This window comes from Bizionia paragorgiae, assembly GCF_900107625.1.
In the GTDB taxonomy this organism is placed as follows: domain Bacteria; phylum Bacteroidota; class Bacteroidia; order Flavobacteriales; family Flavobacteriaceae; genus Bizionia; species Bizionia paragorgiae.
This window is the reverse complement of record NZ_FNQK01000008.1, coordinates 1-115,343: the sequence shown is the minus strand read 5'-3', so window position 1 is coordinate 115,343 and position 115,343 is coordinate 1. Positions and strand designations below refer to the sequence as shown.

Below are 115,343 nucleotides of genomic sequence, written 5' to 3'. Positions count from 1 at the left end.
GATGTAAAAACCAATTTCGATTTAATTACCTACAATGGCGCACGTTGTTTGAATATACAAGATAGCTACGGCTTAGAGGTTGGAAAAGCAGCTAACTTTATTGTTCTTAACGAGTCTTCCGTATATGAAGCCATTCGTAAAAGAGTGGATGTTTTAGCCTCTGTACGTAACGGGGATTTCCTATTCCGTCGTAAAGAACCGGCTTATGATATTCCTTTAAACTTGTAAAATAAATAAACTAATAATTGAGGATGCAACAATAAGACTTTAATCGTATTATTTTTATGGATGGATTTGTAGAAATAACAGAATATATTTTACGTATTGGTATCGCATTTTTCTTAGGCGGTATCATTGGTTTTGAGAGACAGTGGAGACAAAAGAACGCTTGACTCCGAACCAATACCTTAGTTGCTATTGGTGCAGCCTCATTTGTACTCTTATCTATAGATCTCCATAGCTTGTCTGGTGGAGATCCAAGTCGAGTAACAGCACAGATTGTTACAGGTATCGGGTTTATTGGAGCCGGTGTGATTATGAAAGATGGCTTCGATGTGAGAGGACTTAATACGGCAGCGACAATTTGGTGTTCGGCAGCGGTTGGAACATTGGTTGGAATGGGCTTTCTATTTGAAGCAGGTATTACTACGGCTGCCGTTGTACTATCACATATTATACTAAGACCAGTTAGCATGCGATTATCAAAACTTTCTGCCTATCGCAAAACAGAAGTTAAAGAAACCTACTATCAAGTCTCTATTGAATGTGCATTAAATACTGAGGCGAACGTTCGGTTTTGGTTATTAAATCATATTGAAACTAACGATCAGTTATTACTTCGTTCTATTACTAGAGATCTGTCAGAAAACAATCCGAAAGAGGTTCATATCCAAGTGGAAGTAGCCACAATAGGCGCCCAAGAGAACCTTTTAGAACATTTGGTGACTAATCTAATCATGAAATTAGAAGTCACACATGCAGGATGGAAATTAGTTGGCCGGGAAACGGAGTATTAATTCTGTATCATGCAACTAGTAGAAACCTTATAAACATTAATAATAAATAACTATGAGTAAAAAGAATATTACGGAACAGGTTAAAAGTAGTTTTCCGTGGTTGATTATGATATTGATGTCATCGGTGACCTTTGTAGGAATACTCTCCGAACTTATGCCTTCTGGTGTTCTACCATTAATGATGGACGACCTCAATATTAGTGAAGTGCAAACCGGAAACCTCGTAGGTTACTACGCTATAGCGTCGGCAATATTTGCGATCCCACTAATTTCATTAACCATGCCATTCAATCGGAAACACCTATTATTACTCTTATTAGGTGGCTTCGCCGTTTCTAATATTGTCGCTGGTTTGGTTCACGATTATACCATAATTATAGGATTAAGGGTCATTGGAGGAATCTGCGCTGGGGTGATGTGGCCAATGATTGCAGCCTACGGTATGCGATTAGTAGACGCGGAGCATCACGGAAAAGCTATCGCCGTAATTATGGCAGGAACCACTTTAGGTATTAGTATTGGAATGCCAATAATGACGTCTATTGGAAATGATTATGGTTGGAGAACAGAATTTATAGGTCTTGGTGTCTTTATAATCCTTATTGCTATAGTGAGTGCCCTTGTTCTTCCCTCTATTCCTGGGGAAAAGCTAACTAAAAGCTCGTCACCATTCGCCTTGTTAAAAATACCTGAAGTTTTAATTATTCTTATGCTTACCCTACTTGGTGTTGTTGCACATTATGGGGTTTATGTGTACATCACAAGTCTTGTAGAAGACATTCAGCTAGCGGGAGGCGTAGAAAGTGCCTTATTGTTTTTTGGAATAGGGTCTTTAATTTCTGTCCTAATCGCCATTAAATACACCGACAAATACTTAAGATTATTAACCATAGCAATGTTTGGATTGATTATTATATCTATGGTTATTTTTCTCCTATTCGGAGGAACAACAGGTATGGGTCATTTCGCCTTCTTTTTATGGGGAGTTTCTTTTGGTCCCTTAGTTACTTTATTACAAGCCGCGGTTAGCAGACAAGTAGAAACCGCAAAAGACGTTGCCACTTCGGTACAGTCTTCTGTTTTTAACTTATCGATAATGATTGCTTCCTCGTTAGGTGGATTGCTTCTAGGTATCTACGCGCCTTCCAGCCTAATTTATTTAGCCATCGGACTGTCTGTTCCAGGGATAATCATTTCCGTGCTTTCTAAAAAAGCCTTAACTTGATAGTTAAGCCATATAACAACAGAAAGGCCAACATAAAATTTCTTGAGGCCTTTTCAATTATAATTATTAACAATTAAAGACTTTAATATGATGAAAAAATTTATATCACTTATTGTAATGATTTTCCTTGGTTTGAGTTCGGTTGCTCAAACAGAATGGAAAGTCGATCCTTACCACTCTTCATTAAATTTCAACATATCACATTCTGGCATTAGTTTAGTAAATGGGAACTTTTTAGAATACACCGGCAATCTAACCAAAAACGGAGAAGCACTGACTGATGCTCAATTTGATTTTACAGTTCAGGTAAAAAGTATTAACACGAATGTTGAAGACAGAGACAACCATTTAAGAAGTGCCGATTTCTTTGAAGTAGATACCTATCCTGAAATGACATTTAAAAGCACTAAAATATTAGCTACTGGTAAACCTGAACATTATTTACTCTATGGACAATTAACCATTAAGAATATCACAAAAGAAGTGATTTTTGATGTGTATTATGGTGGTACGGTTAAAAGCAAACAAGGTGAGAAACTGGGAATGAAAGCCAAAACCACAATTAATAGATTTGATTATAATATTAATTATGATCCAACGGCTGCCGGAATTGGAAAAGAGGTTGGCCTTGTGATTCACTTACAATTCGCAAAGCAATAAAATAAATTAGATATGAAAAATTCAGCAAGAGCACTAGTAGAAAAAATGTTTACCGCTTTTAGTAGCGGTGATGCCGATGCGTTTGTAGCAACTGTTTCAGAAGATACAGTATGGGTTTATCACGGAACACAAATTATCCCTGCCGGAACCTTTGAAAAAAAAGAAGGTGTAAGAACCTTTTTTACGAATATAATGGAACGAACCGAAATCATCAATTTCGAACCACAACAATATATTGTTGAAGGAAATATGGTTGTTGTTTTAGGCAAAGAACACCAAAAGGTTAAACGGTCGGGAAGAGAATTAAAACAAAAATGGGTGCAGATATATACGGTAGAAAACGAGCTGATTACCAAAATGGAAGAATTTGCAACCTCAGAAGAAGTGTAATAAATCAAATCAATTAGAACGTAACAACTGCTATCGAAAACGGGATAAAAATTGTTTATTAATTTTTTAAGCTAGTCGCTTTTTATACTAAATATCGCCTCGAATAATTTATTATTCTCCACCATGAACAGACTCCCGGTATGCAATGCCCCATTTTGCCAGTTCATTAATTAAAGGCGCAAGCGTAGCACCATATTCGGTAATCGCATATTCAACGGTAATAGGTTTTGTATCCATCACCTTGCGACTTACTAGGTGATTCATTTCAAGATCTTGCAATTCTTTAGATAGCATCTTGGTTCCAATACCATCAATTTCTCGAAGTAAATCCATAAACCCTAATTTATCACCTTCTATAAGCGTACCTAAAATATGAAACTTCCATTTTCCCGATAAAATACTCATGGTATCGCTAATGGCTTGCATCCTAACCTGACAAACAGGAGTATCGTTAATAACAGCTTTTTTTTTCACGACTTTAATTAATTTAAAAATACAACATCAGATCTAAAGACGGACTAAGGTAGTTTCCTTTTGGAAAGTACTTCCCAAAAGGAAATGCATATCAAATATATACTTTATTCACCGTATATTTGTATGGCTTACAGCATTTTATGCCATAGCACCTAAAAGGAGCATGATGAAAAAGACAATAAACCGCTTTGCATTTATAATTTTCATGTTAAGCCTCAGTGCTTTACACGGACAAACAAACACAAAAACTATGACAAACGAAACAACAAAAAACAATCCGCTTTTATGTGATATAGAAACCGGACTATGTGAAACAGCAGAAGGAAATACGGAGAACACGACAGCAAAGAACATACAATCTACCAAGAAAGCTATACAGGTTATTTATTACACAGATCCAATCTGTTCATCGTGTTGGGGTATAGAGCCGCAACTACGAAAACTTAAATTAGAGTATGGTAACGCGGTTGAAATCGACTATAGAATGGGTGGTTTACTACCCGATTGGAATTACAATAGTGGTGGTATAAGCTCTCCTGCCGATGTTGCTAGTCATTGGGACGAAGTCAGTATTCACTACGATATGCCTATAGATGGTGACCTTTGGTTAGAAGACCCTATGGATTCATCTTACCCGTCATCTATAGCCTTTAAAGCTGCTCAGCTACAGGATAAACAAAAGGCTATTGTGTTTATGCGTGAGATGAGAGAACTGATGTTTTTAAAAAAGAAAAACATGGCTAAATGGGAAAATATCGCTGTAGCAGCTGGAAAAGTTGGCTTAGATGTAGCTCAGTTAAAAATGGATTTTGAAGGTAAGGCTCAGGATTTATTTAAGGACGATTTAAAGTTAGGACAAGAATTAGGGGTACGAGGATTTCCAACCATGTTTTTTGTTGATGATGCTGGAAATCAAGAAACTGTTTACGGTGCTAGACCCTATGCGTTTTACGAAATGGCTATTCTAAAACTAAATCCTGAAGCGACTAAAAGTGAATACAGTAAAAACTGGGAAGCTCTTTTTGCTCTATATCCGACACTTACAGCTAAAGAATTTTCTGAACTTTCAGGAACTCCTAGAGCCGAAAGTGAACAGGTTTTAAACACGCTATCTGATGCTGGAAAATTAGAAAAACTAAGCACTAAAAATGGTTCTATCTGGACAGTAAAATAACAAGCTAGGTTTAAGCCCAATAAAGAAAAAACTATATTATAGTTTTATAAACAAAAACGCCTTTGTAAATGAGATACAAAGGCGTTTTATTTTTATTTATTTCTATACCATTAACTGCAAGAAATTAAGATATTCCTTACCCTAGAGGAATTGCTAATAGCGGAATATTAAGTTCGTCGATTAAATCTTTTTTCTTGTTTTCGGTAAACAGGCCATAAATCACATTTTTCTTTCTATGACCAGCGATCACAAGATCAATATTATTTTCTTCTACAATTTTTTTAATAGACTTTATAACCGCGCCTTCAATAAGCATTCCTTCCGTAGGGATATTACATTTCTCTTGTAAATTCTGCGCAAACTCCTTTAAAAAAATGGCTGCTTTGTTATTGTCTTCAGTACGCTTGTCATACAGATATTGCGGCCCTGCTTCTCGACTTAACAGATCGGTGGGATTAGCTGCCCCAACTTGAATAATCCAAATTTTACCACCTGTAAGTTTGGCTAATTTTACGGCATGTGAGGTTAATAATTCTGCGTTTTTTATTTTGTCTACTGCTACAAGAATGTGCTTCATATAAGAATTTTGAGATTAGTAAAAACTCCAATTTAAGCAAAAAAATACAGCTTTAATAACAAGTGTTTTATAAATATTTATATAAATTGTAAATAAATGAAGTCATTGCAGCACTATTCATAAATCAATGTAATTCGTAAAATCGGACATTTATTTTATGTATACACGTGCTAAGGTTAAGCTTTTTTTAGCCCTTTAAAAGCTACCGTATTATATATTATTATAATGTATATCTTAGCATAACAAAAAAAACGAAATACTAACTTTAATTACGAACACACCTAAGGCTGAGTCACAAAAAAAGCTCGCTAAAATAGGTGAAATCCACATTATGATGAACACACCATTTAAAACCAACAATTTAAGTATTGCCCTTTTAATTTTAAGAGTCGGTGCTGGGGGACTAATGTTAATTCACGGTATTCCTAAACTTCAAATGCTATTTAGTGGTGAAATACAGTTTCCAGGAGTTATGGGATTGAGCCCAACAATTTCATTAATACTGGCTGTGTTTTCTGAAGTATTATGCTCGGTATTAATCCTTATCGGACTAAAAACAAGATTAGCAACGATTCCATTAATCCTAACCATGCTTATAGCCGTTTTTATGATTCATGCTAGCGATCCCTTTGCTAAACAAGAATTAGGTTTACTTTACCTTTTCCTTTATATACCTTTATTCCTTTTGGGTAGCGGAAAATTTTCTGTTGATGCACTGATGCAAAAAAAATAAAGGACACCATTTGCCACATTACCCGGTAAAAACAACTTATTCGGATAACAAAAAAATCCATAACCACTAAAAGCGTCGTTATGGATTTTTTAATTGTATGGGCCTATAAATCTTTATTTAAACAAGTCGGAAGACAAATACCTATCACCACGGTCGCAGATAATACTTACTACAATACCACTATCCAAAGTATTTGCTAAACGCACTGCGGCAGCTGTAGCTCCACCACTACTCATACCAGCAAAAATCCCTTCTTCTTTTGCCAAGCGTCGAGTCATTTCTACAGCTTCATCGCGACTCACCTCAAGAGTACTATCCACTTTATCTGCATTAAATATTTTTGGCAGATAGGCCTTTGGCCATTTACGAATACCTGGAATATTAGAGTCATCGGTAGGCTGCACCCCAACAATCTGAATGTCTTTATTCTGTTCTTTTAAATAAGTTGAGGTTCCCATGATGGTACCGGTAGTTCCCATAGACGACACAAAATGTGTGATTCCACCTTCTGTATCGCGCCATATTTCAGGACCAGTAGTGTGGTAATGCGCTTTCCAATTGTTATCATTTGCAAATTGATTAAACGAATAGTAATTATCGTTTTCCACTTTATCAATAGCGTAATCACGTGCCCCTTCAATGCCTTCTGGGTGAAGAGTCACCTTGGCACCATAAGCCTCCATTGTTTGCACACGCTCTTTGGTCGCATTTTCAGGCATAACCAATTCTAAATCCAATTTAAATATACCGGCAATCATTGCCAGGGCAATACCTGTGTTTCCACTAGTAGCTTCAATTAGTTTTGAAGCACTATTAATTTCTCCCTTATCTAAAGCGTCTTTTATCATAAAATAGGCCGCTCTATCCTTAACACTTCCTCCAGGGTTATTCCCTTCCAATTTAAAATACAAACTCACATTCGGGTTGGTATTTAACACTCGTGATTTAACGAGAGGTGTATTTCCTATTTGATCTAATATACTTGTGTTTTTCATTATTTTACCTTTTTAGTAATCACTTCAACAGTGGGTGTATGCAAAACGATTGAATTTTTACCTACAGAGTTTGTCACCCAGGTATTCCCTCCAATAATACTGTTTTCTCCAATAATAGTGTCACCTCCTAAAATAGAAGCATTAGCATATATTACTACATTTTTCTCGATAGTAGGGTGTCGTTTTACGTCTTTAAGTTGTTTTTTAACCTTAAGCGCACCAAGGGTTACCCCTTGATAAATTTTAACATTGTCTTGTATTTCTGCTGTTTCACCAATCACAACTCCGGTACCATGGTCGATAAAAAAAGACGCTCCAATTTGTGCCCCAGGATGAATATCGATTCCTGTAAGTTGGTGGGCGTACTCGGTCATAAGTCGCGGTATTAGCGGTAAGCCTAATTTATAAAACTCACGCGCCATTCTGTAAATCGCAATGGCATAAAACCCTGGATAAGCTAAATATACCTCTTCAATAGAATCTGCCGCTGGGTCATTTTTATAAATAGTAGCCGCATCCTTTTTTAAACTCGAAAACAAATGTGGAATACTCAGACAAAAATCATCCCATCGCTTGCACGGCTTCCCGGCAATATGCGGACAAGCTAAATCACGGATCACTACAAATAAAGACTCCAATTCACTTAGTGCCTCTTCGGTATGTGTTGCCCGGTCAAATAATGCTTTAAAAAGCAATTGAGTAAAGCGCTGCGATTCCAGCTTTAAGGTCATCGACACATTAATGTCTTCCTTTTGTTTGTTTATAGCTTCTATCAATTTAAAATGATCCATAAGGTTTTATTAGAGTTTTAAAGCAACACCACAACATCTTAAAAACGGGTGAATCATGCGATTTCCTTGAACTTATTGATACAAAAAAACAAAAACATGACCTGATGTTAAAGTCAAAGATAAAACTTACACGCGTTATAATCACTTAAGATTTTCTTAATCTATTGATAAAAACGGTGAGTCAGAGTCCATGGCTTACTCGTTTTTAAAACAACCACATATAAATTAGTTTATCATATTATAAAGCTACTATTTTTAATCAATAGTCTTTATTTTATAGTTATACTTATTTCGCATTCTTTTATTTGCCTCTCTTATCAATAAACACTAACTTGTTAACTTACAACTAGTTACAACTAGTTAAACATTCTAAAAACTACATTGTGCTTAATGCTTACAATTATTTTAAAAATCATCCTAAATTCAATAAACGCGTTGGAAATGACTTCTTGCTTGTCGAGTATAAATGCCCCCTAAACATTGAAAACTTTCAGTTATGGATTGAAAACGATCTCATAACCTATGTTATAAGCGGAAAAAAAGATTGGATCACGCCCCATAAAACTCATCGTCTTAATGGAGGGGATACCCTTTTTGTTAGAAAAGGGGTTTATACGACAAAGCAATATTTAGAAAGTGAATATTGTGTTATGCTATTCTTTATCAATGATACCTTTATTAAAAATTTTATAACAGACAACCCTAGTTTTATAAAAGCCCTGCCTTCCAAAAAGGAGTACTCATCCATTTATGACATTTCAACAAATGACAGCTTTCACGTTTTAATAGAAAGCATGTATCATTATTTAAACCAAGGAGAGCAGGTCCCTAAAAAATTAGTAGAAATTAAATTTAAAGAATTACTCTTTAATCTTTTACTCAATTCTCGTAACAATGAATTACTTCTATTCTTCAATTCGGTAGTACAAAACAAGAATACCAATATTGAAAATATAATGATCGAAAATTTTCAATTCAATTTAAAAATATGTGATTTCGCAAAACTTTGTGGTAAAAGTTTATCGGCCTTTAAACGCGAATTTCAAAAATGCTTTAACACAACTCCAGGGAGATGGCTAATCAACAAACGATTAGAGCATGCCAAAACCATGTTATTGGGAACTACGCTCACCATTAGCCACATTGGTTATGATTCTGGTTTTAAAAATACTTCTGAAAAGCGTTTACAGACTTTAATAAAAGCTGCAAAACAAAGCTGTATTATTTATCAAACAATAAAAAAAGCTATTCCAATTACGCTAAGTATATCCCTGAAAATTAAAACTTAAATCAATATATTATGAAAAAATCAATGATCTTTATTTACGGTATTCTAGCCTATGTCATTTTTCTTATAACTTTTTTATATGCCATTGGTTTTGTGGGTAATATGGTCGTCCCCAAAGCAATAGATTCTGGTACAGAACTAGCCTTATTACCTTCCATAGTCATAAATGTTATTTTATTAAGTGTCTTTGCGCTTCAGCATAGCATTATGGCTCGCCCAGCATTTAAAAAATGGTTTACAACAATCATTAGCCCTGCTATGGAGCGCAGTACTTATATTCTATTATCAAGTTTGGCACTGCTTTTAATCTATTGGCAATGGCAACCTATTACGACAATAGTATGGGAAACTCATAATAAAATTAGTATTATACTTATGACCGGTCTATTTTTTCTAGGTTGGACAATCGTTCTACTATCAACATTTATGATTAATCATTTCGAACTTTTCGGATTAGCACAAATTTTCAATAATCTAAAAAACAGACAAACCCCTAATCCTAAATTTCAAACCAACTTTTTATATAAAATTGTTAGACATCCCATTATGCTAGGGTTTTTAATCGCCTTTTGGGCAACTCCACGTATGACAGTAGGGCATTTATTGTTTACTATTGTAACGACACTTTATATTCTAGTAGCGGTAAAATATTTAGAAGAGAAAGATCTTAAGAAAGCCATTGGAGAAAAATATGAAACCTATCAAAAAGAAGTCCCGATGCTAATCCCTTTTACTAAAAGTAAGAAAAAAGTCTAGTAAATCTTCCAAAAAAAATTCAGAATATAATGGGCAAACATTGTACTTTAGTGACTTGCTAACACCGTAAACATGACGACTAATACTTAATCTGTGTTTTAACAATACCGTTAATTCTAATGCTTAAAAACATGACCCTAACAGTGAAGACTTACAATAAGGTTTCAACCCGAATTAACAGCTATAACCATAATTATTCGATTTTCATTAAAAGTAATCATAAAGCCGTAGGCATTGAAAACTAAAAAGCCGTTTCACGAGTTAACGAGAAACGGCTTTTTAACTGGGGTTGATTTAGTTTTAACCCGCCAGATGTATAGCTGTAAAACAATTATTCATTAAATAAATTTTCAATATACTCTTCGACAGCACCACTGTTATCCTCTACACTAAACGGGTACCTATGCAGTTTAAAATCTTCATACAACAATATGTCTCCTGCGCCTCCACCATTACCACCTGGTGAACACCCATTATTTGGTTTTACAGAAAAACCCATATACACTTTATCACTATATGGACATTCAAAAATTACGAGATGCGGTATACACGTGTGGTTTACTTCGTCTTGGTATTCGGCTTGTGCCGCTAGGTAAGCTTGGTAATACAACTCCCTACATAAATCATCTAATTCTTCTAAGGAAATATCCTCTGGAGTAAAAATACGATACTTCCATCCCATTGACGATGATACACTCATACCCACTACACTAGGAGAGGTGTCATCTTCAGGATCAACACTAACAATGTCATCAATAAATCGCATCAGCTCTTTTTGTGTTCCCACTACAACGCCTTTTTTGATAGACATTTCAACACCCATAGCGGTTTCTTCTGGACTAAAAGCTCTAGTGGAAATCGCAAATAATTCTTCTTTAGCCTCTGGCTCATTTTGTACCAAATCATCTTTTTCTTCACAAGAAGTAAAGACTGTTAAGGTAAATAGTAAACTTAAAATTCCGAAAGTTTTCATAACTGTTTTCATAATCATAAATATTAAAAAATTAAACAATAGCTTGTATTTATAAGTAGATACATTACGTTACAATTTTGTTACCCCTTAAATCCATTTATTTTTTAAACTTATAATGAGCTATTTATTTTTATCTGCCCACCTCTAATAAATAAAGAGTATTACATGATTAAATTTTGAATCCACTTATATTTCACTTCAAGGTTTTCAATAAAAATCATACATAACCTAAACTTAATTACACGTTTAATGTTTACGTTCTAATAGTAATTTTGGAATTAAAAAAGATTTCTGGAGAACATAATCACACTAGTAATTAAACTTTATAAAAGAATTAATTACGAAATAAAAACAAACAGAATATTTGATAAGAAATTAATGTTATTTACCAGTTATTTCAACCGTTTTAGGTCTAAGCGTTACACAGAAAACACTACATCCAACCTATTCCTTAATACGCCTTAACGAGGAGTAACATTTATTATATCTAAAATGTATCAACGATTAAAACCACTCAAAATTAATAATATTAATAATAATATCATATAAATATTATCCGAATTCTAAATTATAAAGTTATTTTAGCCAATTCAAATTTGCATCATTTAATAAACACTTTATAAGACTGTCATGGTGCATCCACTAAACAAACCATGTATATGAAAAACCAACTTTTATTCCTTTTAACTCTATTCGTTTGCTTTAATTGTTATTCCCAAGTTTTATTTAAACCGGGCTACTATGTCGATAGAAACAATAAAAAAACGACTTGCTTAATTAAAAACACCAATTGGAGAAACAACCCGACAGAGTTTGAATATAAACTTTCCGAAAACGAAGAACCTAAAATCGGGAAAGTAGCTTTAATCAACGAATTTGGGGTTAATAACACTTCAAAATATGTTAAAGGCATTGTTAACATTGATAGATCTAGAGGAACCACTAGTGACTTGAGTGAAACTAAAGAACCTGTTTTTAATGAAGAAGAATTATTCTTAAAAGTATTAGTTGAAGGAAAGTTTAATTTATATGAATATGTAGATGGAAGTATTAGAAGATATTTTTATAGTGAAGACGGAGACAACATTGAACAATTAATTTTTAAAAACTATAAAACAAAAGATAATCTTCTTGCGCAAAACAATAAATTTAGACAACAATTATGGATTAATTTGAAATGCCCTAGTTTTACAATGAAGGATGTTGAGCGTTTGGATTATACTAAAAATGATTTAGTTCGATTTTTTAACAAGTATAGCGCATGCCATAATACTGAACCAATTAAGTTTACCCCTAAACAAAAGAAAGATTTATTTAATTTAACCCTCAGGCCTCGACTAAATAACTCTTCTCTTTCTGTAATCAATACGTCAACAAATGGTAAAACTACAAATTTCGATTCGAAATTAGGTTTCGGTTTTGGTTTAGAAGCTGAGTTTATCCTACCTTATAATAATAATAAATGGGCCATTGTTGTGGAATCAACCTATCAGAATTTTAAATCTGAAAAAACTATTGAAAACAACTTTATATCTGGAGGACAACAAATTACCGAAGTCGATTATAGCTCGATCGAAATTCCGATAAGTTTAAGACATTATTTCCATCTTAATAACAATGAAAAAATTTTCGTTAACGCTTCATATGTATTTGATATCAGTTCAAAATCTTCGATAGAGTTAAAAAGAGCTGACAACTCCTCATACAGCTCGTTGGATGTTAACTCAAAGAAGAATTTAGCAATCGGTGTAGGTTACAAGTTGGATGATAAATATGGTATAGAAATGAGATATCAAACAAATAGAGAAATCTTAAACAATTATAATTTTTGGAATGCAGACTATAAAACTTTTTCCATAATCTTTGGATACACGCTATTCTAATTCTACTTTTTTCATTGTGAATTTGTAATTCAACTGCTTAAAAACAAGTGTAAATTTACATCATATAAAACGTAAAAAATCTATAATAAAAAATACCGTCTGTGATTTAGACGGTATTTTTTATTTTAACCACCTATAGGCTGTAACAATATTCAATAATTTTATATCTTTTACATATAAAATCATCTATAAATTATGAGATAACATAAAAATTATTTTATTCGTATTTGGGTTAATCCTAATAAGTTGCAAACACAAAAGACAATAGCATTACTCTTGGTATAGACAATAGAGTACAATTACTAAGAGTAGCCTATTCTCTAGCACTATAGGACAGTATTTCCAGAAGCTTAAGACCATGCAAAACGGACTTCTATAAAACACATTATGAGCCGTATAAAAAGTATAAAACCCATCCTTTAGTTATAAAAATTAGAAATGGGGATCTTTGGAGTACAGATTTACCTGTGCTAGCATTATGTTTAGACGACAATCTAAAACCAAAAAGTAATTTAAATTGAGAACAAATCATTCAAAAATATGGATGGTACGGACAAAATATAGATTCCCTTTCTAGTCTTCTCATTGACTTAAAAAAACCATTGATTTTAAAAACAAATACAATCTTGACTTTACATCGTTCATCGATTCTATAAAATCAAATAATATATCACAAAAACTTAATAGCTTCTATCAAACTGATGAAGACAACTACCTCAAAATTATTTTCAATTCCTTAAATAGATGCACCAACAAAGCAATAACTAATTCAAATAAAAGGCCCTTTCTTATGACCTATTTATGCGATAAGCCAAACAACTCTGTTAAAGATTTAAAACTAAAATGGAATACGGATATAGACGGATTATAATTCATGAAAACAGTCGCATTTACTAAGGTGAATTATTTAAAAAATATTATGACCAAGACATTGATTCATTTATTAAACAAGACAAATTTAAAGAAGACTTTACTAATATAGATGAAATAATTGTATTCGCATTAACAGCAAAACTTCTGCAAATTAATTATGGTGAAAAAGTAGGTGAGCAAGAAATAAACCGCACACCATTACATTCAAAGCTTGTTTATGAGCATTCATACAACTACCTGAAAAACAAAGACATAAAACTTGAAGAGGCTTATAAAATTATTCTATCACAGTTAAAAGAAAAATTCAGCTAACTAGTGTGATTGAATATAACACTTAAAGAAACAGTATTAACACATCATTATTCTTTCAGAACCAAAGCATTATGAAAACATATTTAATGGTCAACTAAATGCTTTTTTAAACTGATTAATTAATTGTAATTTAATCCTACACAAAATGTATCTCAAAATTTAATTCTTTTTTTAGACATGACCATTACCGACCTAGAAGGCAGTTACACCATTATTGGTAAAAATCAAGATTCTGAAGCCCTACCTTACAAAGGGGTGCTTCACCTCACCGTAACTAATAATCATCGCATAGAGGCACATTGGGTGATTGGTAAAACGCAAGAACAAAGTGGAACAGGATTTTTTAAAAACGATATTCTTGTCATAAATTTTAAGTATGCTGGAGATGATGATAAACTCTACAAAGGGGTCGCCGTGTACACTTGTATTTCTAGTGATTTACTGGATGGTTTTTGGTCGGAAAAACACGGAGACCCCAATTACTTAGGGTCGGAACGTGCCTTTAGAATACTAAACTAATCGAGAAGTACACACTAGCAAAAGATTCATTTTATTTTACACCTTATGATAGAACTGACATAAAGCTAACAAAAGTCATCTTTTAACGTGTTACTATGTTATAATTTTGAACAAAATACAAATGCTATGAGTAAGCTAATTTCAAAATATAATATTCCAGGACCACGATATACGAGTTATCCAACGGTACCTTATTGGGATAATACGTCATTTTCGTTGAAGGATTACAAAGAGACCTTAATACGAAGTTTCAAGGAAAGCAATACCACTGAAGGCATTAGTTTGTACATTCACTTACCATTTTGCGAAAGTTTATGTACGTTTTGTGGTTGTAACAAGCGCATTACAAAAAATCATACCGTAGAAATGCCTTACCTGAAAGCTGTTTTAAAAGAATTATCTTTATACAAGACTCTTTTAGGCGAAAAACCACTTATTAAGCAAATTCATTTAGGGGGCGGTACACCAACATTTTTTACGCCCGAAAATTTAAACTTTTTAATTACAGGCATCTTTAAAATCGCAAATAAAGCTGAAGATTGTGATTTTAGTTTCGAGGGCCATCCCAATAACACGACCATTCTTCATTTAGAAACCTTAGCGCAAAACGGATTTACCCGCGTGTGTTACGGAGTTCAAGATTATAACGATACGGTACAAAAAGCCATTAACCGAATTCAACCGTTTAAGAATGTACAACAGGCCACTCAAAATGCTAGAGAAGCCGGTTATACTTCTGTGGGACATGATATTATTTACGGATTACCTTTCCAAACTGAGGCTCATGTTATTAATACCATAGAAAAAACAATACAACTTAAGCCCGATCGTATTGCCTTTTACAGCTATGCGCACGTGCCGTGGATAAAAGGAAATGGTCAACGTGGGTATAAAGAAGAGAACATACCTAATGCCGAATTAAAACGTAAACAGTATGAAACAGGAAAAAGGCTCCTACTAGAAGCTGGCTATGTAGAAATTGGTATGGATCATTTTGCTTTAAAGAATGATAGCTTATACCAAGCGGTAGAAGACCAAACGATTCATCGTAATTTTATGGGGTATAGCGATAGTAAGACCCAAGTTATGATTGGCTTAGGAGTCTCTGCAATTAGTGATAGCTGGTACGGATTTGCTCAAAATGTAAAAAACATTGAAGAGTACAAAAGCCTGATTAACGATAATTTACTACCCATATTTAAAGGGCATATATTAACTTCTGAAGACTTAATTATTCGTAAACACATTTTAAATTTAATGTGTACGTTTGAAACCTCTTGGGAAGATGCTGCTTTATATTTTGAAGAACTACCTGAGGTAGTGTCTAAACTCAAAGAACTGGAAAATGACAATCTTGTGGAACGTTTAGAAAACAAATTGGTAGTTACCGAAAAAGGACGCGCATTTGTTAGAAACATTTGTCTTCCATTTGATTTACGCTTACAACGAAATAAACCAAAAACACAGCTGTTTTCTATGACAGTTTAAATAAGAAACCTCTTGATTTAGTTAGTTAGAGTTTAAAGTGAAAAAGGAAAGCCGTAAGAAAGCTTTCCTTTTTTTATATCATAGCATGTAACCGTTTCTGAATGTATTTTAACACGGATTGCATTTAATACCGATCAACCTTTTATAGGCATTTAATTAAAGCGTTTGATCCTCTTTATCCATTTCAGACGCCTCTGTATTTGCTTTTTTATCAGATTTAACCATATTAATTACTACAGCAGCCAAGACAACACATACTAGGGCAAACACGCCTATAATAGCCGCTCCCATTCCCCAATTCACTAGTGGTAACATTAAACTTTTCATACTTCTTATATTTTTAATTAAACTTAATGGCAACGTTCATCGGCCGAGACTTCTTGAACAGTTATATTTTCTGATGGAGAAATATACTTAATCCCCAACCCTAATCCGCGTAAAATAAATAAAACACCTATAATCACTACAAACACAGGAATCGCTTTTAAAATACGTTTTTTAATAGTGCCTGTAATAAAATTACCCACATAAATAGCCGTCGTCATTAGGGGTACTGTCCCTAATCCAAAGACCAACATATACACGCCTCCTTGCCATGCATTTCCGCTAGCTAAAGCTCCGAAAATAGCCATATAAACCAAGCCACAAGGCAGTAAACCGTTTAAATATCCAATGGTAAAAAAAGTACCAGGTGTTTTCTTTTTAAGCTCTTTACCCATTGCGCTTTTTACTTTGGAAACGATGCGATATATAGGTTTCGAAAAATTATACCTATTAAATAGTTTTACTGGTATTAGTATAACAACAATCATTAATACTCCAATAAGTATTGAAAGCTGTTGTTGGAAACCAAAAAGATTTAAACTCTTACCGACCAAGCCAAAAATAAATCCGAGTACGCCATAGGTTAATAAGCGACCAGTATGATAGCTTAACAACTGTAATATTCTTTTCGGTTTATTCTTGCGATCTATGGGTAGCATAAAAGCGATGGGGCCACACATTCCTACGCAATGAAAACTACCTAATAAGCCAAATATGAGTGCGGATAATAACATACCGTATTAATAGGTAAACGATTTTTTATACATGTAAGGCGTCCCTTCATACTCCCAATCGATAATTATATTCCAGCGTCCATCGATTAAATTTTTATGATTAACAAGTAACACAGAACCCTCCAACTCTAAAGGAACATTAAAATCCAATACCTGATTAGATGGTCTGTACAAATACACATTACCTTTCATTTTTGAAGCTTCGAAAGTTTCAGGAAAAATTAATTTCAACCCATCCTCAGAGCTTTCAAAAACAATTTTTTCTTTTAAGCTATTGGTATTTGTTTCAGCATCTATTTCTTTTTGATAGACCACTTCTTTAGCATAATACTCTTCAGTAACTAAATCATAGTCAAACTTGCTATCTGTACTCATGGTTATTACCAGGTACAAAATAAACCCCATAAATAATGCCATAGCTACAACAAGTCCCGTACCCCAATTCCATTTCATAATTTCTAATGCTCGCTGTTAAACGCTTTAATTACGGCTGTTCAACGAGACTCTTATATAATAATTTATACCAACCAACGTTTGGTTTGCTCTACTGTTTTATACACATTGATAACAATGTAATTACTTATAACTTCTTGGCCCCATAAAAGCCGTCGTTGTCGTTTCTATTAGTTCGTCGCCACTATAGACGCCAATTTCTATTCGTTCTTTATCCCCTTTAATACCACTAGCATTAATTTCTACAAACAAGGTACCTTCTGCTAAGCCCTGCTCTGGTACTGTAAAGTTAGTATGAGAAACAAGCTTAACTGTTCCTTTATGTGACAGTAGTTCGAATCTTACATTCTCAATATCTTTAATTGTTTTATTTACCAATTTAAAGGTATATACATTACTTATAATATTTCCTTCTTTGTATTCATATAACTGCCCTGGCAATCTTAAAATTGTAGCTTGCACATCATTTCTTAAAAACAACATTCCGATAAGGACAGCAATTAGAATTCCCAAAACAACAGTATACCCCTTTAACCTAGGTGTAAATTTAAAGGTTTCTTTCTTTTCAATTTCATCTTCACTAGCATAACGAATAAGTCCTTTAGGCAAATTCACCGATTCCATAATATGATCGCAAGCATCTATACAAGCCGTACAATTAATACACTCTAGTTGTGTACCATTACGAATATCTATTCCTGTAGGACAGACATGAACACATTGAAAACAATCGATACAATCGCCTTTCCCTGTGCTTGCTCTGTCTTCATTCTTTTTAAATTTAGCACGCCCTTCTTCCTTCTCTCCACGTTTATGATCGTAGGCTACAATAATAGATTTATTATCTAACAACACCCCTTGTAAACGTCCGTAAGGACAAGCGATAATACACACTTGCTCTCGAAACCAAGCGAATATAAAGTAAAACACACCCGTAAAAATAAGTAGAGAAATAAAGGTACTCGTATGCACCATGGGCCCATCGGTGATGTATCGCATCAACTCATCACTTCCTATTAAATAAGCTAGGAAGACATTGGCAATAAGAAATGATATAATAAAAAAGATTGTCCATTTTAATACACGCTTTCTAATTTTCTCGGCATTCCATGGCATTTTTTTTAATCGGATTTGTTTCCCTCTATCCCCATCTATCCAATATTCGATGCGACGAAAAACCATTTCCATAAATATGGTTTGCGGACAAATCCATCCACAAAAAATACGTCCAAATGCTACAGTAAAAAGGAGAATAAAAACGACCCCGATAACCATCATGATAACAAACAAATGAAAATCTTGTGGCCAAAACGGATTGCCAAAAATATTAAAACGACGCTCTAGGACATTAAACATTAAAAACTGGTTGCCATTTATCTTTATAAATGGAGCAGCCAATAAAAACGCTAATAAAACATAACTAACATACTTACGATAGTTATACCATTTTCCTGATGGTTTCTTTGGAAAAACCCAAGCTCTTTTCCCTTCTTCATCAAGGGTACCTATCGTATCACGAAAACTTTCTTGGTTTTGATCTGCCATCTTATCTTAAATTATTCTGGAATTACTCAGTTTATATTTTACTGTTCTTTTAACACTAAGTAAATAGCATCATTGTATGCTTGAATGCTATAAGTTTCTTCTAAGGGCATGTTAAACGTATCGAACATGGCTAAACGGTAACTAAAATGTTCCATATTAACATCTATTTCCCCCTTAACGACTACTATTTTAGTTTTAGTAAACGCGATACTTTTTGGTAAAGCAACGTCTCTATTTAAACAAACAGCAGTAAGCTTAGAGTTCTCTGAACGAAATAGATCTTTAAAAACTACTTGCTCTGAGTGCTCTAAACCTTGTGCTATATTGTTTAAAATATTCATTTTAAGAAAGACTTAGTACTAATTTACTTGTGTCACCTCTGTTTCTATTACTGTTTCTTCGGTTGGAACCTCTGCTTTTGGAGCATTTTCATCTTGCCAAAGATCACCTTCTGGTGCTTTAGGTTCTGCCGGAGTTGTACCACCAAGACTCATTACATAACTCGACACTTGAGCCATTTCTAATGGTTTTAATTCTGACTTCCAAGCAATCATACCTTTTCCTGCACGACCACCTTCTGAAACCGTTTTAAAAATATCTTTAATACTTCCACCTAAAATCCAGTACGGATCGGTTAAGTTTGGTCCGATACCACCACCACCATCTGACTTATGACAAGCAATACAGTTGGTTTCGTATATTTTTTTACCCGCACTTAAATCGGCAGCATCCGTTAATAAGGTTACCGTATTAACATCCACTAAATCTTTAGCTGTTTTCTTCCACTCTTCAATTTCCAATTGCGCTGCAGCAACAGCCATTTCATACTCCTCATCTTGAGTGTAATCATTTAACACTTCAAAACGCACCATATAAACAATAGCAAAAACGATGGTTGCATAAAAACTATATTTCCACCATGGTGGTAAATTATTATCAAGCTCGCGAATACCATCGTAATCGTGATCTAAAATAATTTCTTTTTCATCCAACACTTCTTCTTCACCAAGCATTTTAAGATAGATCTGATTTATCCACTTAAATTGATTTTCTTTTTTCGTTGCTTCTTTAGCTAAGTAACTTGCTTGCTGTTCTGGTTTTAGTGTTTTAAACAAAACAACGCGAAGGGCTTCGACACATATTTCGAAGGCCATACCAAAAAGCATGACAGTACCTATTATTACCCAGTAGATGGGCTCAGAAAGCATCGCCCATTTCTGATCAGATTCGTAAACCCATTCCATTAAAATTATCGAAATAATTAGTAATAGTAAGAGTCTTAATAAGGATGCAGTTGTTCTCATATTAGTTTTGGTTTATATTAATGGTGTCGTCTTCTAAGGGAATATTACTTACTTCTTCTATGTGTGATTTTTTTGCAGTGACTACCCACAAAAACAGTCCCACAAAGAATAAGAAAAATATTAATAATCCTATTATTGGATAGACAGCCACGCCATCTATACTTTCTAAATTTCCTTTTACAAATTTAAACATAACTACTCGTCTAAGTTTACTGTTGAACCGTCACCATTAGTTACTTTAATATCTGTACCTAAACGCTGTAGGTAAGCTATCATTGCAACAATTTCTCTATCTCGCATTTCTACAAACTCCTCATTATTTTCTTTTGCATACTTCTTATCTGCTTCGTAAGTTTTTGCAAAATCAGGGTCGTTGTACAAGCTCTTTTCAATTTTCTCACCTTGCTCTGCCATCCAGTCTTGAGCTTTGGCAATATCTTCTTCTGTATACGGTACACCAAGGGTTGCTAATGCTCTTAGTTTCGCTTCGGTATCCGTTTTATCTAATTCATTCTGGATTAACCATTTGTACGATGGCATAATAGAACCTGATGATGTACTTTGCGGATCATACATGTGGTTAAAGTGCCAGTTATCACTATACTTACCACCAACACGCATTAAGTCTGGTCCAGTACGTTTACTACCCCATAAGAACGGGTGGTCATAAACATACTCTCCTGCTTTAGAGTACTCTCCATAGCGTTCTACCTCACTTCTAAATGGTCTGATTTGTTGTGAGTGACAACCTACACAACCTTCTCTAATGTATAAATCTCTACCTTCTAATTCTAGAGGTGTATAAGGTTTTACACTTGATATTTTCGGAATATAGTCATCAACCATTAACGAAGGAATAATCTGTACCATACCTCCAATAAGAATAGCTATCGTAGCAAAAATTGTTAATTTCACCGGACGTCTTTCTAACCAAGAATGGTAACCTTCTTTTTTAGTTCGTTTTGTTGTTATTTTTTCTAGTGGTGCTGCTTCTGCTAATTCATCGGTTACAGCACTACCTGCTTTCGCCGTCATTATTAAGTTAACAACACCTATAATTGCTCCTGTAATATATAATGTTCCCCCAATAGCACGCATCCAGTACATTGGCATAATCTCGGTTACTGTTTCTAAGAAGTTTCCATAGGTTAAAGTCCCATCAGGATTAAATTGTTTCCACATCGATGCCTGAACAAATCCTGCTACATATAATGGTAAAGCATATAATATAATACCTAAAGTACCGATCCAAAAATGCATATTTGCCATAGCCAGAGAGTACAGTTTTGTTTTAAATAAGCGCGGAACCATCCAATAAATCATACCGAATGCTAAGAATCCGTTCCATGCTAAAGCACCAACGTGTACGTGAGCAATAATCCAATCACTAAAGTGAGCAATAGCATTTACGTTTTTAAGTGACAGCATTGGTCCTTCAAAAGTTGCCATACCATAACCTGTAATGGCTACAACCATAAACTTAAGAACAGGATCGGTTCTTACTTTATCCCAAGCTCCACGTAAGGTTAACAACCCGTTAATCATACCACCCCATGATGGTGCTAAAAGCATAATCGAGAATGCCACTCCTAAATTCTGTGCCCAATCTGGTAAGGAAGAATATAGTAAGTGGTGCGGACCTGCCCAGATATAGATAAATATTAAAGACCAGAAGTGAACAATAGATAATCTATAAGAATACACGGGTCTGTTTGCCGCTTTAGGCACGAAATAATACATTAATCCTAAAAAGGGAGTCGTTAAGAAAAAAGCTACGGCATTATGTCCGTACCACCATTGAACCAAGGCATCTTGAACACCCGCATACATCGAGTAACTCTTAAAAGCACTCACAGGAATTTCCATACTATTTACAATATGCAACACGGCTACAGTAACAAAAGTTCCTAGGTAGAACCAAAGTGCCACATATAAATGACGCTGTCTTCTGTTTAAGATTGTACCTATTAAGTTTGCTCCGAAAGCAACCCAAACCACTGCAATTGCAATATCAATAGGCCACTCTAACTCTGCATATTCTTTAGATGTTGTATAGCCTAAAGGTAAAGTGATTGCAGCAGCTACAATAATAGCTTGCCATCCCCAAAAGTTAAAACTACTTAACCAATCTTTCCACATACGCGCTTTTAGCAGTCGCTGTGAAGAGTAATAGACTCCAGCAAAAATGGCGTTTCCTACAAAGGCAAAAATAACTGCATTTGTATGTAACGGACGCAAACGCCCAAAACTCAACCATGAAACACCATCGGTTAGGTTTGGAAATAAAAACATAAATGCTAATAAAAGTCCGATAGACATACCGACTATCCCCCAAAATAAAGTTGCGATAACGAAATTTCTTACAATTTTGTTATCATAATAAAATTTTTGTAATTCCATAGTTTAGTTAATTAGTCTTTTTTTTTGATTGGTTTAGATTCATTACTCGATTTATTTAGTTCTTTTTTTTCTATTATAAGTTCGTCTTCAAAAAGCATTCTTACCGATGGTGTGTACGTATCATCGTACTGACCGTTCCTTACAGAATAAATAAATGCTGCAAAAAAAAGGAGAGCAACAAAGACACTAATTGCTAAAAGCATATATATTATATTCATATCATCCAAAGTTACCCCGCAAAATTACAGGTGTTAGGTTATTAATAAAATGACTTTTATCATCAAAAACGCATTTATCCTTTATAATCAAATCCCTGATAAAAAATCAGTTCTTTTTAGAAACGCTAAGCTTCCGCCCCAAAAAATAAGTATAAACAGTTGTAAAAACAACAATACTTATGGAACTTAAAGGCATTAATATTGCAGCGACTACTGGCGCTAGGTTACCAGTAACGGCAAAACCTAAACCAATAACATTATAAAATAACGAAAATATAAAAGCGTAATTTATAACTTTTATCCCCTGTCGTGATAAGGTCATAAAAGTGGTTATCTGATTAAAACGAGAGGCATCTAATATACCGTCGCATGCAGGAGAAAACACATTAACATTTTCCGAAATAACTAACCCCACATTACTTTGCGCCAGGGCTCCCGAGTCATTTAGTCCATCACCAACCATCAACACATTCTTCCCCTGTTCTTGGAGCTGCTTAATGTAATTGAGTTTATCTTCGGGTTTCTGATTGAAAAGCAAACTAGAGCCTTGAGGTAAAATTTGCTCTAAGTAGGCTTGTTCCCCACTATTATCTCCTGATAAAACAACTAACTCACAGGTTTCTGATAACTCTTTAAAAACAGAAGTCATACCCTTTCTGTACTCATTATAAAACACAAAACACCCTTTATACTCATCGTTAGCACCAATATGCACAGTTGTTTTCCCTGTATTTTCGTATTCTACCTCGTGACTTTTTCTCACAGCGTCTTTAGTGACGTAATCGTAGGAGCCCACTTTTACAGTATGCGATTCGGTAACCCCTTCTATTCCTTTACCAACTTCCTCATTAAACGAGTCTAGTGTGCAAATTCCATTTTTATTTAAAAGTGTGTATAACGCACGACTTAAGGGGTGATTGGATGCACGCAAGGTCGAGGTAAGCACTGACTTCTCTTCTTCCGAAAGCGTAACCCCTTCATAAATAATTCCGTTTTTCTGATTGGTTGTTAAGGTTCCTGTTTTATCAAAAACGACGGTATCGATATGTGACATTTGCTCTATCACTTTACTGTTTTTAATATAACATTTATTACGTCCAAAAATGCGTAATAAATTTCCTAGGGTAAACGGCGCTGCTAAGGCAATTGCACACGGACAAGCGACTATAAGTACAGAAGTAAACACATTTAAGGCTAAAGACTTATCGTAAAACAACCAAAAGGCGGTCGACACAAATGCGATAAGCAGTAAAGTTATGGTAAAGCGCTTACTTATCTGATCGGTTAAACTTTCAAATCCGCTTTGTTTATTTTTACTAAAAATCTCATTAGACCATAATTTAGTAAGATAGCTTTGTTCTACAGGCTTTAAAACTTCCAATTCAATAACCCCTGCTTGTTGTCGTCCTCCAGCATACAAATAATCCCCGGACTGTTTTACAACAGGTTCGGCCTCCCCAGTTACAAAACTATAATCTATTAAAGCGTGACCTTTAATTAAAATAGCGTCTACAGGTATCAATTCTGAATTCCTAATTATTATACGATCGCCTTTTTCTAATTCATAAACCTGAGCTTGTTCTTCTTTCTTTAATTTAATAGCATCATTAGATGCACCATTAATAGCTTCCCCTTTTAATAATCGGGTCACCGCAATAGGAAAGTATGACTTATAATCTCTTTCAAAAGATAAAAACGCATAGGTTTTTTGTTGAAAAAATTTCCCTAGCAACAAGAAAAAAACCAAGCCCGCTAAACTATCAAAAAAACCTGAACCCCAGTCCATAATAATCTCTACCGATGAACGAACAAAGAGCACAAAAATACCGATAGCAATAGGAACATCGATATTTAATATTTTAGAACGTAAGCCTTTAAAAGCAGAGACAAAATAGCCCCACCCTGCATAAAAAACAACAGGCAGTGAAAAACCAAACATGACCCATCTAAACACATGCTTAAACCGTTCTAACCAAAACTCATCTACCTTAAAGTACTCGGGGAATGATAAAAACATGATATTCCCAAACGCAAAACCTGCAACCCCTAACTTGTAAATTAGACTTCTGTCGGTTTTTGTTTTTTTTCCTGAAGCATCTTCTAAGGAAATATATGGATCATACCCTAATCTTGCTAACAACACGACTAAATCATGTAAACTTAACAGGTCGCTAGAATAGGTAATACGGACATTTTTTTTAGGAAAATCGACTTGAGCAGTCTTTATAGCAGGGTTCAACTTATTTAAATTCTCTAAAACCCAAATACACGAACTACAGTGTATAGAAGGAATTAATAAGGTCACCACTTGAATACCTTGCTCGTTAAACTCTAATAATTTTTCTGAAATAACTGTATTTTCAAGAAAATCATATTTTCCCTCAATGCGCGAAGGTGTAATTCCGGGGGACTCCTGTAAATCGTAATAATAAGAGAGGTCATTTTCATTTAATATGTCGAACACCGTTTTACAACCGTGACAACAAAAACTTTTCTCTTCATGTTTTATTGTGGATCTATCGCACACCTCTCCACAATGGAAACAATTCTCCATAATTACTTAATTTACTTCGATCTTTTAAAAGATCATTAATACAAAGTACAAAGGTCTTTTATTTCCCATCTTAAAAACATGACTTTTGTCAGTTTAATATCAGGAAAAAGTATACTTAATATATTAAAAATAACAACCCGTAATTTACACAATTCCATAGACTTTAGTTTTAATTGGGGTAAACTTTAATGGATTTTGCGTAAATTATTCGTTTCTTTGCCTAGAATAAGATTTTTAACTTATGAGTCACCAAGAAAGCCGTTGTGAAAACTGTATAGTAAGACAATTAAATTCCTTAAAAGCCTTAAAAAAAGAAGAGCTTAAGCGCATTTCTGATAGTAAAACTACGAAAATCATAAAAAAAGGAGAATCCATTTTTGCCGAAGGCGAAAAGCTTAATGGTGTTTTTTGTGTGCAGAATGGTGTTACTAAACTCTCTAAAATGAGTGATAATGGTAAGGATCAAATTATTAAAATTGCTGCTAAAGGTGAGATATTAGGGCAACGATCTGTAGTCGCCGACGAAATCACTAATTTGAGTGCTGTAGCTTTAAATGATATGACTGTTTGTTATATCCCTAAAGCCGAACTTTCTCAAAGCTTAAATGAAAACATGCAATTCACTCAAGCCATTTTAAAACAGATGGCTAAAGACTTAAAAGATTCGGATGACGTGATTGTTAGCATGGCACAAAAAAGTGTTAAGCAACGTATTGCTGAAGCTCTACTCTATTTAAAAAATAATTTCGGGGTTGATAATGAAGGGTATATTGCAATGACGCTCTCTCGAGAGGATATTGCTAATGTTGTAGGTACTGCAAAAGAAGCATGCATCCGTACATTATCTTCATTTAAAAAAGAAGAATTAATCACTACTTCAGGTAAACGTATTAAAATAGAAAATGAAAAAGCCCTCTATAATATGATAGAAGGCTTTTAGATTCATATAACTTTTACTACTTAAATTTTTACCGTTAAAACAGGAATTTTAGAGTGATTTACAATATCTTCACCTATACTTCCTGAGAAAAAGTGAGCTAATCCACTTCTACCGTGTGTAGGAATACTTATTAAATCTGCTTTAACCTTATTAGCAAAATTAAACACCCCTTGCTCTACCGAGTAGTCAGCAAAAATAGTAACATCTTCTAGTAAGATTTTATCTTCTTCAGGAAGGTTTACTATAAACTCAACAATTTGCTTTTCAATTTCATTGGTACTCTTATAGTTCTGACCTGGTAAATTCACATATAACAAGTGCATTTTAATTTCTAAAAGCTTAAACATTTTAGCCACCTTTTGGTAAGCTTCTAAACTTTCTACTTTAAAATCACAGGCAAAAACAGCTACCGATGGCGACATGTTCGTATCCTCTTTGATAACTAAAACAGGAACCGATGCTGTACGCACCACTTTTTCTGTGTTTGAACCTACAAAGACTTCCGACACACCACTAGTACCGTGAGATCCCATAACGATTAAATCTGCTCCGTATTCTTTAGCGACATCATCAATTTCAGAAAACACCTTGAAATTTCTTACGATATCAGTTACTTTTAGGCCTTCTAAATAATCCTTATCTAAAAACTCTGTAAAACGTTTTTTCGTTAATTTAATTAAAAACAAACCTTCAACAGAATCCTCTTCATCCTTGGTAATTCTCGCGTCATTAACACCCATCATATGGACAACAACAATTTCTGAGTCTTTACGACTCGCGATTTTTGCCGCTACTTTTAAAGCGTTTTCTGAATGTATTGAAAAATCAACTGGTACTATAATTTTATTCATCGGTTTTGTATTTTAATGATGGTTTATTCTTTGTTTATTTTATGTTGTTAAAGATACATATAAAGTTTACTACAACAAATGACATTTGTCATTCTTCATAAAAAATCTCTAATATGATAAAGTTAAGACCTCTTAAACAAACCATTAAATGATTCGTGATAATCATATGAGGTAAATAAAACAAGAATTTGGTTTACTTTACTTGCTGATTCATTTCCATCTCATGATCGTATTTACAACATCCTGGTAAATTTTTGTATGCTTCTAAATCACCCGCTACTTTTTCCGTATCGTATCCTGAAGCAGCAATAGCTTTATGAATAGACATCACATCTGTTTTAGTCTCATCAAAAGAAACCTCAACTTTCTTTTTGTCTACATCCCAATTCGCTTCCGCAACACCTTCTACGCTGTTTGCAGCTTTTTCAATGGTTGTTTTACACATCCCACAGTTTCCTCTTACTCCAAAAGACATCTCTGCCAAAGCGATTTCCTTTGACACTTCAGAACTTACTTCCGTTACTGTTGTTTCTACTTCTTTTTTGGCCTCATCTTTACAACTTGTTAAGCCCATTGCAGCTACTACCGCTACACTTAAAATTACTCTTTTCATGTTTAAATATTTAATTATTAATAATTGGTTCTACTTATTCTATAACTTGTTTCACTTCTCCACATCGCAACATAGCGTCGCCAAAATACGGATTTAAAACTTTATCTTCTTTACTCAACCAGTAAGCGCCTGTATCATTATCTACCATTGGGCAATATTGATGATACACCTTTTCATTTATACCGAATACTTCAATAGCATTGGTTAAATGTGTTGAAAGGCTTTTGAAACGTCGCCTTTGATCTACTAAATCACTTGTATTTGAAATGGATGTCGCAGAATCTTTTATTTCTTTTTCTAAAACCATCCAATGCTCATGTGCATCCTTATCTTTTACCAATTTCATATCTACTTTTGATAAATGGCTTAATAACTTTTTAGCTTCCTCTGCACTGTTATTGGCATCATCTTTTACCAAGGCATCTTTTAGTTGAATATAATCGTTAAAAACTGCTTTTAATTGGTTCTGAAAGTCTTTTGAAACCGTAACTCTTTCATTTAAATTGAAGTGCGCTTCTTTGGATTCATTTTTATCTGATTTATGATTCATCATTGACTTTTTACCTTGTAATTGAGCTGCCGCATCAACAGTAAATGTTCCATTGGTTACAATTTCATCGCCATTTTCTAATCCGTCCACAACCTGATAATTTTCACCCATTTTAGAACCTAAGGTAATTTCACGCATTTCGAAAACAGTTTCGTTAGGATCTGGTTTTAAATACACCAAAGAACGCTCTCCTGTCCATAAAACTGCAGAAGATGGAATAGTCAATACTTCTTTCGTGTTTGAAGCAACTCCTTTTATTTTACCCGAAACAAACATGCCTGGCTTAAACAAATTATCCTTATTACTCAACACCACTCTTAAAGTTACCGTACGTGTTTTCGTATTTAAAGTTGGATCTATAAAATCTACTTTTCCTGTGAATTCTTTATTAGGATACGCGTTTGTTACGACAGAAACCTCTTGACCTTTCTTTAGTACTTCAATTTGATTTTCATAAACATCAAAATTCGCCCAAACAGTAGACAGATTAGCGATTTTAAGCAATGGCTGACCTTGCTTTACATAATCCCCTTGCTCGATGAGTTTTTCAGTCACTGTTCCTGAAACCGTAGCATAAATAGGCACATTTTCTTGCACTTTTCCTGAAGATTCTATCTGACTGATTTGATTCTCTGAAAGCTTCCAAAGTTTTAGTTTATTACGAACCGCTTTATACAAAGCAGGTTGTGATTCTTTTAAAGAGGAAGCAGTTATCAACTCTTGTTGTGCTGCGTATAATTCAGGTGAATAAATAGTAGCCAACAACTGGCCTTTACGTACCTCTTCTCCTGTGAAACTCACATTCAATCGTTCTATACGTCCTGAAAAATAACTCACTTGTACGGCATTAGCTTCTTCATTTTCTACAATTTTTCCAGATAATTTAATGGCATTATCTTCAGCTTTACCACTACCAACAACAGCTGTTTGCACATTAGCCAAAGCCATAGCATTTTCTGTTAGTTTAAATTGATCGGCAGCCAAGCCATCTGCTCCTGCTTCGGCTGGTATTAAGTCCATTCCGCAAATAGGACAATCGCCAAATTCTGGCTGCATAATTTGAGGATGCATAGAACAGGTCCACATTTGATTTGATTCTGCAACAGCATCATGGTTATGCTCATTCTCGGTATGAGATGAACCGCCAAATAAGAACCATCCTAATAGAATTCCTATAGCTAACAAACCCATATATATAACTACTTTATTATTTTTCATTTTCCAATCGTTTTATCATGATTTTCATTTCTTCAATTTCTTTTCTTTGAGCTTCAATAATAGCATCTGCTAATTTTCTAACCTCTGGATCTTTAATGTCTGCGCGCTCACTAGTTAATATGGCAATGGAGTGATGTGGAATCATCCCTTTTAACCACAACAAATCACCAACAACAGGTGCTTGAACTCTCACCAACCCTAAAGCTCCAATAAATAGCAGTAAGCTCCCAACTAGTATCCCAATATTCTTTTTTTTATTTGTATACATATTCCGCATAAAGAACCACATAATTACCGCCATCGTAGAAATCCCTAAGCACACCATATAAAATCGTGTCATACTAAAATAGACATGATCAATCGCATAGGTATTTAAGTACATCGTTATATACATAGCTATAAATGAACACCCTAACATTAGGAAGAACTTAGTGTAGCTCCCCATGCCTTTCTTTTCTGTATTATTTTCTTGTGAATCCATAAGTTCTCGATTTTGTGTTAACAATTCCTATAATATTAATTAATAGTGAAGGGAAATTCGATTTTCACTTTCTCCCAAGCCATCGAAATAGTTCCATTTTTATCATCTATTTTGTTGATTTTATATTCTAGATGTTCTGTGATTTCTTCTGATAATTTTGGTGTAATTTTAAATCGAATAACATCCTCTTTTTCATCATATTCATCTTTACCGTGTTGCTCCCAATTTTTGTTAATCATTACTGTCCAGTCGCCTTTTGACGGAATTGTAAAAAAGCCATATTTCCCTTTAGGAAGCGTTTCTCCTTTTATGATTAAATCTTTATTAGTTTCAATCCAAGTAGCCATATGCGCTCCTGCTTGCCACACTTGGTCATAACCAACTAATCCACCAAAGATGATTCTATTCCTTACTCCTGGTGATGAATAGTCTATATGAATATGAGCATCACCAATCATTGCCATAGCTGATGTATGCGGACTTAATACTTTCTTTTTTGAAGTTTCCTCATTTATGGAATTTGTAATGTGATTTTCATGGTTGTTTTTTTTTACTTGTTTTGTTTCTTCCTTACAACTCAAAACAGAAAGTATCATCATCAGTACTAGTAAAATGTTTTTCATATTTATATATTAAATGTTAATAGTTCTTAATCTTAAAGCATTAGCAATTACCGAAACCGAGCTAAAACTCATTGCTAAAGCTGCAATCATTGGGGATAATAACAAACCGAAAACAGGAAATAAAACACCTGCAGCAACGGGCACACCTAAAGTGTTATAGACTAATGCAAAAAATAAGTTTTGTTTGATGTTTTTCATCACACCGTGACTTAAATTCTTCGCTTTTACGATGCCATTTAAATCACCTTTTACAAGCGTAATTTCTGCACTTTCTATAGCGACATCTGTCCCCGTTCCCATAGCTATTCCGACGTCACTTTTCGCCAATGCAGGCGCATCGTTAATCCCGTCACCTGCCATAGCAACTACTTTTCCTTCGTTCTGTAATTTCTCTACCACCTTCAACTTATCTTCTGGTAACATACTGGCTTTAAAATCGGCAAGATGTAATTCAGAAGCAACGGCTTGAGCGGTATCATGATTATCACCTGTAAGCATAATCACAGCAATACCTTTATCTTGAAGTTCTTTAATTGCCTTAGCACTAGTTGCTTTAATTTTATCCCCAATAACCACATAACCAACAACCATTTTGTCTACGGCTAAATAAGACACCGTCTTTCCTTGTTTTTGATAGGTTTTAGCTTCAGCCTCCATTTCAGACGAGATGATAGCGTTCGCATACTTCATCATTTCTGGGTTTCCTAAAGCTGTGGTTTTACCATTCACTTTACCTTCAACACCTTTACCAGTAACCGCACTAAAAGCCTCTGATTTTAATACTTCCGTTTTCTTTTCCTTTCCGAATTTTACCGTGGCTTCAGCTAAAGGGTGTTCAGAATTACTATTTAAAGACACTATATATTGAAGCACTTGCTCTTCGGTATAATCGGTCCCAAAAGCACCAACTTTTTCAACGGTTGGTCGTCCTTCTGTTATCGTTCCAGTTTTATCAATAATAAGGGTATCTACTTTATCCAATTTCTCTAAAGCTTCCGCATTTTTAATCAGCACGCCATTTTGAGCACCCTTTCCAACACCAACCATAACAGACATGGGCGTTGCTAATCCTAAAGCGCAAGGACAAGCAATAATTAACACCGCAATGGCATTAACAAAGGCATAAACATAAACAGGTTCTGGTCCCCAAATAGCCCAAACCCCAAAGGTTATTAGAGAAATCAGGACTACGGCAGGCACAAAATAACCCGATACTCTATCCGCTAGATTCTGAATTGGCGCACGACTTCTACTCGCATCATTAACCATATGAATAATTTGAGACAGTAAGGTGTCGCTACCTACTTTTTCAGCTTTCATAAGAAACACCTGATTCCCATTTATAGTTCCACTACTCACCTTATCACCTTCCACTTTATTTACAGGAATAGGTTCACCAGAAATCATTGATTCATCAACGGTAGTTTCACCTTCAGTTATAGAACCATCTACAGGAATTTTATCTCCTGGTTTTACTTTAAGAATATCGCCCAATTCTATCTTATCGATACTCACCTCAACATCTTCACCATGAACAACTTTGGTTGCCTTATTAGGTGCTAGTTTTAACAACTCTTTTACTGCCGAATTGGTTTTACTATGGGCACGAGCTTCCAAAAGCTGACCTAAAAGCACCAAGGTTAAAATAACTGTTGCCGCTTCAAAATACACGTGAACAGCTCCTGATTCTGATACAAATTGCTCCGGAAAAATTCCAGGAAACAACATGCCAAATACACTAAACAGCCACGCAGCTCCTGCTCCAATTCCAATCAGTGTAAACATGTTTAGATTCCATGTTTTGATACTTCTATAAGCACGTTCAAAGAACATCCATGTGGCGTAAAACACCACTGGAATAGATAATGCAAACTGAATCCAGTTCCAGTTTTGTTGCTCCATAATATCGTACAACGGATTATTTGGAACCATCTCACTCATAGCGATAATGAAAATTGGTAGTGTGAATGCCAAGGCAATCCAAAACTTTTTCAGCAGCTTATTATAGGTCTTTTCTTCAGAAGACAAATCGGCTTGCATGGGCACTAAATCCATTCCGCAAATAGGACAAGCTCCTGCTTCGTCTTCAACTATTTCAGGATGCATTGGGCAGGTCCACTGTTCGGAATTGATTGCCGACAAGTTTTGTTCTTCCACCAAATCCATTCCACATACCGGACAATCGCCAGGCTTGTCATAGGTTTTATCACCTTCACAATGCATCGGACAATAAAATGTACCGGTTCCTTCACCCTTTGGTTTTGCCGCTTTTTCTTCGTGCTTAGGTTGTTCTCCTGGATGGTGAATACTATAACTCCCGCCATCTTTTTTTAAGGCCTCTTGAAAAGTTTCTAAAGGAATATGAGATGCCATTTCAATAAGCGCTTCCTTCTTTTCTAAATTCACCGTTGCTTTTAAAACACCTTCCACTTCGGAAAGCGTTTTTTCAACGTGACTCCGGCAACCATTACAGGTCATTCCGTGTATCTTATACGTATGTAGCATAGCACCTTCATTTAGCTTGTGAATGGAATAGGTGTCTCCTTCCTTTTTTAAAGCCTCTTGAAAAGTCTCCAAAGGAATATGAGATGCCATTTCAATAACAGCTTCTTTCTTTTCTAAATTCACCGTTGCTTTTAAAACACCTTCCACTTCGGAAAGCGTTTTTTCAACGTGACTCCGGCAACCATTGCAGGTCATTCCGTGTATATGATATGTGTGTTTCATAATTGTTATGTTATAGACCTAACAGGTTTTAAACACCTGTTAGGTCAGTTATTCATTTTAAAGCTAATCATAAAATGCAACAATTAATTCGTCACATAATTTATGAAGGCCGATTGCACAAAATAGTTTTTTACGGATTCCACTTGATTCATTTGAAACTTCAATTGCAATTCTTGAATGTCTAAAACATCATTAAAATCAATTGTTCCTGTTTCGTAATTTTTAATTAGAATTTCTTCGGCATCTTCTGCGCGTTTCAAGTTTTGAACTTGCGTATCAAAAGAAATTCGCGATTGATTACGTTGAGAAATGGCTTTCGCTAATTCGGACTTCAACATATTCAATCGTTCAGCTTTTTGCGATTGAATTTCTTGTTTTCGCAAATCGTTTTGAATGGTCTGCGATTTATACTTTTTATTAAAGATAGGAATTGATACGGAAACCATTGGCATAACCATATCCTTATAAGAACTGGTAATCATCGGACTGTTTTCTTGATTGATATATTCCACTCCGAAACCAATCATTGGTCCTCCCTCTTTTTTGTTCAGTAATTCAGACTGATTTACCGATTCATACAGCTTGTCGTATTTAAGTAACTCCGGATTAACCTGTAAGCTATCGTAGCTATAATAGCTATCGTCTTGCGGAATTTCTAAAGTAGACAGCACAGACACCTTGCTATCATAATCGCGATTCAGTAAACTATTTAAAGCTGCTTGTAAGCCTTCGGATTTCTGAGTCAACACCTCTTTTTGTTCCTGTAACTCGTTTTGTCTAATCTGAAGTTTTAAAACATCTACTGCCGATGCCTTCCCGACTTCTAAAGAGGTTAATGCAATCTGCTCATAGGATTGCAAAAGGCTAATATTCTTTTCTAAAACCTTTTGTTTGGCGTCAATTTCATAAAGCTGATAATACAATTGCGAAACTGAAAGCGCTAACTTTCGTTTCGCTATAGTTATTTCTAAATACTGCGAATCGGCCATAGAAGAGGCATAATTTTCTCTTGCCGTAATAGTTCCAAACCAAGGCAACATTTGCATTACCGATACTCTAAAACGTTCCATTGGCATGTTCATTTCTGGTGATACCGCCATGAATCCGAAATTAAATTCAGTATTTGGAATACTATTGACTTCGTTAACTTTCTCTGAAGCAATTTTATGCTGAAAATCGAATTTTTGAATTTCAGGATTGTTTTCTAGTGCTTCGTTAATTAACACGCCTAATTCTTGACCTTTCATAGAGTGAAAAGTGAAAAGTAAAAAACATATTAATAGCAAAATTCGAGGCTGGAAGCTAGAAACTGGAAGCTGGAAGCTACGTACTAAATTTCGGGTCTTGGAAATTAAAAACGAACTAGTAGACACGCTAATTGCTTTCCTTATTTTAATATTTGATTTTTTATTTCTCATAATTTCTCCAATTTTGATGAAGCTTCGTTAACATTTTACCGACTCTATCGTTTCTTTCTGTAAGCTCTTTATATTTTTCTGTAGACAAATAACCACAGGAGTGAGCGTAATTCAGCCATTCTTCAGTTTCAGAATTGGAACCTAACGAGTGAATTAAGTGTTGCTTAAAAACAGAATCATAACTCCTCTTAGCCCAACCTTCGCTAATGTTTGCACTTACAGAACGAGAAGAACGAACAAGTTGAGAAGTCAAGGAATACACCTCTTCTTTCGGAAATTTTCGGGTTTCCCAAAAAATATCCATGGCCAAATCGAAAGCCAACTTATGAACTTCTAAATCTTTATAAGACTTTATCATATTTCTAAATCTTTTCTAAATTCTAATTTATAATACACCAAGTTCCAGCATCCAACGTCGAGCTTCGGGCTTCGAACATCTAATTTTTCACTAATCACTTTTCGTTTTTCACTTTCATCTCCGCTCTCCAGCTATACAGCACAGGTACAACAAACAGAGTTATTAGCGCGATAAGCATTCCTCCGAAACTTGGAATAGCCATTGGTATCATAATATCACTTCCACGCCCTGTTGAGGTTAATACTGGTAGTAATGCTAATATGGTTGTAGCTGTTGTCATTAAACATGGTCTGATACGTTTTTCTCCTGCTTCTACAATCGATGCTCTAATTTCTTTCTTGGTATCAGGTGAATTTCTATCGAAAGTTTGCGTTAAATACGTTGCCATAACCACACCATCATCGGTAGCAATTCCGAAAAGTGCAATAAACCCAACCCAAACAGCCACACTTAAATTAATGGCGTGCATTTGGAATAAATCTCGCAGGTTTTCACCAAAGAAATTGAAGTTTAAAAACCAGTCTTGACCATAGAGCCAAATCATAATAAATCCGCCACCAAATGCCACAGCAATTCCCGTAAATACCATTAATGAGGTGGTTACCGAACGGAATTGGAAGTACAGAATTAAAAATATAATGGCTAAAGCTAAAGGAACCACAACCGATAGTGTTTTTTCTGCACGCAGCTGATTTTCATAGGTTCCAGTAAACTCATAACTAATTCCTTTTGGCACGATTAACTTTCCGGATTTAATATGCTCTTGAATCAACGCTTGCGCACTTTCAACCACATTAACTTCAGCGAAACCTTCTAATTTGTCAAACAATACATATCCTACTAAGAAGGTGTCTTCACTTTTAATTACTTGCGGACCTTGCTCATAACGAATATTTGCTAATTCACTTAAAGGCACTGGATTTCCTTTTTCAACAGGAATATAAATTTGCTCTAAATCGGAAGGATTTCCTCGTAATTCTCTTGGGTAACGTACACGAACTCCGTAACGCTCTCTACCTTCGACCGTTTGGGTAAGCGACATGCCACCAACAGCGACTTTTAAAACCTCCTGCACATCGGCAATAGAAATTCCGTAACGCGCAATTTTCTCTCTATCAATATCAATCAACAAATACGGTTTACCAACAATCCTATCGGCAAAAACAGCTTCTTGTTTTACACCTTCGGCATGTTTAAGAATACCTTCTAATTGCACTCCAAAAGCTTCAATCTGTTTTAAATCTTGACCTTTTACTTTTATTCCCATTGGTGCTCGCATTCCTGTTTGAAGCATTACCAATCGGGTTTCAATAGGTTGCAATCTAGGTGCAGACGTTACTCCTGGTAATTTAGTTACTCTTACAATTTCATCCCAAATATCATCAGGTGATTTTATTTCTGGTCGCCAATTTCGGAAGAATTCACCATCCTTATCTGGAATGAGTTGCGCGTTCGTGATTTTGGTTGAAGTGGAATTGATTACCGATTTGTTGATGTTTTCATTTGAACTTTCAACTAAATTTTCATTATAAACCAATCGTCCATCTTTCAATTCAAACAATCCATCATCATTCACTTTATAACGCTGACGTTCGTTATCTTCATTCAGCATATATTCTGGCTTATACTGAATAATATTCTCGTACATAGATAGTGGCGCTGGATCTAAAGCAGACTCTGTTCTACCGGCTTTTCCAACCACCGTTTCGATTTCTGGAATACTAGCAACTGCCATATCTAATTGTTGTAGAACACGTTTGTTTTCTTCCACTCCAGAATGCGGCATGGATGTCGGCATTAGTAAAAAGGAACCTTCATTTAATGATGGCATAAACTCTTTACCTGTGTTTTTCATAATGAAGAATCCTGCCACAATAATTGCGGTTGGAACAGATAAAAACAATACTTTATTATCTAAACACCATCTCAAAATCCGAGTATAGAATTTGATAAATAATGAAAATGCACCTAATAGTCCGAAGCAAATGACTCCAACAAAAATCAGGTTCCAGAAGATGCTTTTATCGACACCCAACGGTCTCCAGTATTCCGCTAAAAGGAAGACGATAGCGGATGCTGAAATAACAATATTAATAAGGTTTGCTCGTTTTGCATCAACAATATCTTGAAGTTTTAAAATACCTGTAACTCCAAATGCTATTAAAACAATCCCCAACCAATAGCCATAGAAAAGCCCAGCTATTCCCGCGAGGATTAAAGCTGTGTTTAATATATAGCTGAAACTCTTTTTAATACTTTTTCTTCTGAATAAAAATGCTGCAAACGGCGGAATTAAGAATAAAGCCACAAGTATGGAAGCCGTTAAAGCAAAAGTCTTTGTGAATGCTAATGGTCGGAATAATTTTCCTTCGGCACCAATCATAGTAAATACAGGAATGAAACTAATAATAGTGGTCATTACTGCGGTTACGATAGCTCCAGAAACTTCTGCCGTGGCATTATAAACGACAGTATTTATAGACTCTTTACCGTCATCATCATCGAGATGTCGAATAATGTTTTCGGATAATATCACCCCCACATCAACCATGGTCCCAATAGCAATGGCAATACCTGATAAAGCAACAATATTGGCGTCGACATTAAAGAGTTTCATCGCTATAAATACCATGAGCACCGCAACAGGTAGCAGTCCGGAAATTAAAATGGAAGCACGCAGATTGAACACCATGATGATAATCACCAAAATGGTAATTAAAATCTCCAAGGTTAGTGCTTCGTTTAAGGTTCCTAAAGTTTCTTGAATCAGCTCGGAGCGATCATAAAAAGGAACAACGGTTAGCTGAGACGTTCTGCCGTCGGCTAAAACTTTAGAAGGTAATCCTGTACTTAATTCACTAATTTTTTCTTTGACGTTATTAATGACTTCCATTGGGTTGGCTCCATAACGTGCCACTACAACACCACCAACGACCTCAGCACCTTCTTTATCTAAGATCCCTCTTCGTGCTTCAGGACCTAAAGCTACTTTAGCAATATCTTTAATTCGAATAGATTTGTAATCTTCCGAAGTCACCACAGCATTTTCAATATCTGATACGGACTTTACATAGCCTAAACCACGCACTAAATATTCGGCTTGATTAATTTCTAAAGTTTGAGCTCCAATATCTTTATTACTATCCTTGACTGCTTTTACCACTTGGTTTAAACCAATATTGTATTGACGCATCAATTCGGGATTCACATCAATTTGATATTCCTGGACGTAACCACCAATAGACGCTACTTCAGAAACACCACTTGCAGATGACAAGGCATATTTCACATAGTAATCTTGAATGCTTCTCAGTTCGTGTAGATCCCAACCACCAGTTACATTTCCATTTTCGTCACGACCTTCTAAGGTGTACCAATAGATTTGTCCTAAACCGGTTGCATCTGGACCTAATGTTGGCATAACACCGTCTGGCAGCAATCCGCTAGGTAGGGAATTCAGTTTTTCTAAAATCCGACTACGACTCCAATAGAATTCTACATCCTCTTCAAAAATAATATAGATGCTAGAAAACCCAAACATAGACGAGCTACGAATGGTTTTTACCCCTGGAATTCCAAGCAAGGTTGTAGTTAAAGGATAGGTAATTTGGTCCTCGATATCTTGAGGTGAAATGCCATCCCATTTGGTGAATACAATTTGTTGGTTTTCACCAATATCCGGAATAGCATCTACGGCTACAGGATTGCTTGGTAAAAATCCAGTATCCCAATTAAAAGGTGCGTTTACTGTTCCCCAACCTATAAAAAGGACAAGTAATAAAACGGCTACGAGTTTATTCTCTATTAGAAATTTAATGCTTTTATTCAGCATGAGTTTTGATAATTAAACAGTTAGACATTGGCGTATAGAAAACACCGAATACAAGAAATCATCCTAATGAATTGAATCACTGGATAACACAGTCTATTGTTTAAAAATCAAATTAAGTAAGTCTCGTCAAGTTTGAAGATCTCTTTAGTGACGAGGGGTGGTTTATAGGCCTCGAAAGACGTTTTCTTTTTATCAACACTTTCAAAAAGGTTGATATAGCTGTATACAAATGAAACAATAAATACTTGTTGCTCAAGCGTGATTTGCTCCGCATGAAGTTGTAATTCATCTTGACCGTCTACAACAACCTGCTCATCACTACAACAGTTCTTTTTAGTAACAGAACAACCTTCCGTTAACGGATTTTCCATGTCCATTCCACAAGTTTTCACTTGTTGGAAAATGGCTGTATCCATTAATGTATCTCCACAAAAATGCATATCAATAGTAAATGACATTGTAGAGAATAACACTACAATCGCCATCGACAAAGACACTATTTTATGGATTAGTTGTTTCATAATTGCTTACGAAGATACAAAAAAAATAATCGCTAAATTTTGCTTAACAAAAAATTAGCGAATAGTACTATAAATGTATGGGTTTGCGAAATACTAGTTATTCACAGTATTAAATTTAGCATGTTCCCATTTTGAAAACCCTTCGGTTAAATCATATATTTTTTTAAACCCTGCTGCTTTCATTTTCTGTGCACACTTTGCACTTCTATTTCCTGATCTACAGTATAACACTACAGGTTGTTCTTTATCTAACGATTCTATATCTGCGTCAAAGGTCTCTGAACTGATATCAATATTTTGAGCGTTAATAATGTGACCAAGATCAAACTCCTCAGCAGTTCTTACATCGATTAACTGCACTTTTTCAAGCTCCATTATTAAATCCATCTCTTCGCGACTCACCTCGGTAATCACCCCCTCAGACGACTTTTCACATCCTAAAAAACTTAACGCTACGACTAAAATTAAAACTAGTTTCTTCATAATTATTTTATTCCACGTTATTATTAAATTGTTTTTTCTCCTGTCCATTCCGAAAAGCCTCCCATAAGATTATACGCATTTTCGAAGCCCATTTGATTCATGATCTCACAAGCTTGACCACTTCGTCCGCCCGATCTACAATAGACATAATAATTTTTACTTTTATCTAACGCTTCCAACTCATAAACGAAGGCCTGCCCTTTAAATATATTCATGTTAATAGCGTTCGGAATGTATCCCTCACCAAACTCCTCTTCTGTGCGCACATCTATTAGGACGGCATTGTCATCATTTTTTAGCTTATCTGCCCAAAGCTCTTGTGTTAAATCTGCCATAATAATTATTTTAGATTACAAAGTTAAGGTTTTGCTTTTTCCTTCCAATAGGAAAAATATGTTTTATTACTAAAAACCAATAATCAAAAATCACAACACGCAATTAACATTTCTTGTAAATTTATCTTATTTTCACTGTTAATTTTTTTAGAAAACCATCAGCATAAATCTAAATTTAAAACCAATTTAGATTTCAATAAATACGTGTAACTAAAAAACAAATTGCGTTTTAACAGATATTTATAAGGGATTTTAAATTTTCATTTATATATTTGTCCCATATCAAAAAACAAAATGAACACAATTTTAAATACAACGTGGTGGTGGAATTCTCGAAAATTAACAATCGTGAACTAACCCTATTCGTATAATTTAAATCAAAATATATTGAAAAAAGGCTTGTCATTCACGACAAGCCTTTTTTTTTTGTATTATAAAATTTCAACAATGAAAACTTTTAGTCTTTACACCCATTATAAAAAAATACTTGCAGACACTATTACTCCTGTTAGTATTTACCTTAAAATAAGAGACAAATACCCTAATAGCATTTTACTAGAAAGCAGTGATTACCACGCTAGCGATAATAGTTTTTCTTACATCTGTTTTAATCCCATAGCCTCAATAAAAATTGATAGCAAAAGAATCACACAAACCTTTCCTGACGGTAGTGAAATGGTCAATAAAACAAAGAATGTAGCTGAAAAAATCCACAAATTCACAAAACGTTTTAAGGTCGCTTCTAATGATGAGTTTAAATTTCATAACAACGGAATATTCGGATATACAGCTTACGACGCGGTAAAATATTTTGAAGACATAGAAATTTCAGAAAAACCTAATTCCATAGACATTCCTGATATCTACTACGCCGTGTATCAAAATATTATTGCCATTAATCACTTTAAGAACGAAGCCTATATTTTTGCTCATTGTCATGATACCGAAAATAATATTGATGAAATCCTTCAACTTATAAAATCGAAAAACTTTTCAACTTATAATTTTACCACAGATTCTGAAATTTCATCTAATCTTACCGATGAAGAATACAAGGACCAGGTCGAATTAGCAAAAACACACTGTGCACGAGGTGATGTCTTTCAGTTGGTTTTATCTAAAAAGTTTTCACAAAACTTTAAAGGTGACGAGTTTAATGTGTACCGAGCCTTACGAAGTATAAACCCCTCCCCTTATCTATTTTATTTCGATTATGGTGATTTTAAAATTTTTGGAAGTTCACCTGAAGCTCAATTAGTAGTGTCCAATGGTCAGGCTGAAATCCACCCTATTGCTGGTACTTTTAAACGTACGGGTAATGACTCTAAAGACATAGAGTTGGCGAAACAATTAGCGGAAGATGAGAAGGAAAATGCCGAACATATTATGCTTGTTGACTTAGCTCGAAATGATTTGAGTAGAAATGGTAGCGTCGTTAAAGTGGAAACTTATAAGGAGGCTCAGTTTTTCTCGCACGTCATTCACCTTGTTAGTAAAGTTACTGGTCAAATTAACAAAGGAACAAAAACCATGCAAGTAGTCGCCGACACATTCCCTGCAGGAACCTTAAGTGGCGCCCCAAAACATAGCGCCATGAAACTTATTGAAAAATACGAAAAAACAAGTCGTGTGTTTTACGGTGGAGCTATAGGTTTTATGGACTTTAATGGTAATTATAATCACGCTATTATGATACGAACCTTTTTAAGTAAAAATCACACCCTGCATTGGCAGGCAGGCGCTGGATTAGTTTCTAAATCCGAACCCGAAAGTGAATTACAAGAAGTGTATAACAAATTAGGGGCTTTAACAAAAGCCATAGAATTAGCAAAAGACATCTAAATAAGATGCTATCCCTTATATGAAAAAGATATTAGTAATAGATAATTATGACAGCTTTACTTATAATCTCGTCCACTATTTAGAAGATTTAAATTGTAAAGTTACCGTAAGAAGAAATGATAAATTAACCCTAGAGTTTGTCGATAAGTTCGATAAAATAGTACTCTCTCCTGGACCGGGAATTCCTGACGAAGCAGGACTATTAAAATCCATTATAAAACACTACGCCTCCACCAAAAGTATTTTAGGCGTATGCTTAGGATTACAGGCTATTGGTGAAGTTTTTGGCGGACAATTAATAAACTTAGACACCGTTTACCACGGTGTTTCAACACCGGTAAATGTAATTGTAGACGATGAGCCCTTATTTAAAGGTTTAGAAAAAACTTTCGAGGTCGGTCGTTACCATTCTTGGGTCCTTAGCACGGTGCTACCTGATAGTTTAGAAGTCACGTCTTTTGATAACAACGGACAAATCATGTCGATAAGACATAAACTTTATGATATCAAAGCCGTGCAATACCACCCAGAATCGGTATTAACACCCAATGGAAAACAAATTTTAGAAAACTGGATACAGAGTTAAAATGAAAGCAATATTAAATAAACTTATTAATCAAGAACACATGTCTAGCGAAGAAGCTAAAGATGTGCTCGTGAAAATATCTAAAGGCAAGTATAACCAAGCGCAAATCACCTCATTCTTAACCATATATATGATGCGCAGCATTACTATAGATGAGTTAAGAGGTTTTCGCGATGCGCTTTTAGAATTGTGTATCCCTGTAGACCTATCTGAATACAACACCATTGACCTGTGTGGCACAGGTGGTGATGCTAAAGATACGTTTAACATCTCTACGCTATCCTCTTTTGTTACCGCTGGTGCTGGAGTTCAAGTTGCTAAACACGGAAATTACGGCGTATCTTCTGCTTCTGGATCCTCTAATGTTATGGAGGCTCTAGGGATCACTTTTTCTGATAAACCTTCAGAATTAAAAAAAGCTTTAGAAGAAACTAATATTTGCTTTTTACACGCCCCTTTATTCCATCCTGCGTTAAAAAAAGTGGCTCCAGTGAGAAAGGACTTAGGACTTAAAACATTTTTTAATATGCTAGGCCCCATGGTTAATCCGTCGTTTCCAAAGCATCAATTGGTAGGCGTATTTAATTTAGAATTACAGCGTATTTACAATTACCTTTATCAAGACACTGAAATCAACTATAGTATTGTCCACGCCTTAGATGGTTATGATGAAATTTCTTTAACAGGGCATTCGAAAATCATTTCAAATCAATCAGAAAGCATTTTATCTCCTAAGGATTTAAATATACCAACTATTGAACCTAAGGACATTTATGGAGGGAAAAGCGTTAAGACCTCAGCAAAAACCTTTTTAAAAATTATAAATGGAGACGGTAGTGATGCTCAAAACAATGTGGTCTGTGCCAATGCCGGACTAGCAATAGCTATGGTTAAAAATCTAAGTCATACCGAAGGCTTTGAACTTGCAAAAGACTCTTTGTTTGGATTAAAGGCTAAAGCGAGTTTAAACAAATTAATTGCACTAAGTGAATAATTAACCGCCTAAGAATACTAAAAATGAATATACTATTACGCATTGTAGCCGACAAAAGGCAAGAGGTAAACCTCCGGAAATCAGTGGTTCCCTCCTCTCAATTAGAGCGCGCAGAATTAGTTAACCGAACACCCTTTTCTTTAGCCAATCGTCTTAGAGAAAGTACAACAGGTATTATCGCCGAGCACAAACGACGATCACCATCAAAAAACGTAATTAATCATAGTTTTGCTGTCTGCGAAGTAGCCAAAGGTTACGAAAACGCTGGAGCGAGTGCGCTATCGGTATTAACAGATGCTAAATATTTTGGAGGATCGCTAGATGATTTAATTGTAGCACGTGCGAGTTGTAGTTTACCCATTTTACGTAAAGAGTTTATAATAGACACCTATCAAATCTTAGAAGCCAAAGCGTATGGTGCCGATGCTATTTTATTAATTGCTGCGATATTAACCCCCGAAGAGATACTACAATTCTCTACTTTTGCAAAACAATTGGGTTTAGACGTTTTATTGGAAATACACAATACTGACGACCTTAAAAAATCACTATTACCAAGCATCGATATTATAGGTGTTAATAACAGGGATTTAAAAACCTTTACGGTGAGTCTAGAAACAAGTAAAACACTAAGCAGCTTAATCCCTGAAGAGTTTGTAAAAATATCTGAAAGCGGAATAAGTTCGGTGGCTGCCGTTAAAAGCCTTCAACCTTATGGTTTTAAAGGCTTTTTAATAGGAGAACATTTTATGAAAACCGATAATGCCGGTCAAAGCGCCAAAGCCTTTATCAATCAACTATAAAAATAACAACAACAATAAAAATATACAGATGAAATTAAAAGTATGCGGAATGAAATCTGAAAGTAACATTTTAGATGTGGCAAGCGATGTGAAACCTGATTATATGGGCTTTATTTTTTACGAAAAATCGCCGAGATATTTTAATTCTGAAGGTCCAGAAATCTCTGAAGACATCAAAAAAATTGGCGTGTTTGTAAACGCTAAATTAGATTTTATCGTCGAAAAAATTGAAAAGCACAAACTTCAAGGTGTACAATTACACGGTGACGAATCGCCAGAGTTCTGTGCTCAGGTACGTGCCTTTGACGTGATTGTTATTAAAGTGTTTTCTATTAAAAATCAATTTGATTTTAAAGTTTTAGAGCCTTATGAAGAGGTTTGTGATTATTATATGTTCGACACTAAAGGAAAAGAACCCGGAGGTAACGGATATACTTTTAACTGGAACGTTCTAAAAAAATACAAATCATCTAAATCTTACTTTTTAAGCGGAGGTATTGGAATGGACGAACTAGACGCTTTTTTATTATTCTTAAAACGTCCAGAATCTGATTTATGCTGTACTGTGGATTTAAACAGTAAATTCGAATCCACTTCAGGCTTTAAAGACATAAAACTACTAAACGATTTTAAATACCAACTTATAAAGCACGGTTATGTCCTATAATGTAGATAGCCAAGGCTATTACGGTGATTTTGGAGGAGCGTTCATACCAGAAATGCTTTACCCTAATGTGGAAGAGTTACGTCTAAACTATTTAAAAGTGATGGCTGAGCCGTCTTTTCAAGCAGCTTTTAACGCGCTTTTAAAAGACTATGTTGGTCGTCCGTCACCCTTATATTTTGCCAAGCGACTATCGGAAAAATACAACACCAAAATCTACTTAAAACGAGAAGATTTAAATCATACTGGCGCGCATAAAATAAACAATACTATTGGTCAGATTTTAATGGCTCAACGCTTGGGAAAAACTCGAATTATTGCTGAAACTGGTGCAGGACAACACGGTGTTGCTACCGCTACAGTTTGCGCATTAATGGGGTTAGAATGTATTGTGTATATGGGGGCAATAGACATAAAACGCCAAGCTCCAAATGTAGCACGAATGAAAATGTTAGGCGCCACAGTGGTTCCTGCCAATTCAGGAAGTAAAACATTAAAAGACGCTACTAACGAAGCTATTCGCGATTGGATTAACAACCCCGTAAACACCCACTACATTATTGGGAGTGTCGTTGGTCCGCACCCCTACCCAGATATGGTTGCGCGTTTTCAAGCTGTTATTTCCGAGGAAATCCAATGGCAACTACAAGATAAAGAAGGCCGAAAAGAACCAGATTATATTATTGCCTGCGTGGGTGGCGGTAGTAACGCCGCCGGTGCTTTTTATCATTATCTCGATTCGCCAAGTGTTCAGTTAATTGCTGCCGAAGCCGCAGGATTAGGAATTGATTCTGGCGAAAGCGCAGCGACATCGTTTCTAGGAAAAGAAGGTATAATTCATGGTAGCAAGACGCTGCTAATGCAGACTTCCGACGGACAAATAACCGAGCCCTACTCTATTTCGGCGGGATTAGATTATCCTGGTGTCGGACCAATGCACGCGAATTTATATAAAACTAAACGTGCGGAATTTGTTGCTATTACCGACGACCAAGCCATGGCATCCGGACTTGAATTATGCAAATTGGAAGGTATTATTCCTGCTATCGAAAGCTCACATGCTCTTGCCGTTTTTAAACAAAAAACCTTTAAACCCGATGATATCGTTGTTGTGAGTTTATCGGGACGTGGTGATAAAGATTTAGAAACCTATATGAGACATTTCGAGCTATAAATTAATTGCGTAACAAAAAGAGTACAAGATTTACTTTATCTTTCTTTTGCAACCCATAGGTGCTCGATTTTTACAAAATGGGATTGCCATTAAAAGTTAAGAACACAAGTAACATAATGAATAGATAGGATTTTTAATGTAACAACAAAGTCCTAGACGAATTTTACAGAACATTTAAAATCCCGAAGTATTTGGGTCGTACAAATGAACAGAATACAAGAAAAATTAAAGGTAAATAAAAAACTACTTTCCATTTATTTCTCGGCAGGGTACCCTTCAATGGATGATACGGTAGAGATTATTCAAGAGTTAGAAAAAAACGGTGTAGATATGATTGAAATCGGATTGCCGTTTAGCGACCCTTTAGCCGATGGCCCAACGATTCAGGAGAGCTCCACACAAGCCTTAAAAAACGGCATGACTTCTCAGGTTCTCTTTAATCAGCTAAAATCGATTAGAGACTCGGCTACTATCCCTCTTGTAATTATGGGGTACTTTAATCCTATTTTACAATATGGTGTAGAAGCCTTTTGTAAATCATGTCAGGAAGTAGGAATTGACGGATTAATTATTCCTGATCTTCCAGTTGATGTTTACGACACACACTATAAATCTACATTTAAAAAATACGGATTAATTAATATCTTTTTAATCACCCCTCAAACTTCTGCCGATCGTATTCGATATATCGATTCCATTTCAGAAGGTTTCATTTACATGGTGAGTAGCTCCAGCACAACAGGAGGGCAAGTGGGCTTTCAAAAAGAACAAACCGATTATTTTGAACGCGTTGCCAAAATGAATCTAAAATCACCATTAATAGTTGGTTTTGGAATCTCTAATCACGACACTTTTACACAAGCAACTCAACATACAAAAGGAGCCATTATCGGCTCTGCATTTATTAAACACCTCTCTGTAAAAGGTATTAAAAATATAGATACTTTTGTAAAAAACATTTTATAGTAATGGCCTAACAATGGAAGATATAGAAAACATAAAATTAGAATATTTACGTATAGAAGACTACGAGGAGCTTAAAGAAGCGATGATAGAATCTTACGTTACCATGCCCGACTTGTATTGGAAAAAACATCACATTAAAAAGCTGATAGACATTTTTCCTGAAGGTCAAGTCGTAATTAAAATTAACGACCAGATTGCCGGTTGTGCCCTATCTATTATTGTGGATTATGACAAACTAGATAATCACCATACCTATAAAGACATTACAGGAAATGATACGTTTAATACCCATAGACCTGACGGTGATGTTATTTATGGGATTGATGTATTTATCCGTCCTAAATTTAGAGGCTTGCGTTTAGGCCGTCGTTTATACGATTACAGAAAAGAACTTTGTGAACGTTCTAACCTTCGCGGCTTAGCATTTGGTGGTCGTATTCCTAATTACCATAAGTATTCTGACACATTAACGCCAAAACAATATTTAGAAAAGGTAAAAAGCAAAGAAATTAACGATCCCGTTTTAAACTTTCAAATTTCTAATGATTTTCATCCTACTAGGGTTCTTAAAAATTATTTACAAGGCGATACATCCTCTGGAGACTATGCCATATTACTAGAGTGGGATAATATTTATTACGAAAAAGAGAATAAAAAAGCGAGTTCGGTAAAAACTGTTGTACGCTTAGGCCTTATACAATGGCAAATGCGTCCTTACAAGGATATGGATGAGCTCATGCAACAAGCCGAGTTTTTTGTGGATGCTGTCTCGGGGTATCGTAGTGATTTCGCTGTATTCCCTGAGTTTTTTAATGCGCCACTTATGGCAGAAAACAATAATTTATCAACACCAGATGCTGTTAGAGAACTCGCTAAACACACCCAAGAGATTGTGTCTCGATTTGCTCAATTGGCCATTTCCTATAATATTAATATCATTACAGGAAGCATGCCTGAAATGGTAGATGATAAACTTTACAACGTTGGGTATTTATGTCGTCGTGATGGAAGCTTAGAGCGCTATGAAAAGTTACACGTTACACCAGACGAAGCTAAGGTTTGGGGTATGGTTGGTGGAAATAAACTTCAAACCTTCGATACCGATTGTGGAAAAATAGGTGTTTTAATCTGTTATGATTCTGAATTCCCAGAATTGAGTCGCTTATTGGCCGACGAGGGTATGGACATCTTATTTGTGCCCTTTTTAACTGATACCCAAAATGGATATTCGAGAGTGAGACATTGTGCTCAAGCGAGAGCTATAGAAAACGAATGTTATGTTGCCATTGCTGGAAGCGTTGGAAACTTACCAAAAGTTGAAAATATGGATATACAATTCGCCCAATCTGCCGTATTAACGCCTTGTGACTTCGCCTTCCCTTTAAACGGTATTAAAGCTGAAGCAACAACAAACACAGAGATGATTTTAATCGCCGATGTAGATATCGATTTATTGCGAAACCTTAATGAATATGGTAGCGTAAAAAATTTAAAGGATCGTAGAAAAGATTTATTTACACTAACAAAATCATTTAAATAATACGACCATAAGCTATTATTTTAAATAAATCACCGAAAACTAACCTCTTAGTTTTCAAACCCTTTTTAAAGCACAAAAAAACCGTACACCCACTAGTGTGCGTTTTTTTTATGCCGAAAAAGTAGCGACACCCGATAAGTTAAAAATCATCATTTCAAGAACAAAACCACAAGGAATTCACAGTTTTAAAACAAATACCGACCAGTGGACACAAATTCTTTAACAAAAAATTAAAAACCGGTAAGGTAACATACTATAAAATAAATGTTTACTTTTGTAAAACATAAAAAGTATTATCCCTTTACGTACTTTTTCTACATTAATAAATTTCACACTAAAACAATTTAATCAAGGCAAGGGAAACTTCTGTACGACAGTACGGAACAGTTATATTAATTAACAATTGTCTATTTATGAAAAGAGCAAGAGTATCTTCAGAACAAGATTGGCTAAACCTACTTGAGGAAGCCATAGCAAACGGTGTTAAAATTCAAGTAAACCACAGGTTTAAGTACAAAGGCAGAAACCTAGGAACTTTCCTAACTGGAGCCAAACGCAAAAACAAACCTGAATTAATAAAAAAAATTGAAGACTTAGGTCTTGATTTTAGAATGCATAGTAAAGATCCCGAAGATTTTTTATGCCGATACATCAAAGAGCTTCGCGAAAATGAGAATCCGGTTAAACAACAATACATTACGCGTTTTAACTCTTACATCCTACCTAAGAAATCCATACTTAAAAAAGAAACAAAAAAAGAGTTAAACGAAGTTTGGAAAGAAAAGTTTGGTGACCGCAGAAAATGGACTAAACCAGAAACTACAGAGGATAAAATAAGACGTTGGAAAGAATTTCGCTATGATGAAGAAAAAAATCCTGATGGAAAATGGTTTCATTATAAACGAATCATAGGAAAATTATACAACTGGGTTTACACGAGAAAAACTAACCCTGAAAAGATGGAAGCTCTCGTGCATCATTTTAATGCCAAAGAGATTAAAGAACTAAAAAAAGAAGGCTTTTTTTAATTTTTAATTAACATACGGCAGAATAATAGTATTGAAAAAATCAATTATTTTTACATTTAAAACAAGTTAGTACTGTTTTGATAAAAAAAGAGTGCTAACTCCTATAATTATACTATTTAATGATAAAACGCATCATCTTATCTCCAATTCAAAAATTCGTGAAAACTGAAAGTTTAGCTGGAATTTTACTGTTTAGTGCAACAATTATTGCTCTAATTTGGGCAAACTCACCTTTTGTGGATAGCTACCAGCAACTATGGGAATATAAGATAGGCATCTCCTTTGAAAATTTCGAATTAAAAAAACCGTTATCCTTATGGATTAATGATGGGTTAATGGCCATTTTCTTTTTCTTAATTGGATTAGAACTTAAAAGAGAATTACTAATAGGTGAAATAAATACGGTTAAAAAAGCTGCATTTCCACTTGTGGCTGCTTTAGGAGGAATGATTATTCCTGTAGTGATGTTCTTAACTTTAAATCAAGATGCAGACACCACTAAAGCTTGGGGGATTCCTATGGCTACAGATATTGCCTTTGCATTGGCCATATTAAGCACCTTGGGCAAACGTGTGCCTCTTAGTTTAAAAATATTTCTAACAGCCTTTGCTATTATTGATGATATTGCAGCTGTATTAGTAATTGCTATATTTTACAGTACAGATATTAATTGGGACTATATTCTTTACGGGGTTATCTTAATTGGAATCTTAGCAGCCTTTTACAATAAAAAGAAATATACTATTGGCATTGGCTTGGTACTAGCTGTAATTATTTGGTTCTTATTCTTAAAATCTGGAATTCACCCAACAATTGCAGGGGTACTCTTAGCTTTTACTATTCCTATAAAAAGAAGAATCAATTTAAGTTTATTCTCAAAAAATCTAACCTCGATATCCGAGAAAATTATTACGGAGTCTGATGGTAAAGAAAAACACCTACTAAGTAATGAGGAAATTAATCATATTGACGATTTAGATAACCTTACTGAAGCCGTACGTTCACCATTACAAGATTTAGAACAACGACTACATCACCTTACAGCGTACTTCATACTTCCTGTTTTTGCTTTTTCGAATGCAGGTGTAGTGATAAGCATGAATTACAACTTTAATTTCGAACTACTTACTAATATCGCAATAAGTTTATTTATCGGAAAGTTTATTGGTGTTGCACTATTCTCTTACCTAGGCTACAAACTTAAAATTACACGTCTACCAGAGGGTGTTAGATTCATTCATATTCTAGGTATTGCCTGTATCGCTGGTGTAGGATTTACGATGTCTATATTTATAGGAAACCTTGCTTTTAGTAATGATCTTACAAACATCAACTCAGTTAAAGTAGGTATTATACTTGGTTCTCTATTAGCAGGGGTTTCGGGGTATCTTATTCTAAGACTGAGCGGAAAAAAACCAATAGACAAGGTAGCCTCGGAAACTAAATAACACTTTAAAAACACAACAGCACTAAACTTATTTAGTGCTGTTTTTTTTCATTTATACTTATGACTAAAACTATAAGTGTTTTAGGTTGTGGTTGGTTGGGCAAACCTCTAGCTTTAAAATTAAGTGACAACTATGTCGTTAAAGCCTCTAATAGAACACATGAAAACAGGAGCACATTTGAACACCATAACATCATTCACTATATCATTGATATACAAGACGAATCGCTTGTTCGCTCTGAGTTTTTAAAAGCTGACATTTTAGTGCTACCAATTGCCCATAAGAACAGCTCTGATTTTAAGCGATTGATAGCATCCATAGAAAAGTCTTGGATAAAACAGGTTATCTTTATAAGTTCTACTTCAGTCTATGAGAACAAAAACACTATAGTCACTGAAGAGACACCAACCAACAGCAGTGATTTAGCACAAATTGAACAGCTCTTTTTAAAGGCAAAAAACTTTGACACTACACTTATTCGGTTTGCGGGTTTGTATGGCTACAACCGCAACCCCGTAAACTTTATATCTAGCACAAAGACCATGTCTAATCCTGAAGGCTATATCAACCTTATTCACCGGGATGACTGCATCGCTATTATCGAAAAAATAATAAGTAAAAACTTAGGTAACACTGTATTTAACGCCTGTTGTAGTTCTCACCCCAAGCGAAAGGACTTTTATACTGGACTGGCAACAAAATATGGTAAGCCCCTACCCGAATTTGAGGCGACTTCTAAAGACCGTTTTAAAATAGTCTCTAATGACAAGTTAGTACATACCCTAAATTACACTTTTATACATAACGATTTAACCACAATCTAATAATAAACCTAGTAAAAATGCCACTAAATATTGTTTTAATAGAACCTGAAATACCAAATAACACAGGAAACATAGGCCGTTTATCTTTAGGCTCAGGATCTCGCTTACATCTCGTTAAACCATTTGGTTTTGAAATTAGTGACGCCCGACTTAAGCGTGCTGGCTTAGACTATTGGAAACATATAGACATTACTATTTACGACAGTAAAGAGGAATTTTTCGAGAAAAACAAAGAGGCCAATATGGTCTTTCTTTCTAGTCATGGTACACAATCCCATTGGGATATCCCTTTCGAAGATGATTTGTTTTTAGTTTTCGGAAAAGAATCTTCAGGACTACCCGAATCTATTACCTCAGCTCATCAAACAGCGCTCTATAAAATACCGCTGCACAGCGAACATATTCGCAGTTTAAATATAGCAAATGCGGTAAGCATTGTGGTGTATGAAGGCTTAAGGCAATTAAAATAAACACCTAACCCACAACAGCATACAGAAGCGATTTTAGTTTCACCGATATAAAAATTAGTGCTACTTTATTTTTATAAGTTTGTAAAAGCTATTTATAAATACGATACATTTACTATACATTGTGCACACGTTACATAGACTATAGCACAACTTAACTATTGTAAATATAAATCGCTATGAAGCGTCTTTAATGCAAAAATACATTATTGTCAATCAGCCAGAAAAATGGACTGTTGCCATTGATCATATCTCTGTTATATCGTCACAAGACTATTTAACCAATCCTAAATTTTCTAAACTAAAAAAAGCAAGGATATTTAACCTGTGTAAGGACTATTCGTACCAATCTAAGGGTTATTACGTATCCTTATTAGCTGAGGCACGAGGGCATTTAGCAATTCCTACCGTTAAAAACATTGTCGACTTAAAAACACTAAAACTAGTACGTATCGTATCGGATGAGTTTGACGATGTGATTCAGCATCATTTAAAAAATATCAAATCTCAAGAGTTTACCTTGAGCATTTATTTCGGTCAAAACGTAGCCCAAAAATACAAAGAGCTGAGTGCCTTGTTCTACAGGCATTTTCAAATGCCCTTTTTGCGTGTCAAATTCAACCACACGACAAAATGGAACATTCAAAGTATTCGTGCTATATCAGAAAATGAAATTCCTGACGAACACAAAGAGAGTGTTCGCCTATTTGCGAATCAGTATTTCTCAAAAAAACGATACGACACCCCTAAACTCATAAAGTCCGATTTCGATTTAGCGATATTAGTCAACCCAAAAGATCCAGCACCACCGAGCAACCCGAAAGCATTAAAAAAGTTTACAGAACTTGCTGAAAAGATGAATATTTACGTCGAAATTATAGAACCTAAAGATTTATCGCGCTTATCTTCTTTTGATGCCTTGTTTATTCGTCAAAGTACAGAAGTTAATAACGAAGCCTATGCCTTTGCTCGAAAGGCACAAAAAGAAGGCTTAGCAATTATAGACTACCCAGATGCCATCCTTAAGTGTTGCAATAAGGTATATATGGCCGAAGCCTTGCAAAATGCGAATATCGACACCCCAAAAACCTGTATCGTCCACAAGGAAAATAGAGATAGCATATTAGATATTACAGGACTACCCTGCGTTCTTAAGGCACCGGATTCCACCTTCTCATTTGGTGTTAAAAAAGCAAAAACACGAGCCGAATACGATGCCTTGGTTACAGACATGCTTAAAGAATCAGACTTGATAATAGCCCAAGAGTTTTGTCCGTCGGACTACGACTGGCGAATTGGTATATTAGATGACAAGCCTTTTTATGCTTGTAAATATTATATGGCAAAAGGCCATTGGCAAATTTACAATTGGAAAGCTAAAAACAAAAATGAACAAGATGGTGATGCCGATTGCGTGCCGATTGAAAACGTACCAAAAAAGGTTTTAAATATGGCTATTAAATCGGCTAAACTTATGGGGAAAGGTTTATATGGCATAGATATAAAAGTAGTAAATAACAAACCTATGGTAATCGAAATTAACGATAACCCGAATATCGATTTTGGAGTGGAAGACGCGTATTATGGTGACGCCGTGTATACCGATATCCTATCGGCATTAAAACAACGACTAGAATCCTAATGAATAAAAAATATCATTTATTTGAAGTGTACGGCATCGAATTAGAATATATGCTGATAAACAAGGCTACATTTAAAGTCGCACCTAAAGTAGACACCTTATTAACAAAAAAAAACGGCAGCCTAACTTCAGATATTGACAACGGCCTAATTGCATGGAGTAATGAGTTAGTGGGTCACGTGGTGGAACTCAAAACAAATGGTCCGACGCCTCAATTAAATCATTTATCAGAAGCCTTTCATAAAAACATTATTGAAATCAATAGTCTATTAGACACTGAAGGTCTACAGCTATTACCAACAGCTTCTCACCCCTTAATGAACCCCTTAACAGACACCCAGTTATGGAAACATTCGTATAGTGAAGTATACGAACTCTACAACCGTATTTTCGATTGTAAAGGTCATGGCTGGAGCAACGTACAAAGCACGCATATAAATTTACCATTTTTTGATGATAAAGAATTCGAAAAGCTACATGCTGCTATTCGTGTTATTCTTCCACTAATCCCTGGGTTATGTGCAAGTTCACCAATTTTAGAAGGACAAAACACCGGGTTTAAAGACACCCGTTTAGAATATTACAAAACGAATCAAAAGGAAATACCCGAAATGACAGGTCTTGTGATTCCAGAGCGTGCATTTACAAAACTCGATTATTATACCACAATTTTCGAACCCATTAAAAAAGCAATAAAGCCAAAAGACATTAACGGTATTTTAGACCATCATTTTTTAAATTCTAGAGGAGCTATTGCACGATTTGATAGGAATGCCATAGAAATCCGATTGGTTGACATCCAAGAATGCCCGCAGTCGGACCTCGCTATCTGCATCCTTATTATTGAAACCTTAAAACTGTTAGTCAATAAACAATTGGCACCATTAAGCATGCAAAAACAATGGACTAAAGAAGACCTTTTTGCTATCTTTAATCCAATTATTAAGGAAGGAGAACATTACAAGGTAAGCAACATCGACTACTTACAGTTATTTAAACTTGAAGAAGCATGCACAGTAAATGACATTTGGAAACATTTTTACCAATTAACTAAAGCTAGTATTGATGCATCTCATTATCATGCTATAGAAACCATATTAAACCAAGGTACTTTGGCTACTCGCATACTACAAGCAATAGCCCATGATTACTCTGATACCAACATTAAAACCGTCTACTCGCAATTAGCACAATGCTTACAAACAAATACCGTATTCTCAGTATGAAACTGATAATAACTTGCGAGCATGGAGGCAATAGCATACCAAAAGAATACAGCCCATTTTTTAAAACTGCTAGTAAGGAATTACAATCACATCGTGGTTACGATCCTGGCGCATTAGACCTTTTTAATACTTTAAAAACACTGGCCACGTACAGTCATTTTAGTACAAATAGCAGGTTATTGATAGAGTTAAACCGTTCTTTGCATCACAAAAATCTATTTTCTGATTTTACAAAAGAACTTAAAACCTTAGAAAAACAAGCCATTATTGAACACTATTACTTACCGTATCGCAATGCTATAGAAAGGGAGATTACACAACAAATTAGTAAAAAAGAAACGGTGCTCCACCTATCTATACATTCCTTTATACCTGTTTTTAATGGTAATAAACGCTCTTGTGATCTAGGTATTTTGTATGACAGTTCTATAGACAACGAAAAACAATGGGCAACCAAATTTAAACGGTCTTTACAAGCAGCGGATTCTAATCTACATATAAGATTCAACTATCCATATTTAGGGAAAGCTGATGGCTTTACCACCTACTTAAGAAAGCAATTTCCAGATAATTATTTAGGTATAGAACTAGAACTCAATCAGAAGTTTACGTTACAAAACAAAATACCTTTTGCGCTAAAAAACACCATATTACAAGCCATAAAAAAAGCCTTAAATTAATTAAGGCTTTTTTTATACGCTTGACTTTTAAGCATTTTTAAATATAAGTTTTCAACTTTGGTTCGTGCCCATGGGGTACGACGTAAAAACTTTAAACTAGACTTTACTGTAGGGTTTTCATTAAAACAACGAATTTTAATAGTATGTCCTAGGTATTCCCAACCGTAATGCGCTTCTAAGTCGGTAATTATCTGTTCCAATTTAATTCCGTGTAGCGGGTTGTTTGGCTGTGTTTCCATAAACTAAGAGTTTAAAACGAGAGCTTTAATTTTAACTGCTTTTTCAAAATGATCCAATCGATGGGTTTCAATCCACCATGTTGCTGCTTCCATTAACAAAGCAGGGTTATCATTTTTATTAGCAAAAAAAGCGTAAAAGGAGAGTCCGACAGACGCTCCTTTTTCTGCAATTTTTTTATCGCAAACGGTTAGCATTTTTTCTTTTAACCGAGGCTGCATAACTAAGATCTTGAACTTTTAGAACGCCTGTCGTTAGTTCGCTTAGGGCGTCTTGAATTTGATGCCGATTTCCCTTCACCAGATTTAGCTCCTCGCGGTTTTGAATGATTAGCATTGCGTGAGCGTCCGCCGCCACCGCCTTGTTTTATTGGTGCTGTAGATGCATTAGGATCTGGCTCAAAACCTTCCAATATTTCCACTGGCAAGCGCTCACCAATTAATTTTTCTATATCGCGTAAAAAAGTAGTTTCATCGGCACTAACTAATGAAATAGCCTCTCCCACGGCTCCTGCTCGACCTGTTCTACCAATTCGGTGTACATAATCTTCAGAAATATTAGGAATCTCATAATTAATGACGTGTGGCAATAATGGAATATCCAACCCTCGAGCTGCAATATCGGTTGCTACTAACACGCTTACAGACCCATCTTTAAAACCTGCTAGAGCTTTTGTTCTTGCTCCCTGGCTTTTATTTCCATGGATTGCTGCTGCTGTAATCCCTTCGCTAATCATCTTTTTAGTTAGTTTATTAGCACCATGCTTGGTACGAGTAAACACTAAGACCTGTTTCCAATTCCCTTCGGAAATCAACTTGATGATTAAATCTGTTTTCTTACCTTTTGCTACACGATATACTTTTTGTGAGATAGCCTCTACTGCAGTATTTTCTGGTGTAGCTTCAACTTGTGCGGGATGGTTTAAAATACCATTCGCTAATTTTTTAATATCCTTTGAAAACGTTGCCGAGAACATTAAGTTCTGACGTTTTGCAGGCATTATTTTCATTACGCGTTCAATATCACGTAAGAATCCCATGTCTAACATACGGTCGGCTTCATCTAAAACAAATATTTCTACGTGTTTTAATGACAATAAACCTTGATTATGTAAATCTAACAAACGCCCTGGTGTTGCTACCAGTACATCCACCCCTTGTCTTAAAGTAGACACTTGAGGTTTTTGATTTACACCCCCAAATATAACGGTACTGCGAATATCTAAAAACTCGCTATACTCTCTAACATTAGCATATACTTGTGCTGCTAACTCTCTAGTAGGTGTTAAAATTAAGGCGCGAACCGGACGGTGTCTTTCGGCTGGGCGTTGTGATAATAAATGTAATAATGGCAGTGTAAAACCTGCTGTTTTCCCTGTTCCTGTTTGTGCTGAAGCTAAAACATCGACTCCTAATAATACTGGAGGAATGGCTTTTGCTTGAATTGGAGATGGGGTAGTGTATCCTTTTTTGCTAATAGCTTTTAGCAAGGCTTCGGATAAGCCTAAAGACTTAAATGACATATAAATTGTTTAGAAACCCACAAGTTGTGGGGCTGAGATGACAATTTATTATAAACATCACCTCTTTTAATTAAGCCACAAATGTACACTTAATTTATTCCCAAACACTATAATTGTGTTTTCTTTAGTATTGAAAAGCTCTAAACCCCTAATTTCACCACCTCTTAAAGGTACTCTCGATACTGAAGCACCCTAAAATCAAATGTATTAAATTTCGGTTTTTTGGCTTTCAGTTGTTGATATAAGGGATTTCTAGAAATAGAAATATTAGCAGCACCCGAAGAGGAGGTTAAAGACACTGTTTTTATTACCCGCTCTTGTCCGGAATCTAATTCATCTGGCAATTTAAACTGATGTATTCTAGGTGTTTCCTTTTCTATGACTTCAAGCTTTAACCCGTATGCTTTTAACTGCCTTCTAAAAAAGTATTCAGGACCGTTTTTACTATTTCCTCCAATAAACAACAGGGTTGTTACTGTTGGGCACTGCTTTAAACACCCTATAACATCCCGAAGTTTTACAGCCGTCATCCCTAAATCGGAGGCATCTATTTTACTGCGCTCAGCAGAAGCCACAATATCACATACCCCAATTCTATGCGTTTTAAGATAGGCTTTACGTTGATTCACTGCCTCTACCGAATTATCGAAACGAAGGTTTAACTGATGAATAGCATCGATATACAGCCATAGGGAATTATAATAACTCCCATAACAAAAATCAACATCCTGCTCCAATAATTCACCCGTTGTAAAACGCGGCGGTGGTAAGGTACCGACAATTAATCGGTCGGCATTTTTAGGAATAATCGGCGGATAGGGGTGCTTATGAAGAAACATTAGGCTTTAGCCAATAAAGATTCCACCTCGTTCATAGTAGACTTATACTTTATTTTGTTTGGCTTAGTAAAATGCTCAGACTCTGTTTTTAAATCGTTTAAAATTTCGATCGCATCCTCTTCCTTTCCTTTATTTTGAAGAAACTTAGCGAGTGCTAAACGCTCGTTATAATTGGAGTAACGCTGATCAACTTGTCGTAATTGCTCTTCGGCTTCAACAGCTCTTCCCAATTCGTTTAGAGCTAAACCATAAAGAAACTGCGCGTTCTTACCTTTAAATTCAGAATCCTCTTTTATTTGATCGCCATAAAACACCGCGCGCTCATAGTTTTTAGTATGATAATGTGCAGAAATTAAATCTTTAATTACAAAGAAATTGTTTTGATCTTTATCTTCTAAAGCTACTTCATAATGTTTGATGGCGTTATCAAAATCTTTCATTTCAAAATACGCTTCTGCTAAATTGATTCTATTCAAATACGTATTTGAAAACTCAAGTACCTTCTCTAAATCTTTAATTTTTTTTGTAGGTGTTAAAACGGCTGTTACTCCTTCTTGTATTTTTTCTACATCACGTTTATTATAAACCTGAGTAAACAAATAAATAGCAGAACCAATTGCTGGAACAAATAAAATTAGAAATATCCAATAGTACTGATTCCTGTTTTTTATAAGGTGATAGATGCAATACACTTGCAACGCAACGATAAAATAATACATATGTTAAATTTATTTTAAACTGTTAATTATAATAATTTATACCCGATAATAAGCGTACCTTAAAGGTTAACAAAACTTACACATATTATGGGAAGAGGAGACAAGAAATCAAAACGCGGAAAAATTAGTCGTGGGACTTATGGTGTTAGACGCCCACGTATAAAAAAACGCGTTAAACCAGAAACTAAAATAGAAATCGATAAAAAAATCAAACCTTAATTTATCGTGTAAACACTAAATTATGTTCTGAAGACAGCTCGTCGCTTAGTCCGTAGCCTTCTGCATTAAACCCTTTTAAATCATCAATGGTTTTGGCATTAGTCTCAACGATATAACGCGCCATTAAGCCGCGAGCCACTTTAGCATAAATAGCGACTATTTTATACTTACCATCTTTAAACTCCTTAAATTCTATAGTCGTAACAGGTACTTTTAATAGGGATGTATCTATAGCTTTAAAGTACTCATTACTCGCTAGGTTTACGAAAACCTCATCGTCTTCCAACTCACTATTTAAAGCGGTCGTGATATCTTTTTTCCAAAACTCGTATAGATTTTTATTTTTCCCAACAGGCATTTTTGTTCCCATTTCTAAACGGTAAGCCTGGATTAAATCTAAAGGTTTTAGCACCCCGTACAACCCAGACAATATCCGTACTGTATTTTGAAGCGTATCCAATTTATCCGTTGCAATGCTGTATGCATCCAATCCGCGATACACATCGCCATTAAAAGCATATATAGCAGCACGTGCATTATCTTTAGTAAACGGTACCGACCACTCTTGATTGCGATCGTAATTAAGCTGAGCTAAATTATCACTGATGTGCATTAATTTAGACAGGCTTTTAGCCGACTTACTTTTTAGAAGTTTATTAAGCTTAGCTGACTGTTTTAAAAAATCAGGCTGTGTTGCCTTTTCAGTGGGTAATTGCGTTTCAAAATCCAAGGATTTTGCTGGAGATATTACTAATTTCATTGTTACTTTTTTCGGATGACTAAATTACTACTAATTATTCTGACTTTCCAATAGACTACTATATCTTATGATTGTATTAACGCTTTTAACACGACTCTATTTACCTAGAAAGCCTTAAGTCTAAAGATAGTTTTTAAAACCCTGTTTTCAAACGCTTTTATACTGATAAAACTTATCGATGAATAAGAAGTACTTATAGGCTTTAACTCCGGTATTTTAAGGTAGGGGTTTACGGTAAGAATCGTCTTATTTGAAGCTTTAATCGGATTAAAAACGACTTCTTTTACTGTGATCTTTTGGGAATAAATCGTCTTTTCGTTTTTATCAGGTGATACCTCATATCATCATAAAACAAACTAGCTAATAAAACAAGTGCTGCAAAAATTAGTGTATTAAGTTCCCAATTTAAACTGGAGTACATAAACCCTCCTACTAAACCACCCGCAAAAAAGAATGCTATTATATAGATCCGCAATTTTATATCTGCCTTCCTTCTCTGTTTTTGATGTTGAGATTTAGGAAATAACAAATGAGATAAATCAATGCCTAAATCCGTAAAAAGTCCCGTAAGATGCGTTGTTCTAACCACCGCATTAGAGATCTTAGTCACAAACGAGTTCTGAACCCCCATAGCAAAGAGTAATAAACACACCACTAAATCGGCAGACATGACAATAATATTACTTAGCACTCCAATTACCAATAAAACCAAACATTCGATTACCGTTGGTAAAACATAGACATTAAGTTGCTTATTTCCTTTAAACTTCTCGATAAGAAAACTAGATAAAAAAGACCCGAAGAGAAATGAAAAAATATATAAAAAGTATACCAAGCCTTTCCAGAAATTAAATTCAGAAACATCATTAATAAATAAGGCAAAATGACCTGTCACATTGGTCGTAAGTTGCTTAAAAGCAAGAAAACCCGATACATTTACAACGCCAGCAACAAAAGACAAAAAAGTGGCTATTCGTAAGTTGTGCTGTAAAGTTCTACTGTTGCCTTGATGTTTAAACATGTAGTTTTTAAATTAGGAATGTTTTAGTTATGTTGGTCACCATTGCTTTTTATGATTACAACGTACCGAATAAATTAAAATATAAAACGGCGGCTAGTTTGCTCATACTAAATTAAACATTTTTATATCTTGAGCGACAGATAACCCAAAATTAGTTCAAGCAATAAAGTTCAATAACGCCCTAAAACTAGGACATAAAAAAAGCACGTCTACACGTGCTTTACTTTATTATTCTTCTAAATGTTTCGAGTACCCTCGCCATTTCTCAATACACTGCTGCATATCGTCTGGTATAGGCGTGTTAAACTTCATAAACTCCCCTGTTTCAGGATGCTCAAACCCTAAGGTTTTAGCATGTAGCGCTTGACGAGGCAAGATTTTGAAACAATTATCTACAAACTGTTTGTATTTAGTAAAGGTAGTACCTTTTAAAATTCGTTCTCCACCGTAACGCTCGTCATTAAAAAGAGTGTGTCCTATATGCTTCATATGCACACGAATTTGGTGCGTACGTCCGGTTTCTAACTTACAAGACACTAAGGTTACATAGGTAAGACGCTCCATAACTTTAAAATGTGTCACAGCAGGTTTTCCTTTATCTTCATCATCACCAAAAAACACCGTGTTTTGCAATCTGTTTTTAGGGTGACGGCCTATATGCCCTTCAATAGCCCCCTCATCCTCTTCCATATTTCCCCAAACAATGGCTACATATTCACGCTCACTTGTTTTATCTTTAAACTGCTTAGATAAATGAGCCATAGCATGCTCGGTCTTTGCTACAACAAGCAATCCACTAGTATCTTTATCGATTCGGTGTACTAATCCTGGACGGTCACTAGAGTTTTTTGGTAAATTCTCGAAATGATAAATCAATCCGTTAATTAAAGTTCCCGAATAATTTCCATGCCCTGGATGCACAACAATACCTGCCGGTTTATTAACGACCAATAAGGTATCATCTTCATAAACAATATCTAGGGGCATATCTTCTCCAACCAATAAATTTTCGAATGGTGGGTGAGAAAAAAGCACACGAATACTATCGTGAGGCTTCACCTTATAATTCGCCTTTACAGGCTCGTCATTAACATAAATATTACCTTCTTTTGCTGCGGCTTGAATTTTATTACGCGTTGCGTTTTCAATAAAATTCATTAAATATTTATCAATTCTAAGTGGCGTTTGTCCTTTATCTACGGTGAAAGCAAAATGCTCGTATAACGTATCGTCTTCGCTTTCTGGTAATTCTGGTGTATAGTCTTCTGTCATTATTATTTTTAATTACCGTTTCCGTTTCCTAAAACGAAATCAATAGTTGATGTTTTTGGGAGCTTCTCCCCTAGTTCGATAGCCTTGCCTTCAAAACGTAAGCCCAACACCATATCTTTACCTATATTATCGATATAAGTAATCTTTCCGATTTTAAATCCTAAGGCCTCTAAAGTTGGTTTTGCCTGTCTATAGGTTCGTTGACGTAAATCAGGAACCCCTATTTTACGGTATCCCGACGGATTTAAAGTAATATATATTTTTCGATTCTCCTTAACCTGGCTTCCCGCTTTAGGTTCCTGCTCGATAACAGAAAACTTCGGGTAGTCTGGGTTATAATTCGCCGAATCTTGAATTTCTAAAGTTAACGCTTCTTGCTCAAGCTCTATTTGCGCTACGTTTAAGGACTTCCCTGTTAGATTGGGAACAATTTTAAACTCGTCGTGATTAGTCGATATGTTTAGCCATTTTAAGACCAAAAAACATAAGACAACAACTACGACTACTGCTAACACGAGTTGTTTTAAAAACACTTTACTCGTTAAAAATTTGACTATACTCATAAAAATTATTTAAGTGTACTATTTAAGTCTTAACTAATCGTTTTTTTTCTTAAAATAGTATGGCAAAGATATAAAAACTAAAAGGTTTCTGTTTCAAATAAAATAAATGATATTTTTACGGCGCATAAATAAATTCTTTAATTTAAAGTATCACAAGGCAACAGACATTAAATGCAATGGCAATAAAAAAAAACATAGCGATAATTATGGGCGGATATTCTAGTGAATATCAAATTTCCTTAAAAAGTGGAAATGTAGTCTATAACACACTAAAATCGTCAAACTACACCCCTTACCGCATTCACATCTTTAAAGACAAGTGGGTGTTTGTTGATCACGAGGACCAAGAGTTTCCAGTCGATAAGAATGATTTTTCAGTACTTATTAATAACAAGAAAGTAACATTCGACTGTGTTTTTAATGCCATCCATGGGTCGCCTGGCGAGGACGGATTTATGCAAGCCTATTTTAAACTGCTAGACCTACCACAAACCAGTTGTGATATGTACCAAGCGGCACTGACCTTCAACAAAAGGGACTGTTTAAGTGTTTTAAAACCCTACGGTATTTTAACTGCAGAAAGTTATTATCTTAATTTAGGAGATACCATCCGCGAAGACGATATCATTAAAAAAGTAGGACTTCCATGTTTTGTAAAAGCTAATAAAGCAGGAAGTAGTTTTGGAATTAGTAAAGTGCACAAAAAAGAAGACCTGCAAACAGCTATCGATGTCGCTTTTAAAGAGGATGATGAAATAATTATAGAATCCTTTTTAGACGGTACTGAAGTTTCTGTGGGAGTGATAACGTATAATGGGGAAACTAAGGTCTTACCCATTACCGAAATTGTAAGCGAAAACGATTTTTTTGATTATAAAGCAAAGTACCTTGGCCAGTCTCAAGAAATAACCCCTGCGCGTCTAACCGCTGAACAAGAAGAAAAAGTGGTGACTGTAGCTAGAAAAGTATATGAAATCTTAAAAATGAAAGGGTACTCGCGAAGCGAATTTATATTTAAAGATGGTGAGCCTCATTTATTAGAAGTTAATACGGTTCCCGGATTAACCAACGCAAGTATTTTACCTCAGCAAGCAGCTAAAGCCGGGATTTCGATGTTAGAATTATTTAAAAGCGCTATTGAGGAGGCTCTCAAAAAATAATTTATGTATTTTAAGCCATCAACAATACCGCATAACACAACCCTATTATGAAACGAGCAATATTTCCAGGATCTTTCGACCCTATAACCTTAGGACACTACGATATAATTAAAAGAGCTATTTCTTTATTCGACGAAGTCATCGTGGCTATAGGTATTAATGCCGATAAAAACTACATGTTTTCTTTAGAGCAACGTTTGGAGTTTATAAAAGCATCTTTTAAAGACGAGCCAAAAGTTACGGTAACTACTTACAAAGGGCTAACTGTCGATTTCTGTCAGCAAAACGATGTAAAATTCATCTTACGTGGCTTAAGAAATCCAGCCGATTTCGAATTTGAAAAAGCCATAGCACATACCAACAGAGACCTTGCACCAATAGAAACTGTGTTTTTATTAACTGCAGCAAAAACCTCTTATATTTCCTCGTCTATAGTTCGAGATGTTATTAGAAATAATGGTGATTACACAAAACTAGTGCCCGATAGCGTGCGCGTTTAATACCTGGCAGACATAAAAAAAGTCTACATATTCCCTGAGGGATTATGTAGACTTTTTTATTAAATCTCACCAAACTGACTTAGAATTTATATTCCGAAAGAGGCTTTGGAAACTCCTCTGGGTTCGCCGCTAAATGATAACGCGGGTCGTCGACATCTTCAATTATAACATCTTTAAATTTCGGACTCGCCTTATACATTAACACTTTACAGTCTTCACTCAGGTGTTTTAATTTTATGGTTTTCCCTGACGCTTCGTACTTTTCAACCAAATTAAAAATAGCTTCTAGCGCCGAGTGATCGCTAATTCTACTTTCTATAAAATCAATTTCAACGGTATCAGGATCATTTTTTACGTCAAACTTATCGTTAAAAGCTTGAATGCTTCCAAAAAACAATGGCCCCCAAATTTCATACACTTTAGTGCCATCTTCTTTTACGCGTTTTCTAGCTCTAATTTTCTTAGCATTTTCCCAAGCGAACGCTAAAGCCGAAATAATAACACCCACAAATACTGCAATTGCCAAATCAAAAATAACCGTTACTGCCGATACTGTTATTAATACAAAAGCATCCGATTTTGGTATTTTCTTTAAAATTCTAAAACTAGACCAAGCAAAAGTTTCAATAACCATCATAAACATAACACCTATTAAAGCAGCGATTGGCACCTGCTCGATAAGTTTATCGGTAAACAAAATAAAAGTTAACAAGGTAACCGCCATCATAACTCCAGAAAGACGTCCACGACCACCAGCATTAATATTAATTACCGTTTGACCGATCATTCCACAACCACCAGTACCACCAAAAAGTCCACTCACTATATTTCCTGCTCCTTGTGCTACACACTCGCGGTTTCCATCCCCTCGTGTTTCTGTAAGCTCATCGACTAAATTCATCGTCATTAACGACTCTATCAACCCTACTGAAGCCGCTAGAAAAGCATAAGGCAAAATAAATTTTAAAGTATCTAAGTTAATTGGTAAATTCTCCCAAAGCTCTAAATTCGGTGTAGGAAACTCGCCTTTTAAACCAGTTCCTCCCCCTTCAATAATATAAGATCCTACGGTAGATACATCTAATCCCGTAAATACAACCACAAAAGTGGTGATTAAAATTGCTGTTAAAGCTGCAGGTATTTTAGTCGTTAACTTAGGTAACAACCAAATAATCGCCATCGTTAAGGCCACTAAACCTATCATTATATATAATTCTGTTCCGGTCATAAAAGTGGTGACATACTCTTTTACGCCGTCACTAGACACTTGCAAAGTTTTATGACTAAACATTTTAACTTGTGCCCAAAAAATAACAATCGCTAAACCGTTCACAAACCCCATCATTACCGAGTGCGGTATTAATCTTACAAAGCGACCTAGTTTAAAAACTCCAGCCAAAATTTGAATGACTCCCATTAATATAACACAGGCAAACAAATAGAAAAACCCCATATTCTCAACAGGTTGATCAAACAACATCCCTTTGGTATGCCCTTCAGAAATCATGGTTACAAAAATAACGGCTACCGCACCGGCAGCACCTGTAATTAACCCCGGTCGACCACCAAAAATAGCAGATATAAGCCCCACAATAAAGGCTCCCGAAAGCGCTACTAACGGATCTATTTGTGCAACAAACGCAAAGGCAACCACCTCCGGAATCATCGCTAACGATACTGTAATACCCGCAAGGACATCGTCTTTTGCATTGGGCACTATTTTTCTTATAAAATCTGTCATTTTTTACTTTTTTTTCAGGGTGCAAAAGTACGGTTAATTAACATATACACAAATGCTATTTCCTATATTTGTTTTTATAATATCAATTTGGGCGTGCCCTAAAGGTCGCGCTCTCGCAAGTCGCTTCCCGGTAAAAAAACCGGGAGAGCTTCAACAATTGCTCCATCACTCACGTAAAAAAAATAAAGTTTATGAAAAATATTTTGCTCTGTCTGTTCCTTTTACTCTACGGATGCCAGCTTTCAGAAAACAAAACAGTTCTTCCATTAGATCTTTCTACGCGTTATGAACTATCCAACGGCACCGAAACAGGAACCTATTACGAAGTGATTCAGTTTTATCGCAATTTAGCGACCTCCTACCCTACAATTGCTATAGATTCTATGGGGACTACCGATTCTGGAAAACCCCTTCATTATATTACGTATAGTCCAAAAGCCAATTTTAATTATAACGAACTATCAAAAGACCAAGCCATTGTACTTATAAACAACGGTATTCACCCAGGAGAAAGTGATGGTATCGATGCGACTATGTTACTTTTTCGCGATCTAGCACAAGGAAAACTAGCCGCATTAAAAAACACCGTACTAGTCACCATTCCTATTTATAACGTGGGAGGCAGTTTAAACCGTAATACAGCAACAAGAACCAATCAAAACGGACCTAAAGCCTACGGTTTTCGGGGTAATGCACGTAATTACGACCTTAACCGGGATTTTGTAAAAAGCGATTCCGAAAATGCTAAAGCCTTTGCTAAAGTGTTTCATACTATTACTCCCGATGTGTTTGTAGACAACCATGTTAGTAATGGTGCCGATTACCAATACACGCTTACCCACCTATTTACACAACACAATAAATTAGGAGGCGAATTAGGCGCTTACCTCCACAACAAAATGACGCCTACTTTAGAACAAAATCTTATTACTAAAAATTGGGATATCACCCCTTATGTCAATGTCTTTAATACCGTTCCAGACCATGGGTTTACCCAGTTTTTAGATACACCAAGATACTCAACCGGTTACACCTCCTTATTTAACACTTTAGGACTCATGGTAGAAACCCATATGTTAAAACCTTACCCACAACGCGTGGAAGGCACCTATGAAGTAATGAAATCGCTAATCGATATCACAGAAACCGATTACGCTTATATTAAAGACCTTCGAAAGAAGACTATTAACAGCCTAAAACGGAGTTCTACGTATCGTTTTAATTGGGTGGTAGACACGAGTAAACACACAACGCTACAGTTTAAAGGTTATGAAGGTGAAATAAAGAAAAGTGCGGTTACCGGTCTGCAACGCTTAAAATACAATCGAGACAAACCGTTTACTAAAGAAGTGGCTTATAACAATTACTTTAAACCTACACACGAAGTAAGGATTCCAAGCTATTATGTTATTCCACAAGGATGGCATCGCGTATTATCTTTATTAAAAACTAATAATATCGAACTGACTGTTTTAAAAAAAGACACTATTCTAGAAGTCGAACGCTATAAAATTGATGAATTTAAAACTAGAACACGACCTTACGAGGGCCATTATGTTCATTATAATACCACTGTGATTACCGACACCATAAAAAACAGATTTCGTGCCGGAGATGTTATGGTACCGACCAACCAAAATGGAATTCGTTATATCATGGAAACCTTAGAGCCATCGGCAACGGATTCCTTTTTTAATTGGAATTTCTTTGACACCATACTACAACAAAAAGAAGGCTTTTCTCCTTATGTATGGGAAGATAAGGCTTTAGAACTCCTAGAAAAAAATCCTGGATTACAAGCTGAATTTGAAATTCGAAAATCTGAAGACGAAGCGTTTAAAAATAATTGGTACGCTCAACTTGATTGGCTACATAAGCGCAGTGAGAATTACGAAAAAGCACACTTGCACTACCCTATTTACCGTATTTCAGAAAAAGAGTAGAAAAAACCTTTGCTTCTATATAGAACTAGAGGTGCGTCTTTGCAATTTATTATTTAAGTTTTGGAGGTCTTGTTTTCGCTTAATGAGCTCCACCAGTTCTCCTTTAAAAGTTTTACTATTTCTAAGGTTTGGAAACGATAACTTTCGTTTTGCAAAAGAATTTGAAATAGAAAGAGGTATATAGTTTAAAACGAGAATACATTTTTGAATAAAATCTGTTTTAACTACTTTTAAACCTAACTTACTAGCTGTTCTATGATTGATAATGTACGATGTTCCTTGTATTTTAACTGTTGTATTTTGCCTCTTTTCGAAGTCATTTATTAAACTTAAGAGACCTTCTACATACTGCTGAAGAATAAAATTTGTCCGTTGTGAACCGTCTAATGATTTGTCTAATACAAACACATAATCGAATAAGGAACCACCGTGAATTTTCACTACCCCTTTACTTTCTTTTTCTGCAACAAAAAGGGAGGAGTAATATATTAAACTGCCTTTTTTCTTGAGTGATGGTACGTCGAAAAAAGGCGCTATTATAGACAGTGTAATCGCTAGTGATAGAAAAAAAACCAAATAGAATCCGCTAACAACCCATATGGCTAACATTACTAAATTAATGAGTAATGCAACTCCTGCTATTTTTAATTGGATTTGATTTTGTTCTCTATAAGATTTTGAATAGTAGTTGTGGCGCATATTGTAATAGCATAAACTCTGCGTATAAATTAAAGGTCGTTTAAAACAACAATTTAATATTTGCGTAAGAATTGGTTAAAGCTTCTTGAGCTTGGCTCTCGTTTAACCACTCTACTTTAGTAATGCCTTCGTTTTCTTGCGGTAATAACTCACCAGAATACGTCGTTTTCATTTCAAACCAGTGGGTGATTTTAATTTTAAGTTTACCGTTGCGCTTAAAGATGTGGTAGGTAATCTCTAAAGGTTTTACGATTTCTAATCCAGAAACACCAGTCTCCTCTTCCACTTCTCGCAACGCGGTTTCGGCAATCGTTTCCTTTTTTTCTGCTTTACCTTTAGGCAAATCCCATTTGTTATTTCTGTAAATAAACAAAATGGCTCCTTTATCATTATAAACCTTACCACCCCCAGCGATTACATTAGGTAATTTTTTTAAAAACTTTTTAAGAATTGTTTCTTCATTGTGGTGAATCAGTCGTACTGATTTAACTTTTTTCTTTGCTAAAGTGTGCAACACAGCTTCCATATTAGCATCTTTTAGAAGAAAATTTTTAAAGTCGGTTTCCTTTTCTACTACGGTATTTAAAAAAATAGGTTTGTCATTAACAAAAATACGGTACATATAGAGCTCTAAGTGTTTATTTAGTATTTGTAAAAATATCATTTTTTAAAGAACTGCAATACGTATTAAAATTATTTTTTTTTCAGTCTACATATATCTACTAAATTAAATTATTGTTTATTTTTGCCTTTATGATTATCGACAAATACACCGCCAGACAAACCGCAAAGGTATTACTACAAGTTAATGCCATTAAATTGCAACCAAACGATCCATTTACATGGGCCTCAGGTTGGAAATCACCTATTTATTGTGACAATAGAGTTGTTCTTTCCTTTCCTTTAATTAGAAATTATATTCGCGAGGAAATGGCTAAGTTTATTGAGCAGCACTATGGGAAGCCAGACGTTATCGCAGGAGTAGCTACAGGAGCTATCGCTATTGGCGTATTAGTGGCCGAATATTTAGGTATTCCTTTTGTATACGTTAGACCAGAAGCGAAAAAGCACGGTCGTCAAAATCAAATTGAGGGCTTTATTGAAAGCGGACAAAATGTTGTGGTTATCGAAGACCTAATTAGTACCGGAAACAGTAGCTTGAATGCCGTAAAAGCATTAAAAGAAGCTAAAGTTAACGTTAAAGGTATGGTTGCCATCTTTACTTACGGATTTGATGTAGCTTCTAAAAACTTCGAAGACGCTAACATTACTTTACACACCTTAAGTAACTACGAAAACTTACTACTAGAAGCAGTAGATGCTAACTATATTAAACAAGCTGAATTAGAAACCTTATCGGATTGGAACTCTAATCCGAGTGAATGGAACGCTAATTGATACACTTGTTAAAAACAAAAATACACAACTATGAATTTAGAATCACCTAAAGTAACAATACCAAAATCGGCTGAAGACACGTTTACCTTCTTAAGCGACGTAAAAAACTTTGAAAAACTAATGCCGGAAAACATTAGCAAATTTGAAGTTTTGGATAACGACAAATTTCTATTTGCTTTAAAAGGTATGCCGGAAATCGTATTGAAGAAAAAGGAAAGCACTCCACCAAATCAAATTGTATTAGGCGCTGCTGGAGGAAAATTAGACTTTTCATTGACAGCTAACATAACAGCAATCGACGACAATACTAGTGATGTAAAACTTCATTTTGACGGCGAGTTTAATGCAATGATGGCTATGATGATAAAAGGACCTATCAATAAATTCATCGAAACATTAGCTAGTAATATGAAAACCGCTGTTTAATATAGCAGTGAAATTTCTTTAAGACTAAACGTTTTTAGAATCTCGTCCTCTAATAGCACTTGCAAGTGACCTGTAGATGAGACGCCACGTATAAAACCAGAAAACACACAACCTTCAGCATCCTTAAATGTTGAGGGTTTGTTTTTTCTAAACAACAACGCTTCGTAACGCGTATGCAATGTAGAGAACTCTCCCTCTTCCAACTGTTTGAAAAAGAGTTTTAAATGTTTTAAAAACGTAAGCAACACGTCATCCAATTCAAAAAACTGCTGCTCCTGTACGGCCATAGAAGTTGCTTTTGGTAAATTTGTAAAACTTTTTTGGTTCACATTTAGTCCAACTCCAATTATCGAAGAGTCTAAAACATTCTGTTTTATGACATTTTCAATAAGAATACCGCATATTTTTTTATTCTCTGACAATATGTCGTTCGGCCATTTTACACTAATTTTTCGCACATTAAAGTCCTTTAAAGCAGCAACTAAAGCCAAGGAAATGGCCATACTGATATAAAACTGATTTTCAATTTTAAGGTGTGAATAGGCTTTAAACACGCTAAACGTTAGATTTTCGCCTGGCTTAGCACGCCACACAGTGCCCATTTGACCGCGACCTTGTGTTTGTTGTTTTGTAACGACAACCGTATAATCTTCTAAGCTATTAGTATAGCCTAAATCTCTTAAAAACGAGTTTGTGGATTCGGTGGCATCAAGTTTGATTATACGCATATAAATTGGTTATCTTCGCGTTAAAATTAAATCATAAAAATCTTATGATTTTTTTAAAGTATAAAGAACTAAAAAATAATAACTTTGCACAAATTAAATTAGATTAATGGCAATAAAAGAAATAAATACAGATGCACTTATAACCGCTATAATTGGTGGTATAGAAGATGTAAAAGGTAATGAAATAACTATTTTAGATTTAAGAGAAATAGAAAACACAGTTTGCGATTATTTTATTGTTTGCGAAGGTAATTCAAATACCCATGTAAATGCAATAACAGGATCTGTTCAGAAAAAGGTAAGTAAAGCGTTAAAAGACAAGCCTTGGCACGTTGAAGGAGAAGACAATGCAGAATGGGTGTTGATGGATTACGTTAACGTTGTCGTACACGTCTTTCAAAAACATATTAGAGAATACTATGATATTGAAAGTCTTTGGGGAGATGCCAAAATAACGACAATAGAATCAAACTTATAAAACTTATTCATGGCAGAAAATAAAAAAAATACAACACCAAAGAAACCTAAATTTAATCCGTATTGGATTTATGGTGGGATTATTCTTGCATTAATCGCAGTTCAATTTTTAGGAAGTAATAATTTTAGCGAAAGTGCTAAAATATCTCCTTCTCAATTCTTCGAGTACTTGCGTAACGGCGATATCGATAAAGTAGATATCGTTAATAAAAGAGAAGCAAAAGTATACTTGTCTAAGGAAGCAGAATCAAAATCGGTTCATGAAAAATCAATTTCTAAACCGTTCCCTTTTTCTACCGCTAAAGAACCGAACTACACCTTTGAATTTGGAGATCTTCAAAATTTTGAAAACAGAATCCAAGAGGCAAAGGACAACACGGCTATAACTACTGTTATTAAATACAAAACAGAATCTAACCCTTGGGGAGATTTATTGTTTAGCTTACTTCCATTTGTTTTACTTATTGGAGTGTGGATATTTATTATGCGTCGTATGTCTGGAGGTGCTGGCGGAGGTGCCGGTGGTCAGATTTTTAATATAGGAAAATCTAAAGCCAAACTATTTGACGAAAACACAAAAGTAAAAACAACCTTTAAAGATGTTGCTGGATTAGAAGGTGCTAAAGAAGAGGTACAGGAAATTGTTGACTTCTTAAAGAACCCTGAAAAATACACCTCTTTAGGTGGTAAAATACCTAAAGGCGCCTTATTAGTAGGGTCTCCAGGTACGGGAAAAACACTTTTAGCTAAGGCCGTTGCCGGTGAAGCTAAAGTTCCTTTCTTCTCACTATCTGGTTCTGATTTCGTAGAAATGTTTGTTGGTGTAGGAGCCTCTAGAGTAAGAGACTTATTTAAACAAGCTAAGGAGAAATCACCATCGATTATTTTTATTGATGAAATTGATGCCATTGGTCGTGCAAGAGGAAAAAACGCAATGTCTGGAAGTAATGACGAACGTGAGAATACCTTAAACCAACTGCTAACAGAAATGGATGGTTTTGGAACAAACACAAACGTTATCGTTCTAGCAGCAACCAACAGAGCCGATATTTTAGATAAGGCCCTTATGCGTGCAGGACGTTTTGATCGTCAAATATTTGTTGATTTACCAGATGTTAGAGAGCGTAAAGAGATCTTTGAAGTGCATTTAAGACCTTTAAAGAAAGCGGAAGGCTTGGACATCGACTTTTTATCGAAACAAACACCAGGTTTCTCTGGAGCCGATATTGCAAATGTTTGTAACGAAGCGGCTTTAATTGCTGCAAGAAACGGCAAGAAAGCTGTAGATAAACAATCATTTTTAGATGCCGTTGATAGAATTATTGGTGGTTTAGAAAAGAAAAACAAAATCATCACTCCAGACGAGAAAAAAGCTATTGCTTATCATGAAGCTGGTCACGCCACTGTAAGTTGGATGCTAGAACACGCAGCACCTTTGGTAAAAGTAACTATAGTCCCTCGTGGACAATCTTTAGGAGCTGCTTGGTATTTACCAGAAGAACGCTTAATTGTGAGACCAGAACAAATGCTAGACGAAATGTGTGCGGCACTTGGTGGTCGTGCAGCAGAGAAAGTTATTTTTAATAAAATCTCTACGGGTGCGTTAAGTGATTTAGAAAAAGTTACTAAACAGGCTCGTGCTATGGTTACCATCTATGGTCTTAGTGAGAAAGTAGGTAACCTTACCTATTACGACTCTTCGGGTAGTGAAACAGGATTTACTAAGCCTTACAGTGAAAAAACAGCTGAGTTAATAGATAAAGAAATCTCTAATATTATTGAAGAGCAGTACATAAGAGCTGTGAAATTATTAGAGGAAAACAAAGACAAACTAACCGAGTTAGCGAATGTTTTATTAGAAAAAGAAGTGATATTCAAAGACAATTTAGAAATTATCTTTGGTAAAAGAGCTTTTGAAAAGGATATTCAAAGAGATATTGAAGATGCTAAAAGTCTTGAAGAGGAAGAATAAACACGCTTAACATCGTTAAACAACTTTAAAAATCTTAAATTAACTCTTTAGTTAGTTTAAGATTTTTTATATTTGAATAACTCAGTAAAAAATTGATAATAGCAAAAATATAAATGAGTCTATTTAGAAAATTATTTGGTTCTAAATCTGATAAAGAAAAGGAAGAAGAAACCACTTCACAAGGAGGAAAATATATGCCTCCCGTAAAACTACCAATTGACGAAAGTTTCATGATAAACTTTAAAGATAATGGTGGTAAGTTCTTGTATTGTGATACAATGAACGAAGTGTATGATAATATGGCGCTAATTATAGAGGAAAATAACTGGCAAGACAAATCAGCTTATTTTTATGATCAAAATTTAAAACAAAGCTTTAACGACCTTTACCTTAATACCAGTGGGTTATCTGATGCCACCTACTTCGTTTCTACCTGCGAAAATTTAATTTCAGATGATGGTTCCATTCTGTTATCATCAAATCAATTGGCGGAGAAAAAACTATCAGAATTTCCAACTAACATTATTATATTTGCAACGACTAGTCAAATAGTAACCAATATTGGCGAGGGATTACGAGAAATCAAAACTAAAAACGCAAATAAAATACCGACTAACATTTCAACAATTAAACTTTTTAAGCCCGCCGCTGAAAATGATTTTTTAACCTACGGTAGTCCTTCAAAAAACTTATATTTGCTGCTTTTAGAAGATTTATAATACATGAAGGAAACACTTACACGATCCCTTTCAGGCGTACTTTATGTAGCCTTGTTAATTATATCACTATATAATATTCACACCTTAATTATTCTGTTTTTTATTTTCGGATTAATTTCGTTGCAGGAATTCAATAAATTAATTGGTGTTAAAAACGCGGTACCATATATTATATTTGTCGTCTTATATCTTGTATTTGGATATTGGCAACTCCTAATTAAAACAGGAGATGGCTTGGATGAGGCCACAAAAATACTGCAAGTCATTACGATCTTTGTACAGCTCTTTTTAATAAAAGATTTATTCTCAGAAAAGGAAATTCCTTTGTTTGCGTCTAAACGCTTTTTACTTACTACCTTTTATTTATCTAGTGCCTTTGTATTTCTTATACTTATAGCGAATTACGATAATCAATTTAACCCTTTATTACTATTAGGAACTTTTATTGTAGTTTGGGTTAACGATACCTTTGCCTATTTTGTAGGTAAAAACTATGGGAGACAAAAGCTATTCCCAAGTATATCACCAAAAAAGACAGTGGAAGGCTTTTTAGGCGGTTTATTTTTTGCTTGTGTTTCTAGTTATTTTATTGCTACCTTTACCGGGACATTAACAACAACCCATTGGCTCCTTTTAAGTGTGATAATTAGTGTTTTTGGCACGATTGGAGACTTAATAGAGTCTAAGTTTAAAAGGCAAGCAGGTGTTAAAGATAGCGGTGTTATAATGCCTGGTCATGGCGGTTTATTAGATCGTTTTGACAGTATTATATTTGCTGCTCCTTTTATATATTTATTCTTAAGAATTTTAAAGTATGTTTCATAAAGAAGGCCATAAAATTATCGCAATTACATTTATTGTAGTTGTTGGATTAGTTTTAATTGTAGATAGTTTTATTAGTATCACCTGGTTAAATTACCTTTTATTAGCTTTAATCATCGGTTTTTTAATTATTATACTTCAATTTTTTAGAAATCCAAAAAGAAACACTTTACTTAATAATCATTCGGTTGTCTCTCCTGTAGACGGCAAGGTTGTGGTTATCGAAGAGGTATACGAACCTGAATACTTTAAAGACAAACGTCTACAAGTCAGCGTTTTTATGTCTCCTATAAATGTACATGTTACGCGTTACCCTATTTCTGGTAAAATTGCCTATAGCAAATACCACCCAGGGAAATACTTAGTCGCTTGGCACCCAAAAGCAAGTGAGGAAAACGAGCGTACTACAGTAGTGGTAGATAGTGAGACCTACGGCAAAGTGCTATACCGCCAAATAGCAGGTGCACTAGCCAAACGTATTGTTAATTATGCAGTAGTAGATCAAGAAGCACAACAAGGTGCGGACTCTGGTTTTATTAAATTTGGTTCGAGAGTAGATTTATATTTACCTTTGGACACAAATATTAAGGTTCAATTAAATCAAAAAGTACGCGGTGGTGAAAGTATTATTGCCGAAATGTAAACAAATGACTTCAGAAGAACTTGAAATAACATTTAATGAAGCCGTAGATCGTATTAACAATCATACGGAACCATTCCCTGCGGATTTCCTGTTAAGGCTATATGCGTATTACAAAAAGGCTACCAATAACTACGAAAGGCCAAGTAGCCGTACTCCTATTATTAATGCCTTTAAAACGAATGCCCTTTTTCAAATAAAAAATATCTCTACAGACGAAGCAAAAAAAACGTATATTGAATTAGTAAATAATTATTTCTTATATAGAAAATAATTGCTAATTTAATTATCGAATATGAGTTTTACAGATTCCATTCTAACCATGCTAGGATTAGTAGGGATTATATTTTTTGCAGTAGGAGTTATCATGCTTCTATTCCCTCCTAAGAAAATTAATGTTTTATATGGCTACAGAACAACGCGTTCTATGAAAAATCAAGAGCAATGGGATTTTGCTCAAAACTACTCCTCTAAACTTCTCATTATTTTTGGAGCCGTTCTCGCGTTACTGTCTCTTTTAGGCTATTGTATAGACATATCCGATAACACCGAAGCTATTATGAGTACTATCTTAATAATAGGCACCGTAATACTCATACTTATAAAAACAGAAAAAGCCATTAAAACAAAGTTTAACGGCTAATTTCATATTGTTTAGGCAAACTGTTATTCTAGCACAAACTCTAGGGGCTGACCAGTAGCAGCACTCGGGAAATTAATCCCTAATAATGAAGATAAGGTAGGAGCTATATCAGTAATACTCGTTTTCTTTAGGGAACTTCCCTTTTTAATACCTTGTCCATAAAACAACAAAGGAACATGTGTATCGTAATTTAATGATGACCCGTGGGTAGATCCTGTTTTGCTATAACTAATCACAGCCGGATCAAAAACATAAATAACATCTCCTGAGCGCTTGTGATTGTATCCATTTTGAATTAAAGATTCAATCCCGACAGTATAAGAGGCTTTTTGCATTGATTTTGCAGTATATGCCTTGTCAATATTTTCATAATGAATGATTTCATCGACTAACGCTTCTTGAACAGTTGCTAAATCTAACCCCAATGCATTAAGGCGTTTGTGGTTTAAAAAGATTTGATTATTACTTATATTCTCCAAAAGATCTGAAGCTGCAAAACGTGTTACTAAAAAGTCTTTTACCTGCTTTTTAAATGCCTTATTGTCAAAATATCCTGAAGGAATTTTTAAGCTTTGCAAATAAGCAGGAACATTTACTGCTGCATGATCGGCAGTTAAAAACACCGTATAATTCCCCACTCCCACTTTTTCGTCGAAGGCATTTAGTAAGCGTTCTATATCCTGATCTAAACGCAAGTAAGTATCTTGTACCTCCTTAGAGTTTACACCAAAATTATGACCTACGTAGTCTGGACTGGAGAAACTAATGGTAAAAACGTCTGTATTATCATCCTGACCTAAAGCTTCTCCTTCAAGAGCTGCAATAGCAAAATCGGCTAAAATACTATTTCCATATGGCGTCGATTTTATAATTTCGTAACCTCCATTATGCGTACTTAATGATTTCAGATCGTAAGGAAAAGTCGCTGTATCCTTCCCATCAAATCCTCCTTCAAAGGCATTTAGATCGGGACCGCTTTCGGTATAAGTATCAATATCGTACAGTGTATTCCATGTTTTTAAATAGCCTTCATTTACTCCCGAAGCATTAAAATTAGACACCCAATTAGGTAAAGCATCCATATAAAAACTACTCGTTACAAAAGCACCCTCATCGTCACCTACAAACCAATAAGCGGCATCAGCAGAATGACCTGCAGGTAAAATAGCCCCGCGATCTTTTATAGAAATACCAATAGTTTTTCCTCTTGACTGCGTAAATAATTTATTCTCATCACCAATAGTCGTTGTTTTCATTCTATGAGGAGACATTTTACCAGCATCAGAACGCGTACCAATAGGGTTGACATCAGAATCACCTGCACAATACACACGAGTACCTTCATGTTTATCATACCAATAATTGGCAATAATACCATGGTATTTGGGTGTTGTTCCAGTATAAACCGACGCATGTCCAGGCCCTGTATAAGTAGGCACATAATTATAATGATTATTCTTACAATTAAACCCGTCATTCATCATGCGTTTGAAGCCTCCAGAAGTAAATTTATCTCCAAAACGTGTTAGGTAATCGTAGCGCATTTGATCCACAACAATACCCACCACCAACTTAGGGCTTGCACTTGGCAACTGGGTTTGGCTAACGACATCTGTTTGTTTGACTTGACTTTGAGCACGACACCCAAAAAGTGAGGCTATTAAAAATAGGCTAACAAAAATTCTCATAGTTAATATATTTATTAAGACACTTCAAAAATACAGCTTTTAGTATATCTTAATTTAAAATTATCGTTAAATACGGACAATAATTTTATACTTTAGCAGTATAATTTTTACTATGCAGTACCTACATAATATTGGAACTTATTTTTTAATGATTGTTGAAATGTTTCGTAAACCGACCAAATGGTCTGTAATGAAACAATTGATTTTAAAAGATATAGACGATTTGGTAATTGGCTCTATTGGTATCGTGGCGTTCATCTCTTTTTTCGTGGGTGGCGTTGTAACTATTCAAACGGCTTTGAATATAGATAATCCTCTTATACCTCGCTCATTAGTGGGCTTCGCAACTAGACAATCGGTGATTTTAGAGTTTGCCCCAACTTTTATATCCATAATCATGGCTGGAAAAGTAGGGTCCTTTATTACGTCTAGTATAGGAACTATGCGTGTCACCGAGCAAATTGACGCCTTAGAAGTTATGGGAATCAATGCTTTAAATTATTTAGTGTTCCCTAAGTTTATAGCACTTACCCTCTACCCTTTTGTTATTTCTATTGCAATGTTTTTAGGTATTATGGGAGGTTTAGCCGCTTGTGTTTTTGGTAATTATGCTAGTATGGATGATTACATAACAGGGATTCAGCAAGATTTCGAACCGTTTCATATGGCCTATGCCTTTATAAAAACTTTACTGTTTGCTTTTGTTTTAGCAACGGTACCTTCGTATCATGGGTTCTATATGAAAGGTGGCGCATTAGAAGTGGGTGAGGCTAGTACAACATCGTTTGTATGGACGAGTGTCGTTATTATTCTTTTAAATTATATACTAACTCAAATGTTATTAAGCTAATGATAGAAGTTACCAATTTAGAAAAATCATTTGGAGATGCTCATATTTTAAAAGGCATTAGCACCACATTTGAAAAAGGAAAAACCAACTTAGTCATCGGACAAAGTGGCTCTGGTAAAACCGTGTTTTTAAAATGTTTATTAGGTCTTTTTGATTATGAGAAAGGCAAAATAGCCTACGAAGGTCAAGTTTTTGCCGAACTGTCGGAAGCCGAAAAACGAAATATGCGAGCTAAAATAGGGATGGTATTTCAAGGGAGTGCGCTATTTGACTCTATGACTATAGAAGAAAATGTTATGTTTCCGCTACAAATGTTTACCAAACAGAGTAAGAGTGAAATGCAAGACCGTGCTAACTTTGTTTTAAACCGGGTAAAACTAAAAGACGCTAATAAAAAAATGCCTAGTGAAGCTTCTGGTGGAATGCAAAAGCGTGTCGCTATTGCCCGTGCTATTGTAAATAACCCTAAGTACTTATTTTGCGATGAACCTAACTCAGGTTTAGATCCCAAAACAGCAATTGTTATCGATAACCTAATTAAAGAGATTACCGAAGAGTATAATATAACTACAGTTATTAATACTCACGATATGAACTCCGTAATGGAAATTGGTGATAAAATTGTCTTTTTAAAAGATGGCTTAAAAGCTTGGGAAGGATCGAAAGACACCATTTTTAGAACCGATAATGAAGTCGTTACCGATTTTGTATACTCGTCTAACTTATTCAAGAAAGTAAGACGTATGTATATTGAAGATAATTCATAATAAAAAAAACATTTGAGGCTTACCTCAAATGTTTTTTTACTAATATCGAATCTGTTTTAACAGTGGTTCGTAACCATTCTTTTAACTCTTTCTCTTTTCTTACTTTAACCGAGTCGTGTAGTTGTTTACTCCATTCCACATCAATTACCGAAACGGTATCTACTTTTATAAAATCTTTAGTCTCTAACATTTTAGAATACCCAAAGTACTCTAAATGTCTGAATTTTATTTTCGCATCTTTCGCTAAAGTCGTAAATGAAATACTACCCAATGGATTTACTTTCTTTTCCATTTGTAAGTTTAGACTCTTAACCGTCGCTTGCAGTGCTTCAATTTCTGACTGCAGTCCATGTATAACATTATCTTTCCTATCCAAATTAGCATAGGCACGATCTAAAGACTCCGACATGCGGTCTACACTTCTCGTTTCATTACTATTAATAATCAATTCAAAATCCTTGATATTATTATAGTCGGTACCTGTTTTTAATTCATTGCGTAACGAAGTGATTATAGCATCGCTCATTTCACCATTAAAATACAGACTAATTTTTTTATCATCTATATCTAGCTTTTTACGTTGCAACCATAAATCGTCGTTAGCATCTATTTCATTTTCAATAAAATTCTTATAAGACATCTCATATTTACTTTCTTGAAGCACCGTATAAAATGAAATGGCTGCAGGAATCATAACAACAATAGCGACCAAAGAAGCAAATTGAGAAATACGTTTTCTCTTTGCCGAGTTGGCGTACTTAAGCATTGGAAAACGCAATATTTTCAAGACTAAGAATGTTGCTAAAGCAATGAAAATAGTGTTTATACTAAACAAATACATCGCACCACTAAAGTAACTCCAGTTCCCTTTTGCCAATCCATATCCCGCTGTACATAAAGGCGGCATTAAGGCTGTGGCAATGGCAACTCCAAATATTACTGAAGCAATAGTTCCCTTTTTAGTACGTGCAATAATTAAAGCTAATCCCCCAAAAAAGGCTATTAAAACATCTCGAATATCTGGTCGTGTACGCCCTAAAAGCTCTGAAGTATCTTCACTTAAAGGAAAAAACTCAAAAAATAAATATGCGGTTAACAAACTCAAAATTAGCATCGTCGCTAAGTTTATTAATGACCGCTTTAGGGTATCAATATCGTTAATCGCTATCGATAGTCCTATTCCTAAAATAGGCCCCATTAATGGCGATATTAACATGGCTCCAATAACAACTGCAGTAGAGTTTGCATTTAAACCAATGGAAGCGACAAATATCGAACAGATTAAAATCCAAGCCGTCGCGCCTTTAAAAGGAATATCGGCTTTGATAGCGGCAATAGTCGCATCGCGATCGGTATCACTTCTAAAATCTAAAAGCTCGATTAAAAATGCCTTGACACTTTCAAATAATCCTTTGGCATCATCTTTTACCGATTTTTTAGAATCTTCAGCTGCTTTCTCTTCAGCTTTTTGTTCCGCATTTAAATCTGCGTCCTTTTTTTCTTCCTCAGAAAAATTAAATTTATTTTCTTCGCTCATATATTAACCTAAATGTTCTCCGAAATTCTCCTTAACTGTATTCAAAACCACTTTGATATCTTGTTCTTTTTCTTTAGGAAAGATAAGTAAAACTTCTTTTTTATCTACAATGATATAATCTTTTAATCCGTCGACAATAACCACCTTATCATTTTCGGTTCTAATCATATTGCCGGTACTGTTATCAACCAAGGTTTTAGCGTTAACTACGGCGTTATTATTAGCATCTTTTGGCAACTTATCATATAAGCTTCCCCAAGTTCCTAAATCATTCCAATCGAAGGCTGCAGGCAGCACAAATACATTCGTTGATTTTTCCATAAGCGCGTAATCCACCGAAATATTATCAGCTTTCGGATAATTCTCTGCTATAAAAGAAGCTTCCTCGTCTGTATTATAAACCGATTGCCCAGCTTTAAAAAGCGCAAACAAATCCGATTGATTCTCTTTAAAGGCCTTTAAGACACTTTGAACGCTCCACATAAATATTCCGGCATTCCAAACAAAATTTCCTTTAGCAATAAACTCTTTGGCTGTATTATAATCGGGTTTTTCGCGGAATTGCTTTACAGACTTAATAGCATTTCCATCTTCCTTATCATATTCAATATAGCCATATCCTGTATTTGGAAAGGTTGGCTTTATACCCAAGGTCATTAAGGCATCATTTTCTTGACAATACTCAAAAGCTTGTTTTACATTAGTTGTAAACGCTTTTTCATCTTCTATCCAATGATCACTTGGCGCCACAATAACTACTGCGTTAGGGTTTAACTTCTCAATTTTAAGTGATGCATATAATATACACGGCGCTGTATTTCGCATAGCAGGTTCTAGAACCACCTGTTCACTAGACACATCAGGCAATTGTTCTAACACCAAATCATTATAACTCTCATTAGTTAAAATAAATATATTTTCTTTAGGTATAAGTTGCGATAAACGACTAAATGTTTTCTGAATTAATGTTTCGCCAGTACCCAACATATCGTGAAATTGCTTAGGAAACTCTTGAGTGCTCACTGGCCAAAATCGAGAACCGACTCCACCAGCCATTAAAATAGCGTAATAATTTTTATTCATACTTATATTTTCTTTTTGACAAGAACGACTTCTAATTTTATTTATATCAAGCCGAGGCTATAACCTCAACTTCTGCATTAGGATTGAAAAGATACACTTTTCCCGACTTAACTTCAACACATTCGTAACGTTTTGTACGTTTTCCAACCATTTTAAAAACGCGTCCGTTATATAATTTAAAAGCACTTCCTTGGGGTACTTCAAAAACGTAGGTTTTATCATTTGGTGGGTCGTATTGCTTGAGGGCGTATGCCAAAGCCGTATCGGTATCGCTACTTGCTTTAGGATTTTTAAAATGTCTAGCTAGTAGAGGTAATAACTTTAACGGAAAAACATCCGGATTTAAAAATGGTAACATTAAATGCTGAAAAGAATGTTTCCATTCTAAACCATGAGGTTTTATAAATCGTCCATAGCGCTTATAGGCATCGTAATGGGCAATTTCATGAATTAGTGTAATTAAAAAACGGTAGGAATTTAAATTACTATTAATTGTAATTTGATGCTTACCATTGGGTAATTTCCGATAGTCTCCATGACGCGTTTTACGTTCTTTTTTTACTATAACACTTAAACCATCCTCTTCTAAAAGTTGTAATACTTGCGCTTGCGCCTGTTTAGGAATATGATTTAAAATAGTGTCTTGCATTGCTGGTTTTGCGTATTTATTGAAATAATATACTATCCGTTTTAACACATAAAAATCGTGTATTGCTGTTCGTAAACATAATACACGATCTTCATATTAGTATTAAGCCTGTGTAAATTTATTTAAGGCTTACATACGTTCTGGTACGTTAATCCCTAATAATCCAAAGGCATTTTTTATAGTTTGTGCTACTAAGTTTGACAATTGCACTCTAAAGACTTGCGATTGCGCATCGTCGTTACCTAAAACGATCGGAACGTTTTGGTAGAAAGAATTAAAATCTTTAACCAAATCGTAAGTATAATTAGCGATTAAAGCAGGGCTATGTTGTGTTGCCGCATTCTGAATCACCTCTGGGAATACTTGTAATTGTTTTAGTAATGCTTTTTCTTTATCGTGTAATTCGAAATCTAAATCTGTTGCTATGCCTTGAGCTTCTAAATTTGCTTTTCTTAAAATAGATTGAATTCTAGCGTAGGTATACTGAATAAAAGGACCTGTATTCCCTTGAAAATCGATAGACTCTTTAGGGTCAAATAAAATTCTCTTTTTAGGATCTACTTTTAAAATGTAGTATTTCAATGCCCCTAAACCTATGGTGCTATACAACTCATTTTTCTCCTCTTGAGAATAGCCTTCTAATTTCCCTAGCTCTTCAGAGATTTCTCCTGCTGTTTTAGACATTTCGGCAACTAAATCATCGGCATCGACAACCGTTCCTTCACGGCTTTTCATTTTTCCTGATGGTAAATCTACCATCCCATAACTTAAATGAAATAGGTTTTTAGCCCAATCAAATCCTAATTTCTTCAGAATTAGAAACAATACCGAAAAGTGATAATCTTGTTCGTTCCCCACAGTATACACCATACCCCCAACATCAGGATAATCTTTAATTCTCTGAATTGCCGTACCAATATCCTGGGTCATATAGACCGCTGTTCCATCGCTACGTAATACGATTTTCTCATCTAAACCATCTTCGGTTAAATCACACCAAACAGACCCGTCTTCTCGTCTGTAAAACACTCCGGTTTTTAAACCTTGATCTACAAACTCCTTTCCTAAAAGGTAGGTTTCACTCTCATAATATAGGCAATCGAAATCTACACCTAGGTTTTTATACGTCACATCAAAACCGTCGTATACCCATTGGTTCATACGCTCCCAAAGGGCTACTGTTTCTTTATCTCCTGCTTCCCAATCTAAAAGCATTTGCTGTGCTTCAAGTAAAATTGGCGCTTCTTTTTTAGCTTCCTCTTCCGTTTTACCAGCGGCTTTTAAAACTTCTATTTCCTTTTTGTATTCTTGATCAAACTTAACGTAGTAATTCCCTACAAGTTTATCGCCTTTTAACCCCGTAGATTCTGGCGTTTCATTATTTCCAAAACGTTTCCATGCTAACATACTTTTACAAATATGTATACCACGGTCGTTTATAACTTGGGTTTTGTATACTTTTTTTCCAGAAGCTTTTATAATTTCCGAAACACTAAACCCTAATAAGTTATTTCTAATATGCCCTAAGTGTAAGGGTTTATTCGTGTTTGGTGAAGAATATTCTACCATTACAGCTTTATCTTCTGGTTCAGGAACCACAAACCCAAAGCTCGAATTATCTTTTACCTCATTAAAAAATGAAATATAATAACTATCCGCAATCTCAACATTTAAAAAGCCTTTAACGACATTAAACGCTTTAACTTCTTTTACTTTATCGACTAAATAATTACCTATAGCTTCACCAATTTGCACTGGATTACCTTTTATTACCCGCAACATTGGAAATACAACGATTGTAATATCTCCAGCGAACTCCTTACGAGTTGCTTGAAACTCTACGGTTTCTAAATTAGCTTGATACAGCTCTTGTGCTGCGTTTTGTACTTCCTTTAATAATGTTGCTTGAAGGCTCATTTATAACGTTTTTTAGACTTGCAAAGATACTATTATTATTGAAAAAAATCACGGTTTACCGTGGCTTTCAGTCTTAAGAAATTATTAAAATTAGAAGCGCAAGCTTACCAATTAGTTTTATACATATCTTATAAAAAGCAGGTAATAACCACCTGCTTTTAAGGCCTTGTAAATACGCTTTGTATTACTAGCACCACACCAATTAGCATATGCCCTTACAGATAATCCATAAAAAAAAGGGAGACCGATATATATCGAGCTCCCTTAAAGTATATTAATAAATGTTACAGCCTTTACACTATGCTTTTGGTAAAAACACTTCTGCCATCATACAGCGTGCACTTCCACCTCCACAAGATTCTATGGTTGGTAGCGGACTATATAAAATCTCACAATGCTTTTCTATCATAGCGATTTGAGTTGCTGTTAGCGACTTATATGCTGCTTCACTCATAACGAGGTACCGTTTATCGTTGGCACCTTTAACTTGTAGCATGTTACCGGCAAACTGCTCCATCTGCTCTACAGTGATTCTAATAATTTCTTTATTATCCTCCTGCAAGTTTTTAATGACATGATTGCGCTCCTTTTTATCATCTATGGTATCTAAACAAATCACCGCAAAGGTTTCTGCTAAACACATCATAACATTAGTATGATAAATAGGTAATCGTTTACCATCTACTGTTTGATAAGCGGTAAATACCACTGGCGTATACTCAAAATCTTCACAGAATTCTATAAACAATGTTTCGTCTGCTCTAGGAGATAGTGCACAGTAAGCTTTATCATGTACACGATCTAACAATAGGTTTCCAGTTCCTTCTAAGAAAACACCTTCGTCTTCTGCAGACGTATAATCGATAATATTTTTAATTTCAAACCCCTCTTTTTCAAGGCGCTCTAAAATTTCTTCTCTACGTTCTCTTCGTCTATTCTCGGCAAACATAGGATATAATCCTACATTACCATTTTGATGAAAACTCACCCAGTTGTTTGGAAATATAGAATCTGGTGTGTCTAATTTAATATCATCATTTTCAACAATTACGTTTACCCCAACCGCTCTCAATTTTTCTACAAGCCCATCAAATTCTTCTTGAGCTTTTGCATTAACCTCGGCGTTTTTCAACTGTAATTCTTCTTGAAAATAATTATTAACAGCAGTTTGTTCGTTCATCCTAAAATTAACAGGACGAATCATTAAAATCGTATTTGTTGTTTGTTGCATTTTAAAATTTTTCACAAAAGTACTTTATTTTAATAGTATCAATGTTTAAATACTCTTAATTTTTATACTTTTTTACACCGATTTCCATTTTATATTACACCCAATACTTGGCTTTTGATTTTCTAGAGGAGAATCTCCACTTAAAACACGCTCTATAGCCATTTGTAAATCGTTACCAGTAACTGGCATATCATTGCGCGGTCTTGAATTGTCAAACTGTCCGTGATACGTTGTTTTTAAATTTTTATCAAACACATAAAAGTCAGGCGTACAAGCGGCATTATAAGCTTTAGCAACCTCTTGAGTTTCGTCGTATAAATACGGAAATGGAAACTGTTCTTTTTGTGCCAATTCGGCCATTAAACGAGGTGCATCTTGAGGGTAGTTTTCTACGTCATTACTACTAATAGCAATAAATCCTACACCTTGTTTTATATAGGTATTAGCTAAAGCCACAAGGGCTTTGTTAATATGAATCACAAACGGACAGTGGTTACAAATAAACACGACAACCGTAGCATGCTCCCCTTTACAATCCTCGAGCGATTGCCATACCCCAGTTAGCGGGTTTAACAAACGAAACGAAGGTGCTAAAGTTCCAATTGGAAATGAATATGATTCTGTATCTGCCATATTTTTTTTTAAGTTGAAGACTGCCTTATAAGTTAAACTTTTAAGGTGTAGAATTAGATACTTGCAATACCTTGCCGTTATAATACTCTTGTGCTGACAATGAAAATTCCGCAATATATTTAGACATTTTCAAAGCTGAAGTCGGCACGTCAAGCCCTGGAAAAGCTTCAGCAAGCATCTCTGTTTTTACAGCGCCTAATGCTAAGACATTAAAGCTAGGACCTGTTTCTTTATATTCTTCTGCTAAAAGCTCGGTAAGTGTAATTACAGCGCCTTTACTAGAACTATAAGCTGATAGTCCAGGAAACTTAACACTTCCCTGTATCCCTCCCATCGAACTGATGGTAACCACATGCCCTTCTTTTTTCATGAATGGCAAAACCGTTCGCGTTAACTGAGCAACACCAAACACATTGGTTTTATAAACCGCTTCAAACTCCTCCATGGTCGTTTCTATAAAGGGCTTATTAATTAAGGCTCCCGCATTATTAATTAGCACATCGACATGCCCCCACTCACTTTCTACAAAATGAGTCACTTTTTCATAATCTTCTGGTTTTGATAAATCAAACCCAAAAGCATTAACGGTGCTAAAATCAAGTTTACTAATAGCCTCATAATTACGAGACAATGCCAAAACTTGATGCCCTTGTTGTGCTAATAATTGAACCAATTCGAAACCAATACCTCTACTCGTTCCGGTAATAATTATATTTTTAGTTTTCATGCAATTCTATTTCTTTAGTGGTGGCATTAGCCGTTTTTTCTATTACAGGTGCTAATGCATTAATTAAATTTGCCATAAACGTGTAATCTAACTTATCAATTTCATCGTGTACATGATGGTAGTAATCAAAATTGGTTAAATCGCAAGAAGACACCGTATGCGCAGGTACTTTAAACGTCTCGTAAAACGGATAATTATCCGAACGTTTAAACAAACTATACTTTTTAGCGACTTCCGACGAACCGATTAATTTTTTACCAGCATAGTTATTCATAACAGCTGCTAAATTAGAATAATCATAGCCTGTTAGGAAGGCTTGGTGTTCTGTATTATTTAAAGGCACACCAATCATCTCCAAATTAAACATCGTATATAAATTAAAGCCAGTACCTTTTAATCTATTTGCAAGGTGCTTTGATCCTAATAGTCCTTTCTCTTCGGCAGTAAAGGCTACAAATAGTAAACTGCGCTTCGTATTTCTATTAGTAAAATATTTTGCTAATGTCAGCACCGCACTAGTTCCTGCAGCATTATCGTTAGCTCCATTGGCAATAACATCACCTTCAACAGCGGCAATTTCTCCAATATGGTCGTAATGTGCGCCTATGATTATAAATTCATCTTTTAAATCGGGATCACTCCCCTCGATATATCCTACTACGTTAAAGGCGTCGACCCCCTGCATCTTAAAAGTATCGCGGTAATTATCAAAATAAGGTTTAATCCCTAAAGCTTTAAATTCATTTTCTATATACGTAGCGGCAGTATGAATTCCTTCACTTCCTGTGTCGCGTCCTTTTAATTCATCGGAAGCTAAAAATGATACTATAGCCTTAACCTCATCGGCAGAAACCGTATAATTCTCTGATGTTGTAACACCCGAAGATTTACACGATAAAACCCCGACAAATAAAAAGGGGGTTAACATTAATACAAGTAGTTTTTTCATAGTTTGGTTGGTATTTTAGGGGTTGAATATAGTAAAGTTTAAAGATAAAAAAATCCTGTATCAAAAAAATTGATACAGGATTAATTATAATAAGATTTAGCGTTTTAAACTAACATAGTTACAGGATTTTCGATATATCCTTTTAAGGTTTGCAAGAATTCAGCTCCCGTTGCGCCATCTACCGTACGGTGATCGCAAGCCATACTTAATTTCATGGTATGCCCTGGAACAACTTGTCCGTTTTTAACGACAGGTTTTTCAATAATCGCCCCTACCGATAAAATCGCTGAGTTTGGTTGATTGATAATCGAAGTAAAACTCTCTATTCCAAACATTCCTAAGTTAGAAATAGTAAAGGTACTTCCCTCCATTTCTTGAGGTGTTAATTTTTTATTTCTTGCACGTCCAGCAAAGTCTTTTACCGCAGCATTAATTTGAGGTAACGTTTGCTCGTTAGCGAATTTAACTACTGGCACTACTAAACCATCTTCGACAGCTACAGCAACCCCAATATGTACGTGGTTATTTAATTTCATCTTATCGGCAAACCACTGAGAATTAACTTGTGGGTGCTGACGTAACGCTAAAGCACAAGCTTTAACAATCATATCATTATACGATATTTTTGTGTCTGGAAGCGTATTAAATTGGGCGCGAAATGCCATAGCATTCTCCATATCAAACTCTACATTTAAGTAGTAATGTGGCGCTGTAAATTTAGATTCCGCTAAACGCTTAGCAATTACTTTACGCATTTGAGAATTTGGTTTCTCATCGAAATCCTCCTGACCAGAAGCTACAAACTTAGCTGCTGATGCAGACGAAGCTACAGAGGTTGTAAAGTTTTCTATATCGCGTTTTACAACACGACCGTTCTCTCCAGAACCTTGAACTTGACTAATATCGATACCTTTTTCTTCGGCCATTTTCTTTGCCAAAGGAGAAATAAACACACGTCCAGAAGTATTAGCTTTTGCAGGTTGAGCTGGAGCTTTTTTATCTTCTGTTTTTGGCGTTGAAGCTACTGGCTTCTCCTCTTTTACTGCTGCCTTTTCAGCTTTTGGTGCATCGCTTCCACTAGTAAAATTTTTAGCAATATTAGAAACATCTGTACCTTCAGGGCCTATAATAGCTAATAAAGCATCCACTTTTGCAGACTCTCCTTCCTCTAAACCTATATGTAATAAGGTACCTGATTGGAAAGACTCAAATTCCATTGTCGCTTTATCAGTTTCAATTTCAGCTAAGATATCACCTTCCTCGACAGTATCACCTATCTGTTTTAACCAAGTTGCCACAGTACCTTCTTCCATGGTATCACTTAATCGCGGCATAGTAACCACTGTTACACCATCTGGAAGTGCTGTTTCTTCACTTGAACTATCCGAAGTAGTATCCTCTTCCGATGTCTCTTCTGAAGCTTCAGACTGCTCACTCTTATCAGAAGTTTCTTCAGCAGTATTTCCTTGTCCTTTTAGTAACTCAGAAATATCTTCTCCTTCTTCTCCAATAATAGCTAAAAGAGTATCTACTTTTGTAGTCTCCCCTTCTTGAATTCCAATATGAAGTAAGGTGCCTTCGTGAAAAGATTCAAATTCCATTGTTGCTTTATCGGTTTCGATTTCAGCTAGGATATCACCTTCTTCAATTTTGTCACCCACTTTTTTCAACCAGCTAGCAACTGTTCCTTCTTCCATTGTGTCGCTTAAACGCGGCATATTTATTACTTCTGCCATAGCTTATTTTATTTTGTGCTCGATAAACGGATAGTCTTCCTGTTCGTATACTGAATCGTACATAACGTTTTTCTCCGGGTATGGTGATTCGTCAGCAAATTTCTCACATTCGTCAACCAATTCCTTAACGCGTTTTTCAATTACTTTAAGATCTTCTTTTGTTGCGTAGTTATTTTCAAGAATCACATCTTTTACTTGCGTAATAGGATCTATTTTCTTGTATTCTGCTACCTCGTCTTTTGTTCTATAGTGTTGAGCATCACTCATCGAGTGTCCTCTATATCTATACGTTTTAAGTTCTAAGAATGTTGGCCCATCACCACGACGTGCTCTTGCAATCGCTTCATCAAAAGCCTCAGCTACCTTTACAGGATTCATTCCATCTACTGGTCCGCAAGGCATTTCATACCCTAATCCTAATTTCCAAATATCGGTATGATTCGCTGTACGTTCTACAGAAGTCCCCATAGCATACCCATTGTTTTCACAAACAAAAACGACAGGTAATTTCCATAACATCGCCAAGTTAAACGTTTCATGTAATGATCCTTGACGCGCTGCCCCGTCACCAAAGCAACAAATAGTTACAGCATCTTGATTGTGGTACTTATCTCCAAAAGCAATACCTGCTCCTAAAGGTATTTGCCCTCCTACAATTCCGTGACCACCATAAAAACGGTGCTCTTTAGAAAAAATATGCATAGATCCACCTAAACCTTGAGAGGTTCCAGTAGCTTTCCCATATAATTCTGCCATAACACGTTTAGGATCTACACCCATTCCAATAGGTTGCACGTGATTTCGATAAGCCGTAATCATTTTATCTTTCGATAAATCCATAGCATGTAGCGCTCCTGCTAGTATCGCTTCTTGACCATTATATAAGTGAAGAAATCCTCTTACTTTTTGTTGTATGTAAACGGCAGCTAGTTTGTCTTCAAACTTTCTCCAGAAATACATATCCTCATACCATTTAAGGTAAACTTCTTTTGTTATTTTTTGCATTTGGAAACGTTATTTTTAATAAACGAATAACAAAAGTAACACATTAGACACTAATGAAAAAACTGTAAAACGGAAAAATGTTAGTAATTCGTTATAGAGAGGCTTTATCAAAAACTAAAGGCAATAAATTTGCCAGCGATTTTGACAAGGCAACGGCTCCTGTTTCTCCCATAAAATAAATCTCAATAGGCTCATCTTGTTTTACTTCATACTCTGCAATTGCCTGCCTGCAAGCCCCACAAGGCGGGATTGGCTCTGCCGTTTTATTTAATTGTGACGCTGCAGTAACCGCCATTTTTAATATTTGAGCCTTAGGATATTTAGCGCCAGCATAATAAATAGCGGTACGCTCTGCACATAAGCCCGAAGGGTATGAGGCATTTTCTTGATTGCTACCCGTTATCACCTCACCATTATCCAATAATAGAGCAGCACCAACATAAAACTTAGAATAAGGCGCATATGCCTTTTCCCTTGCCTTAACAGCCTGATCCATTAAATCTATTACCTCTTGATCTAATTCACTCAAGGTATCGTACACGTATAAGGTAGATTCTATTTTAACTTCTTTCATAACGTTATAAGCTTTTAGTATAAAAACTATTTTAGACAAAAAAACTATTGCTTTTACACAATAGTTTTTAGTTAATTTTATTCACTGCTTTTAATATTCGGTATATGTCCCTTCTCCTAAATTAAAGGTTAGAGAGAATCGCAATGTACTTTCTAACGGACTCTGTACTTTTGATGCCGAGAACAAATAAGAAAGATCAACATTAATAACATTGTATTTAAACCCTGCTCCTAAAGCAAAAAACTTACGAGCACCTTTACTTTCGTTTTCATTAAAATATCCTGCTCTAAATGCAAACGCATCCTGATACATATATTCTGCACCTAACGCATAGGTGAATTCCTTTAATTCTTCACTAAATCCGCCTGGAGCATCACCAAAAGATTGAAAAACACCAGAGATAAAGCTTACATTAGGATCTTTTCCCTCCATAATATAATTAGGGTCTACACTAATAAACTCATCGCCATTTTCAGGATCGTAAACACCATTGTTATTACTATCCACATATTCTGTTCGCGTTCCATAAACTGGAGGCGTTGGTACTAGAAGCTTAGACACTTCTGCAGTTACTCCTAATTTATTGTATTGATCGAAAATAAAATCAAAACCTCCACCTAAACGTAAGTTTGTTGGCTGAAAGTTTTCTTGTCCACCTTCATCATATTTAAAGGTAGGACCTAAGTTTTGAATCGCAAACCCCGCTCTCCAGCGTCCGTTAAAGTCATTATAAGCTTCTTCTTCACTTTGATAGAATCCAGTGATATCTACGCCAAACGTACTTGCGGGTTTAATATCATTCCCTCCGGTATTTAACTTTAAATCTGAACGTAAATAACGCATAGCTACAGCCATGGCAAACTGATCACTTAATCTTAAGGTATAAGATATATCTAAAGCCATTTCATTTGGCTTTTGAACTAATGGGGTATCAAATTCATTTTCCACAAATTCAATTTCACCCAAACTAAAATAGGTTAAACTAGCACCAAAAGCACTTTGTTCGTTTAATCTGTTAAAATAAGAAACATAACCAACACCTATATCATTCACCAATTTACTTAAATACGGTGTATAACTAAGCGAGATTCCAGACTTAGCCGTAGAGAAAGCATATTTTGCTGGATTCCACTTTTGAGAATAAGCATCAACTGATGTCGCCACTCCCATATCTCCCATACCAGCTGCTCTAGCATCTGGAGCGATTAATAAAAAGGGCATCCCGGTTGTTATAACACGTGAATCTGGATTTGGTTCTATTTGAAATGAATTCTGTGCACTCAATTGAAAAGTAGCAGTAAACAATGCAACTAATGCTATTATTTTATTCTTCATATATAATTTTTATTAGACAAATATAATTTATTATTACAGGATTACAAGTTTCTCGATTTTTTCGACAGTATCATTGGTTAATGTCGATTGTACTTTTAATTTATAAATATAGGTACCTTTTCCTATTCTATCACCAAAATCATCTCTTCCATCCCATATAATATCTCGAGAGGTGGAAGGTGATAATTGTGAGCCCGAACCTGTGGACTGACCGTTTAGGGTTCTTACTAATTTACCCGAAACAGTAAAAATCTGAATCGATATATTTAATATCTCTGAGCTATTATGGTTAAACCAAAACTCGGTATAATTTACAAACGGATTTGGATAGTTTAAAACTCTATCGATGATCAAGCCGTTATCTTCATCGTAAACTACAAACTGAATTTCGGCAGTAGAAGAGTTATTATAAACATCCCAAGCTTTTAAGGTTAGCGTATGTAGACCTGGTTTTAAATCTCTAAAAGGATAACTTAAACCTCCTCTTGTGTAATCGTCTAACTCGGTAACATAATAATTATTTAAAACAAACGGATTAATCTCATCTCCATCAAGTATGGCTACAATATCGTGACCAATTCCACTGGCCGTATTAATTCCGTTCTCATCTTGAAGCTTTACTAATAAGGTAGGCGACTCATTGGTAATCCCTCCTGAAGCGAAATTCTCATCGTTCATATAAAGATTAATTAGAGGCCCTGTATTGTCTTCTGGTGCATTTTCGTTAATACCTCCAATTTGCAAATCGGTAGTCGTCGCACCGGCTTGATCGGACAATGGATTTTCTCGAGAAGCATAAAAGCTCACTTTTCCATAACCTACAGGAATCCCAATATCTTTTGGAACAATAAAGTCAAATTCAAACTGTCCATTCGTTACTGTAGCTTGTCCTCTAAATATGACTTCACCTAAAGTCTTATAATTTAATTTTATTAATTGACCGTTTTGCATCGTGTTGTCATTTGCCAATGTTTCACGGTCTATTGGCTTGTCGAAAATAGTTGTTACGACCTTACCATTATAATTTGTTAATACATTCCCTGCCAAATCGGTTACCTCACCAGCCAATTTAGCGTAACTTAAAGCTTCTAAGACATCGGTGTTTTGTGTTATTGGAACATCGTTAATTTTAGTTAAACGCACATTTGGTTCAGGAAAGGCTAATTTTAAAGCAGGATCTCCAATATAAAACACCAATTGTTTTTGTCCGATACCCGCAATTGAAGGATCATTTTTTGTCAGCCGTAAGGCTTCCGCCATCGTAGGATATTCATAATCACCGTAGGTATCTAAATCACTAAATGAAAACAAATACTCTTCTAATTTTATATTAAACGTTACACCAACCCCAAGAAAAATCTGACGCGTAGTTGTTATTAAACTCACGGCACCTCCCGCGTTATTCCAGTAAATTAACTCACCAGCTGTTTCACGCAACGGGTTATCAAACCGCGTATACTCGCAAGTTACCGTTACAAAACAATTTAATTTACGCTCGTTTCGCAGGGCTTGAGCATCGGTTTTTTCAAAAATACGTTCTTTAGCTAAACCATCTTCCCCACCATGTCCAAAATAATTCACCACTAAAGCGCCATTTTCTATCGCATTTGCAATAGCTGTCGTTACATCAGGGTAACGATCTCCTCCTACCGATGATTCTTGTTGGTACGAATCGGTATGTATTTTCACCACATTAAGAAACGGCTTGTTCTCAGTAATGATATTCCCAATACTATCTGTTGTTTCTTGCAAGGTAGCTTCGTACGACTCATCGACATCATCAGAGATAACCACCACAGTATTTCGCCAGCTACCATAGGCTTCTTTTGTATAATAACTTTCAACCTTATCGACTAACTCCTTAGCGCGTTGTGGAGAATCGGCTAAAATTCTACCTACTGCAATATCCAATTTATCACTAACAAACAACTCCCCTTCATCGGCATCCATCATCCCATAAAAATCATCTGTAATAAATGAGTTGATAAGATTAAAACTGCTATAGGCATGCCAAGAGGGCACATTATAGGTGTTATCCGAAACACGTCCTTTATAATCAAACGAACTGTCTCCAAACAAACACAAATATTTTATTCGATTCGCCGGTGAACTGGCATTATCATAAATGTACTTTACAAAATTCCGAATAGCAGAAATATCATTGTTACCCGTACTAAATTCAGAATAAATCATTTCTAAACTTACCACTTTAACATTCAAGTTATTTCTAACACGATTAATCTGTGCCAGACGCTCTGCCTGATTATAATTAGCATTTGGAACTACAATTAAGTAATCAATATCTTCAAAATCTCCTTGAGCATTTTTAAATATTCGTCCTTTTAAATTTTGATTTTGAACTGTAGAATTAGCGGCTAATAGAGGCGTGTGAAAACCAGTATTTGAAAACGCTACAAATTCTCTAATTGTTCCTAAAGCCGATTTAAAACTGACACTTGAATTGCCAGTATTAGATTTCGATCTCACATTATTATTATCGGTAACCTCCCAGATTTCTCTCACATTAGAGGCATTCGACAAGGTGTACTCACCTATACCGGTTGCCTGACCTGTTTCATTATTTTTAAAACGCAGTTGCCCGTTAGTAAACGTTAATGCACGCGTAGCTTCGACTGAAATATAATCCAAATAGCCAACCGCCCCGGGGTTCCCTTGCTTATTATAGGTAATTTGAACAGTTGCCTGATCTGTTGTGGCAATCACATCTTCTTCCAGCGATGCTTCAGCTGCAAAATTAGGGTCGCTAACTGCGGGGAGTATAATTGTCGACACATCGGCACCATTCATTTTTATGGTCATACTTGATGTATTTGCCGAAGTAGAGACGCCAATAACTTTTAATTTAATAGGATCGGTAGTTACCCGATTAGGGAAATTAAAATCAAAGGATTTTGTGGTTGTAATATCAAATTTATCACCAAACCAACGCCGACCAACATAGGCAAGGTTAAACTCATCTACTTCGTGAAATTTATAATCATGAAAGGAAGTAATCGCCATATCAGAAGCCCCTGCAGGCTCCGAAAGTGGTGGTATACGTTTACCCAAACCAGGACTTACACTTAAATAATAATACGCCAAATCACTATACGGGTTTAAATTGGTATTAACCCTTACATCATTTACAATTCCCTTTGGTCCTATACCATAAAACAAAATATAATCACCGTCGTTAAAAACGCCATCATTTTCACCGCTAATTTTAATTGCATTCTCAATAGGATCTATAGGGTACGTAGTATCGTTCTTATAAGGAATCATTTGTCCTCCATTACCATAGATTTTAATTTGTCTAGGGTCGATAGCATTAGTATTGACACCCATTTGGTTTAAAAAGTTTTTCGAAATTTTAAACACACCGGTTCTATCAATAGCAAATTTAAACCACATCCCTGTACTTAGAATAGAATTTGAAATATTTTGATTTACTACGGAGTTGGTAGCAGCCATTTTACCGGCAGAACTCACATCTAATGCAAATGAAGTTACCTTATTATAACCACCGGAAGCAGACTTAACGATAGCTGAAACAGTTAAAACCACAAACTTCTTATCTCTAGCTCTTGCATTTTTAACGCTGTAAGTAAAGGCACTAGGAATATTTTCTAATTGAAGCCCTTTTAATTCTGAAGCAGAAATAGGACTGTATTTTACAGCACTAATAGACACTGCATTTTCATTAATAGCTGAAGCAACTTCCCATTGAGCAACAAATTTTAAACCAGCATCAACATCATAACTATAGTGTTCTTCAGGAATAAATGAAGGTAGCTCCACACGATAACCTTCTGTGGTTAGTATTTTTGAGCCATTCCATTCTAAATTAAACTTTTTTTGCTGGGAAAACACAGCGGTACAAGCTAATAAGGCTAGGGTAAATAAAAACGTTTTCATTGCTTAAATAACGGTATTATTTTCATGTTATTATTGCTTTCTTAAAAAATTCTTAAAAAGATAACAAAACTACAATAATAAAATAAAAACTCTCACGTTATACAGTTTCAAATGACGTTTTAAAAGTCAATTTAAAATCGTTGTACTGTAAAAAAAAAGGACGAAATGAATATAAATTTTACTCAAATTTCACAAAATTACTTGTAGAGTTATGTAGAATTGTTATATTGCGTCTCTTAAAAAAAACTTAATTATCTTACTTAAACGTATGAATATGAAAAAAGTACTTATATCAAGGTTATTAGTGGTCTTAGCGATATCATTAACTTTGGTAGGCTGTAAAAGATCAGGAAGCTCTAACACATCTAGGGCTACAGGTTGGCAAATTAATGCTAAAGAAGGTGGATTTCAATACAATACACAATACAAAGGGCAAGAGAACGCTCCAGGGTTAGTTTTTGTAGAAGGAGGAACATTTACTATGGGTAGAGTTCAAGATGATGTTATGCATGATTGGAACAATACACCGAACCAACAACACGTGCAGTCTTTTTATATGGACGAAACTGAGGTAACCAATAAAATGTACATGGAGTACCTTGATTGGGTAAAAACAGTATTTCCACCAGAAGAAGAGAACTTTAGAAGAATCTACGAAGGTGTTGTTCCAGATACGCTAGTATGGAGAAACAGATTAGGTTATAATGAAGTAATGACTAATAACTACCTACGTCATCCAGGATATGGTGAGTACCCTGTTGTAGGTGTAAGTTGGATTCAAGCTGTAGAATTTGCCAATTGGAGAACAGATCGTGTAAACGAACTAAAACTTCAAAAGGAAGGTTTCTTAAAAAGAGGGAGTCAATATGAAGCTACTGCAGATGCTAATTTTAATACAGATACATATATTAACGCACCTACCCAATCTTTTGGAGGGAATGAAGAGATTCTAAAAGGAGGTAAAAATAAACCAATAGTAGATGCTGAAGGAAATGAAACTGGAGTTTATGCATCTAGAGAAACAGGTGTTATCTCTCCTAAGTACAGACTTCCTACTGAAGCTGAGTGGGAATATGCAGCATTAGGTTTATCAGAAATCAGAAGTTACAATTCATATAGAGGAAGAAAGAAATACCCATGGGACGGACAATATACACGTTCAGGGAATCGTAAAGTAAGAGGTGATCAATTAGCTAACTTTAAGCAAGGAAAAGGTGATTACGGTGGAATCGCAGGATGGTCTGACGATGGTGCTGATATTACTGCTCAAGTAAAATCATTTAAACCTAACGATTACGGATTATATGACATGGCTGGAAACGTTGCCGAATGGGTAGCCGATGTTTACCGACCAATTGTAGATGATGAGTTTAATGACTTTAACTACTACCGTGGAAATGTTTACACTAAAAATGCTATTGGTGAAGATGGAACTGTAAAAATAGTAACAACAGATGAAATTGTGTACGATACACTTCCTAACGGAAAAGTAATCGCAAGAGATTTACCAGGAGCTATCGCTCAAGTACCAGTAGACGAAAACGAAACATACTTACGTACAAACTTCGATTCTAGTGACAACAGAAACTTTAGAGATGGAGATGTTGCTTCTTCTCGTCGTTACGATCAAGGGTTTGATGATGAAGTTGAAGGAGAAGACGCATCGTTTACTTCTAAAATGTATAACTCTCCAAAGCATAATGTTGAAGTAGATTCAGCAGGAACGTTAATTAGAGAATATGACAAGTCAAGCAGAAGAACATCACTTATTAACGACGAAGCTCGTGTTTATAAAGGAGGTTCTTGGAAAGACAGAGAGTATTGGTTAGATCCAGCACAAAGACGATATTTCCCACAAAATATGGCAACAGACTATATTGGGTTTAGATGTGCAATGTCTAGAGTAGGTTCTAAATCAAAAAGTAATAAGAAAAGAAAGAACTAATAATTCTTAATTAATATTTAAAAAAGTCCTAACAATTGTTGGGACTTTTTTTATACTTTTATTTTATGAAAACACAAGCCCTACACACCCTTTTTTTAGAGTGCGACAAGATCTCTACCGATACTAGAAAAATATCTAAAAACGACATGTTCTTTGCTTTAAAAGGAGAACATTTTAACGGTAACACCTTTGCCAATCAAGCATTAGAACAAGGCGCAAAATACGTCATTGTAGACGAGGCAAAATACCAAACCTCCAACGCTATTATTTTAGTCGATAATGTATTAAAGACATTGCAAGACTTGGCTTCTTTTCACCGCTCATATTTAAACATTCCTATTATTGCCTTAACGGGAAGCAACGGCAAAACAACCACTAAAGAACTTATTAATGCTACCTTATCTCAACAGTATCAAACTACCGCTACTGTAGGCAATCTGAATAATCATATTGGTGTTCCATTAACCCTATTATCGATGACTAAAGCCACCCAAATAGGAATCGTGGAAATGGGCGCTAATCACCTAGAAGAAATTGCTTTTTTATGCCGAATAGCAAAACCGGATTATGGTTATATTACTAATTTTGGTAAAGCGCATTTAGAAGGCTTTGGTAGCTTAGAAGGTGTTATAACCGGTAAAACGGAATTATATAACTATCTAGAAGCGCATAACAAACTTGTTTTTATCAATAGTAACGACCCTATTCAAGTCGCAAAAAGCACTTCTATTACATCCTATAGTTTTGGTATTGCTTCTAAAAATCAAAGTGACGACCTTGTCGTTAACTTAGAAAGTACCTCACCTTTTATAACGGTTACCTGTAATAATACGAGTATCCAAACCCAATTAATTGGAGCGTATAACTTCAACAATATCGCGGCCGCAATTTGTATCGCAACTTATTTTAAGGTGAGTGATTCTAACATAAAAAAAGGTTTAGAAAACTATGTTCCTGCAAATAACCGATCACAAATAATAACTAAAAATAAAACGCAGATTATATTAGACGCCTATAATGCTAACCCGACAAGTATGACTGCTGCACTAACCAATTTTAGCGAATTACAGGTAGAAAATAAAACTGTTATTTTAGGAGACATGTTTGAGCTTGGCAAGGAAGCAGAAACAGAACACAACAACATTGCACACCTGGCTACGAATTTAAAAATAGACCAAGTCCTTTTAATCGGAGAGCACTTTTATAAGACTGAAATAGACTCTAAAAAAATAAAACGCTATCGCTCATTCGAGGATTTTAAAAATGAATTTGACTTCAAGGCATTACAAAACGACACTTTGTTAATTAAAGGTTCAAGAGGAATGGCATTAGAACGGATACTAAATTTAGTATAGACGTCCAACGTCTCTATTTTTCTCCGTTGCCGGTAATACTCTCTAAAAGCCCTTTACTAAGATTTAACCAGATATAATTAAAAACAGACTTCGTTTTATCACGGTCCACCTCTACTGTAGCTTCACGGAAATTATCACTTTTATCGTCACTATTTTTGGAAACGAATAAATTAGCTACAGTAGATAAGAGCCATTTCTTTTTGTTACCATATTTATTTAAAACAGTAATCTCAAAATCCTCATAATTTACACGCAGATCAGTTTTAGAACGCCTATTATCGCCATTTATAGTGTAATATATCTTATTTGTTTGTCCGCTTAATCTCACCTTTAGATTCGGTTCGGTAAAACGATTTAAACGCTCTGCTTGCAGTCGGCCAATAGTCATTTTAAAATTAAAATCATCATTGGTATTATTAACATCAAAATACCACTCACTTTCAAAAGGGGTCGTCTCCATAAAAAAGCCCGACACATCTATTTTTGTTTGCTTAGGCGATTTATAAGTATTACTTACATTGAATAAATTGGCAGACAAACCACCTAAAGCAATAGATCCTCCTTGGTTATTAGCCTTCACTTTTTCTCTGTATTTTATCGCTCCTTTTTCTATTTTAATAGAATCTACCGTGAGTTCGAATGGCAATTCACGTAACGACTGACTGTACAAGTATTTAATACTCATATCATCGGCCACCAATTTATCACGGAATATATTTAATTCGGGAGTCTCTATTTTTATAAAAGCACTTGAAACAAATAGTTTCCGAGTATCAAATCCGAAGTCTATACCATCGATATGAATAGAATTAACTTTCAAGTCAAAATGATCGCGTTCTGTTTTAATTTTATGAGACAAAGCCGTTTTAGACAGCTTGGTTTTAAGCGATAGATTATTCAACACGGCACGGTTATCTATGATACTCACATCGGATACCGTAACATTTTCATAAGCATTGGCCTTAACAAAAACAGAATCCGCGTTCACACTATACCTCTCAAACTCCACGGGTAAACGTCGTTTAATGATCTCTTTATCCACTTTTATATTGGAGATATTTACTGCGCTATTTTCTACATAAAGCATTAAAGAGTCTAAGGTATTATCATAGATGTAAAGATTAGCACTATCTATCTGTAAGTCATCTAAAACAACAGGTTTATACAATTTTAATGGTCCTGAAGAATGCGTTGAATCTAAGGTTTTATGGACATTCTGTGAATAATAGAAAAGATCTGGAGACTTAATTTTTATAGTCTCAATATGTATTTCAGAATTCACCAAATAATCCCAATAGCTCACATTTTGTACTATGAGTTTTTCGAGCTTAATTTTGGTATGTACTACAGTATCCTTTTTATTGGCAATTTGCACCACTAGGTCATTTATAGTAATGGTACCCCCTAGAGTGTGTAATGAAATACCCTTATGATGTTGAGTAATATGACTTGGTAAACGAGTTAATAAAAATTTCTCGACCTTATTTTTAATGAGAATATTAGTGAGTACAAGACTAGAAAAAAACAATAGGATTACCACTAAAACTGTGGTTAAAGTAATCTTTAAAGTTTTCGACATAGTTAAGTACTTAATTGGGCTTTCCAGAATTATAAAGTAAAAAGAGGGAAAATTCCTTTTGGAATCGCTTTAACTCCTAGAGAACTTACCGCTTTTTCAATGGTATCATTGTTTACCAGTTTTACTGTATGAACAATAAATTCCTTTGGAAAGACTTCATTAATTAAGACGACATCTTTAACGCCTACAATTTTTTCGACTACAGATTTTACAGCCTCCATTTGAGCGTCCTCATTAACATTAGTGGTAAAAATTCTACCGTGATTTCCGGGGATTACGTTTTCTGTTATTACTGTCATAGCGCGTTTAAATTTTAAGTTCTAAAAAAAAACAGAACACTTTAGTTGCTAAGTATTGTGAAAACAGCTGATCACAGCACCTTAAATTCCGAAAAACGGGAATTCTATACACAAGTTAAAGTAAGACCATCCATTCTATACTTGTATTGTTCTTTAAAGTTCGACAGAAAAAATGAAATATAAAAAGAATTCGTAATAATTTAGTGTTAAGGTTTAAAACAAAAAAAATCCCAAAAGAAAAGATATCTTTTGGGATTGTTGTGGGCGATAAGGGATTCGAACCCCTGACCCCTTGGGTGTAAACCAAGTGCTCTGAACCAACTGAGCTAATCGCCCTAATTCTAGGTGTGCAAATATACACTTTTTTTGTACTTGTCAAAACTTAAATAGAAGTCTTATTCGTTATTTTTATAACTTATAAACCTCATATTTCAGCTTAAAAAAATCTCAAAACGTGTTGAGATTCTGTGGGCGATAAGGGATTCGAACCCCTGACCCCTTGGGTGTAAACCAAGTGCTCTGAACCAACTGAGCTAATCGCCCTAATTATTAGGTGTGCAAATATACATTAGTTTTTGAATTTCCCAAAGGTTTAAAAGAAAAAAAATTAAATTATTTCTGCGACTACAAAAGTACTACCACCAACATAAATAACCGCATTGGCATCGGCTTGTTTTAGTGCGCTTTTATATGCTTCATTTACAGAATCATAAGCCATTCCCTGACATCCATGACTATTTAATTCCCTTTTTAAATCATGGGCATTATACCCTCTTGGAATATTGGGTTTACAAAAGTAATAGGTAGCTTGCTTTGGTAGAACATCCACAATGCTGCTTAAATCTTTGTCATTTACAACGCCAAAAACAATATGCAGGGATTCATGAGGCTCATCTAAAAGCTGCTTCATCGTATAACTTAAGCCCGACGTATTGTGAGCAGTGTCACAAATAACCTTTGGTCGTTCGTGTAGAATTTGCCATCGCCCAAGAAGTCCCGTATTTTTAACCACATTTAAAAGCCCTTTATAAATCGCTTGTTCTGAAACGGAAAAGCCTTTGTTTTGTAACTGATTAATCGCCGCTAAAACAGTTTTAATGTTATTCGTTTGATACCTTCCTTTTAAATCACTCTTATAAGCTTTTAATTCACTGCCATCTGCGAAAGTAATATCTGCCTGGTTTTCTTTAGCAATGGCTTCAAAAACCGGTTTTGTTTCTTTTTGAGTCTCACCAATAACCACTGGGATATTAGGTTTTATTATACCCCCTTTTTCTTTAGCAATAGCATGTAAGGAATCACCTAAAAACTGGGTGTGATCTAAATCAATATTTGTGATAACACTCAATTCGGGAGTTATAATATTTGTAGAATCTAAACGTCCCCCTAACCCCACTTCAATAATAGCGATATCAACGTGTTGGTCGGCAAAGTATTGAAAGGCTAAACCCACGGTCATTTCAAAAAACGACAGCGCATGACTTTCAAAAAACGATTTGTTTTGGGCTACAAATTTAACCACGTCATCTTCCTCAATCTCTTGTCCGTTAATCTTAATACGTTCTCTAAAGTCTTTAAGGTGTGGTGAGGTATACAAACCCACTTTATACCCCGCTTCTTGTAATATAGAGGCAAGCATGTGGCTAGTAGACCCTTTACCGTTAGTGCCTGCAACATGAACTGATTTAAATCGTTCTTCGGGATTATTTAAATGATTTGCTAACAGTAAGGTATTAGACAGATCTATTTTATAGGCTGTTTTCCCTTGATTTTGATACATTGGTAATTGTGCAAATAACCAATTAATAGTATCTTGATATGTCATTATTATTGACCGAGTTTAAAATCGATACTTACAAAGCCTACCTGACGTGTAGGTGCTTTGGGATCGGGTTTCCACTTATGAGATAAAGCAATTTTTCGTGCAGGCTCTAGTAAACAAGGCGCTGTATTTTCTGTCCCTTTAACTCCTGGCTCGGCCTTAACGACTTGCCCATTTTGATTAACTTCTATTCTTACAACTACCAAGCCAGATTCATTACAGTCTTGTTTAAATACTTTGTTGGTTGGTCGACCTCTTCCGTTTAATCCGTAGCCAACACCGCCACTACCTGTTCCTGGATCTCCAAAATAACTTGTTGCATAAGGATTTCCATTTAACTGACCTTTATCTCCTACTTGATTATCGTTGCCTTCACTTCCCGAGCTTTCACCTTCAGAATTATTTAAGCCGCCCATCATAGCGTCTAACTTCGCTTTTTTATCGGCTTCTTCTTGTTTCTTTTTTGCTTCGGCTGCCGCTTTAGCTTTGGCTGCTTTTTCGGCTTCTGCTTTAGCCTTTGCTTCGGCCGTTGCTTTAGCTTTTTTAGCCGCTTCTTCTTTTTTAATTGCCGCTGCAGCTTCGGTGTCTTGGGTTAAAACATCTTCCTTTACCGCTTCGGATGCTGGCTCTGCCTCCTCTTTTTCTTCTGAGGTTACAGGTTCTGCTTGTGCTTCTTCGGGGGGCTTATTAATGTTAAGATCTTGAGATTTTACTGGTTTGTCAGGCTGTACCTCTCCACTACCCACATTAGAATTACCAAAATTGATTGCTACACCATACTCTTCTGGTGGATCCATATAAGGCGGTCCTACCACAAATAATAGCAACAACAAAATAAGCACTATAAGCGCTGTGATCTTTGCCGAATTACGTTCGTGTTTGGTGTTAAGGTATTTCATTTATTGCACTGATTTTACAGCTAATGTCGATTTAATTTTATTTCGATTCGCGATATCCATAATATACACTACGTGTTTCATTTCGACATCTTGATCCGATCTTATAGTAATTGTTGGTGTATCTGATTGTCCTACTTTTGCTAAAACTTCGGCCTCTAAGCTCGCTTTAGGTACTTGTTTCATGTCAACAAAGTACTCATTGTTTTTATTCACTGAAACAGACACATTTTTTGTTTGAGTGGTTTTACTTGATGACTTTGGAAGCAATAAATCAATAGCTTCAGCAGAAACTAAAGTTGATGCTATCATAAAAAAGATTAGTAACAAGAATACAATATCGGTCATCGATGACATATTAAATTCTGGTGTTACTTTATTTCTTCCGCGTAAATTCATAGTCCCTAATTATTAGATTAAACATTTGTAATTATAATACGATATATAATTACATAGGTTCGTTTAAAAGGTCTAAAAACTCTAAAGAATGGGCTTCCATTTGGTAAACCACTTTATCTGTTTTTACTACTAAATGGTTATATGCTATATAAGCAACAATACCTACAATTAATCCACCTACTGTAGTGGTCATTGCAGTATATAAACCATCGGCTAAAGTTTTAATATCTATAGACCCTCCAGCATTGGCAATCTCAAATATAGATAGAATCATACCAATAACAGTACCAAGAAATCCAATCATGGGTGCAGCTCCAGAAATTGTAGCCAAGACACTAACATTTTTTTCTAAGCTGTATATTTCTAAACGGCCTGCATTTTCTATCGCTGTATTAATATCTTCTAAAGGTTTTCCGATTCTAGAAATTCCTTTACTAATTAATCTTGAAACCGGTGTATTTTTTTGCGCGCATAAGTTCTGTGCGGAATCAATTTTACCATTCGATACATAATCTTTAATCTGATTCATAAAATTAGCATCTTTTTTAGACGCTTCTTTTATAGCTAAAATCCGTTCAAAGTATATATATAAGGCGACAACTAACAACACAAACAACAGTGATATAATAACAATTCCTGCCGTTCCACCTGTTGTAATTAGCTCTATAATAGATAATGTTTTTTCTACTGATTCTCCTTCGGCAAGAGCTGTTGCATCTTGCGCTGTTTCTTGTAATAATGTGCTTAGCATATTTCTTTTTTTGTTACTGAGATAATATAACGTTAATTTTAGAGTTAGCGTATGTTAAAACAAAGTTCTTGTGTAAAAGAAAACTGCTGTTCCGGCCAAAAAGCCTATTAATGCTAACCATGATATTTTTTTAAGGTACCAGAAAAAATCAATTTTCTCCATTCCCATAGCTACAACTCCTGCGGCAGATCCTATAATTAACATACTTCCACCGGTTCCTGCTGCGTAAGCTATAAAGTGCCAAAGCTCGTGATCCATAGGTTCTGTAAACATTCCTAAACTAGCTGCTACTAAAGGAACATTATCTATAACTGCCGATCCGATACCCAATAATATAACAACGAGGTCAGAAACCCCACCATTGTGCATTTCAGTTCCTAACATAGGCACCCCTTCTTTTAAAAGAGAGGCAAAGCCAAATAGTATTCCCAACGACTCTAAAGCGGCTACCGCCATTAAAATCCCTAGAAAAAACAATATACTTGGCAATTCAATTTTCGATAATGAAAAGTGAACTGGGCTGTGCTTAGCAAATTCCTCTTCAGCACCCCATTCTTGATTTGTAATCGTGAATTTAGTAGAACTAAAGTATTCGGCAAAAACCGCAACAATTCCCAAAGACAACATCATTCCCACATACGGTGGTAAATGCGTAACCATTTTAAAAATAGGCACAAATATAATAGCACCAAGACCTAAGTAAAGCATTACGCCACTAAACCTACTTTTAGGCTTTCCTATTTCTACTTCATCATTTTCTATATCACCTTTAAAGGCTGGCAAGTACGATGCGATTAAAGTTGGTAAAACCATACATATTAAAGACGGTAATAACAAGTATCCAAATAAATGACCTGTTGTTACTTTTTTACCTATCCAGAGCATCGTAGTGGTTACATCTCCAATTGGAGAAAAAGCCCCTCCAGCATTCGCCGCTATGATAATTAAACCAGCATACCATACACGAACACCTTTATCTTGAACGATTTTCTGCAATATTGATATTAAGACAATAGTTGCTGTTAGGTTATCTATGATGGCTGACAAACAAAATGCTAAAATGGTAAATATCCATAGGATTTTGCTTTTCTTTTTGGTTTTAATAAAATTCTTAATGGTAGAAAATCCATCGAAATAATCAATAATTTCTACAATAGTCATGGCACCTAAAAGGAAAACTAATATTTCGGCAGTTTTACCAAGATGATGCAATAATGTCTCTTCCATTAAATGCATTTTATCTTCATAAGCTAGGTCAGGAAAATTCTCTACCAATCCATTATTAGCAGAATCAAACCACGTTGAGAACGAATCGATTCCTAAAGAGACCAATGCCCAACTTATAGCCATCATGACTAGGGCTGGAATTAATTTATCTATTTTTAAAGTGTGCTCTAGAGTAATTCCTAAATACCCAAATACGAAGACTAAAATTATTATAGTTTCCATTTCTTTTTACCGTAGTTGTTGTTAAGGGATAGTATTATAATAATTTTTTCAAGGCTATTTCGAAAGCTGTTTTACTAATTTCTTTCGGATTTGGATTTCTATCATAAACGTCTTGAATAGCTTTTTTAATCGTATTTGAAACATCATTAAAAATCGCCTCGTCGGTCATTTCAACATTGGTTTGCATAAAGTAAGCAAACACTCTTGCCATACCACAGTTAGAAATAAAGTCAGGAATCAGGCTAACGCGCTCATCGGTATACTCCATAATAGAGCCAAAAAAGATTTCCTTATCTGCGAACGGCACATTTGCACCACAAGAAATCACTTCTAATCCGGTACTAATCATCTGAGAAATTTGATCTTGTGTTATTAAACGAGACGCAGCACAAGGTGCAAAAATCTCAGTTTCTAAAGACCAGATACGCTCATTCATTTCTTCAAATGAAAGCATATTTTCTGTGTGTAATGTATTCCCGTTTTTGGTTAGGTAGAAGTCTTTTATTTCGTCAAAAGAGAATCCCTCTTCTTTTATTACACCTCCTGAAATATCTATAATCCCAACTATTTTAGCCCCCATCTGAGCTAAATAGTAAGCCGCAGCTGATCCTACATTTCCAAAACCTTGAACAACGGCACGTTTACCTTTTACACTCCCACCAAAAGCATCGTAATAATGCTTAACAGCTTCTGCAACACCGTAACCGGTAACCATATCGGCAATTAAATATTTCTTATCTACATTTGGTGAAAATTTAGGGTCTTCAATAACTTTAATAACACCATGCCTTAACTGACCTATAATATTAATTTTCTCAGCTTCAGAAGGCATAAAGTGTCCGCTAAACACACCTTCTTGCGGGTGCCACACACCACAAGCCTCTGTCATAGGAATCACCTCGTGGATTTCATCAACATTTAAATCTCCTCCCGTACCGTAGTAACTTTTTAATAATGGTGTTACGGCTTTAAACCAACGCTCTAAAACACCTTTTTTTCTAGGATCTTTAGGGTCAAAATTAATTCCAGATTTAGCACCTCCAATGGCAGGTCCTGATACCGAAAACTTCACTTCCATCGTTTTAGCTAGAGATAGAACTTCGTTCATATCTAAGCCTTTACGCATTCTCGTTCCTCCTCCAGCGGCTCCCCCTCTTAAGGAATTTATTACCGTCCAGCCTTCTGCTTCAGTTTCAGAATCTTTCCAATTAAAAACGATTTCAGGAGCTTTGTTTTCGTACTTTTTTAGTAAATCTTTCATTTAATTTTTTGGTTGAGTTGTAGTTTTTTAAATATATTTTTAATTCCATAACCTCTTTAATTTGAAGTTATTCGGTTTGTTTTTAATCTTTTTTAAAATAATTTAAGCAAATATAAAAAAACAATAAGTGGGTTTAAATGTAAACGCCTATTTTATTATAAAAAATTCAATTCGTTATCACTAACACACTTGTTGGTTTTGTGGCTTATAAATTTTTCCACTCGAATGGTTACGCTGTGCTCCTGTAACCGATTGCAAACAATTAACCTCATTTCTCATACGTAACACACCCAGTAACCCAAAAATTAGCGCTTCTTTAAATTCAATAATCTCTGGTTTTGGAATCGTAACCTTAAGATTGCTTAAAGCCTCTATTCGAGATAGCAAATAACTATTGTATACGCCTCCACCAGTCATTAGAACCGAAGGGGATTCCACAGTAGTAATCACTTGTGAAATCTGAATTGCAATATGCTCTACCACAGTGTTTAAAACAGCATTTACTGGCAGTTTAAACTTATCGATAACTGAAAACACTTCAGCTTCTGTCCATTCCAATCCTAAGGATTTAGGATGCGGTTGACGATAAAATTCTAAGGCATTTAATTGTTCTAGTAGTCTAGGGTTTAGTGTTCCTGATTCCGCAATTTTACCTGCATCGTCAAAATTAAATCCTAGGGTACGGACATACTTATTTAATACGATATTAACGGGACAAATATCAAAAGCTATTCTTTCTGATGCTATTCGCGTTGACACATTAGCAAATCCACCTAAATTTATACAAAAATCGAATTCAGAAAATAAAAGCTCATCCCCAATAGGAACTAAAGGTGCCCCTTGTCCGCCAAAATCCACATCTTGCGTCCTAAAATCACAGACAACGGTGGTTTCTAATAGATCAGATAAAAATTCTAAATTCCCGATTTGGTAGGTTAAGCCCTTTTCCGGCTGATGTAATGCTGTATGACCATGAGAACAAACGGCATCAATATCCACTAGATTATGCTTGGTAATAAATTGTTTAATAGTTTGGGAGAGGAATGCTGTGTAGTCCATATCTATAGCTTCCAACTCTCTTAAGGTGTTCTGTGTTAAGGCTTGTAACTTTTTAAACCACGCTTTAGGATAAGCAACTGTTTCAGATGCGTGTATTTTAAAACACCAATTCTCTCTCTTAGTAAAAGTGATATGTGCCAAGTCAATACCGTCTAACGAGGTACCAGACATAACACCAATAACAGAATAGTTCTCTTTAAGCATATTGCGTAAAATTAGTAATATCTATTGAATAAAAAATAATTATACGTTATATTTGCAGTCTTTATTTATCACATTAATAATTATTTAAATATGGATTTTAGTCTTACAGAAGAACATATAATGATTCGTGACGCTGCACGAGATTTTGCTCAAAATGAATTACTTCCAGGAGTTATAGAAAGAGACAATAAACAAGAGTTTCCACAAGAATTAGTAAAGAAAATGGGAGACCTTGGCTTTCTAGGAATTATGGTAGACCCTAAGTATGGAGGAAGTGGTTTAGATGCGATTTCTTATGTCTTAATCATGGAGGAACTTTCTAAAATTGATGCCTCTGCTTCTGTAATTGTATCTGTAAACAACTCCTTAGTATGTTATGGTTTAGAAGCCTATGCTAGCGAGGAGCAAAAACAAAAGTACTTAACTAAATTAGCTACAGGAGAATTTGTAGGTGCCTTTTGTTTAAGTGAGCCTGAAGCAGGTAGTGATGCGACATCGCAAAAAACAACGGCTATCGACAAAGGCGATCACTATGTTATTAACGGAACAAAAAACTGGATCACTAGTGGTGGTAGAGCGGATGTTTACTTAGTAATAGCACAAACAGATCGTGAGAAAGGACACCGCGGAATAAACGCTTTTATTGTTGAAAAAGGAATGGAAGGCTTCCACGTTGGACCAAAAGAGGATAAATTAGGAATTAGAGGAAGTGATACGCACACACTTCAGTTTAATGATGTAAAAGTTCCTAAAGAAAATAGAATTGGAGAAGATGGTTTCGGATTTAAATTCGCAATGAAAACCTTATCTGGTGGACGTATTGGTATTGCAGCACAAGCTTTAGGTATTGCTGCTGGTGCTTACGAATTGGCTTTAAAATATTCTAAAGAACGTAAAGCTTTCGGAACAGAAATTTGCAATCACCAAGCTATTGCTTTTAAATTAGCAGATATGTATACCGAAATTGAAGCGGCAAGACTGTTAGTAATGAAAGCAGCATGGGACAAAGATCAAGGTAACAACTACGATATGTCTAGTGCTATGGCTAAACTATATGCTAGTAAAGTAGCTATGGAACAAACAGTTGAAGCTGTACAAATTCACGGTGGAAACGGGTTCGTAAAAGAATACCACGTAGAACGTTTAATGCGTGATGCAAAAATTACTCAAATATATGAAGGAACTTCAGAAATTCAGAAAATTGTAATTTCTAGAGGTGTTATCAAAGGATAAACTATATTTATTATAAAAACTAAAGCTTCAAATTTTCATTTGAAGCTTTTTTTATATCCTATTTTTAAAGCACACTGTTCCCTAATCGGACTCTAATTGATTTAATACCAGTCTTAACTCGCCATAAGAAAATTTATCATCCAATTGATGTTTTAAGTCCGACAAGTTATCGAAAGTCTTTGCAGGAATCAGTGCAAGTAATTCTTTATAATGTGCTTTAGACATTAAATCGGTAACAGCAACCTCGCCTGTGGAAATAAAATCGGCCAAATGACCAAAAACCGTATTTACATTTAACTCGCGCTCTAAAGCTATTTGATCTATGGATTTACCAGATTTAAATAAGTCTAAAGAAATCAATTTAGTGTCCCCTTTCTTCCTTTTCTTAGAATCATTTTCAAGTAAGTTGTTGGCATCTGTAGTTTCTATATCATTGTCTTCACAATACGAACGGATAACCGAGATAATAGCTGTACCGTACTTTTCCACACGCGTTTTTCCCATACCTTCAATAGCTTTTAATTCCTCCAGAGAAGTGGGTAAACTTTCGCACATGGCGTATAAGGACTTTTGTGAAAAAACTTGAAAGTGAACCAAGCTATTACGTTCCGCAATTTGATTTCTTAAAATGCGCAAGTCCTCAAACAAATCGACATGTACCGTTCCGTCAATTACCGATTTCCGTTCTTTTTTAGCCCCCTTATTTAATAAGAATACCGCTTTAACCCGTAAATCTAAAAAGTGTTTAGTTGTAAACGTGGTTTTAATTTCTTTAAAATAGAATGTTTTTACCGTTAAAAACTCCTCTAAAACATCTAGAGTCTTATTTAAATCTTGCTCTACCGATTTATTATCGGTGGTAAAAGCAAACGATTTTAAGGGAACTACTAATAGATCTTCAATTTGGACTTTAAAATACTCAATTGCTTTCGTGAAGCGCTCTTGTATAGCTTTATTATTTTCTGGAGTCTCTCCCTCTGTTTGAAGGGTTTTTAATTGGGTTTTAAACGATGTACTTACTTTTATTAAATGAGTCGCATCTTCTTTTAACTTTAGTAAGAGCGGTTCCACCACCCCTTCTATTCGGTTTCTATTTTTATAATAGATATCTAATAATCGATTAATAGGATGTAAAACCGAATAAAATTCAAAGATTTCGGCAATTAAATCTAATTGGTATTGCCCTTTCGATTGTAGCAGTTGATCGGAATCTGGTGCATTTTCCTCTGCCCTTTTATTAAAAGAAATCACATTGTGATCACTAATAATTTGTTTTGACTCAATTTTACTTTTTAAAACCAAACCTTCAAGCGATTTACAGCGACTCAAAGCCACATAAGTCTGTCCGTGGGCAAAAGCATCCTCTGCATCGATAATAGCCCTTTCAAAGGTTAGTCCCTGACTTTTATGAATAGTAATAGACCAAGCTAAGCGCAACGGGATTTGCGAGAAGCTCCCGATTTTCTCTTCTGCAATTGCCTTTGTTTTAGCGTCTAAATTATATTTAATATTTTCCCAGGTCTCTACTCCAGTAATAATATCCTCGGTATCTCCTGGACAGCGTACGGTCACTTTAGACTTTGACAAATCCACCACACGACCAATTTTACCATTAAAAAAACGTTTATCGGTAGTACTATCATTTTTAATAAACATGACCTGTGCACCTACCTTAAGTTCTAAATCTATGTCGTTAGGATAAGAATGTTCTGGAAAATTACCGGTAATCACCGCTTCATAATTATAAGACTTAGATTTTAGGGCCTTAAGTTTGGATTGGTTAATAGTATTTGCTTTACTATTATGAGTGGTTAAAGAGATGTAACCCTCTTCCGTTTTAGGATTAAAATCAGGATCGTAGCGTTTGTTTAATTCTGCTGCTGAGGACGCCGTTAAATTATTATTACGAATCTCATTAAGGATAGTAATAAACAATGGGTTTTCCTGTCGGTAAATGTGTTTTAATTCCACAGTAATAGGATAGCACTCCTGAAATGCGCGACTACTAAAAAAGAAGGCGTTTTTATAATAGGGTTGTAGTAATCGCCAGTCATTATCTTTAACAACGGGTGACAATTGTTGTAAATCACCAATCATTAAAAGTTGTACGCCCCCAAAAACGAGTTGTTTATTTTTAAACCTACGCAACGTCTTGTCTATCCCATCCAGAAGATCAGCGCGAACCATACTTATTTCATCAATCACTAATAAATCTAAAGATTTTATAATGTTGATTTTAGTTTTACTAAACTTACGGTTAAAGGCTGAATTGTTTGCTACATCGGCATCTGGTAGAATGGGGCCAAAGGGCAATTGAAAAAAGGAATGTATAGTCACTCCTTTGGCGTTTATGGCTGCAACTCCGGTAGGAGCTACAATCACCATACGTTTATTAGACTTTTGTTTTAATTTATGAAGAAAAGTAGTTTTACCAGTACCGGCTTTACCTGTTAAAAACAGAGTACGATTGGTTTGCGTGACAAAATCCCACGCTAAATCTAGTTCTTTATTATCTGCCATAAAACAACACCATTAAGACTGAAATATAATAAAATTCGAGCTGTTAGCTCGCATTAAAAGAAAGAAACAGTATATACTATTAAAATAAAAACGAACGTATAAACAACAGCGCATAGCGTTTAACAGGCGGTATACATCTGGTTTTATTGCATAAAAAAACCCTTCATATTTCTATGAAGGGTTTCTAAAAAAGGCGACGACCTACTCTCCCACGAATGTAGTACCATCGGCGCAATTGGGCTTAACTTCTCTGTTCGGAATGGTAAGAGGTGAGCCCCAACGCTATAATCACCTTAAATCTTTCGGTGTGTGTAGATAAACTACTTGACCGTATAAAATAACATATTGAAAAAAGCACGCTTAGCGTGAGTATACTGAAAAAAATATAATAGAATGTGTACTTAGTAAAAAAACAGGCGTACAATAAGCCTATGGGTTATTAGTATCACTCGGCTATGACAT

110 protein-coding genes, 2 tRNA genes, 1 rRNA gene and 1 pseudogene (1 of these 114 running past the window's edge) are annotated in these 115,343 nt (G+C 35.3%); 47 read left to right on the top strand and 67 right to left on the bottom strand.

Annotated elements, in window-relative coordinates; translation table 11 throughout:
* The 6 genes and pseudogenes from BLV64_RS07505 to BLV64_RS07485 all read left to right on the top strand — a co-directional run.
* On the top strand, window positions 1-228 hold the 3' end of the coding sequence (locus BLV64_RS07505; RefSeq protein WP_092133601.1) for an amidohydrolase family protein. Its footprint begins 1,020 nt before the window's first position; 228 of the gene's 1,248 nt are visible here — the last part of the coding sequence; its start codon lies off the left edge, out of view; it ends in the stop codon at window positions 226-228.
* Between the two features lie 176 nt (window positions 229-404).
* Window positions 405-680 (top strand): annotated as a pseudogene (locus BLV64_RS14880) (MgtC/SapB family protein); the annotation flags it as partial.
* A 12-nt stretch (window positions 681-692) separates the two neighbouring features.
* Window positions 693-1,016, top strand: a complete 324-nt coding sequence (locus BLV64_RS14875) for a hypothetical protein (protein ID WP_394332345.1) — start codon at window positions 693-695, stop codon at window positions 1,014-1,016.
* A 52-nt stretch (window positions 1,017-1,068) separates the two neighbouring features.
* Entirely contained in the window at window positions 1,069-2,241 is a 1,173-nt protein-coding gene (locus BLV64_RS07495) for an MFS transporter (RefSeq protein WP_092133597.1), read from the top strand.
* A gap of 87 nt (window positions 2,242-2,328) precedes the next feature.
* Entirely contained in the window at window positions 2,329-2,901 is a 573-nt protein-coding gene (locus BLV64_RS07490; RefSeq protein WP_245705880.1) for a YceI family protein, read from the top strand.
* A gap of 12 nt (window positions 2,902-2,913) precedes the next feature.
* On the top strand, window positions 2,914-3,291 hold the full coding sequence (locus tag BLV64_RS07485; RefSeq protein ID WP_092133595.1) for a nuclear transport factor 2 family protein: 378 nt from the start codon (window positions 2,914-2,916) through the stop codon (window positions 3,289-3,291).
* 111 nt (window positions 3,292-3,402) lie between these two features.
* On the opposite strand, the gene BLV64_RS07480 is transcribed toward BLV64_RS07485, so the two are convergent.
* Window positions 3,403-3,765 (bottom strand): winged helix-turn-helix transcriptional regulator, encoded by a 363-nt coding sequence (locus BLV64_RS07480; RefSeq protein ID WP_092133593.1) that lies wholly within the window; start codon window positions 3,763-3,765, stop codon window positions 3,403-3,405.
* Window positions 3,766-4,015: 250 nt separating this feature from the next.
* Between BLV64_RS07480 and BLV64_RS07475 the strand changes: the two genes are divergently transcribed.
* Window positions 4,016-4,939, top strand: a complete 924-nt coding sequence (locus BLV64_RS07475; RefSeq protein ID WP_092133749.1) for a DsbA family protein — start codon at window positions 4,016-4,018, stop codon at window positions 4,937-4,939.
* A 136-nt stretch (window positions 4,940-5,075) separates the two neighbouring features.
* Here BLV64_RS07475 and BLV64_RS07470 read toward each other — a convergent pair whose 3' ends face one another.
* Window positions 5,076-5,516 carry a universal stress protein gene (locus BLV64_RS07470; protein ID WP_092133591.1) on the bottom strand — a complete coding sequence of 147 codons (441 nt, stop codon included), beginning with the start codon at window positions 5,514-5,516 and terminating at the stop codon, window positions 5,076-5,078.
* 331 nt (window positions 5,517-5,847) lie between these two features.
* Between BLV64_RS07470 and BLV64_RS07465 the strand changes: the two genes are divergently transcribed.
* Entirely contained in the window at window positions 5,848-6,249 is a 402-nt protein-coding gene (locus tag BLV64_RS07465) for a DoxX family protein (RefSeq protein WP_092133589.1), read from the top strand.
* 113 nt (window positions 6,250-6,362) lie between these two features.
* Here BLV64_RS07465 and cysM read toward each other — a convergent pair whose 3' ends face one another.
* Both cysM and epsC read right to left on the bottom strand, forming a co-directional pair.
* Window positions 6,363-7,244, bottom strand: a complete 882-nt coding sequence (gene cysM / locus BLV64_RS07460; RefSeq protein ID WP_092133587.1) for a cysteine synthase CysM — start codon at window positions 7,242-7,244, stop codon at window positions 6,363-6,365.
* Complete coding sequence (gene epsC / locus BLV64_RS07455; protein WP_092133585.1) at window positions 7,244-8,035, bottom strand: serine O-acetyltransferase EpsC; 792 nt, start codon at window positions 8,033-8,035, stop codon at window positions 7,244-7,246. Before epsC ends, cysM begins: the two co-directional genes overlap by 1 nt.
* A gap of 383 nt (window positions 8,036-8,418) precedes the next feature.
* Here epsC and BLV64_RS07450 point away from each other — a divergent pair, with 383 nt between their 5' ends.
* Both BLV64_RS07450 and mddA read left to right on the top strand, forming a co-directional pair.
* The gene (locus BLV64_RS07450; RefSeq protein ID WP_092133583.1) at window positions 8,419-9,324 is read left to right on the top strand and encodes a helix-turn-helix domain-containing protein; all 906 of its coding nucleotides are present in this window, start codon (window positions 8,419-8,421) and stop codon (window positions 9,322-9,324) included.
* A gap of 11 nt (window positions 9,325-9,335) precedes the next feature.
* A complete protein-coding gene (gene mddA / locus BLV64_RS07445) occupies window positions 9,336-10,079 on the top strand; it encodes a methanethiol S-methyltransferase (RefSeq protein ID WP_092133581.1) in 744 nt (247 codons plus the stop codon).
* 331 nt (window positions 10,080-10,410) lie between these two features.
* Here mddA and BLV64_RS07440 read toward each other — a convergent pair whose 3' ends face one another.
* Window positions 10,411-11,064, bottom strand: a complete 654-nt coding sequence (locus BLV64_RS07440) for a hypothetical protein (protein ID WP_092133579.1) — start codon at window positions 11,062-11,064, stop codon at window positions 10,411-10,413.
* A 647-nt stretch (window positions 11,065-11,711) separates the two neighbouring features.
* Here BLV64_RS07440 and BLV64_RS07435 point away from each other — a divergent pair.
* The 3 genes from BLV64_RS07435 to hemN all read left to right on the top strand — a co-directional run bounded on the left by BLV64_RS07435 (window position 11,712) and on the right by hemN (window position 16,127).
* Window positions 11,712-12,935, top strand: coding sequence for a porin family protein (locus BLV64_RS07435; RefSeq protein ID WP_092133577.1), 1,224 nt, complete (start codon window positions 11,712-11,714; stop codon window positions 12,933-12,935).
* Window positions 12,936-14,297: 1,362 nt separating this feature from the next.
* Window positions 14,298-14,639, top strand: coding sequence for a hypothetical protein (locus BLV64_RS07430; RefSeq protein WP_092133575.1), 342 nt, complete (start codon window positions 14,298-14,300; stop codon window positions 14,637-14,639).
* Between the two features lie 126 nt (window positions 14,640-14,765).
* Entirely contained in the window at window positions 14,766-16,127 is a 1,362-nt protein-coding gene (gene hemN, locus BLV64_RS07425; RefSeq protein ID WP_092133573.1) for an oxygen-independent coproporphyrinogen III oxidase, read from the top strand.
* A gap of 156 nt (window positions 16,128-16,283) precedes the next feature.
* On the opposite strand, the gene BLV64_RS14540 is transcribed toward hemN, so the two are convergent.
* The 10 genes from BLV64_RS14540 to BLV64_RS07380 all read right to left on the bottom strand — a co-directional run bounded on the left by BLV64_RS14540 (window position 16,284) and on the right by BLV64_RS07380 (window position 25,659).
* On the bottom strand, window positions 16,284-16,454 hold the full coding sequence (locus BLV64_RS14540) for a hypothetical protein (protein WP_177165307.1): 171 nt from the start codon (window positions 16,452-16,454) through the stop codon (window positions 16,284-16,286).
* Between the two features lie 23 nt (window positions 16,455-16,477).
* Window positions 16,478-17,185: a sulfite exporter TauE/SafE family protein gene (locus BLV64_RS07420; protein ID WP_092133571.1), complete on the bottom strand. Its 708-nt coding sequence runs from the start codon at window positions 17,183-17,185 to the stop codon at window positions 16,478-16,480.
* A gap of 6 nt (window positions 17,186-17,191) precedes the next feature.
* Window positions 17,192-17,638 (bottom strand): FixH family protein, encoded by a 447-nt coding sequence (locus tag BLV64_RS07415; RefSeq protein WP_092133569.1) that lies wholly within the window; start codon window positions 17,636-17,638, stop codon window positions 17,192-17,194.
* Window positions 17,639-17,761: 123 nt separating this feature from the next.
* Window positions 17,762-19,183 (bottom strand): cytochrome c oxidase accessory protein CcoG, encoded by a 1,422-nt coding sequence (gene ccoG / locus BLV64_RS07410; protein WP_092133567.1) that lies wholly within the window; start codon window positions 19,181-19,183, stop codon window positions 17,762-17,764.
* 38 nt (window positions 19,184-19,221) lie between these two features.
* Window positions 19,222-19,524 carry a hypothetical protein gene (locus tag BLV64_RS07405; RefSeq protein WP_092133566.1) on the bottom strand — a complete coding sequence of 101 codons (303 nt, stop codon included), beginning with the start codon at window positions 19,522-19,524 and terminating at the stop codon, window positions 19,222-19,224.
* 18 nt (window positions 19,525-19,542) lie between these two features.
* Complete coding sequence (locus tag BLV64_RS07400) at window positions 19,543-20,487, bottom strand: cbb3-type cytochrome c oxidase N-terminal domain-containing protein (RefSeq protein ID WP_092133565.1); 945 nt, start codon at window positions 20,485-20,487, stop codon at window positions 19,543-19,545.
* 1 nt (window position 20,488) lies between these two features.
* Window positions 20,489-20,680, bottom strand: a complete 192-nt coding sequence (locus BLV64_RS07395) for a CcoQ/FixQ family Cbb3-type cytochrome c oxidase assembly chaperone (protein ID WP_092133564.1) — start codon at window positions 20,678-20,680, stop codon at window positions 20,489-20,491.
* A gap of 2 nt (window positions 20,681-20,682) precedes the next feature.
* Window positions 20,683-22,887 carry a cytochrome-c oxidase, cbb3-type subunit I gene (ccoN, locus tag BLV64_RS07390; RefSeq protein WP_092133563.1) on the bottom strand — a complete coding sequence of 735 codons (2,205 nt, stop codon included), beginning with the start codon at window positions 22,885-22,887 and terminating at the stop codon, window positions 20,683-20,685.
* An 11-nt stretch (window positions 22,888-22,898) separates the two neighbouring features.
* Window positions 22,899-23,105, bottom strand: coding sequence for a cbb3-type cytochrome oxidase assembly protein CcoS (gene ccoS, locus BLV64_RS07385; RefSeq protein ID WP_092133562.1), 207 nt, complete (start codon window positions 23,103-23,105; stop codon window positions 22,899-22,901).
* A gap of 106 nt (window positions 23,106-23,211) precedes the next feature.
* The gene (locus BLV64_RS07380) at window positions 23,212-25,659 is read right to left on the bottom strand and encodes a heavy metal translocating P-type ATPase (protein ID WP_092133561.1); all 2,448 of its coding nucleotides are present in this window, start codon (window positions 25,657-25,659) and stop codon (window positions 23,212-23,214) included.
* A 241-nt stretch (window positions 25,660-25,900) separates the two neighbouring features.
* Between BLV64_RS07380 and BLV64_RS07375 the strand changes: the two genes are divergently transcribed.
* Complete coding sequence (locus tag BLV64_RS07375) at window positions 25,901-26,599, top strand: Crp/Fnr family transcriptional regulator (RefSeq protein ID WP_092133560.1); 699 nt, start codon at window positions 25,901-25,903, stop codon at window positions 26,597-26,599.
* A 20-nt stretch (window positions 26,600-26,619) separates the two neighbouring features.
* Here BLV64_RS07375 and BLV64_RS07370 read toward each other — a convergent pair whose 3' ends face one another.
* The 12 genes from BLV64_RS07370 to BLV64_RS07315 all read right to left on the bottom strand — a co-directional run bounded on the left by BLV64_RS07370 (window position 26,620) and on the right by BLV64_RS07315 (window position 40,609).
* Window positions 26,620-27,450, bottom strand: coding sequence for a universal stress protein (locus BLV64_RS07370; protein ID WP_092133559.1), 831 nt, complete (start codon window positions 27,448-27,450; stop codon window positions 26,620-26,622).
* Window positions 27,451-27,643: 193 nt separating this feature from the next.
* Window positions 27,644-28,063 carry a heavy-metal-associated domain-containing protein gene (locus BLV64_RS07365; RefSeq protein ID WP_092133558.1) on the bottom strand — a complete coding sequence of 140 codons (420 nt, stop codon included), beginning with the start codon at window positions 28,061-28,063 and terminating at the stop codon, window positions 27,644-27,646.
* A gap of 34 nt (window positions 28,064-28,097) precedes the next feature.
* Entirely contained in the window at window positions 28,098-29,831 is a 1,734-nt protein-coding gene (locus BLV64_RS07360) for an efflux RND transporter periplasmic adaptor subunit (protein ID WP_092133557.1), read from the bottom strand.
* Window positions 29,821-30,312 carry a DUF305 domain-containing protein gene (locus BLV64_RS07355; RefSeq protein WP_092133556.1) on the bottom strand — a complete coding sequence of 164 codons (492 nt, stop codon included), beginning with the start codon at window positions 30,310-30,312 and terminating at the stop codon, window positions 29,821-29,823. Before BLV64_RS07355 ends, BLV64_RS07360 begins: the two co-directional genes overlap by 11 nt.
* 35 nt (window positions 30,313-30,347) lie before the next feature.
* The gene (locus tag BLV64_RS07350; RefSeq protein ID WP_092133555.1) at window positions 30,348-30,935 is read right to left on the bottom strand and encodes a DUF2911 domain-containing protein; all 588 of its coding nucleotides are present in this window, start codon (window positions 30,933-30,935) and stop codon (window positions 30,348-30,350) included.
* Between the two features lie 9 nt (window positions 30,936-30,944).
* Window positions 30,945-33,662, bottom strand: coding sequence for a heavy metal translocating P-type ATPase (locus tag BLV64_RS07345; RefSeq protein ID WP_092133554.1), 2,718 nt, complete (start codon window positions 33,660-33,662; stop codon window positions 30,945-30,947).
* A gap of 83 nt (window positions 33,663-33,745) precedes the next feature.
* Window positions 33,746-34,909, bottom strand: coding sequence for a TolC family protein (locus BLV64_RS07340; RefSeq protein ID WP_092133746.1), 1,164 nt, complete (start codon window positions 34,907-34,909; stop codon window positions 33,746-33,748).
* A gap of 160 nt (window positions 34,910-35,069) precedes the next feature.
* The gene (locus BLV64_RS07335; RefSeq protein ID WP_092133553.1) at window positions 35,070-35,438 is read right to left on the bottom strand and encodes a four helix bundle protein; all 369 of its coding nucleotides are present in this window, start codon (window positions 35,436-35,438) and stop codon (window positions 35,070-35,072) included.
* Between the two features lie 94 nt (window positions 35,439-35,532).
* Window positions 35,533-39,270: an efflux RND transporter permease subunit gene (locus BLV64_RS07330; protein ID WP_092133552.1), complete on the bottom strand. Its 3,738-nt coding sequence runs from the start codon at window positions 39,268-39,270 to the stop codon at window positions 35,533-35,535.
* Between the two features lie 107 nt (window positions 39,271-39,377).
* Window positions 39,378-39,791, bottom strand: coding sequence for an HYC_CC_PP family protein (locus BLV64_RS07325; RefSeq protein WP_092133551.1), 414 nt, complete (start codon window positions 39,789-39,791; stop codon window positions 39,378-39,380).
* A 93-nt stretch (window positions 39,792-39,884) separates the two neighbouring features.
* Window positions 39,885-40,274, bottom strand: coding sequence for a rhodanese-like domain-containing protein (locus BLV64_RS07320; RefSeq protein ID WP_092133550.1), 390 nt, complete (start codon window positions 40,272-40,274; stop codon window positions 39,885-39,887).
* A 23-nt stretch (window positions 40,275-40,297) separates the two neighbouring features.
* Window positions 40,298-40,609, bottom strand: coding sequence for a rhodanese-like domain-containing protein (locus BLV64_RS07315; protein ID WP_092133549.1), 312 nt, complete (start codon window positions 40,607-40,609; stop codon window positions 40,298-40,300).
* A gap of 447 nt (window positions 40,610-41,056) precedes the next feature.
* Between BLV64_RS07315 and BLV64_RS07310 the strand changes: the two genes are divergently transcribed.
* The 15 genes from BLV64_RS07310 (at window position 41,057) to BLV64_RS07240 (ending at window position 56,493) form a co-directional block, all read left to right on the top strand.
* Window positions 41,057-42,451: an anthranilate synthase component I family protein gene (locus BLV64_RS07310; protein ID WP_092133548.1), complete on the top strand. Its 1,395-nt coding sequence runs from the start codon at window positions 41,057-41,059 to the stop codon at window positions 42,449-42,451.
* A gap of 19 nt (window positions 42,452-42,470) precedes the next feature.
* Entirely contained in the window at window positions 42,471-43,037 is a 567-nt protein-coding gene (locus BLV64_RS07305; protein WP_092133547.1) for an anthranilate synthase component II, read from the top strand.
* 1 nt (window position 43,038) lies between these two features.
* Window positions 43,039-44,031, top strand: coding sequence for an anthranilate phosphoribosyltransferase (gene trpD, locus BLV64_RS07300; RefSeq protein ID WP_092133546.1), 993 nt, complete (start codon window positions 43,039-43,041; stop codon window positions 44,029-44,031).
* A gap of 23 nt (window positions 44,032-44,054) precedes the next feature.
* Window positions 44,055-44,834 carry an indole-3-glycerol phosphate synthase TrpC gene (gene trpC / locus BLV64_RS07295; protein WP_092133545.1) on the top strand — a complete coding sequence of 260 codons (780 nt, stop codon included), beginning with the start codon at window positions 44,055-44,057 and terminating at the stop codon, window positions 44,832-44,834.
* A gap of 28 nt (window positions 44,835-44,862) precedes the next feature.
* Complete coding sequence (locus BLV64_RS07290; RefSeq protein WP_092133544.1) at window positions 44,863-45,501, top strand: phosphoribosylanthranilate isomerase; 639 nt, start codon at window positions 44,863-44,865, stop codon at window positions 45,499-45,501.
* Entirely contained in the window at window positions 45,491-46,672 is a 1,182-nt protein-coding gene (gene trpB / locus BLV64_RS07285; protein WP_092133543.1) for a tryptophan synthase subunit beta, read from the top strand. Before BLV64_RS07290 ends, trpB begins: the two co-directional genes overlap by 11 nt.
* A gap of 204 nt (window positions 46,673-46,876) precedes the next feature.
* On the top strand, window positions 46,877-47,638 hold the full coding sequence (gene trpA, locus BLV64_RS07280; protein WP_092133542.1) for a tryptophan synthase subunit alpha: 762 nt from the start codon (window positions 46,877-46,879) through the stop codon (window positions 47,636-47,638).
* A 13-nt stretch (window positions 47,639-47,651) separates the two neighbouring features.
* A complete protein-coding gene (locus BLV64_RS07275; RefSeq protein ID WP_092133541.1) occupies window positions 47,652-49,178 on the top strand; it encodes a carbon-nitrogen hydrolase family protein in 1,527 nt (508 codons plus the stop codon).
* 413 nt (window positions 49,179-49,591) lie between these two features.
* Window positions 49,592-50,206 carry a hypothetical protein gene (locus tag BLV64_RS07270; protein ID WP_092133540.1) on the top strand — a complete coding sequence of 205 codons (615 nt, stop codon included), beginning with the start codon at window positions 49,592-49,594 and terminating at the stop codon, window positions 50,204-50,206.
* Between the two features lie 119 nt (window positions 50,207-50,325).
* Window positions 50,326-51,654, top strand: coding sequence for a Na+/H+ antiporter NhaA (gene nhaA / locus BLV64_RS07265; protein WP_092133539.1), 1,329 nt, complete (start codon window positions 50,326-50,328; stop codon window positions 51,652-51,654).
* Window positions 51,655-51,713: 59 nt separating this feature from the next.
* Complete coding sequence (locus BLV64_RS07260; RefSeq protein WP_092133538.1) at window positions 51,714-52,478, top strand: Rossmann-fold NAD(P)-binding domain-containing protein; 765 nt, start codon at window positions 51,714-51,716, stop codon at window positions 52,476-52,478.
* Between the two features lie 17 nt (window positions 52,479-52,495).
* The gene (locus BLV64_RS07255; RefSeq protein WP_092133537.1) at window positions 52,496-52,948 is read left to right on the top strand and encodes a tRNA (cytidine(34)-2'-O)-methyltransferase; all 453 of its coding nucleotides are present in this window, start codon (window positions 52,496-52,498) and stop codon (window positions 52,946-52,948) included.
* Between the two features lie 190 nt (window positions 52,949-53,138).
* Window positions 53,139-54,587, top strand: coding sequence for a RimK family protein (locus tag BLV64_RS07250; protein WP_092133536.1), 1,449 nt, complete (start codon window positions 53,139-53,141; stop codon window positions 54,585-54,587).
* Entirely contained in the window at window positions 54,587-55,813 is a 1,227-nt protein-coding gene (locus BLV64_RS07245) for a glutamate-cysteine ligase family protein (protein ID WP_092133535.1), read from the top strand. The genes BLV64_RS07250 and BLV64_RS07245 overlap by 1 nt, the downstream gene beginning before the upstream one ends.
* Window positions 55,810-56,493 (top strand): N-formylglutamate amidohydrolase, encoded by a 684-nt coding sequence (locus BLV64_RS07240; RefSeq protein WP_092133534.1) that lies wholly within the window; start codon window positions 55,810-55,812, stop codon window positions 56,491-56,493. The genes BLV64_RS07245 and BLV64_RS07240 overlap by 4 nt, the downstream gene beginning before the upstream one ends.
* Here the strand turns inward: BLV64_RS07240 and BLV64_RS07235 are convergent.
* The 5 genes from BLV64_RS07235 to BLV64_RS07215 form a co-directional block, all read right to left on the bottom strand.
* Window positions 56,490-56,732, bottom strand: coding sequence for a VF530 family protein (locus BLV64_RS07235; protein ID WP_092133533.1), 243 nt, complete (start codon window positions 56,730-56,732; stop codon window positions 56,490-56,492). The genes BLV64_RS07240 and BLV64_RS07235 overlap by 4 nt on opposite strands.
* Before the next feature lie 3 nt (window positions 56,733-56,735).
* A complete protein-coding gene (locus tag BLV64_RS07230; protein WP_092133532.1) occupies window positions 56,736-56,951 on the bottom strand; it encodes a DUF6500 family protein in 216 nt (71 codons plus the stop codon).
* A 2-nt stretch (window positions 56,952-56,953) separates the two neighbouring features.
* The gene (locus BLV64_RS07225) at window positions 56,954-58,252 is read right to left on the bottom strand and encodes a DEAD/DEAH box helicase (RefSeq protein WP_092133531.1); all 1,299 of its coding nucleotides are present in this window, start codon (window positions 58,250-58,252) and stop codon (window positions 56,954-56,956) included.
* 164 nt (window positions 58,253-58,416) lie between these two features.
* Window positions 58,417-59,091, bottom strand: coding sequence for a uracil-DNA glycosylase family protein (locus BLV64_RS07220; protein ID WP_092133530.1), 675 nt, complete (start codon window positions 59,089-59,091; stop codon window positions 58,417-58,419).
* Complete coding sequence (locus BLV64_RS07215) at window positions 59,091-59,810, bottom strand: tetratricopeptide repeat protein (protein ID WP_092133529.1); 720 nt, start codon at window positions 59,808-59,810, stop codon at window positions 59,091-59,093. Before BLV64_RS07215 ends, BLV64_RS07220 begins: the two co-directional genes overlap by 1 nt.
* Before the next feature lie 87 nt (window positions 59,811-59,897).
* On the opposite strand from BLV64_RS07215, the gene BLV64_RS07210 reads away from it, so the two are divergent.
* Complete coding sequence (locus BLV64_RS07210; protein WP_092133528.1) at window positions 59,898-60,029, top strand: 30S ribosomal protein THX; 132 nt, start codon at window positions 59,898-59,900, stop codon at window positions 60,027-60,029.
* Between the two features lies 1 nt (window position 60,030).
* Here BLV64_RS07210 and yaaA read toward each other — a convergent pair whose 3' ends face one another.
* The 4 genes from yaaA to BLV64_RS07190 form a co-directional block, all read right to left on the bottom strand.
* Window positions 60,031-60,789, bottom strand: coding sequence for a peroxide stress protein YaaA (yaaA, locus tag BLV64_RS07205; RefSeq protein ID WP_092133527.1), 759 nt, complete (start codon window positions 60,787-60,789; stop codon window positions 60,031-60,033).
* Window positions 60,790-61,072: 283 nt separating this feature from the next.
* Window positions 61,073-61,810, bottom strand: a complete 738-nt coding sequence (locus BLV64_RS07200) for a YoaK family protein (RefSeq protein ID WP_092133526.1) — start codon at window positions 61,808-61,810, stop codon at window positions 61,073-61,075.
* 228 nt (window positions 61,811-62,038) lie between these two features.
* Window positions 62,039-63,082 carry an RluA family pseudouridine synthase gene (locus BLV64_RS07195; protein WP_092133525.1) on the bottom strand — a complete coding sequence of 348 codons (1,044 nt, stop codon included), beginning with the start codon at window positions 63,080-63,082 and terminating at the stop codon, window positions 62,039-62,041.
* Window positions 63,083-63,090: 8 nt separating this feature from the next.
* Window positions 63,091-63,645 (bottom strand): PASTA domain-containing protein, encoded by a 555-nt coding sequence (locus BLV64_RS07190; protein ID WP_092133524.1) that lies wholly within the window; start codon window positions 63,643-63,645, stop codon window positions 63,091-63,093.
* Window positions 63,646-63,827: 182 nt separating this feature from the next.
* Between BLV64_RS07190 and BLV64_RS07185 the strand changes: the two genes are divergently transcribed.
* Together BLV64_RS07185 and coaD are read left to right on the top strand one after the other, a co-directional pair.
* Window positions 63,828-64,805 carry a D-alanine--D-alanine ligase gene (locus tag BLV64_RS07185; RefSeq protein WP_092133743.1) on the top strand — a complete coding sequence of 326 codons (978 nt, stop codon included), beginning with the start codon at window positions 63,828-63,830 and terminating at the stop codon, window positions 64,803-64,805.
* A 47-nt stretch (window positions 64,806-64,852) separates the two neighbouring features.
* Complete coding sequence (gene coaD, locus BLV64_RS07180; protein ID WP_092133523.1) at window positions 64,853-65,305, top strand: pantetheine-phosphate adenylyltransferase; 453 nt, start codon at window positions 64,853-64,855, stop codon at window positions 65,303-65,305.
* A 79-nt stretch (window positions 65,306-65,384) separates the two neighbouring features.
* On the opposite strand, the gene BLV64_RS07175 is transcribed toward coaD, so the two are convergent.
* Window positions 65,385-67,046, bottom strand: a complete 1,662-nt coding sequence (locus BLV64_RS07175; protein ID WP_092133522.1) for a SulP family inorganic anion transporter — start codon at window positions 67,044-67,046, stop codon at window positions 65,385-65,387.
* A 191-nt stretch (window positions 67,047-67,237) separates the two neighbouring features.
* Between BLV64_RS07175 and BLV64_RS07170 the strand changes: the two genes are divergently transcribed.
* A complete protein-coding gene (locus BLV64_RS07170) occupies window positions 67,238-68,989 on the top strand; it encodes a M14 family metallopeptidase (RefSeq protein ID WP_092133521.1) in 1,752 nt (583 codons plus the stop codon).
* Between the two features lie 15 nt (window positions 68,990-69,004).
* Here the strand turns inward: BLV64_RS07170 and BLV64_RS07165 are convergent, their stop codons facing one another.
* Window positions 69,005-69,688, bottom strand: coding sequence for a hypothetical protein (locus BLV64_RS07165; RefSeq protein WP_092133520.1), 684 nt, complete (start codon window positions 69,686-69,688; stop codon window positions 69,005-69,007).
* A 40-nt stretch (window positions 69,689-69,728) separates the two neighbouring features.
* The gene (locus tag BLV64_RS07160; protein ID WP_092133740.1) at window positions 69,729-70,310 is read right to left on the bottom strand and encodes an NUDIX hydrolase; all 582 of its coding nucleotides are present in this window, start codon (window positions 70,308-70,310) and stop codon (window positions 69,729-69,731) included.
* 131 nt (window positions 70,311-70,441) lie between these two features.
* On the opposite strand from BLV64_RS07160, the gene pyrE reads away from it, so the two are divergent.
* Both pyrE and BLV64_RS07150 read left to right on the top strand, forming a co-directional pair.
* Window positions 70,442-71,086, top strand: a complete 645-nt coding sequence (pyrE, locus tag BLV64_RS07155) for an orotate phosphoribosyltransferase (protein WP_092133519.1) — start codon at window positions 70,442-70,444, stop codon at window positions 71,084-71,086.
* Between the two features lie 30 nt (window positions 71,087-71,116).
* On the top strand, window positions 71,117-71,512 hold the full coding sequence (locus tag BLV64_RS07150; RefSeq protein WP_092133518.1) for an SRPBCC family protein: 396 nt from the start codon (window positions 71,117-71,119) through the stop codon (window positions 71,510-71,512).
* On the opposite strand, the gene BLV64_RS07145 is transcribed toward BLV64_RS07150, so the two are convergent.
* A complete protein-coding gene (locus BLV64_RS07145) occupies window positions 71,509-72,240 on the bottom strand; it encodes a biotin--[acetyl-CoA-carboxylase] ligase (RefSeq protein WP_092133517.1) in 732 nt (243 codons plus the stop codon). The genes BLV64_RS07150 and BLV64_RS07145 overlap by 4 nt on opposite strands.
* 106 nt (window positions 72,241-72,346) lie before the next feature.
* Between BLV64_RS07145 and rsfS the strand changes: the two genes are divergently transcribed.
* From rsfS to BLV64_RS07110, 7 genes are all read left to right on the top strand, one after another.
* Window positions 72,347-72,718, top strand: coding sequence for a ribosome silencing factor (rsfS, locus tag BLV64_RS07140; protein WP_092133516.1), 372 nt, complete (start codon window positions 72,347-72,349; stop codon window positions 72,716-72,718).
* 9 nt (window positions 72,719-72,727) lie between these two features.
* Window positions 72,728-74,689 (top strand): ATP-dependent zinc metalloprotease FtsH, encoded by a 1,962-nt coding sequence (ftsH, locus tag BLV64_RS07135; protein ID WP_092133515.1) that lies wholly within the window; start codon window positions 72,728-72,730, stop codon window positions 74,687-74,689.
* A 113-nt stretch (window positions 74,690-74,802) separates the two neighbouring features.
* Entirely contained in the window at window positions 74,803-75,408 is a 606-nt protein-coding gene (locus BLV64_RS07130; protein ID WP_092133514.1) for an LUD domain-containing protein, read from the top strand.
* Between the two features lie 3 nt (window positions 75,409-75,411).
* A complete protein-coding gene (locus BLV64_RS07125; RefSeq protein WP_092133513.1) occupies window positions 75,412-76,233 on the top strand; it encodes a phosphatidate cytidylyltransferase in 822 nt (273 codons plus the stop codon).
* Window positions 76,223-76,873, top strand: coding sequence for a phosphatidylserine decarboxylase family protein (locus BLV64_RS07120; RefSeq protein WP_092133512.1), 651 nt, complete (start codon window positions 76,223-76,225; stop codon window positions 76,871-76,873). The genes BLV64_RS07125 and BLV64_RS07120 overlap by 11 nt, the downstream gene beginning before the upstream one ends.
* 4 nt (window positions 76,874-76,877) lie before the next feature.
* Entirely contained in the window at window positions 76,878-77,144 is a 267-nt protein-coding gene (locus BLV64_RS07115) for an acyl-CoA-binding protein (RefSeq protein WP_092133511.1), read from the top strand.
* A gap of 21 nt (window positions 77,145-77,165) precedes the next feature.
* Window positions 77,166-77,513: an SdpI family protein gene (locus BLV64_RS07110; RefSeq protein WP_092133510.1), complete on the top strand. Its 348-nt coding sequence runs from the start codon at window positions 77,166-77,168 to the stop codon at window positions 77,511-77,513.
* Between the two features lie 23 nt (window positions 77,514-77,536).
* On the opposite strand, the gene pafA is transcribed toward BLV64_RS07110, so the two are convergent.
* Entirely contained in the window at window positions 77,537-79,201 is a 1,665-nt protein-coding gene (gene pafA, locus BLV64_RS07105; RefSeq protein ID WP_092133509.1) for an alkaline phosphatase PafA, read from the bottom strand.
* A 112-nt stretch (window positions 79,202-79,313) separates the two neighbouring features.
* Between pafA and BLV64_RS07100 the strand changes: the two genes are divergently transcribed.
* Both BLV64_RS07100 and BLV64_RS07095 read left to right on the top strand, forming a co-directional pair.
* Window positions 79,314-80,051, top strand: coding sequence for an MlaE family ABC transporter permease (locus BLV64_RS07100; RefSeq protein ID WP_177165306.1), 738 nt, complete (start codon window positions 79,314-79,316; stop codon window positions 80,049-80,051).
* The gene (locus BLV64_RS07095; protein WP_092133507.1) at window positions 80,051-80,818 is read left to right on the top strand and encodes an ABC transporter ATP-binding protein; all 768 of its coding nucleotides are present in this window, start codon (window positions 80,051-80,053) and stop codon (window positions 80,816-80,818) included. Before BLV64_RS07100 ends, BLV64_RS07095 begins: the two co-directional genes overlap by 1 nt.
* A 19-nt stretch (window positions 80,819-80,837) precedes the next feature.
* On the opposite strand, the gene BLV64_RS07090 is transcribed toward BLV64_RS07095, so the two are convergent.
* The 13 genes from BLV64_RS07090 to porU all read right to left on the bottom strand — a co-directional run bounded on the left by BLV64_RS07090 (window position 80,838) and on the right by porU (window position 98,109).
* Window positions 80,838-82,355, bottom strand: a complete 1,518-nt coding sequence (locus tag BLV64_RS07090; protein ID WP_092133506.1) for a DUF389 domain-containing protein — start codon at window positions 82,353-82,355, stop codon at window positions 80,838-80,840.
* Window positions 82,356-82,358: 3 nt separating this feature from the next.
* Complete coding sequence (locus tag BLV64_RS07085; protein WP_092133505.1) at window positions 82,359-83,438, bottom strand: mannose-1-phosphate guanylyltransferase; 1,080 nt, start codon at window positions 83,436-83,438, stop codon at window positions 82,359-82,361.
* Window positions 83,439-83,484: 46 nt separating this feature from the next.
* Entirely contained in the window at window positions 83,485-84,087 is a 603-nt protein-coding gene (locus tag BLV64_RS07080; protein ID WP_092133504.1) for a SprT-like domain-containing protein, read from the bottom strand.
* Between the two features lie 129 nt (window positions 84,088-84,216).
* Window positions 84,217-86,004 carry an arginine--tRNA ligase gene (gene argS / locus BLV64_RS07075; protein WP_092133503.1) on the bottom strand — a complete coding sequence of 596 codons (1,788 nt, stop codon included), beginning with the start codon at window positions 86,002-86,004 and terminating at the stop codon, window positions 84,217-84,219.
* Between the two features lie 298 nt (window positions 86,005-86,302).
* Window positions 86,303-87,235, bottom strand: a complete 933-nt coding sequence (gene ctlX / locus BLV64_RS07070) for a citrulline utilization hydrolase CtlX (protein WP_092133502.1) — start codon at window positions 87,233-87,235, stop codon at window positions 86,303-86,305.
* A 72-nt stretch (window positions 87,236-87,307) separates the two neighbouring features.
* Window positions 87,308-87,868 carry a thioredoxin family protein gene (locus BLV64_RS07065; RefSeq protein ID WP_092133501.1) on the bottom strand — a complete coding sequence of 187 codons (561 nt, stop codon included), beginning with the start codon at window positions 87,866-87,868 and terminating at the stop codon, window positions 87,308-87,310.
* Between the two features lie 40 nt (window positions 87,869-87,908).
* On the bottom strand, window positions 87,909-88,595 hold the full coding sequence (locus BLV64_RS07060; protein ID WP_092133500.1) for an SDR family NAD(P)-dependent oxidoreductase: 687 nt from the start codon (window positions 88,593-88,595) through the stop codon (window positions 87,909-87,911).
* The gene (locus tag BLV64_RS07055; protein ID WP_092133499.1) at window positions 88,585-89,544 is read right to left on the bottom strand and encodes a M28 family peptidase; all 960 of its coding nucleotides are present in this window, start codon (window positions 89,542-89,544) and stop codon (window positions 88,585-88,587) included. The genes BLV64_RS07060 and BLV64_RS07055 overlap by 11 nt, the downstream gene beginning before the upstream one ends.
* Window positions 89,545-89,648: 104 nt before the next feature.
* The gene (locus BLV64_RS07050) at window positions 89,649-91,280 is read right to left on the bottom strand and encodes a pyruvate dehydrogenase complex dihydrolipoamide acetyltransferase (RefSeq protein ID WP_092133498.1); all 1,632 of its coding nucleotides are present in this window, start codon (window positions 91,278-91,280) and stop codon (window positions 89,649-89,651) included.
* Window positions 91,281-91,283: 3 nt separating this feature from the next.
* Complete coding sequence (pdhA, locus tag BLV64_RS07045; RefSeq protein WP_092133497.1) at window positions 91,284-92,285, bottom strand: pyruvate dehydrogenase (acetyl-transferring) E1 component subunit alpha; 1,002 nt, start codon at window positions 92,283-92,285, stop codon at window positions 91,284-91,286.
* 91 nt (window positions 92,286-92,376) lie between these two features.
* Window positions 92,377-92,859 carry a cytidine deaminase gene (cdd, locus tag BLV64_RS07040; protein ID WP_092133496.1) on the bottom strand — a complete coding sequence of 161 codons (483 nt, stop codon included), beginning with the start codon at window positions 92,857-92,859 and terminating at the stop codon, window positions 92,377-92,379.
* Window positions 92,860-92,949: 90 nt separating this feature from the next.
* Entirely contained in the window at window positions 92,950-94,194 is a 1,245-nt protein-coding gene (gene porV / locus BLV64_RS07035; protein WP_092133495.1) for a type IX secretion system outer membrane channel protein PorV, read from the bottom strand.
* A 33-nt stretch (window positions 94,195-94,227) separates the two neighbouring features.
* Window positions 94,228-98,109, bottom strand: a complete 3,882-nt coding sequence (porU, locus tag BLV64_RS07030; protein ID WP_092133494.1) for a type IX secretion system sortase PorU — start codon at window positions 98,107-98,109, stop codon at window positions 94,228-94,230.
* A gap of 268 nt (window positions 98,110-98,377) precedes the next feature.
* Between porU and gldJ the strand changes: the two genes are divergently transcribed.
* Window positions 98,378-100,054, top strand: coding sequence for a gliding motility lipoprotein GldJ (gene gldJ, locus BLV64_RS07025; RefSeq protein ID WP_092133493.1), 1,677 nt, complete (start codon window positions 98,378-98,380; stop codon window positions 100,052-100,054).
* Between the two features lie 65 nt (window positions 100,055-100,119).
* A complete protein-coding gene (locus BLV64_RS07020; RefSeq protein WP_092133492.1) occupies window positions 100,120-101,409 on the top strand; it encodes a UDP-N-acetylmuramoyl-tripeptide--D-alanyl-D-alanine ligase in 1,290 nt (429 codons plus the stop codon).
* Window positions 101,410-101,422: 13 nt separating this feature from the next.
* On the opposite strand, the gene BLV64_RS07015 is transcribed toward BLV64_RS07020, so the two are convergent.
* From BLV64_RS07015 to BLV64_RS06965, 11 genes are all read right to left on the bottom strand, one after another.
* On the bottom strand, window positions 101,423-102,988 hold the full coding sequence (locus BLV64_RS07015) for a hypothetical protein (protein ID WP_092133491.1): 1,566 nt from the start codon (window positions 102,986-102,988) through the stop codon (window positions 101,423-101,425).
* 29 nt (window positions 102,989-103,017) lie between these two features.
* Window positions 103,018-103,287 carry a hypothetical protein gene (locus tag BLV64_RS07010; RefSeq protein WP_092133490.1) on the bottom strand — a complete coding sequence of 90 codons (270 nt, stop codon included), beginning with the start codon at window positions 103,285-103,287 and terminating at the stop codon, window positions 103,018-103,020.
* Window positions 103,288-103,548: 261 nt separating this feature from the next.
* Window positions 103,549-103,623: transfer RNA gene (locus BLV64_RS07005), tRNA-Val, on the bottom strand.
* A gap of 132 nt (window positions 103,624-103,755) precedes the next feature.
* Window positions 103,756-103,830 (bottom strand) — tRNA-Val (locus BLV64_RS07000).
* Between the two features lie 64 nt (window positions 103,831-103,894).
* Window positions 103,895-105,112 (bottom strand): bifunctional folylpolyglutamate synthase/dihydrofolate synthase, encoded by a 1,218-nt coding sequence (locus tag BLV64_RS06995; protein WP_092133489.1) that lies wholly within the window; start codon window positions 105,110-105,112, stop codon window positions 103,895-103,897.
* Window positions 105,113-105,114: 2 nt separating this feature from the next.
* The gene (locus BLV64_RS06990) at window positions 105,115-106,008 is read right to left on the bottom strand and encodes an energy transducer TonB (protein ID WP_092133488.1); all 894 of its coding nucleotides are present in this window, start codon (window positions 106,006-106,008) and stop codon (window positions 105,115-105,117) included.
* Window positions 106,009-106,404: an ExbD/TolR family protein gene (locus BLV64_RS06985; protein ID WP_092133487.1), complete on the bottom strand. Its 396-nt coding sequence runs from the start codon at window positions 106,402-106,404 to the stop codon at window positions 106,009-106,011. It lies immediately after the preceding gene.
* Between the two features lie 49 nt (window positions 106,405-106,453).
* On the bottom strand, window positions 106,454-107,155 hold the full coding sequence (locus BLV64_RS06980) for a MotA/TolQ/ExbB proton channel family protein (RefSeq protein ID WP_092133486.1): 702 nt from the start codon (window positions 107,153-107,155) through the stop codon (window positions 106,454-106,456).
* Window positions 107,156-107,209: 54 nt separating this feature from the next.
* On the bottom strand, window positions 107,210-108,604 hold the full coding sequence (gene nhaD / locus BLV64_RS06975; RefSeq protein ID WP_092133485.1) for a sodium:proton antiporter NhaD: 1,395 nt from the start codon (window positions 108,602-108,604) through the stop codon (window positions 107,210-107,212).
* 34 nt (window positions 108,605-108,638) lie between these two features.
* A complete protein-coding gene (locus BLV64_RS06970; protein ID WP_092133484.1) occupies window positions 108,639-109,865 on the bottom strand; it encodes a Glu/Leu/Phe/Val dehydrogenase dimerization domain-containing protein in 1,227 nt (408 codons plus the stop codon).
* A gap of 180 nt (window positions 109,866-110,045) precedes the next feature.
* The gene (locus BLV64_RS06965) at window positions 110,046-111,128 is read right to left on the bottom strand and encodes an anhydro-N-acetylmuramic acid kinase (protein WP_092133483.1); all 1,083 of its coding nucleotides are present in this window, start codon (window positions 111,126-111,128) and stop codon (window positions 110,046-110,048) included.
* Window positions 111,129-111,218: 90 nt separating this feature from the next.
* Between BLV64_RS06965 and BLV64_RS06960 the strand changes: the two genes are divergently transcribed.
* Window positions 111,219-112,361, top strand: a complete 1,143-nt coding sequence (locus BLV64_RS06960; RefSeq protein WP_092133482.1) for an acyl-CoA dehydrogenase — start codon at window positions 111,219-111,221, stop codon at window positions 112,359-112,361.
* An 81-nt stretch (window positions 112,362-112,442) separates the two neighbouring features.
* On the opposite strand, the gene BLV64_RS06955 is transcribed toward BLV64_RS06960, so the two are convergent.
* Window positions 112,443-114,881, bottom strand: a complete 2,439-nt coding sequence (locus BLV64_RS06955) for a helix-turn-helix domain-containing protein (RefSeq protein ID WP_092133481.1) — start codon at window positions 114,879-114,881, stop codon at window positions 112,443-112,445.
* Window positions 114,882-115,069: 188 nt separating this feature from the next.
* Window positions 115,070-115,177 (bottom strand): 5S ribosomal RNA (gene rrf / locus BLV64_RS06950).
* Between the last annotated feature and the right edge of the window lie 166 nt (window positions 115,178-115,343).

What these genes read in the sequence shown, in the direction of transcription:
- BLV64_RS14875 (WP_394332345.1), top strand. Translation starts at nt 693, where the DNA reads ATGCGATTATCAAAACTTTCTGCCTATCGCAAAACAGAAGTTAAAGAA.
- BLV64_RS07495 (WP_092133597.1), top strand. Translation starts at nt 1,069, where the DNA reads ATGAGTAAAAAGAATATTACGGAACAGGTTAAAAGTAGTTTTCCGTGG.
- BLV64_RS07490 (WP_245705880.1), top strand. Translation starts at nt 2,329, where the DNA reads ATGATGAAAAAATTTATATCACTTATTGTAATGATTTTCCTTGGTTTG.
- BLV64_RS07485 (WP_092133595.1), top strand. Translation starts at nt 2,914, where the DNA reads ATGAAAAATTCAGCAAGAGCACTAGTAGAAAAAATGTTTACCGCTTTT.
- BLV64_RS07475 (WP_092133749.1), top strand. Translation starts at nt 4,016, where the DNA reads ATGACAAACGAAACAACAAAAAACAATCCGCTTTTATGTGATATAGAA.
- BLV64_RS07470 (WP_092133591.1), bottom strand. Translation starts at nt 5,516, where the DNA reads ATGAAGCACATTCTTGTAGCAGTAGACAAAATAAAAAACGCAGAATTA.
- BLV64_RS07465 (WP_092133589.1), top strand. Translation starts at nt 5,848, where the DNA reads ATGATGAACACACCATTTAAAACCAACAATTTAAGTATTGCCCTTTTA.
- cysM (WP_092133587.1), bottom strand. Translation starts at nt 7,244, where the DNA reads ATGAAAAACACAAGTATATTAGATCAAATAGGAAATACACCTCTCGTT.
- epsC (WP_092133585.1), bottom strand. Translation starts at nt 8,035, where the DNA reads ATGGATCATTTTAAATTGATAGAAGCTATAAACAAACAAAAGGAAGAC.
- mddA (WP_092133581.1), top strand. Translation starts at nt 9,336, where the DNA reads ATGAAAAAATCAATGATCTTTATTTACGGTATTCTAGCCTATGTCATT.
- BLV64_RS07440 (WP_092133579.1), bottom strand. Translation starts at nt 11,064, where the DNA reads ATGAAAACAGTTATGAAAACTTTCGGAATTTTAAGTTTACTATTTACC.
- BLV64_RS07435 (WP_092133577.1), top strand. Translation starts at nt 11,712, where the DNA reads ATGAAAAACCAACTTTTATTCCTTTTAACTCTATTCGTTTGCTTTAAT.
- BLV64_RS07430 (WP_092133575.1), top strand. Translation starts at nt 14,298, where the DNA reads ATGACCATTACCGACCTAGAAGGCAGTTACACCATTATTGGTAAAAAT.
- hemN (WP_092133573.1), top strand. Translation starts at nt 14,766, where the DNA reads ATGAGTAAGCTAATTTCAAAATATAATATTCCAGGACCACGATATACG.
- BLV64_RS14540 (WP_177165307.1), bottom strand. Translation starts at nt 16,454, where the DNA reads ATGAAAAGTTTAATGTTACCACTAGTGAATTGGGGAATGGGAGCGGCT.
- BLV64_RS07420 (WP_092133571.1), bottom strand. Translation starts at nt 17,185, where the DNA reads ATGTTATTATCCGCACTCATATTTGGCTTATTAGGTAGTTTTCATTGC.
- BLV64_RS07415 (WP_092133569.1), bottom strand. Translation starts at nt 17,638, where the DNA reads ATGAAATGGAATTGGGGTACGGGACTTGTTGTAGCTATGGCATTATTT.
- ccoG (WP_092133567.1), bottom strand. Translation starts at nt 19,183, where the DNA reads ATGGCAGATCAAAACCAAGAAAGTTTTCGTGATACGATAGGTACCCTT.
- BLV64_RS07405 (WP_092133566.1), bottom strand. Translation starts at nt 19,524, where the DNA reads ATGAATATTTTAAACAATATAGCACAAGGTTTAGAGCACTCAGAGCAA.
- BLV64_RS07400 (WP_092133565.1), bottom strand. Translation starts at nt 20,487, where the DNA reads ATGAGAACAACTGCATCCTTATTAAGACTCTTACTATTACTAATTATT.
- BLV64_RS07395 (WP_092133564.1), bottom strand. Translation starts at nt 20,680, where the DNA reads ATGTTTAAATTTGTAAAAGGAAATTTAGAAAGTATAGATGGCGTGGCT.
- ccoN (WP_092133563.1), bottom strand. Translation starts at nt 22,887, where the DNA reads ATGGAATTACAAAAATTTTATTATGATAACAAAATTGTAAGAAATTTC.
- ccoS (WP_092133562.1), bottom strand. Translation starts at nt 23,105, where the DNA reads ATGAATATAATATATATGCTTTTAGCAATTAGTGTCTTTGTTGCTCTC.
- BLV64_RS07380 (WP_092133561.1), bottom strand. Translation starts at nt 25,659, where the DNA reads ATGGAGAATTGTTTCCATTGTGGAGAGGTGTGCGATAGATCCACAATA.
- BLV64_RS07375 (WP_092133560.1), top strand. Translation starts at nt 25,901, where the DNA reads ATGAGTCACCAAGAAAGCCGTTGTGAAAACTGTATAGTAAGACAATTA.
- BLV64_RS07370 (WP_092133559.1), bottom strand. Translation starts at nt 27,450, where the DNA reads ATGAATAAAATTATAGTACCAGTTGATTTTTCAATACATTCAGAAAAC.
- BLV64_RS07365 (WP_092133558.1), bottom strand. Translation starts at nt 28,063, where the DNA reads ATGAAAAGAGTAATTTTAAGTGTAGCGGTAGTAGCTGCAATGGGCTTA.
- BLV64_RS07360 (WP_092133557.1), bottom strand. Translation starts at nt 29,831, where the DNA reads ATGAAAAATAATAAAGTAGTTATATATATGGGTTTGTTAGCTATAGGA.
- BLV64_RS07355 (WP_092133556.1), bottom strand. Translation starts at nt 30,312, where the DNA reads ATGGATTCACAAGAAAATAATACAGAAAAGAAAGGCATGGGGAGCTAC.
- BLV64_RS07350 (WP_092133555.1), bottom strand. Translation starts at nt 30,935, where the DNA reads ATGAAAAACATTTTACTAGTACTGATGATGATACTTTCTGTTTTGAGT.
- BLV64_RS07345 (WP_092133554.1), bottom strand. Translation starts at nt 33,662, where the DNA reads ATGAAACACACATATCATATACACGGAATGACCTGCAATGGTTGCCGG.
- BLV64_RS07340 (WP_092133746.1), bottom strand. Translation starts at nt 34,909, where the DNA reads ATGAAAGGTCAAGAATTAGGCGTGTTAATTAACGAAGCACTAGAAAAC.
- BLV64_RS07335 (WP_092133553.1), bottom strand. Translation starts at nt 35,438, where the DNA reads ATGATAAAGTCTTATAAAGATTTAGAAGTTCATAAGTTGGCTTTCGAT.
- BLV64_RS07330 (WP_092133552.1), bottom strand. Translation starts at nt 39,270, where the DNA reads ATGCTGAATAAAAGCATTAAATTTCTAATAGAGAATAAACTCGTAGCC.
- BLV64_RS07325 (WP_092133551.1), bottom strand. Translation starts at nt 39,791, where the DNA reads ATGAAACAACTAATCCATAAAATAGTGTCTTTGTCGATGGCGATTGTA.
- BLV64_RS07320 (WP_092133550.1), bottom strand. Translation starts at nt 40,274, where the DNA reads ATGAAGAAACTAGTTTTAATTTTAGTCGTAGCGTTAAGTTTTTTAGGA.
- BLV64_RS07315 (WP_092133549.1), bottom strand. Translation starts at nt 40,609, where the DNA reads ATGGCAGATTTAACACAAGAGCTTTGGGCAGATAAGCTAAAAAATGAT.
- BLV64_RS07310 (WP_092133548.1), top strand. Translation starts at nt 41,057, where the DNA reads ATGAAAACTTTTAGTCTTTACACCCATTATAAAAAAATACTTGCAGAC.
- BLV64_RS07305 (WP_092133547.1), top strand. Translation starts at nt 42,471, where the DNA reads ATGAAAAAGATATTAGTAATAGATAATTATGACAGCTTTACTTATAAT.
- trpD (WP_092133546.1), top strand. Translation starts at nt 43,039, where the DNA reads ATGAAAGCAATATTAAATAAACTTATTAATCAAGAACACATGTCTAGC.
- trpC (WP_092133545.1), top strand. Translation starts at nt 44,055, where the DNA reads ATGAATATACTATTACGCATTGTAGCCGACAAAAGGCAAGAGGTAAAC.
- BLV64_RS07290 (WP_092133544.1), top strand. Translation starts at nt 44,863, where the DNA reads ATGAAATTAAAAGTATGCGGAATGAAATCTGAAAGTAACATTTTAGAT.
- trpB (WP_092133543.1), top strand. Translation starts at nt 45,491, where the DNA reads ATGTCCTATAATGTAGATAGCCAAGGCTATTACGGTGATTTTGGAGGA.
- trpA (WP_092133542.1), top strand. Translation starts at nt 46,877, where the DNA reads ATGAACAGAATACAAGAAAAATTAAAGGTAAATAAAAAACTACTTTCC.
- BLV64_RS07275 (WP_092133541.1), top strand. Translation starts at nt 47,652, where the DNA reads ATGGAAGATATAGAAAACATAAAATTAGAATATTTACGTATAGAAGAC.
- BLV64_RS07270 (WP_092133540.1), top strand. Translation starts at nt 49,592, where the DNA reads ATGAAAAGAGCAAGAGTATCTTCAGAACAAGATTGGCTAAACCTACTT.
- nhaA (WP_092133539.1), top strand. Translation starts at nt 50,326, where the DNA reads ATGATAAAACGCATCATCTTATCTCCAATTCAAAAATTCGTGAAAACT.
- BLV64_RS07260 (WP_092133538.1), top strand. Translation starts at nt 51,714, where the DNA reads ATGACTAAAACTATAAGTGTTTTAGGTTGTGGTTGGTTGGGCAAACCT.
- BLV64_RS07255 (WP_092133537.1), top strand. Translation starts at nt 52,496, where the DNA reads ATGCCACTAAATATTGTTTTAATAGAACCTGAAATACCAAATAACACA.
- BLV64_RS07250 (WP_092133536.1), top strand. Translation starts at nt 53,139, where the DNA reads ATGCAAAAATACATTATTGTCAATCAGCCAGAAAAATGGACTGTTGCC.
- BLV64_RS07245 (WP_092133535.1), top strand. Translation starts at nt 54,587, where the DNA reads ATGAATAAAAAATATCATTTATTTGAAGTGTACGGCATCGAATTAGAA.
- BLV64_RS07240 (WP_092133534.1), top strand. Translation starts at nt 55,810, where the DNA reads ATGAAACTGATAATAACTTGCGAGCATGGAGGCAATAGCATACCAAAA.
- BLV64_RS07235 (WP_092133533.1), bottom strand. Translation starts at nt 56,732, where the DNA reads ATGGAAACACAGCCAAACAACCCGCTACACGGAATTAAATTGGAACAG.
- BLV64_RS07230 (WP_092133532.1), bottom strand. Translation starts at nt 56,951, where the DNA reads ATGCAGCCTCGGTTAAAAGAAAAAATGCTAACCGTTTGCGATAAAAAA.
- BLV64_RS07225 (WP_092133531.1), bottom strand. Translation starts at nt 58,252, where the DNA reads ATGTCATTTAAGTCTTTAGGCTTATCCGAAGCCTTGCTAAAAGCTATT.
- BLV64_RS07220 (WP_092133530.1), bottom strand. Translation starts at nt 59,091, where the DNA reads ATGTTTCTTCATAAGCACCCCTATCCGCCGATTATTCCTAAAAATGCC.
- BLV64_RS07215 (WP_092133529.1), bottom strand. Translation starts at nt 59,810, where the DNA reads ATGTATTATTTTATCGTTGCGTTGCAAGTGTATTGCATCTATCACCTT.
- BLV64_RS07210 (WP_092133528.1), top strand. Translation starts at nt 59,898, where the DNA reads ATGGGAAGAGGAGACAAGAAATCAAAACGCGGAAAAATTAGTCGTGGG.
- yaaA (WP_092133527.1), bottom strand. Translation starts at nt 60,789, where the DNA reads ATGAAATTAGTAATATCTCCAGCAAAATCCTTGGATTTTGAAACGCAA.
- BLV64_RS07200 (WP_092133526.1), bottom strand. Translation starts at nt 61,810, where the DNA reads ATGTTTAAACATCAAGGCAACAGTAGAACTTTACAGCACAACTTACGA.
- BLV64_RS07195 (WP_092133525.1), bottom strand. Translation starts at nt 63,082, where the DNA reads ATGACAGAAGACTATACACCAGAATTACCAGAAAGCGAAGACGATACG.
- BLV64_RS07190 (WP_092133524.1), bottom strand. Translation starts at nt 63,645, where the DNA reads ATGAGTATAGTCAAATTTTTAACGAGTAAAGTGTTTTTAAAACAACTC.
- coaD (WP_092133523.1), top strand. Translation starts at nt 64,853, where the DNA reads ATGAAACGAGCAATATTTCCAGGATCTTTCGACCCTATAACCTTAGGA.
- BLV64_RS07175 (WP_092133522.1), bottom strand. Translation starts at nt 67,046, where the DNA reads ATGACAGATTTTATAAGAAAAATAGTGCCCAATGCAAAAGACGATGTC.
- BLV64_RS07170 (WP_092133521.1), top strand. Translation starts at nt 67,238, where the DNA reads ATGAAAAATATTTTGCTCTGTCTGTTCCTTTTACTCTACGGATGCCAG.
- BLV64_RS07165 (WP_092133520.1), bottom strand. Translation starts at nt 69,688, where the DNA reads ATGCGCCACAACTACTATTCAAAATCTTATAGAGAACAAAATCAAATC.
- BLV64_RS07160 (WP_092133740.1), bottom strand. Translation starts at nt 70,310, where the DNA reads ATGTACCGTATTTTTGTTAATGACAAACCTATTTTTTTAAATACCGTA.
- pyrE (WP_092133519.1), top strand. Translation starts at nt 70,442, where the DNA reads ATGATTATCGACAAATACACCGCCAGACAAACCGCAAAGGTATTACTA.
- BLV64_RS07150 (WP_092133518.1), top strand. Translation starts at nt 71,117, where the DNA reads ATGAATTTAGAATCACCTAAAGTAACAATACCAAAATCGGCTGAAGAC.
- BLV64_RS07145 (WP_092133517.1), bottom strand. Translation starts at nt 72,240, where the DNA reads ATGCGTATAATCAAACTTGATGCCACCGAATCCACAAACTCGTTTTTA.
- rsfS (WP_092133516.1), top strand. Translation starts at nt 72,347, where the DNA reads ATGGCAATAAAAGAAATAAATACAGATGCACTTATAACCGCTATAATT.
- ftsH (WP_092133515.1), top strand. Translation starts at nt 72,728, where the DNA reads ATGGCAGAAAATAAAAAAAATACAACACCAAAGAAACCTAAATTTAAT.
- BLV64_RS07130 (WP_092133514.1), top strand. Translation starts at nt 74,803, where the DNA reads ATGAGTCTATTTAGAAAATTATTTGGTTCTAAATCTGATAAAGAAAAG.
- BLV64_RS07125 (WP_092133513.1), top strand. Translation starts at nt 75,412, where the DNA reads ATGAAGGAAACACTTACACGATCCCTTTCAGGCGTACTTTATGTAGCC.
- BLV64_RS07120 (WP_092133512.1), top strand. Translation starts at nt 76,223, where the DNA reads ATGTTTCATAAAGAAGGCCATAAAATTATCGCAATTACATTTATTGTA.
- BLV64_RS07115 (WP_092133511.1), top strand. Translation starts at nt 76,878, where the DNA reads ATGACTTCAGAAGAACTTGAAATAACATTTAATGAAGCCGTAGATCGT.
- BLV64_RS07110 (WP_092133510.1), top strand. Translation starts at nt 77,166, where the DNA reads ATGAGTTTTACAGATTCCATTCTAACCATGCTAGGATTAGTAGGGATT.
- pafA (WP_092133509.1), bottom strand. Translation starts at nt 79,201, where the DNA reads ATGAGAATTTTTGTTAGCCTATTTTTAATAGCCTCACTTTTTGGGTGT.
- BLV64_RS07100 (WP_177165306.1), top strand. Translation starts at nt 79,314, where the DNA reads ATGCAGTACCTACATAATATTGGAACTTATTTTTTAATGATTGTTGAA.
- BLV64_RS07095 (WP_092133507.1), top strand. Translation starts at nt 80,051, where the DNA reads ATGATAGAAGTTACCAATTTAGAAAAATCATTTGGAGATGCTCATATT.
- BLV64_RS07090 (WP_092133506.1), bottom strand. Translation starts at nt 82,355, where the DNA reads ATGAGCGAAGAAAATAAATTTAATTTTTCTGAGGAAGAAAAAAAGGAC.
- BLV64_RS07085 (WP_092133505.1), bottom strand. Translation starts at nt 83,438, where the DNA reads ATGAATAAAAATTATTACGCTATTTTAATGGCTGGTGGAGTCGGTTCT.
- BLV64_RS07080 (WP_092133504.1), bottom strand. Translation starts at nt 84,087, where the DNA reads ATGCAAGACACTATTTTAAATCATATTCCTAAACAGGCGCAAGCGCAA.
- argS (WP_092133503.1), bottom strand. Translation starts at nt 86,004, where the DNA reads ATGAGCCTTCAAGCAACATTATTAAAGGAAGTACAAAACGCAGCACAA.
- ctlX (WP_092133502.1), bottom strand. Translation starts at nt 87,235, where the DNA reads ATGCAACAAACAACAAATACGATTTTAATGATTCGTCCTGTTAATTTT.
- BLV64_RS07065 (WP_092133501.1), bottom strand. Translation starts at nt 87,868, where the DNA reads ATGGCAGATACAGAATCATATTCATTTCCAATTGGAACTTTAGCACCT.
- BLV64_RS07060 (WP_092133500.1), bottom strand. Translation starts at nt 88,595, where the DNA reads ATGAAAACTAAAAATATAATTATTACCGGAACGAGTAGAGGTATTGGT.
- BLV64_RS07055 (WP_092133499.1), bottom strand. Translation starts at nt 89,544, where the DNA reads ATGAAAAAACTACTTGTATTAATGTTAACCCCCTTTTTATTTGTCGGG.
- BLV64_RS07050 (WP_092133498.1), bottom strand. Translation starts at nt 91,280, where the DNA reads ATGGCAGAAGTAATAAATATGCCGCGTTTAAGCGACACAATGGAAGAA.
- pdhA (WP_092133497.1), bottom strand. Translation starts at nt 92,285, where the DNA reads ATGCAAAAAATAACAAAAGAAGTTTACCTTAAATGGTATGAGGATATG.
- cdd (WP_092133496.1), bottom strand. Translation starts at nt 92,859, where the DNA reads ATGAAAGAAGTTAAAATAGAATCTACCTTATACGTGTACGATACCTTG.
- porV (WP_092133495.1), bottom strand. Translation starts at nt 94,194, where the DNA reads ATGAAGAATAAAATAATAGCATTAGTTGCATTGTTTACTGCTACTTTT.
- porU (WP_092133494.1), bottom strand. Translation starts at nt 98,109, where the DNA reads ATGAAAACGTTTTTATTTACCCTAGCCTTATTAGCTTGTACCGCTGTG.
- gldJ (WP_092133493.1), top strand. Translation starts at nt 98,378, where the DNA reads ATGAATATGAAAAAAGTACTTATATCAAGGTTATTAGTGGTCTTAGCG.
- BLV64_RS07020 (WP_092133492.1), top strand. Translation starts at nt 100,120, where the DNA reads ATGAAAACACAAGCCCTACACACCCTTTTTTTAGAGTGCGACAAGATC.
- BLV64_RS07015 (WP_092133491.1), bottom strand. Translation starts at nt 102,988, where the DNA reads ATGTCGAAAACTTTAAAGATTACTTTAACCACAGTTTTAGTGGTAATC.
- BLV64_RS07010 (WP_092133490.1), bottom strand. Translation starts at nt 103,287, where the DNA reads ATGACAGTAATAACAGAAAACGTAATCCCCGGAAATCACGGTAGAATT.
- BLV64_RS06995 (WP_092133489.1), bottom strand. Translation starts at nt 105,112, where the DNA reads ATGACATATCAAGATACTATTAATTGGTTATTTGCACAATTACCAATG.
- BLV64_RS06990 (WP_092133488.1), bottom strand. Translation starts at nt 106,008, where the DNA reads ATGAAATACCTTAACACCAAACACGAACGTAATTCGGCAAAGATCACA.
- BLV64_RS06985 (WP_092133487.1), bottom strand. Translation starts at nt 106,404, where the DNA reads ATGAATTTACGCGGAAGAAATAAAGTAACACCAGAATTTAATATGTCA.
- BLV64_RS06980 (WP_092133486.1), bottom strand. Translation starts at nt 107,155, where the DNA reads ATGCTAAGCACATTATTACAAGAAACAGCGCAAGATGCAACAGCTCTT.
- nhaD (WP_092133485.1), bottom strand. Translation starts at nt 108,604, where the DNA reads ATGGAAACTATAATAATTTTAGTCTTCGTATTTGGGTATTTAGGAATT.
- BLV64_RS06970 (WP_092133484.1), bottom strand. Translation starts at nt 109,865, where the DNA reads ATGAAAGATTTACTAAAAAAGTACGAAAACAAAGCTCCTGAAATCGTT.
- BLV64_RS06965 (WP_092133483.1), bottom strand. Translation starts at nt 111,128, where the DNA reads ATGCTTAAAGAGAACTATTCTGTTATTGGTGTTATGTCTGGTACCTCG.
- BLV64_RS06960 (WP_092133482.1), top strand. Translation starts at nt 111,219, where the DNA reads ATGGATTTTAGTCTTACAGAAGAACATATAATGATTCGTGACGCTGCA.
- BLV64_RS06955 (WP_092133481.1), bottom strand. Translation starts at nt 114,881, where the DNA reads ATGGCAGATAATAAAGAACTAGATTTAGCGTGGGATTTTGTCACGCAA.